Raw genomic sequence first — 114,387 nt, forward strand, 5'->3', positions numbered from 1 at the left:
GGTGCGTGACAGTCAACGGGATCGACTGGGTCATCAAGGACGGCAACCCCGTGTGGACGCTCACCACCTACGGCCGGGAGCCTGCCACGGAGATCCTGATGGACCCGGACAAAATCAGCTCCGCCACAGTGCTTGCCGACCTTGCAGTCGCCGCAGCCGAGATCCCGGCCGGCAGGAACTGCGTGGGCCAGGAGGAACTGCAGAACCTGCCGGAAAGCCAGTAGGTTTCGACAAGCTCAACCACCGGGACAATTTCAACCGGTGGGGATCAGCGGAGTCCGGTTTTGCGGTTCAGGGCCAGGTAGATGAGTTCGTCGATGAGGTCGGCGTAGCCCAGGCCTGAGGCGGCCCACATCTGCGGGTACATGCTCTTGGGGGTGAAGCCCGGCATGGTGTTGATCTCGTTGATGATCAGCTGGCCGTCCGGTGTATAGAAGAAGTCCACCCGGCTCAATCCCTCTGCGCCCACCGCGTCAAAAGCAGCCGCCGAGAGTTCACGCACCCTGGTGATGGCTTCCTCGGGCAGGTCTGCCGGGCAGCTGAGCGCTGCGGCGTCGTCCTCGACGTACTTCGCGTTGAAGTCGTAGAACTCGTGCGTGCCGCCTGCCACGGAGATCTCGCCGGGCATGGAGGTGCGGGGGGCATCGGTCCCCCTGCCTTCGAGCACTGCGCATTCAATCTCGCGGCCCACAATGCCCGCCTCAATGACGAGTTTGAGGTCGTGCCGCCGTGCTTCCTCAATGGCAGCGTCCAGCTCATCCAGGGAGTCCACCTTGGAAATGCCCATCGAGGATCCGGCCCTGGCGGGCTTGACGAAGACAGGGAACCCGAGCCGGTCCACCTGCTTCCGAACGGACTCAGCGTCCTTGCGCCACTGCCTGTCGGTGACGGCAATGTACGGGCCCACCTGAAGGCCGGCCGCTTCAAAGACCACCTTCATGTAGTGCTTGTCCATCCCCACAGCGGAAGCCAGGACGCCGGCTCCGACGTACCGGGTGTCTGAGAGTTCCAGGAGCCCCTGGATGGTGCCGTCCTCACCGAACGGGCCGTGCAGCAGCGGGAACACCACATCCACGGTGCCGAGCTCCTGGGGAACCTCGTTGGGGGAAGCCACGATCAGCTGGTGTTCGCCTCCGATCTCGGCCAGCGTCACTGTTTTCTGAGACGGGACCACCTCGGGCAGCGAGGATGCGGAGAGGGACCACTGGGCGGTGTCGGCGGCGGCAAGGACCCACTGCCCCGTCTTGGCGATTCCGATCGGGATCACCTCGTATTTGTCCTTGTTTATGGCACCAAGGACACCGGCCGCCGTAACGCAGCTCACGGCATGCTCGCTGGAGCGGCCGCCGAAAAGTACTGCCACCCGGGGCTTTCCCCCGCCGGCCGGCTCTGCTGCGGTCAGATTGTGGGACATGTTCAGTAATCGCCTTCAGGTTTCAGTTCCCGGGCCAGCAGGACGGGCCCCAGTTGGTCAACGGACAGCTTGCCTGCCAGCACGGCGACGACGGCGGCCGTGATGGGCATCTCGACGCCCAGCTTTGCTGCGAGTTCGTGCACGGCCTGGCCGGATTTAATGCCTTCGGCTGTTTGGGTCATCTTCTGGCCCACTTCCTCCAGCGTCAGGCCCTGGCCGAGCAGGCGGCCGGCGGTGTGGTTCCTCGACAGAGGGGAAGAGCAGGTGGCCACGAGGTCGCCCAGGCCCGCCAGGCCCGCCATCGTTTTGGCGTCACCGCCCAGCGCCAACGCGAGGCGGGACGTCTCGGCGAGGCCGCGGGTAATGACGGAAGCTTTGGTGTTGTCCCCCATTTGCCGGCCCTCGCAAATCCCTACTGCCAGCGCGATGACGTTCTTCACAATGCCGCCGATCTCTACCCCTACGACGTCCGCCGTGGTGTAAGGCCGGAAATATGGTGCGGTGCAGCTGCGGGCAATCCAGCCGGCAGCAGCGGAATCGGAGCACGCCACCACAGACGCCGTGGGCTCCTCGCGGGCAATCTCCATGGCAAGGTTGGGACCGGATACGACGGCGATGCGCTCGGTGGGAACGCCAAGTTCCTCGCTGATGACCTCGCTCATCCGGGCGTCCGTGCCCAGTTCGAGGCCCTTCATCAGCGAAACCACCATGGCGCCGGGCGCGATCATGTCCTTCCACCCGCGCAGCTGCGGCCGCAGGGACTGGGCCGGCACCGCCAGGACCACCAGGTCAGCGCCGTCGAATACCTTGCGGACCTCGGTGTAGGCGGTAATGCTGTCGGGGAGGGCGATGTCTTTCAGGTACTGGCTGTTGCGGTGGAAGGTGTTGATCTCCTCCACCACTTCACTGCGCCGGCCCCACAGCCGGATGGTGCGCGGCACGCCGGCCGCCGTGGCGGCGTCGGCCAGGATCTTCGCAAACGTGGTCCCCCAGGAGCCGGCCCCGAGCACGGCAACGGAACGGGCCGATCCCCCCTGTGTCCCTTCAGGAATCACTGTCCCCTCAGGAATCACCGGGCGCCCGTTCGCCGGTCTGCTGCTGTCCGCGCTCCACGAAGCGCCCGTGCTTTGACTGCTGCTGCTTGGCCGGATCCCACCGCACCGCCGGGGGCTGCTCGCCCCTCAGGTCTGCGAGGAGAGCGGTGATGGCGTCCATGATGGTGTCGGTGGCACCAGCCAGCGTGGCCTTGTCCAGGGGACGGCCGGAGAAGGCGCTGAGGTCCACGGGATCACCAACCAGCACCCGGGACCGTTTGCGCGGGAAGATGTGGAACCGCTTGCCGTAGCGAGGGAAGACCTCGTGTGCGCCCCAATGAGCGATGGGAACCACGGGAATGCCGCCCTCCAGCGCCAGGCGCGCGGCGCCGGTGTGGCCCTTCATGGGCCACAGGTCCGGGTCCCGCGTCAGGGTGCCCTCAGGGTAAATGATGATGGCGCCGCCCTCGGCGACAATCTCCTGGGCGACCTGCAGCGAGCGGTTCGCTCCCGCCGTCGAACGCTCCACCGGGACCTGCTTGGTGGCGCGCAGCAGCCAGCCCAGGCCGGGCACCTTGAAGAGGCCCGCCTTCGCCAGGAAGTGCGGGGCACGTTTCTGGTTGTACAGCATGTGGCCCACCACCAGCGGGTCAATTTCGGTGCAGTGGTTGGGGGCCGCAATGAACCCGCCGGCGGGAAGCTTGTCCGTTCCTTCCCACTTCTTGTCCATCATGAGGTTCAACAGCGGCCGGGCCACGCTGGCGATGAACATGAAGGTGGCCCTGCTTTTCGCAGTCTCTTTCACGTCGGTACCGCTACTTCGTGGGGGTGATGTCGAAGTCGGCGCCCAGTCCGGCCAGCTTTTCGGTGAAGCGCTCGTAGCCCCGGTTGATGATGTCGATTCCCGTCACCCGGGAAGTTCCCGTGGCGGCGAGGGCCGCGATCAGGTGGCTGAAGCCGCCGCGGAGGTCAGGGACGTCGATGTCGGTGCCCTTCAGCTGGGTGGGCCCGGAAATCACGGCGGAATGCAGGAAGTTCCGCTGGCCGAACCGGCACGGCACGCTGCCCAGGCATTCGCGGTGCACCTGGATGCTGGCCCCCATCCGGATCAGGGCGTCGGTGAAGCCGAAGCGGTTTTCGTACACGGTCTCGTGGACGATCGAAACACCTTCAGCCTGCGTCAGAGCCACCACCAGCGGCTGCTGCCAGTCGGTCATGAACCCGGGGTGCACGTCCGTTTCCAGGACCAGGGGGTTGAGCTTTCCGCCCTTGTGGTAGAAACGGATGCCGTCCTCGCCGATGTCCATGCCGCCGCCCACCTTGCGGTAGGTGTTCAGGAACGTCATCATGTCCCGCTGGGAGGCGCCTTCAACGAAGATGTCCCCCTTGGTCACCAGCGCTGCGGAAGCCCATGACGCCGATTCGTTGCGGTCCGAGAGGGCCCGGTGGTTGTAGCCGCCGAGGTCGCGGACGCCCTCGATGCGTATGGTGCGGTCCGTCTGGACGCTGATGATGGCGCCCATCTTCTGCAGCACGGCGATCAGGTCGATGATCTCCGGCTCCGTTGCGGCCCCGGAGAGTTCGGTGATGCCCTCGGCGCGGGTGGCGCTCAGCAGCACCTGCTCCGTGGCACCCACGGACGGGTAGGGCAGGGAAATCTTCGCCCCGTGCAGGCCTTTGGGGGCGGAGATGTGGATGCCGCCCGGCCGTTTCTCCACTACGGCACCGAACTGGCGCAGCACGTCGAGGTGGTAATCGATGGGACGGTCGCCGATCTTGCAGCCGCCGAGATCGGGAATGAACGCTTCACCGATGGCGTGGATCAGGGGCCCGCACAGCAGGATGGGAATCCGCGAGTCGCCGGCGTGGGCATCAATGGCGGTGCTGGGGGCGGTCTTGGCAGCCTTCGGGTCCAACGTCAGGTCCCCGTTGACCGGGTCCTTGACCACAGTAACGCCGTGGAGCTGCAGGAGGGAGGTGACTACCTCCACATCCTTGATCTCCGGAACGTTCCGCAACACGGACGGTTCGTTGCCCAGCAACGCTGCCACCATCGCCTTGGGTACGAGGTTTTTCGCTCCCCGGACGCTGACGCGGCCTGTGAGCGGGACTCCGCCGCGGATTGTCAGAACACTACTCATATACCGGTTTCCTCACGATAACTAGCCCCCAAAACCTTGCAAAGGCTCCAACCAAGCATAGGAGGTCGCGTTACCGAACCGAAATACGCGGGCGACGGCGGCAGGGCGTGGCGGACCGCCGTCGCACGGTCAGAGGTACTTCCGCCCGCTCAGGAAAGGCGTGCCGGCAGGGTTTTTGGCAGGAAGGCAGGGCGGGTGGACTCGTAGGCAGTGATGTCCGCCTCGTGCTGGAGCGTCAGGCCGATATCGTCCAGGCCTTCGAGCAGGCGCCAGCGCGTGTAGTCGTCGATGTCGAAGGGCGCCACGATGTTGCCGCACACCACGGTTTTGGAGACGAGGTCCACGGTGACCTGGGTGCCGGGAGCGTTTTCGAGCTCTTTCCAGATCAGTTCAATGTCATCCTGTGCCACCTGGGCGGCCAGCAGGCCCTGCTTGCCCGAGTTGCCGCGGAAGATATCGGCGAACCGGGATGAGAGCACGGTTTTGAAGCCGTAATCCTTCAGCGCCCATACCGCGTGTTCGCGGGAGGAGCCGGTGCCGAAATCGGGGCCTGCCACCAGGACGGAACCGGCGTTGAACGGTTCCTGGTTCAGGATGAAGGAAGCGTCCTTGCGCCATGCCGAAAACAGGGCGTCCTCGAAGCCGGTGCGGGTGATGCGCTTGAGGTAGACAGCGGGGATGATCTGGTCCGTGTCCACGTTGCTCTGGCGCAGCGGGACGCCGATTCCGGTGTGGGTGGTGAACTTTTCCATGGCGTGTCCTAGGCTGCGTCGGTACGGATGGCGGCGGATTCAGGGGCCGGATCAAGGTCCGACGGCGAGCTCAGGGTCCCGCGAATGGCGGTGGCTGCGGCCACCACTGGGGACACCAGGTGGGTCCGGCCGCCCTTGCCCTGGCGCCCTTCGAAGTTGCGGTTGGAGGTGGAGGCGCAGCGCTCCCCCACTTCCAGCTGGTCCGGGTTCATGCCCAGGCACATGGAGCAGCCGGCAAAACGCCATTCGGCGCCGAAGTCCTTGAAGACCTTGTCCAGGCCCTCGGCCTCGGCTTCCAGGCGGACGCGTGCCGAGCCCGGGACCACGAGCATGCGGATGTTGGGGTCCTTCTGGCGCCCTCGGATGATGTCCGCAGCGGCACGCAGGTCTTCCATCCGGGAGTTGGTGCAGGAACCCAGGAACACTGTGTCCACGCGGATGTCCTTCATGGGAGTTCCGGCTTCGAGGCCCATGTACTGCAGGGCGCGCTCGGCGGCAGCCTTGGCGTTCTCGTCGCCGAAGTCCTCCGGAGACGGGACGGACTCAGACAGGGAGACGCCCTGGCCGGGGTTGGTGCCCCAGGTGACAAAGGGCTCCAGCGTGTCGGCATCAAGGTCAACCTGCACGTCGAAGGTGGCGTCGTCGTCGGTGCGCAGGGTGTTCCAGTACTTCACGGCGGCGTCCCAGTCAGCGCCCTGCGGCGCGTGCGGACGGCCCTTCATGTATTGGTAAGTGGTCTCATCCGGCGCCACCATGCCGGCGCGGGCGCCGGCCTCGATGGACATGTTGCAGATGGTCATGCGCGCGTCCATGGACAGGGCGCGGATGGCGGAGCCGCGGTACTCCAGGACGTAGCCCTGGCCGCCGCCGGTGCCGATCTTGGCGATGACGGCCAGGATGATGTCCTTGGCGGTGACACCCGGACGCAGCGTGCCTTCAACGTTGATGGCCATGGTCTTGAAAGGCTTCAAGGACAGCGTCTGGGTGGCCATTACGTGCTCCACCTCGGAGGTGCCAATGCCCATGGCCAGCGCCCCGAAGGCACCGTGGGTGGAGGTGTGCGAGTCGCCGCAGACAACAGTCATGCCCGGCTGGGTGAGGCCCAGCTGCGGACCCACCACGTGGACGATGCCCTGTTCGGCGTCTCCGAGGGAATGCAGCCGCACCCCGAACTCCGCGCAGTTGTTGCGCAGCGTCTGGATCTGCGTGCGGCTGGTCAGATCGGCGATAGGCTTGTCGATGTCCAGCGTGGGAGTGTTGTGGTCCTCCGTGGCGATGGTCAGGTCCGGGCGGCGCAGCTTGCGGCCGGCCAGGCGCAGGCCTTCGAACGCCTGCGGGGACGTGACCTCATGGACGAGGTGGAGGTCGATGAAGAGAAGGTCGGGCTGGGCATTGGCACCTTCGCCGTCGCCTTTGCGCACCACGTGCGCGTCCCAGACTTTCTCGGCCAATGTCTTTGCCATGGCCATCTCCCTTCACTGCTGTTTGGCTGATAGTTCCACTGAACCAGTACGTTCCGCACTGCGCCAGCCGAAAGATTTGCATCTCAGATATTGAGACGGCAATATCATTACATGGACAATTCTAGTGGAGTCGGTGTCATTGATAAAGCGGCCCAGGTGCTCGATGCGCTGGAGGCCGGGCCCACCACACTGGCGCAGCTGGTGGCGGCAACCGGCCTGGCCCGTCCCACCGTCCACCGCCTTGCCCTGGCACTCGTCCACCACCGGCTGGTCAGCCGCGACATCCAGGGCCGTTTCGTCCTGGGCAGCCGCCTTGTTGAACTGGCGTCGGCTGCGGGCGAGGACCGCCTGATCGCGTCAGCAGGACCTGTGCTGATGCAGCTGCGCGATGCTACCGGCGAGAGCGCACAGATCTTCCGCCGCCAGGGCGACTGGCGCGTCTGCGTTGCTTCCGCAGAGCGTCCCATCGGCCTGCGCGACACCATTCCCGTGGGAACGCAGTTGTCCATGAAGGCAGGCTCGGCCGCCCAGGTGCTGCTGGCATGGGAGGACCACGACCGCCTGCTCGAAGGGCTGCAGTCCGCCCGCTTCACGCCCACCGTCCTTGCAGGAGTACGACGGCGGGGCTGGGGCCAGAGCCTCGGCGAACGCGAGCCAGGGGTTGCCTCGGTGTCAGCACCGGTGCGTGGACCGTCCGGCCGGGTAATTGCGGCAGTTTCCATTTCCGGTCCCATCGAACGGCTCACCCGCCAGCCCGGCAGGCTGCATGCCGAAGTAGTCTGCAACGCCGGCCGCATCCTCACCGAGGCGTTGCGCAAAAACAACGACTGACGCAGACCCCGCGCCTGCCCGGTTACCTCCGCCGCCGTGCTGCGGACGCTAGGATTTCGCCATGGGCAGCTTTGCAGTGTTTCTCCGGGGCATCAACGTGGGCGGCATCAACATCAAGATGGCGGAGCTCCGGGAGGCGCTCAAGTCCGCCGGTTTTCCGGACGCCCGGACCCTGCTTGCCAGCGGAAACGTGGTGTTGACCAGCGACCTGGACGCCGCCGCAGTAAAACGGGAGTGCGAGAAATGCCTCCGGGAAACCTTCGGTTACGACGCCTGGGTGGTGGTCCTGGACGCAGCCCGGGTGGCTGACCTGGTAACCGCCTGCCCCTACCCGGACGACGATAAGACTACTCACACCTACATCACGCTCTCCTCCGATGTGGGCATGCTGGACGAACTCGAGGCAGCCGGCGCTGCACTGGAGGGCGCTGAGCAAAAGCGGCTGGGCCCCGAGGCGCTGGCCTGGCTGGCCCCCGCCGGGGGAACCCTGGACAGTCCGTTCAGCAAAATCACTTCCAAGGCCAGGTTCAAGGCCTCCACCACCACACGGAACCTGCGCACCCTCATCAAAGTCAGGGATGCCGCCGTCGAACTCTCCGCAGCCCGCTGACTGGCTGCCCGCCGCCGCCGCGCATTACTTCTACCCGGCGGCTGCCTTCAGCGCCGCGTTGAAGGCTGCGAGCCTGCTGACTTCGACCTCCACTGGTTCCACCACGAGTTCCTGGGCCACGGCTGCCACCGCTGCGTTTAGCCGTTTCCGTGCCCGTCCTGCCCGGGCGTTGGCAGCGGCCGCGGCAAGGAACCTGCCGGTGAGGGCAAGGAAGATCCCCAGGACCACCCCACAGGCGATCATCAGCGTGGGCACCGGCCAGCCCTCCACCCTGGGCACTTCCGGTACAGGCATTTGGAAGTAGCCAAGCGCCGCCAGGACGCCGAGCCAGCCCAGCCCTCCCAGGACTGTGAGCAGGGCCAGCCATTGCACCACGTTGAATAAGCCCCACCACCACGACTTACGGTTGGCGGCAAGGTCGGTACCGGCAATCGCCTGGTCCAGTGCGTCGGGCAGCCGCTCCCTGCCCTCCCTCGCCGCGCTCCGGATGGCCGCCCGCCAGGGGCCAGGAGCGCCCGCGCTGGCGGCGTCCGCAAATTCCCGCACGGCTGCATCGGTCCTGGCACGCTCGGGCGCTCCCGCCTGCGGCAGCGAAGTCCGGTTCAGCTCCGAAGGAGCGGCGCTGCGCAGATTAAGGCGCCGCAAGGGGTCCGGCCGGAACCGGGAAAGCCAGCGGGTGACGGGCCAGCCGGTCCGCTTCACTGCTTCCAGGCGGTAGGACTGGCCCACTGCCCGCACAACCGCGGGGACGTTGGCCGCAACAGCCAGCTCGTCCGCCAGACGCGTCTTTGCACCGGACCGGACGCCGGCTGCCTGTCCGCCACCGGATACTGTGCCCAATTCGGCTGAGGCCCGGGTGATGTCCGCCGCCAGCCGCTGTGACTGGGCTTTGCGTTGTACCGCTACGCCGCGGATAGCGTCCCGGACCTTGTCCACGCCTGCCCCGGCGAGTGCGGAGGCCGCAAGGAGCTGGACCTTGGCGAGGCCGTCACGGGCAAGGATGGACCGGAGGGACTCCAGGACCGGCCGGACGTCCTGGGCGTGAAGGCGGTCCACCTGGTTGAGGACCACCAGGGTGACGGCGCCGTGCGAGGCCAGGTGTGCCAGGAAGTCGTTGTGGACAGCGGCATCGGCATATTTTTGCGGATCAAGGACCCAGACCAGGACGTCGACCAACCCCACCATCCGCTGCACCACCTCGCGGTTGGCGGCCCTGGTGGAATCGAAGTCCGGCAGGTCCAGCAGGATCAGGCCGGTGTCCTCGTTGGCGAAGCCGTCCACGGCTGCGGCATGATGCCGGTTCCGGACCTCCAGCCAGTCCAGCAGGGGTTCGCTGCCGTCCGCTCCCCACACCCCTGCCAACGGTTCCGATGTGGTGGGACGGCGCGCTGCCGCCGTCGCGATTTCCGCTCCGCTCACCGCGTTGAACAGGGAGGACTTGCCGCTGCCGGTGGCTCCGAAGAAGCCCACCACCGTGTGGTCGGCGGACAGTGACCGCCGGGAACTGGCCCGCTCGAGGACGCTGGACACCTCCTGGAGCGATTCGTCGGGGAGGACGCCTTCGCCCAGTTCCCGGGCATCGGTGAGGGCGGAGAGCCTGCGGTCCAGCCGTGACGAATTACGCGTGTCGCTGTGACGGCTCATGTGGTGTCCGCCAGCCGGGCCAGCGCATTCGCGTGGGCAGCGAAGGACTCGGCGGATCTGTCATCCCGTTCCGGAAGCCGGGCCAGGAATTTGTGCTGTTCGTCCTGCAGCAGCCGCTGGCAGCGCACGTGCAGGTCCTCCCGCGCCTTTTCGGCCATGCGCCGGACGGCGTCCTCGCCGAAAACAGCCTCCAGCAGCCGCTGTCCCACAACGGCCGTTCCACCCGCCACGCCCACTTCGAGTCCTGTCAGTCCGGCCGTCATCGAGAACACCACGATCATCAGGGCCGCCCCGAGCCCGTTGATGCCGAAGGACAGCCAGCGGGCCTGGGTCCGCTTTCCCTGGCCTTCGGTGCGGATCAGTTCCATCAGGGATTCCTGCCAGGCCCTGATTTCGGCGGCTGCGCGGTCCTCGAAGCCCGGGGATGTCCCTGAGAGGTCGTCCGTTCCCAGCAGATGGCGTCCGGCGGGGTCGTTGCGCCAGCTCTGGTCCGTGTCCTCGGCGGCATTCGCGGCTTCGTCCACGATGACGGCTTGCAGCCCCGTCTCGATGGCTGCCTCCACGCGGATGGCGGGCGGCGGTTCTCCGCGGAAGAAGGCGCCCAGCCGGTCACGGAACCGGCCAACGTTTTGTTCCAGGGTCCGGAAGAATTCCCCGGTGCCCACAAAGTCCTGCCAGCGGGCCAGCACTTCGCCGCGGAGGAGTGAGCCGTCCCTGGTGGCATCGAGGATGCGGGTGGCCGCGCCGTTGTAGGCCGACACGGCAGCGGCTTCCAGGTTGCCTGCGGCCCGCTGCTGTTCCCGCGCAGCATGGGCCACCGCCGCAACACGGCCGGCCAGGGCCCTGACCGTCCCGTCAAGGGTTCTGCGGGCGATCCCGGAACGGCCGGCGGCATCCGCGGCAAGGTCCCCCAGCCAGGTGCGCAGCGGCAGGACTGTAGCGGCGGGGAGCATGCCCAGCGGGTCGAGGGCCGTCTCCGGAATGATGAACAGCTGCGCGGCACCCAGGCCTTCCCGGTCCAGGAGCCCACGCAGGTCCTCGCTGACCTCGGCTTCCGCCCCCTGGGGCACCCGGTCCAGTACTACTGCCACCATGATGTCCCGCCCAGCTGCGTCGAGGAGCAGTCTCCAGGGAACGGCGTCGGCATAGCGGTTGGCAGTGGTGACAAAAATCCACAGGTCGGCGGCGGCGAGGAGCTGCCCGGCGAGCTTGCGGTTGTCGTCAGAGATGGAGTCGACGTCCGGCGCATCCAGGAGTGCGATGCCTTCGGGCATGGCCGGGTCAGCCACGAGGACAAGGGAGGACATGGCGCCGGCGTCCGGGACGGGCCCCGCGCTGGTGGCCGGTACCGGGCTGCTGGCGACATATCCCCGGATCCTGCTCAGGGTGGGCAGGACGCGCTGGCCCTCAAACCAAGCCGCTTCCGACGGGTGGTGCAGCAGGATGGGCTGCCGTGTAGTGGGGCGGATGGCTCCGGAGCGGGTCACCGGGTGGCCCACCAACGCGTTAACAAGCGTTGATTTGCCGGCACCCGTGGAGCCGCCGACGACGGCCAGCAGCGGGGCGTCGAGGCTGCGGTACCGCGGGAGGATGTAGTCGTCGAGCTGGGCAACAGCGCTGGCGGCGTCGCGCCGGGCCTGTTCCGCCTCAGGCAAGGCCAACGGCAGCGACGCAGCGGCGAGGTCATCCCGTACTTCTTCCAGCAGGGCCACAGCCGCCATCGCCTGCGCTGGCTGTGCATCGCGCGGCAGTTCTTGCTCGTTCCGCTCGTTCCGGGAGGTCACAGGATCATCATGCCAGTTCAGGCGTGGGTGTGGTTCATCACAAAACACCCGCATCCGGACAACTCCCCCGCGAACGCCAGGGTGTTATGTCCGGACGAGGGTGCAACGCTTGGGCGGGGGCAGTTTCGAGGGCGGAACAAAAAAATGGCCCCGGGCGTTTGCCCGGGACCGTTTCGTTGGTGACCCCAGCGGGATTCGAACCCGCGTTACCGCCGTGAGAGGGCGGCGTACTAGGCCGCTATACGATGGGGCCGTGTACTTTACCGTACTTCCGACCGGCGTTTCCGCTGGTCAAGCTCAGTGATTGTTTCATACACTTCGCTTTAGTTTCAAATCGGCGGACCGTCTGAAACCGTCTGTTTTCCTGCCCGCTTTGCGGGCTCTCAACAGAGCTGGGATACCAGGACTCGAACCTAGAATGACGGTACCAGAAACCGTAGTGTTGCCAATTACACCATATCCCAATGATACTTTCGGGCCGGATTTCAGGGCTTTTACCCTGCTCCGTGCCCCTCAGCACGAGAAATTACTTTACCCGAAGCTTTCGGCTCGCACAAATCGGCTCCTCCCCTGCCTGGTTTAGCGTGCGGGCCACCGTTTCCAGCGGCCCGCACACACCAAGTCCTAGGCGATCAGTTCCTGGAGCGAAGACACCGAGTTGCCGTCGAATCCCTGCACCGGCTCCCCCGCCCGGTTGAGCCAGACGCCAAGCAGGCCGGCCGCCGTCGAGCCTTCCGCATCGAGCAGGCGGTTATCGCCGACATACAACGTGTGGGCAGGGTCTGTGCCCAGCAGCCGGACCCCTTCGAGGTAGATGGCCGGGTCCGGCTTGGCCACGCCCAGGGTGTCTGTTCCAACGAGCCGGCGGATGCGTCCGAGGCCGGCCCCGTCGAGCTTGGCGCGCTGGTAATCGTGGACGTTGTTGCTGACTGCGCCATAGGGGATGCCCGCCCGGTCGAGCTTGTCCAGCAGCGGCATCACATCGGGAAAGGGCTTCACGTAGGCGGGCTGCTTCTCCATGTACGCATTGAGCCACTGGTGGGATTGCTCACCTTCCCCCAGCTCAACCCCGAAGTGTCCCAGCGCAGCGCGGCCGCGGAGCAGGCGCTGCTCGTTGAACGTCAGCTCACCGGCCAGGTATCGGTCGTAATAGTGCGTGGTCTCGTGGGTGAAGATCCGCCCGAACCGCTCCCACCCGGCCTGGTCAAGGCCGGGCAGGAGGTGTTCGCTGACCTCCCGCAGGGCGGTGGTCATCGAATATTCGAGGTCAACCAGGGTGTCGTCGATGTCGAAAAGCACCCCGCGGACTGCGCCGAAGGGCGTCACCAGGACGGCGCCCTCTGCCTGGCTCGGAGCAGTCATCAGCCGCGGAAGCTCTTGAGCCGGCGGAGCGAGGACTCCTTGCCCAGGATCACCATGGACTCAAACAGCGGCGGCGAGATGCGGCGGCCGGAAACGGCAGTTCGCACCGGTCCGAAGGCCAGGCGGGGCTTGATGCCCAGGTCCTCGACCAGGGCCTGCTTGAGCGCGGCCTGGATGTTGTCCGGAGTCCAGTCCTCCACCGGCTCAAGGGCAGCGATGGCGGCGTCCAGGACCTCTGTCAGGTTCTCGGGCAGTCCCTTGAGGGCGTCAGCGGCGACGTCGACGGCGTCGTCTGCCTTGAAGAGGAAGGCCAGCATCTCGGGTGCCTCGCCCAGCAGGGTGATGCGTTCCTGGATCAGGGGCGCGGCTTCGGTGAGGATCTGTTCTTCACGGTCCGTCAGGATTTCGCCCACGAGATCAGCGGCGCGCAGGTACGGCGCCAGCCGCTCCCGGAAAACCTCCGGTGCCAGCATCCGGACGTGCGTTCCGTTGATGGCTTCGGCTTTCTTCAGATCGAAACGTGCCGGGTTGCCCAGCACATCGTGGATATCAAAATGCTCCACCAGCTGTTCAACGGTGAAGATGTCCTCATCTGCGCTCAGGGACCAGCCCAGCAGGGACAAGTAGTTGAGCAGGCCTTCGGGGATGAAGCCGCGCTCCCGGTGCAGGAACAGGCTGGATTCGGGATCACGCTTGGAGAGCTTCTTGTTGCCCTGGCCCATTACGTACGGCAGGTGGCCGAACTCCGGCATGTACTGTGCCACGCCCACGGCGTAGAGGGCGCGGTACAGAGCGATCTGCCGGGGCGTGGAGCTGAGCAGGTCTTCTCCGCGGAGCACATGGGTGATCCCCATGAGGGCATCGTCCACGGGGTTGACCAGAGTGTACAGCGGAGCACCATTGGCACGGACCACGGCAAAGTCCGGCACGGACCCCGCGCGGAAAGTGATGTCGCCGCGCACCAGGTCGGTGAAGGTGATGTCCTCGTCCGGCATGCGGAGGCGCAGGACAGCTTCGCGGCCTTCGGCCTTGTACTGGGCGAGCTGCTCGTCCGTCAGGTGGCGGTCAAAGCCGTCGTAGCCCAGCTTCGGATCGCGTCCCGCGGCGCGGTGGCGGGCTTCGATCTCGTCCGGCGTGGAATAAGACTCGTAAATGAAGCCGCCCTCGCGCAGCTTGGCGATCACGTCCTGGTAGATGCCGCTGCGCTGCGACTGCCGGTAGGGCTCGTGCGGGCCGCCCACCTCCACGCCCTCGTCCCAGTCGATGCCCAGCCACTTCAGGGCATCGAGCAGCTGGTGGTAGCTTTCCTCGCTGTCACGCGCCGCATCGGTGTCCTCGATCCGGAACACCATGGTGCCTTTGGTGTGGCGGGCGTAAGCCCAGTTGAAGAGGGCGGTACGGATCAGCCCCACGTGCGGGGTGCCGGTGGGCGAAGGGCAGAAGCGCACCCGTACGGGCGTCTCCGCGGTGACGGGCGGGATGGAGGCAGCATTCGACGCAGAAGCAGTAGTCATAGTGGCTTCAACTTTACCGTCTGCCGCCTGCCGCCACCGCGGCTGGGGTCAGCGGCGGACGATGGGGTTGGACAAGCGGCCGATCCCCTCGATCTCCACCTCAATGCGGTCACCGGCGCTGACCAGGCCAACCCCGGCCGGCGTCCCGGTCATGATGACATCGCCGGGCAGGAGGGTGAACGCCTGGGAGACAACGGACACAAGTTCCCGCACGCCCCTGATCATCTGGCTGGTGCTGCCGTCCTGCCGCAGCTCACCGTTGAGCCGGGCCTGGATCTGCACGTCCTCGGGATCGAGTTCCGTCTCGATCCACGGTCCCAGCGGCGCGGAGGTATCAAAGCCTTTGGCGCGCGTCCACTGGAGATCGCTTTTCTGGACGTCCCGTGCGGTGAGGTCGTTGCCGCACGTGTAGCCGAAGATTACGTCGTCAACGCGCTCCTCGGGCACATCCTTGCAGATCCGGCCGATTACTACGCACAGTTCCGCCTCGAAGGAGACTTCCTCGGAGAACTCAGGGAGTACCACGGGATCGTTGGGGCCCACGACGGCGGTGTTGGGCTTCAGGAAGAGGAGGGGCTGGGCGGGAACTTCGTTGCCGAGCTCGTGCGCGTGCTCCACGAAGTTGCGGCCTACACCCACCACCTTGCTGCGGGGAATGATGGGCGCGAGCAGCCGGACGTCTTCCAGCTTGTGGCGGACAGAGGTGCGCTCCACCCCGTTAAAGAAGGGGTCTCCATGGATAACAGTGATGACTTCACTGCCCGGGTCACCTTCGACAACGCCGTAGAGGGGATCAGAATCAACGACAAACCTGGCAATACGCATGGCTCCTACCCTACCTTCTTGCCCGGCGCCGGCCGGGCGCCGCTACTGCCGCGCGGCTTCACCGCGGAGGTACTCAAGCTGGGCCGCAACCGATGTCTCAGCGGCCCGCCGAACGGAAGGGTCGACGTCGGAATAGACGGCGTCAGTGACGTCGCCAACGGTTGCCTCCCCGCCCAGGCGGTCCAGGGCGGCGCGGATCTGCGCCAGCCGGTCCAGGCGATGAGTGCGGTAGGCCCGGGTGATTCCCGCCACGGACGGCAGGACCGGTCCGTGGGCCGGAAGGACGGTCGCATGCCCCAACGTTTCCAGCCGGTCCAGCGATCTGAGGTAGTCCGCGAGGGTTCCGTCAGGGTAATCCAGCACGGTGGTGCCGCGGCCGAGGATGGTATCCCCGGAAAGGACTGACCCGTCCTGGCCGTCGCCGGGGAGATGGAAGCATACGGAATCGGAGGTGTGGCCCGGCGTGGACACGACCCTGACCTCGAGCCCGCCTGCGGAAAGTACCTCGCCGTCCTGCAGCACGGCGCCTCTTCCGTGGCAGTGGGCGGGATCGGCTGCACGGACAGGAGCCCCGGTGAGCTGGTGCAGCCGCGCCGAACCGGCGGTGTGGTCAGCGTGGCGGTGGGTGGTAAGGATGAGTTCCACTGGCGCTGCACCTGCCAATGCCTGGAGGTGCGCCTCGTCCAGCGGTCCCGGGTCCACCACCACGGCCCCGGCGGACCCGGGAGCCTGGAGGATGTACGAGTTGGTTCCCTCCAGGCTCATGGGCCCGGGGTTGGGGGCCAGGAAGAACTGCGTGAGGGCCGAGCTGCGTGCAAGGACGGGGCCGGAAGCTGAAGTCACCATCCCATCTTTGCAGCCCGGCGGAATAAGCGGGACCCTGCGGCGGGTTGTGGCCTACAGATCGCCACTCCCTACCGAAAGCACCGCCATCATGAGCCCAGCACCAACTCCCGCCTTGTCAACGCTCCTCGCCGGTGCTGCCGCCGCCGGCAACGACCACGCTGGAACCGAGAAGAGCACCGGCCTGCGGCACATCCACAACCACGCCACCGGGGCCGTGGTGTGGTTCCCCACCTGGCAGGCATTCCGCCGCACAGAAGACTGGGCGGTGGCGGTGGCCGAACAGGAAGCCGTGCTGGCCAGGGCCACCGATGCGGGGACGTCAGTTGCAGAGGCAGCCGCCGGCCATCTGGAGCAGCAGCTCGCGATCCTTCTCGAGAGGGCTGCCACATCCGCCGACCCGAACGGGTTTGTGGAAGCCAACCTGGTGCCCCATCTGACTGAAACCTGGGCAATAGCGGATGCCGTGGCCCGGACCTCCGGCGAACAACTTCCTGAAGGTACTCCGCCGGCCGGTTTTGCCGGATATCCCTATGAGTTGTACGCCCAGGACGGCGGGGTTTTCGCCACCACCCTGTGGAACGACCTCCTTGATGCCCGACGCCGGCGGGCGCTGGAGGAGGAAGCTGCCAGGAAGGCCTTGAAGCCCGTTTCCCGCAAGGCACTGAAGAACGCGGCCCGGAAGGCTGCCCGGCGCTGATCTTCCCGTTGAGCAACACACGGCGCCTGCCGGGGATGAGCCCGGCAGGCGCCGTCGTAATTTTGCAGTCAGGAAAAAGCTGAACTAGGCGAGGCGGGTAAGCCAGCCGTGGGTATCTGGCACAGCGCCGGTCTGGATGCCGAGCAGCTGCTCGCGGATGGCCATGGTGGTCTCCCCTGCCGCGGCATCTTCTGACCCGATGAATTCGGTGGCATCCTTCAGAACGCCGATGGGCGTGATGACGGCCGCCGTGCCGCAGGCAAAGACTTCTGCGATGTCGCCCGAGGCAACGCCGTCGCGCCACTCATCAAGGGTGATCTTCCGCTCGGTGACTTCGCGGCCCATGTCCTTGGCCACCTGGATGACGGACATCCGGGTGACGCCTTCGAGGATGGTGCCGGTCAGCGCGGGCGTGACCAACGAGCCGTCCTTCATGACGAAGAAGACGTTCATGCCGCCCAGTTCTTCGACGGCGTCGTCGTTGAAGTGGTCCAGGAAGAGGACCTGCTTGCAGCCGTTGGCTTCAGCTTCCTGCTGGGCGATGAGCGAGGCGGCGTAGTTCCCGCCGCACTTGGCATCGCCGGTTCCGCCGCGGCCGGCGCGGGCGTACTCGCGCGAGATCCAGATGGAGACGGGCTTCAGTTCGCCGCCGAAGTAGTTGCCTGCCGGCGAAGCGATCACCCGGAAGGAGACCTCGCGGGCCGCACGGACTCCCAGGAACGCTTCGGTGGCGATCATAAACGGCCGCAGGTACAGGGCCTCGCCGTCGCCGCTGGGAACCCATTCCTTGTCGGCTGCCACCAGTTCCCGGATAGCGCCGAGGAAGTACTCGGCGGGCAGTTCGGGCAGGGCAAGCCTGCGGGCGGACTTGTTCAGGCGCGCGGCGTTGGCCTCGGGCCGGAAGGTCCAGATGGAACCGTCGGCGTGGCGGTAGGCCTTGAGCCCCTCGAAGATCTCCTGGCCGTAGTGGAAAACAGCAGCCGACGGATCGAGGACGATCGGGCCGTACGCTTCAATCCGGGCATTGTGCCAGCCGCCGTTGCCGTTCTCATCAACGCTGTAGTCGACGATGGCGGTGTGGTCGGTGAAGTAGTTGCCGAATCCCGGGTTTGCCAGGATGGCTGCACGCTCTTCAGCAGACTTCGGGGTGGCCGAGAGTTGCTGGCTAAAGTCGACGCCGTGGGCAGTCTGAGTCATGGTTCCTCCACGATCGGCCGCCCCGGCTTCAGCGTTGAACGGCAAGGCGGCATTTGGTGATTCGAGACAAGCTTACGCCCGTTGCCGGCAGGCCCCGCGCGGCTAGAGGCCGGCGGCGATGGCGTCGCCGACCGCGCTGGTGCTGCGGGGACCGCCGTCGCGCTTTTCGACGTCGGCAACTACTGCTGCTTCGATCCGGCGGGCCGCCGCGGTGTAGCCGAGGTGGTCCAGCAGGAGTGCCGCGGACAGGATAGCGGCGGTGGGGTCAGCCTTGCCCTGCCCGGCAATGTCCGGGGCCGAACCATGGACCGGCTCGAACATGGACGGCGCGGTGCGGTCCATGTTGATGTTCCCCGAAGCGGCCAGGCCGATGCCGCCGGTGACCGCTGCGGCGAGGTCGGTGAGGATGTCGCCGAAGAGGTTGTCGGTGACGATCACGTCGAAGCGGGACGGGTCGGTAACCATAAAGATGGTGGCCGCGTCCACGTGCAGGTAGTCGTGGCTGACCTCCGGGAACTCCTGGGCCACGGCTTCAACAGTGCGCTTCCAGAGGTGTCCCGCGTAGACGAGGACGTTGTGCTTGTGGACGAGGGTCACATGCTTGCGTTCCCGGGCGCTGGCGCGGCGGAAGGCATCGCGGACCACGCGCTCCACACCGTAAGCCGTGTTCAGCGAAACTTCGGTGGCTACCTCGTGCGGCGTACCGGCGCGGAGGGTGCCGCCGTTTCCGACGTAGGGGCCTTCGGTTCCCTCGCGCACCACGATGAAGTCGATGGTGCCGGGGTTGGCCAGCGGGCTCCCCACCGTTCCGTAGAGCCGTGACGGGCGGAGGTTGACGTAGTGGTCCAGGCTGAAGCGGAGCTTGAGCAGCATCTCGCGTTCAATGATGCCGGACGGGATCCGGGTATCGCCGGGGGCCGCCCCCACGGCGCCGAACAGGATGGCGTCCCGGGTGCGCAGGTCCGCGAGGACCTGGTCCGGCAGCGTTTCCCCGGTGGCCAGCCAGTGCTCAGCGCCGAGCTTGTAGTGGGTCTGCTTGAGCTCAACGCCCTCGGCGGCCACGGCCTTCTCCAGCACCTTCAGTGCCTCCGCAATGACCTCAGGGCCAATGCCGTCGCCGGGGATAACTGCAAGATCGATGGAGGATGCGCTCATAGTTTCAGGGTAGCCAAAACATCCAGATGCTGGTCAAGCTGTCTCATTATTCGAACAGGGCTACCCCGACACGGGTGAAGCCACCACCACCACGTTGGTTCCCCATAAGTCGTCCGTGTAGCAGGAGATCAGCACAATCCTGTTTGGCGCAACCTCCCAGATAAGGCTGTCCTTCAATCCCGCTTTCACATAAGTGGTCACGGAGTCCACCTGGTACGCCAGCTCACCGGAGGCGGTTGCCACCGTGAACCTGTCCCCCACGGCCGTGCCCGTACTGAGGTGGTTGAAGGGTGCGTCCTGTTCCTGCCAGCTGTGCCCCACGATGTAGGTGGTGTTGCTTGACCCCGCCCCGGGAGACCCGTACGGCGTCAGCCAGTAGCCGTCCTTGGTGGGTGGCGGCACGATCGTCTGCGTGGCTTGATCGTCGCCGTCGGGTTCCAGTGGATGGACGACGACGTCGATGTTGGCGGCCGGGTAAACCAACCGCTGCGGCGGTGCTGCGGCGGGGCCTGCGGGAACAACGGGGGTGGGCACGTTGGCCGGGGTGATGGCAGGCGTTGGGGTGGAGTTGGAGGTGGCCTGCGGAGTTTGAAGTATTCCTGTTTTTGCCGTGGGCGCGGTCCCGGGTCCCGTGACGAGTGGAAGGATGGCGAAGGCGGCGTATGCAAGTAGCCCGCTCAGGACTACGAACAGGATGCTCCTGGTGCTGAACGTCCGCTGCCTTGCCTGTGATGCTTCCTTTGGCTGGTGGGCAGTCGAGTCCTCGTTTGCGGGCGCACCAGTGGGAAGCTGTGGATCAGCGGACGCCGGCTGATTACCGGAACCTGCCGGGACGGGCGGGTTGCGCCTTTCCATGGATCACCTCACACGGTGGTGGAACTCTGCCTGGTGGTGGCAGGCGCCGGACCCATAGGGCCGCGGCGCCTGCCACTGGTTCACTCAGCACCCTTGCGGGCGTCCGGTTCCGGGATTAGTTGTGATCCCGGTAGGCACTGCCTGCCAGCAGGATCCTGCGGGCCGCGACTCCGGCAGCTGCCAGCATCATCACGATCAGACCTGCCGCCCAGGGAGCAAACGGGGCGTCAGGTCCTGCCACGGCGGTCTGGACGTTGTATCCCGGGTTGATAACCACCCTGGCGGGAGCGGCCGGCGGTGCAACCGCGGCGCCAACGGGCACCGCAGGAGTGACAGCCGGCGGCGCCTCCGGAGTTACAACCGGCGGTGCCTCAGGAACTACAACCGGCGGCTCTTCCGGAGTCACAACGGGCGGCTCTTCCGGGGTGTCGACCGGTGGGGTGCAGGGCACGCAGCCGTTGTTGTCCGTTGGCTGCCCGTCGTCGCCCTCACACCCATCGTTCCCGTGAATGATGTCTTCGCCGTTTTGGTGGCCGGAGTGGGCGTTGGCGGCATGGTCATCAACTGTGATGCTCACGTAGGGGTTGCTTTCCGAACCGGTGGCGTGGCAGATAGTGATTTTGTGGTCGTTGTCCGAGTGGTCACCGGCCTGGGCGGGTGCTGTGGCTCCCAGCAGGGCGAGACCGGTGACACCTAGTACTGCAAGGGACCGTTTCATGTCCGTCTCCGTCTATTTGTCTGTTCCGAATGTGGCCAGACAGGAGGAAGAACGGCGCCAATCCCGATGAGAGGGCGAAAAGGCAAACGGAAAGCGTCGGGTTTGGCGGTTCTCCCAGATGCGAAACCACTTTGCTTACCCGCTCAGGCTAGATAGCGGGCCGACGGTGTGTCCCCAGTACTCATTACGCGACTTCAGTCACAGCAGTTACTGGCTTTCCCGGCTACTACTCAGTACGGATACAAACCGAGTAGTCCAACCGGATGCTGCTATGCCTCTGCGGGCTCCTCATACTTCGGGAACACCGGCGCCGGTGCGGGCAAATCGGTCCCGGCCGCGATGGGCGTACCAATGGCGGCGAACTGCCGGGCCGGCCCTTCCGGCTGGCCCAGTGCGTCCAGGAGCTTGGACGTGGCGTTCGGCATCACCGGCTGGACGAGGATGGCCACGATACGCAGGACTTCCAGCGTCACGTACAGGACGGTGTTCATGCGTTCGACGTCGGTCTTCCGCAGCACCCAGGGGGCCTGCTCGGCGAAGTAGGCGTTGGTGTCGCCCAGCACGCCCCAGACGGCTTCGAGGGCGCGGCTGAATTCCTGCTTGTCAAAAGCGGCCCGGGCCGCTTCAAGCAGGCCGCCGGCCTGGGCAAGGATCGCTTCGTCCTCGGCAGTGAAGGCACCGGGAACAGGGACCTTGGCTCCGCAGTTCTTCGCCACCATGGACAGCGAACGCTGGGCCAGGTTGCCGAAATTGTTGGCCAGGTCGGCGTTCATGCGGCCGACGATCGCCTCATGGTTGTAGCTGCCGTCGGCGCCGAACGGCACCTCGCGCAGGAAGAAGAACCGCACCTGGTCAAGGCCGTACTGTGCCACGAAGTCGGCCGGGGCCACCACGTTGCCCAGCGACTTGGACATCTTGACGCCGTTGTTGTGCAGGAACCCGTGAATCATCACCCGCTTGGGCAGCTCGAGCCCGGCACTCATCAGGAAGGCGGGCCAGTAGATGGCGTGGAAGCGCGAGATGTCCTTGCCGATGACGTGGACGTCTGCCGGCCAGAACTTCCGGAACTTCTCCGAGTCCTCGTCCGGGTAGCCCACGCCGGTGAGGTAGTTGGTCAGGGCGTCCACCCAGACGTACATCACGTGCTTGTCGTTGCCCGGGACCGGGACGCCCCAGTCGAACGTGGTGCGGCTGATGGACAGGTCCTCCAGGCCGCGCTTGACGAAGCTGATGACCTCGTTGAAGCGGTATTGCGGGGCGCCGAACTCCGGCTGTGCCTCATAGAGTGCAAGGAGCTTGTCCTGGTAGGCCGAGAGGCGGAAGAAGTAGCTCTCCTCAGCCGTCCAGGTCACCTCGGTGTCCGTCTCCTTGGAGTAGCGCACGCCGTCGTCCTTGACCACGGTGTCGTCCTCGCCGTAGAACGCTTCGTCCCGGACGGAGTACCAGCCCTCGTACTTGGACAGGTAAATGTCCCCGTTGGCTTCCATCTTCTTCCAGATGGCCTGCGACGCGGCGTAGTGGTCCTGGTCCGTGGTGCGGATGAAGCGGTCGTAGGTGATGCCGAGGGCTGAATGCGCGCCCTTGTAGACCTCGGCGTTCCGGTCCACCAGCTCCTTGGGCGTGATGCCTTCCTTTTCCGCGGTCTGGGCGATCTTCATCCCGTGCTCGTCCGTGCCGGTCAGGAACATCACGTCATAGCCGTCCAGCCGCTTGAAGCGTGCCATGGCGTCGGTGGCTATGTACTCGTAGGCGTGGCCGATGTGGGGCACGCCGTTGGGGTAGGTGATGGCCGTGGTGATGTAGAACGGCGTTTTCTCTGAAGCAGTCACGGGAGGACGTTACCTTCGGTGCGGAGGGACAGGCTAGATCAGTTCAGTCAGGGTATCGCTGAGCCGGACGAGTTCGTGGTCGTGCGAGGCAACGAGTACTGCGATGCCATCGGACGTGGTGTCCTTCAGGATGCTGATGATGCGGTTGGCAGAGGCGCGGTCAAGGCTCGCCGTGGGTTCGTCCACGACCAGGACCCGGGTGCCCAGGATAAGGGCACGGGCGATCGCCACGCGCTGGCGTTCGCCGCCGGACAGCTGGGCGGGGCGGTGCCGCATGCGGCGGCCCAGGCCCACCAGGTCCAGCAGGTCCTTGGCCATGTCCCGGCGCTGGTCCACTTCGCCGTCGGGAACCGCGGGCAGCAGCACGTTCTCCAGGGCGCTCATGCCGTCGATGAGGGCCCCGCCCTGGTCCACGTACCCGATGAGGGCACGACGGCGGTCGGCGATTTCGTCGTCGCCCATGGTTTCGAGGGAGTCGCCTTCCCAGAAGACGCGGCCCGACGTCGGCAGGGTCAGCCCGGCGCTGACGGTCAGGATGCTGGTCTTGCCCGAGCCGCTTCGGCCGGCGACGCAGTGCATCTCGCCGGCGTGCAGCGTCAGGTCGAAACCTTCCACCACGCTGACCGCTTCGGCTCCGCCTTTGCCGCCGCCGTAGCGGATGGTGATGTCGCTCAGTTCCAGCGGCGTCTCATGGTCAGCGGCCTTGACGATGGTGTTGGCGCGCGTCTGCAGGGGGACGTCGCCGGAGCCGGACCGGCGGCTCCGCTGGACATTCGTCTGGTTTGTCATTGGACCACTTTCGTTGCAATCGGTATCCAGCAAAGTACAGCCACCAGCCCGGCCACGCCTGCCCACAGGGCGGCGTAGGGGGCCAGCAGCAGGCCGATGCCGAGGGCGCCCAGCACGCCCAGCGGCAGGGCCACGGTTCCCACCAGCGCATTCTCGAACAACCGGACCTGGCGGAGCATGTCCGGGTTCCAGCCCATGGCTTCGAGGATGCCCAGGTACTGGCGCTTGGCATTGAGTTCAAAACGCCCGGTGACCAGGGTGAGCACCAGTCCCACCACCACGCCGGAGAGCGCCAGGAGGATGCTTGGCAGGGCCACGCTGGCAGCCGCGAGGCCGCTCAGGGCACTGGCGCCGGCCGCCCGGGGAATGTCGATCAGCAGCGCGATGAGCCCGCCCACTGCGGCGCCGAAGACGCCAACAGCAACAGCGAGGGACAGCGTGTTGAACTTGTTGGTGCCGAGCTGCCGGTTCGCGAAGGTCAGCGGCGAGTCCACCGGGATGAGCCGTTCGTCGTGCTGCGGCTCCTGGTCGATGACGTCCCTGTGGCGCAGCTGCTGGGCGGCGAAGAAGGCCGCGGCGGCGTACAGCACCAGGACGGAGACGGAGACCAGGGCGGTGGCCAGGCTCCAGCTGACCAGGCTCAGGACCAGGCCGGCCACGGCGAGCAGGACAGCGCCCACTCCGAATTCTTCAAGGACCCAGCTGCGGATCCGGCGTTGGGTCCAGCCCATCGCGCGGAGGGTTCCAGCCTCGGACCGGCGTTTGCGGATGTAGCTCACGGTGGAGGCGCCGGTCAGGAGTGCGGCCCCGCACAGCGTGAGGAAGAGCAGCGTGACGTTCGTTCCGGACAGGGACCCGGTCACGGCGTCGGCCGCGTTTTGCCGGACCCAGGACTGCTGGACCGTTCCCAGGGCCGATTCCTTGCCGGCGCCGTCCTTGGAGTAGCCGGGAACGAAGATGCTGGCGTCTTCACGGGCGGAGCCGGCCACGATGGTGGCTTCCAGGCCCATGCTGCGGATCTCGGCGGCCAGTTTCTCAACCTCGGGCTGGGCTTCCTTCCAGCTTCCGGGGGCGTCGGCGCGGACACGAACGGCATCGATCACGGCTGCGTTCTGTGTGTAGCCGCGGGCAGCAGCGAGTCCGTAGTAGTCGGTGATGGCGCCGGCGGACTGGCTGGCGAGCCCGGTGGCGCTCAGGGACGGCTTCAGTTCTGCGGCCGCAACATCCTTGCCCTCGGCATCCTTGACCAGGCTGAACGGAGTGGGGTCATAGCCGCCCAGTGGAAGCCTGTTGACGTCGCCGGCAGCCTTCGCCACAGCGGACGGGTCGAAGGTGCCGTACACCATGGCCAGCGGAGCTGAGACCTTCTTCCCGCCGGTCTCCAGGTTTTCGCGGTAGGACCGCTCATCCACGGGTTCGCGCTGGGTCTGGTCCACAGGGGCGCCGTTGGCGCTCTTTTCGGGCAGCCGGTTCACGGTGACCCATTCACCGGGTACCGCGGCCTTGTCAACGGCGCCGTTTGCCGCTGTTTTACCGTCAGTGTATTGCGGTGCCGCAGCAAAGTCGGTGCTCCACTGGGCGGGCGTGTAGAGCCCCTGGTTGAAGTTGCCGGTGGCACCCAGGAGGGAGGTGTGGTCTGTGGATCCGGGCCAGGAAAGGACGAACGGGTCCTTGGAGACAAACGGCAGGTAGTCCTGTCCGAGGGACCTGGACACTGTTCCGACGTCCTTGACCACCTTGCCGGCGTCGTCGATTTCCTCGATCTTGACGTTGTACTTCAGGTCCAGGGACGTGCCGGAGCGGACCACCAGGGGTATGGCCTGGGAGTCGGCAGTGAGCTGGCCGGTGCGCTTGGCCTGCTGGTACTGGGTCATCAGCGGTGCCCAGTATTTGAGCTTCACGCCCAGGAAGTCAGGACCTTCCTCCAGCTGGTCCAGCCCGATGCCGTTGGTGAAGAGGCCTTCCAGGTACCGGCCTACGGCGCCGGCGTTGCGGGCGTCGGCAGGCGGGGCCTTTTCCAGCGGGGCAAGGAAGTCCCCGGAGGATCCGAGCAGGGCGCGTTCGGCGGCAGGGTCGACGGCGACCACTGACTCCGTGACTTCCGGGGCCAGGGGCAGTGACACGGAGAGGTTAAACAGGTTGTGTTCGGAACCGCCGGCGGGCGCGGCGAACTTGATTCCCGTTTCGCCGTCGGGGGCTGCGATGCGGATGCTGCTTCCCCCGGCGGCCTGTTCCTCAACGAGCCTGGCTTTGCCCAGGGTGCCTTCGGCAGTGGACTTGAACAGGGTCTGTTCGGAAACACCGTCGGAGCTTACGGCGCTGGCCGTGAGGCGGTACTTCTTCGCCTGGTCGCTGAGCACGGACTCCGCTGCCGGCCACTGGGCGGGAGCGGTGGCACCTGCGGCCTGGTCCGCCGTCGCGGTACCTGCCAGCCCGGCGTTGTAGCCCAGGTAATCCATGGCATCCAGCCGCGGGGCCTCAAGGTTTTGTGTCACGCGGGACACCAGGCTGATGGGCGCTGCCACGGAGGTGCCGGACAACTTCCTGATGGCCTCCAACTGTTCGAAGCTGATGCCGCCTGTGCCGTTGGCGATTTCCGGCTGCAGCATCGCACCGGAGGGCGCCTTGGCCTGGACCAGGACATCGTAGAGGCCCCGGGAATTTTCATTCACGGTCCGGCTGAGCGCCGCCTGCGATTGACTTTGGACGATGACCGACAAGCACATGGCTGCGATCAAGATGGCCGCGGTCAACAGCAGCACCCTGCTTCTGATGAACCTCTGGACGGCGTTCATTGAACTCCCTGAAACCTGGATTGCGTGCGCACATTCGTGTCCGCGCGGCGGACGTGGACGATTACGGACGGATGTGCAAAAGGTATTGGCCGGCCTGCCGGCATGGTCCCAAGAGGACCCAGCCATTGTAAGCAGACCGGCCAATCATACGTGGCCCCGCCCGGACGCGCCGAGCGGAGGCCGACGGTACGGCGTTTCCCCCTGGAGTCAGTCCTCCAGGTCCACTTCCCGGACCATCTCGGCGCCGATGCCGGCCTTGATGGCGTCCAGGACCTGCTGGGGCACGGAGCTGTCGATGGTCAGCAGCGCGAGGACCTGGCCGCCCTGGTCGTGGCGTGCCACCTGCATGCCGGCGATGTTGATGTTGTTCATGCCCAGGATGTGGCCGATGGTGCCGATCACGCCGGGACGGTCGGTATACGCGACCACCACAAGGTGCTCGCTGATGGGGATTTCAACCTCGAATCCGTTGATGCCCACCAGCTTTTCGATCTGCTTGGGTCCGGTCAGGGTTCCGGCCACGGAGATCTGGGTGCCGTCGCTGAGCGCCCCGCGGAGGGTCAGGACGTTGCGGTAGGACTCGGTCTCCGGGGTGGTGATCAGTCGAACGTTGATACCGCGCTGCTCGGCGATGACCGGGGCGTTGACGTAGGAGACCTGTTCGGTCACGACGTCGGCGAAGATGCCCTTCAGCGCTGCCAGCTCCAGGACCTTGACGTCGAGGGAGGAGATCTCGCCGGCCACCTCCACGTCGAACTGCGTCAGAGAGTCGTGAGTGAGGGCAGTGAAGATGCGGCCCAGCTTCTCGATGAGCGGGATGCCCGGCCGCACGTCCGGGGCGATGACGCCGCCGGCGACGTTGACGGCGTCCGGAACCAGCTCGCCTGCCAGGGCAAGGCGGACCGACTTGGCTACGGAGACGCCCGCCTTCTCCTGGGCTTCGTCGGTGGATGCACCCAGGTGCGGGGTGACCACAACGTTGTCCAGCTTGAAGAACGGCAGGTCCGTGCTGGGCTCCTTGGCGAAGACGTCCACACCGGCGCCGGCGATTTCACCGTCCTGCAGAGCAGTGAAGAGGGCTTCCTCGTCCACCAGGCCGCCGCGGGCAACGTTCACCACGTAGGCGGTGTTCTTCATCTTCTTGAACGCGTCAGCGCCAAGCATGCCCACGGTCTCGGGGGTCTTGGGCATATGGATGGTGATGAAGTCGGACTGGGCCAGGAGCTCGTCCAGGGTGACCAGCTGCACGCCGAGCTGCGCTGCGCGGGCGGAGGTGATGTAGGGATCGTAAGCGAGGATCTTGGTGTCGAAGCCCTTCAGGCGGGCTGCCACCAAGGCGCCGATGCGGCCCAGGCCGATGATGCCGATCTTCTTTTCGAAGAGTTCAATGCCCGTGTACTTGGAGCGCTTCCATTCGCCGTCCTTGAGCGCGGCGCTGGCCTGCGGAATGTGGCGTGCCAGGCTGAGGATGTGGCCTACGGTGAGCTCGGCTGCGGAGACGATGTTGGACGTGGGGGCATTCACCACCATCACGCCGGCCTGGGTGGCGGCCTTGATGTCCACGTTGTCCAGGCCCACGCCGGCGCGGGCGATGACCTTGAGGTTCTTCGCCGCGGCGATGGCCTCGGCGTCCACCTGGGTGGCGGACCGGACCAGGATCGCGTCAACATCGCCGATGGCAGAGAGCAGCTGCGAGCGGTCAGCGCCGTCGGTCTGGCGGATCTCGAAGTCCGGGCCGAGGGCCTCAATGGTGGCGGGGGAAAGTTCTTCGGCGAGCAGTACTACGGGTTTTGACACGGCTGATCCTCTGCGTTGCAGTCCTGGGGATGGAACAAGTCTAGGCCGACGGAAAGGCCGGGCTCACATTGTTAAGTGTGAACCCGGCCTCACGTTGCCGATTGGGAAGGCTAGGAACCCTTAGCGGGCGGCAGAGCCTTCAACGTAGTCCACGTCCTGCTGCTGCCAGGAGAACAGGGAGCGCAGTTCGCGGCCGACAGCCTCGATGGGGTGCTGCTCGGCCTTGGCACGCAGTTCCTTGAACTCCACGCCGCCGTTGTCCTGGTCTTCGATGAAGCGCTTGGCGAAGGCACCGGACTGGATGTCGGCGAGGACAGCCTGCATGTTTTCCTTGACCGCGGGGGTGATGACGCGCGGGCCGGAGACGTAGTCGCCGTACTCTGCGGTGTCGGAAACGCTCCAGCGCTGCTTGGCGATGCCGCCTTCCCACATGAGGTCAACGATGAGCTTGAGCTCGTGGAGCACCTCGAAGTAGGCGATCTGCGGCTGGTAGCCGGCTTCGGTCAGGGTTTCGAAGCCGTACTGGACCAGCTGGGACACGCCGCCGCAGAGGACAGCCTGCTCGCCGAAGAGGTCGGTTTCGGTCTCTTCGGTGAAGGTGGTCTTGATAACGCCGGCGCGGGTGCCGCCGATGGCCTTGGCGTAGGACTTGGCCAGCTCCCAGGCGGCGCCGGAAGCGTCCTGCTCGACGGCGATGATGTCCGGGATGCCGCGGCCGGCTTCGAATTCGCGGCGGACGGTGTGGCCGGGTGCCTTCGGGGCAACGAGGATGACGTCAACGCCCTCCGGTGCCTGGATGTAGCCGAAGCGGATGTTGAAGCCGTGGGCGAAAGCAAGGGCCTTGCCCGGCTTCAGCTTGTCCTTAATGGAGTCGTTGTAGATCGAGCGCTGGTGCTGGTCCGGTGCCAGGATCATGATGACGTCTGCCCATTCGGCAGCGTCGGCGACGTTCTTGACGGTGAAGCCAGCGTCCTCGGCCTTGGGGGCGGACTTGGAGCCGTCCTTCAGTGCGATAACAACCTCGACGCCGGAGTCGCGCAGGTTCAGCGCGTGGGCGTGGCCCTGGGAGCCGTAGCCCACAATGGCAACCTTGCGGCCCTGGATGATCGACAGGTCGGCGTCGTCGTCGTAAAACATTTCAGTCACTTGCGTAACTCCTCTTGAGTGGATTGTAGATAGGTGTTCGGTGGTGCGGTTACGGGCGTCGCGCTCTGCCGGGCGGTGCCCGGGCAGGTTCCTACGCGGAGCGCAACGCCCTGTCACTCATGGAGCGGGATCCCCGTCCAACGGCCAGGGTGCCGGACTGCACGATTTCGCGGATGCCGAAGGGCTCCAGCACTGAGAGCAGTGCGGTGAGCTTTTCGGGATGGCCGGTTGCTTCAATGACGACGGAATCGGTGGAGACGTCGACCACTGAGGCGCGGAACAGGTCTGCAGCCTGGGTCACCTGCAGACGAGTTGCGGCATCCGCACGTACTTTGACCAGGATGTGGTCACGCTGTACGGAAGATTCGGAGGTCAGCTCAACGATTTTGATGACGTTGATCAGTTTATTGAGCTGCTTGGTGACCTGTTCGATGAGGTCGCCATCGGCGTCGACCACCACGGTCATCCGGGAGATGCCCGGAACCTCGGTGGGGCCAACGGCCAGGGAGTTGATGTTGAAGGCCCTGCGGGCGAAGAGGCTTGCAACGCGGGTCAGCACGCCCGGCTTGTCTTCAACCAGGACGGAGAGTGTGTGGCGGCTCATGGTCAGTCCTCTTCTTCCCATTCCGGGGTCATGTTGCGGGCAACCTGGATCTGGTCGTTGCTCACGCCGGCGGGCACCATCGGCCACACCATGGAGTTGGGGCTCACCACGAAGTCGATCACCACGGGGCGGTCGTTGATTTCGAGGGCCTTCTGGATGGTGGCGTCGATGTCCTCGTCGCGTTCGCAGCGGAATGAGGCGCAGCCGTAGGCCTCCCCCAGCTTGACGAAGTCCGGGATGCGGACGGTGTCGTGGCCGGTGTTGAGGTCGGTGTTCGAGTAGCGGCCCTCGTAGAAGAGGGTCTGCCACTGGCGCACCATTCCCAAGGAGGAGTTGTTGATGACGGCAACCTTGATGGGGATGTTGTTGATGGCGCAGGTGGCCAGTTCCTGGTTGGTCATCTGGAAGCAGCCGTCGCCGTCGATGGCCCAGACCACGCGGTCCGGCTCCCCCACCTTGGCGCCCATGGCAGCCGGGACGGCGTAGCCCATGGTGCCGGCTCCGCCCGAGTTCAGCCAGGCATGCGGACGCTCGTACTTGATGAACTGCGCGGCCCACATCTGGTGCTGGCCGACGCCCGCCACGTAGATGCCTTCCGGCCCGGTCAGGGCACCGATCCGCTCGATGACCCTCTGCGGGGCGGTGAGTCCGTCGTCCGGCTCGGTCCATCCCAGCGGGTAAGTCTCCTTCAGGTTGTTCAGGAAAGCCCACCAGGTGGTGAGGTCCGGTGCGCCGGAGACCTCGAACTGGGTACGGACAGCGTCGGTCAGCTCAGGGATGATCTCCTTGACCGAGCCCACGATCGGTACATCGGCCGTGCGGTTCTTGGAGATTTCGGCCGGGTCGATGTCCGCGTGGATGACCTTGGCGTTGGGTGCAAAGGTCTTCAGCACGCCGGTGACGCGGTCATCAAAGCGCGCGCCGAGCGTGATGAGGAGGTCCGACTGCTGCAGCGCGGTGACGGCCGAGACCGTGCCGTGCATGCCGGGCATGCCCACGTGCTGCGGGTGGGAGTCAGGGAACGCGCCCTTGGCCATCAGCGTGGTGACAACGGGAGCCCCGGTGGCCTCGGCGAGTGCCAGCAGCTCAGCGGAGGCATGGGCCTTGACCACGCCGCCGCCAACGTACAGGACGGGCTTGCTGGCCGCGGCGATCAGCTTGGCGGCTTCGCGGACCTGCTTGTTGTGCCCGCGGGTGACGGGCCGGTATCCGGGCAGGTCAATCCGGGGCGGCCAGGAGAAGGTCATCTGGCCCACCTGGGCGTCCTTGGCCACGTCTACCAGGACCGGTCCGGGGCGGCCGGTGGAGGCCAGGTGGAACGCTTCTGCCATCACGTGCGGGATGTCGTTGGGGTCTGTCACCAGGAAGGAGTGCTTGGTGATGGGCATGGTGATGCCCACAATGTCTGCTTCCTGGAACGCGTCGGTGCCGATCACACCGCTGGACACCTGGCCGGTGATGGCCACCAGCGGCACGGAGTCCATGTGGGCATCCATGATGGCGGTAACGAGGTTGGTGGCGCCGGGGCCCGAGGTGGCGATGCAGACGCCGACCCGCCCGGTGACCATGGCGTAACCTTGCGCGGCGTGGCCGGCTCCCTGTTCGTGACGGACCAGGACGTGGTTCATGCTGGAGGCCATCAAGGGGTCATAGGTGGGCAGGATCGCGCCACCGGGCAAACCGAAAATATCGTCGACGCCGAGTTCTTCGAGCGAGCGGACAATAGCTTGCGAGCCGGTCATCACCGTTGGGGGTACAACGTTGTTCGGCCCAAGGACAGGAGAGACGGCAGCAAGGTCGGCGACGACGACGGCGTGGTCAGCCGTGCGGTCGGCGCGTTCCGGAGCCTTGGGGGCTCCAGCGGACTTAGTAGCCATCAGCGAGGGGCTGATCGGCGATCCTTTGCTCATCGGACTCTTCCTTGTGGATCATCTGTGTTACATGGAAACTGCGGGAAATAAAAAAACCCCTCAGCCTGGCGGCTCTTCGAGGGGTTTGCGCGTGACGGTTCGTTACCAGTGGAGGCTAATGTGCCACGCGCTTGGTAAGGACGACAACTGCTTCTGCAGCGGCGCAGCTGGTAACGAAAGTCATGCGTTCAGTTTTCCCTCTGGTGGAAAGCGTGTCAACGACGCACAACGCGATCTCACCATGTGGACATCATTGTCCACGAACTGATCCCTCCTTGCGAAGGGATCGAACCTTCAGCGAGTCACCCGAGGCCGGAAGGGCTTAATAAGGGTGATGCCGAGGGGCCCCGTACGTGGGGCGCTCAGCGCTCCACGTACGGGGAAGGCATCACCCGCAGTATGCGCCTGTTGAGGCGCTGTGCACCAGCTTGGCGTACTTGGCGAGGACGCCCTTGGTGTATCTCGCGGGCAGCGGCTCCCAGCCCGCCTTGCGGGTTTCGAGCTCTGCCTCGTCCACCAGCAGGTCGAAGCTGCGGGCTGCGATGTCCACGCGGATGCGGTCGCCGTCCCTGACGAAGGCGATGGGGCCGCCGTCGACGGCTTCCGGTGCGACGTGCCCGATGCACAGGCCCGTGGTGCCGCCGGAGAAGCGGCCGTCGGTGAGGAGCAGGACGTCTTTGCCCAGCCCCGCTCCCTTGATGGCGCCGGTGATGGCGAGCATTTCGCGCATGCCGGGGCCGCCTTTGGGGCCTTCGTAGCGGATGACGACGACGTCGCCCGCGTGGATCTGGCCTTTGTCCAGCGCATCGAGGGCGCCCTGTTCACGTTCGAACACGCGTGCAGTGCCTTCGAAGACGTCGGCGTCAAAGCCTGCGCTCTTCACCACTGCGCCCTCAGGGGCCATGGTGCCGTGCAGGATGGTGATGCCGCCGGTCTTGTGGATCGGATTGTCCAGCGCGCGCAGGATTTTGCCGTCAAGGTCCGGCGGGTTGATGGATGCGAGGTTCTCAGCGACGGTCTTGCCCGTGACGGTCAGGCAGTCGCCGTGCAGCAGGCCGGCGTCGAGCAGTGCCTTCATGATCACCGGCACGCCGCCGATTTTGTCGACATCGGTCATCACGTAGCGGCCGAAAGGCTTGAGGTCACCCAGGTGCGGGATCTTGTCGCCGATGCGGTTGAAGTCGTCGAGGGTGAGCTCAACTTCGGCCTCGCGGGCAATGGCCAGCAGGTGCAGGACGGCGTTGGTGGAACCGCCGAAGGCCATGGTGACGGCGATGGCGTTCTCGAAGGCCTTCTTAGTCATGATGTCGCGGGCGGTGATGCCCTGGCGCAGCAGGTTGACTACCGCTTCGCCGGACTTGCGGGCGAATTCATCACGACGGCGGTCTGCCGAGGGCGGGGCGGCCGAGCCGGGCAGGGACATGCCGAGGGCCTCGCCGATGCAGGCCATGGTGTTGGCCGTGTACATGCCGCCGCAGGCGCCTTCGCCCGGGCAGATGGCTTTTTCGATGCGGGTCAGGTCTTCCATGCTCATCTTGCCGGCGGCGCATGCGCCAACAGCTTCGAAGGCATCAATGAGGGTGACTTCCTTTTCCGAGCCGTCTTCGAGCTTGACCCAGCCGGGCATGATGGAGCCGGCATAGAGGAAGACGCTGGACAGGTCCAGGCGGGCTGCGGCCATCAGCATGCCCGGGAGGGACTTGTCGCACCCGGCCAGAAGGACCGAGCCGTCAATCCGCTCGGCCTGCATTACGGTCTCCACGGAGTCGGCGATGACTTCGCGGGAAACCAGTGAGAAGTGCATGCCTTCGTGGCCCATGGAGATGCCGTCCGAAACGGAGATGGTGCCGAACTGCATGGGGAAGCCGCCGCCGGCGTGAACGCCTTCCTTGGCGCCCTGGGCCAACCGGTTCAGCGAAAGGTTGCAAGGGGTGATTTCGTTCCAGGAGCTGGCGACACCCACCTGGGGCTTGGCGAAGTCGTCATCGCCCATGCCGACGGCGCGGAACATGCCCCGGGCGGGGGCGGCGTGGATGCCGTCAGTTACTACCCGGCTGCGCGGCTTGATGTCAGGCTTGTTGTCGGTTCCCGTCAGGGTGTCCTCACTCATAGGGGAAAGTCTATGGCTCCGCGGAACAGCGCAACGACAGACCGGGCGCGGTTAACTGCAAAACCCGGAATATTTCGGATCAGATAGTGGACTGCCATCTCGAATGCTGAGATGCACGGCCGGCAGGGCTGGTTGCCTGTGGCCTTCCTCACGCATCCGGACAGCAGCTCGGGGCATCGCGCCCCGGCGTGCACCCGCCTCCCGCCCCGGGCACCGTCCGGGCCACAGGAAAAGGGTGTCCCGGCAGGTCAAAGTGCTGGACAGCGCTGTGGACCCGACGTAGCGTCGGGCAAAGGAGCTTGCCGAACCGACTGAAGGGATTGTCATGGAAGCTGTCTACTTGATCATTCTGCTCGTTGTGCTGGCGGGTGTTGTGTGGTGGCGGGTCAATGCCAAGAAGTCGGCTGCCGCCCGGGAGACCTCTACCGGCCCGGCCGTCGGGCAGCCGGAAAGGCCCCGCGCTGAAGGGGGTCTGCGGACTGACGGTGCACTCTCGGGTGGCAGCGCCGCCGCGTCCGCGGAAGCTGCCGGCACCACGGGTATTCCCAGTGCTGCGGGATTCGGCCGCCCGGCAGAACCCGCAGCGCCCGTCACTGCCGATGAGCCGGCCGAGACCGCGGCGGCGGCCCATGATTCGCCGACCGCGACAGTACAGCACGGCGGTGCCGGATCGTCCGCCATAGGCACCACAGATGTGCCCGGCGGGGAAGCCCGAACCGCCGCGGGTGCCTACAGCGGGGAAGGCCGGGAAGAACGCCGGATCAAGGACGAGGCTGAGTGGGAAACGCAGTGGTCCGAGGCATCAGGGCCGGCGCCGGCCCACGAAGGCGCGGGTCACCGGGAAAGCGCAACGGCAGCGGCGCATGTCCCGGCATCGGAGACCGGGTCCGGAACTGCGCCTGCCGGAACCACCGACAAGGGAACCGCCAACCAGCAGCCGGTCCACCACGCCGAATACACTGCGCCGCAGGCCCCTACCCTTCCCGGAGCTGAGACGGCGGCAGTTGAAGAACCGGAGGACACCCGGAACGCAGCCGCAGCACCGCAGCCTTCGGCCGCCGGCACCGGCAACACGACGCCTTCCCCAAGAGGTACTGGCGTGGGTCTCCCCAGCGATGCCGCAACTGCGGAAACGCTGGACCGGACGCAGTCGTCCGCCCTGGTGGAAAGCGGAGCCGATCATACGCAGGACCAGCCGGCAGCCACGCCTTCGGCCGTAACGGCACCTGCAGCCACCACGCCGGCAGGGACGGAGCCAGCCGGGCACCTGGCGGCGCAAGAGCCCTACGGCGCGGGGTCGGCGTCGGCCGCGGCTGACGGAAGCGGGCCGGCGGATTACACCGTCAAGGGTGACGCCGGTGCCATGGTGTACTACGAGGAGGGACACCCCGAGTATGAGCAGACCAGGGCCGACGTCTGGTTCGATTCCCCGGCGCATGCCGAGGCTGCCGGGTTCAGGGCACCGCGCCGCAGGCGCATCTAGGACCGCCCTTTCCCGTCTGCGGGCGCACCGTGCTGCACCCGCCATGGCTGCAGCTGCCGCCTGCCTGGCCATTCTGGTGTCTTCCTGCACAGGCACTCCCGATGAAACGCCCACCGGCAGCACCCCTTCACTAAGCATCCCTTCCCTGAGCACCTCCGCGGACCCGACGCCGGGAATACCACAGCGCCTGGATCTGCAACTGGAAATCCCCTGGGCCGCAGTGTTCCTTCCGGACGGAACAGCGGTGGTTTCCGAGCGCGACACTGCCCGCCTCAAAACAGTCCGCTCCGGCGCTGCCCGTGAGTTGGGTGAAGTTCCAGGCGTGGTTCCGGGAGGAGAAGGTGGCCTGCTGGGGCTTGCCCTGTCCCCCAACTTCGCAACCGACCGCTACCTCTATGCCTACTTCACGTCCGGGTCGGATAACAGGATTGCCCGCCTTCGGTTGCCGGCAGCCGGTGACGGCACGCTTTCCCTGGAAGAACCGGAAGTGATCTTCACCGGGATTCCGAAGGCCTCCACCCATAACGGCGGAAGGATCCGCTTCGGACCGGACGGCTTCCTGTACGTGGGGACCGGCGACTCCCAGCGCCGGGACCAGCCGCAGGACCCGGAAGCGCTGGGCGGGAAGATCCTTCGCCTGACAGCCGACGGCGATCCCGCCCCTGGCAATCCGTTCGGTAACGCTGTCTACAGCCTGGGTCACAGGAACGTCCAGGGATTGGCCTGGGACGCTGACGGCCGGCTCTGGGCCAGCGAGTTCGGGCCCGATGTGGACGATGAACTGAACCTGATTGTGGCCGGCGGCAACTACGGGTGGCCTGCAGTAACGGGCGCGCCGCACCGCGCTGAGTTCCGGGACGCAAAAGTCGTTTGGCCGGCAACGAGCGAATCCTCCCCCAGCGGACTGGAAATCGTGGGCTCAACAGCCTACTTGGGCGCATTGCGCGGCCAGCGGATGTGGACAGTCCCCCTGGCGGGAGAGGAGGCCGGCACGCCTGTGGCCCATTTCACAGGCGAATACGGCCGGATCAGGGACGTGGTGCACACCCCCGACGGCGGTTTTTGGCTGCTGACAAACAATGAAAACCCCGACTTTGTGCTGGTTTTGCCCCCTGCCGGCTGACGGGGGCCCGCGTGCGTCCCTCGATTTCACATGCACCAAAAGTTCGTGTAGAGTTTCATGTCGTTGCGGAGATCAACGGGGAAAGAAAAAGCCCCAAACGATCGAAACAAAAGATGCACCTCTAGCTCAATTGGCAGAGCAATTGACTCTTAATCAATGGGTTCCGGGTTCAAGTCCCGGGGGGTGCACCACTGGGAAAACAGCCTCCGGTTTGTGGAAACACAAGCCGGGGGCTGTTTTGTTATCCACGGTCTCCGACCCGTGGGCCCGGATAGCGTCAGGGACAAAACGCCCCATCACCTCCTGCTGCGAAAGGTGATGGGGTTTTTCGGTGTCGGGGAAGTGCCGCGCAAAAAATAAAGCGTGACCACAGCCGGCTACAGCTGGGATCACGCGTGTGTGGAAGCGGTTGGTGGCCCTTATGGGGTCATGGACGGGTTTTCCATCATTACGGCCGAAGTGGTGGTTCCGAACTGGCTTGCGAGCTCCCGGACAACAGCCTTGAGTTCCTGCCGGAGGGCGTCGGGATCGATGGTGGCCGCTGCCAGGACCGTACGTTCCATCTCGACGGCGGCGGCGACAGCTTCCCTGCCCCGTTCCGTGAGGGACACTACGTGGCTGCGGCGGTCAGAAGTGCTGCGGACCCGGGCGATGTGGCCGTGGGCCTCCAGCCGGCTGAGGGTTTTACCCATGGTCTGGGCCTGCACACGCACGTACTGGGCAAGCTGCGCCTGAGTCATGGGGCCCTGCGCGTGGAGAACTTCTATGGCGATAACACCGGCGTGGGTGAGACCTATAGCGCCGAGTTTTTCATTCCAGGAGTGTTCAACCAGGCGCGCAGCAGTGGACAAGAGGCGCCCTGTGGGCCATTGATCCATATCAGGCATAGCAGCAAGTATAGCCAAGTGTCGATTGGCACTGCTCCGGGCCGCTTACTAGGCTGGTGTGTCCCGCCTGCAACAAGGAGAAAAACAATGGCTGACAGACTCGTAACAGGTGACGACGCACCGCACTTCACCTTGAAGGATTCCTCCGGCAAGGACGTCAGCCTGGCACCGCGCCCGGGCCGGCACACCATCGTGTACTTCTACCCCGCGGCTGCGACCCCCGGCTGCACCAAGGAAGCCTGCGACTTCCGGGACAGCCTTTCCTCCCTGCAGTCGGCAGGCTATGACGTGCTGGGCATCTCCCCCGATCCGGTGGCAAAGCTCGCCAAGTTCGCTGCGCAGGAGACCCTCACTTTTCCGTTGCTCTCGGACGAGGACCACGCAGTGGCAGAGGCCTACGGGGCATGGGGAGAAAAGAAGAACTACGGCAAGACGTATGAGGGCCTGATCCGGTCCACTGTCGTAGTGGACCCGGACGGCAAGGTGGCGCTGGCCCAATACAACGTCCGCGCCACCGGCCATGTGGCCAAACTCCGCCGGGACCTGAAGCTGGACGCCTGACCCTGCCACGGCTGACGCAGGCCGCGCCTGCGCGACGCTACAATAAAGTCTGGCATCCGCCGTCGTACGTTTCCAGCCCTGACCCAGGCAGCTGAACACCCGGCAACGGCAGCCACGCGCGAGTGGTGAAATTGGCAGACACGCAGGATTTAGGTTCCTGTGCCTTCGGGCGTGGGGGTTCAAGTCCCCCCTTGCGCACTCAACAACAAAAGATCCCCCGGCCAGTGACCAGTTCACCGGCCGGGGGATCTTTTTGCTTCCCTGCCGCCGGCAAAATCAACAGCGCTTTGAAAAAGTCCTTGACGTTGACCCATCCATGTTTCTGCAGCAGCCGAATACCCCATGAGACACCAGCCAAGGGCAGGTGCCCACCAGCCAGAAGCACTAAGCGCCGCGGACACCCGTCCACGGCCAGGCGAAATGTTCAACCAAGGAGAACCGAAATGCAGACTCTTAAGCGCACCACATTCAGCGTCGCAGGCGTTGCAGCTGCAGCCCTGCTCAGCCTGACCGCCTGCGGCGGCTCGGCCGGCACCTCAACCTCCTCCGCGCCGGCCGCCGCCCCCTCGGCTTCCAGCATGGCCCCCACCCCGTCGGCCAGCGCCTCAGCTGCCGCCATGGACCCGGCGGCAAACCTTGTTGGCGCCGGCTGCGCCGCCTACGCCGAGCAGGTCCCCACCGGCGCCGGTTCCGTTGAAGGCATGGCCCTGGACCCCGTCGCCGTGGCAGCCTCCAACAACCCCATTCTGACCACCCTCACGGCTTCGGTTTCCGGCAAGCTGAACCCGAAGGTGGACCTCGTGGACACCCTCAACGGCGGTGAATTCACTGTCTTCGCGCCGGTGGATGACGCCTTTGCCAAGATCGACCCGGCCACCATCGAAACCCTGAAGACCGATGATGCCCTGCTGAGCAAGATCCTGACCTACCACGTGGTTCCCGGCCAGATCACTCCCGACAAGATCGTGGGCACTCACGCCACGGTCCAGGGCGGCTCCGTCACGGTCACGGGCAGCGGTGACGCCCTGAAGGTGGACGACGCCAGCGTGATCTGCGGAGGCGTCAAGACCAAGAACGCCACCGTCTACCTCATCGATTCCGTCCTCATGCCCAAGTAGTCCGGGCAGGCGGTAACTCAGATCGAAAAGCCCCCGGGGGCCCGTTCGCCAAGGACGGGCCCCCGGGGGCTTTTAACGACGGTTGCGGGTAAACGGCCGCCCTGCGGGCCTCCCGGGAAACACCCGGGGAGGTCAACTAGACTGGGTCCCGGCCCGCAAGCGGCGGCGCCGGCAAAATCCCGAGGTGATCATCGAGTGCCCAGCAGTCCATCCCGGCGGACGGTCCTGACGACCGGCGCCGCCCTCCTGGCCTTGGGCGTCACCTCATGCACTGCTGTTCCGGCCCCCTCGCCGTCGTCTTCTTCCCCTGCCCCCAGCCCGACGGCGGAGCCCCCCGCAACCTTCAACTTCGGCACCGCGGTGCAGCCGCTGGGCCTGGACCCGGCACTGTCCAGCGACGTGGAGTCCCAGCGGATCACCCGCCAGATCCTGGAGGGACTGGTGGGGGTGGACCAGACCACCGGGAAACCCACCCCGCTGCTGGCCACTGAGTGGGAAGAATCCAACGAGGGCCGCTCCTACACCTTTAAGCTGCGCAGCGGCGTGGCGTTCCACGATGGCACCCCCTTTAGTGCCGATGCTGTCTGCGCCAACTTCAACCGGTGGTTCGCGTTCTCCGAGGACCTGCGCCGGCAGGCGCCCGGCAGTTCCTTCAAGGGCGTGTTCAAGGCGCACTCGGACCAGCCGGAGCTGTCCATCTTCAAGAGCTGCACGGCGCTGTCCGCCGATTCCGTGCGGATCGACCTTACCCAGCGCTTTACCGCATTCCTGCAGGCGCTCACCCTGCCCGCCTTCGCCATGGCCTCCCCCGCAGCGCTTGCCGCCGGAAAGGCCGACGTCCTGGATCAAAGCCGCGGCGGCCAGGCGATGTCCGTTTTCGGCACCAATCCGGTGGGCACCGGCCCGTTCAAACTGAAGTCCTGGGACGAAGGCAGCGTGACCCTGGCCAGCAATGCGTCCTACTGGGGAGACCGCGGCCAGATCGCCACCATCAACTTCGTGGCCTACAACCACCCTCAGGCCCGCCTTCAGGCCCTGCTCGATGGAAAAATCGACGGCTACGACGCCGTGACCGTGGGCAACTTTGACCAGCTGGTGAAGCGCGGCAAGCAGATTGTGCAACGGGATCCGTTCTCGGTGATGTATCTGGGCATCAACCAGGAGATTCCGGTCCTGCAGAACCAGAAAGTCCGCCAGGCCATCGAACTGGCGATCGACAAAGAGACCTTGATCCGCAAGTTCTTCATCGACAACACCGCCGTGGCCACACAGTTCGTGCCGCCGAAGATCAGCGGTTTCAACAACGACGCCCCCGCGCTGGGGCACGACCCCGCCAAGGCCAGGGAGTACCTCAAGGACGCCGCCTACGCCGGTGAGGAACTGAGGTTCTACTACCCGCTGAACGTCACCCGGCCCTACCTCCCCACTCCGGAGAAGGTCTATGCCGAGATCAGCCGCCAGCTCACCGCCGTGGGTTTCAACGTCAAGCCTGTTCCCGTGGACTGGTCCGAGGGGTACCTGCAAAAGGTCCAGTCCCCCGGGGACCACGCTCTCCACCTGCTGGGCTGGAACGGCTCCTACTCTGACGCCGACAATTTTGTGGGCCCGCTCTTTGGCGAGAAAAACGGCGAGTTCGGCTACCAGGATCCGCAGGTCTTCTCCAAGATCAACAGGGCCCGCGGGATGCCCGAGGGGCAGGAGCGGGATGAGCAATATCACACCATAAATGCCCAGATCGCAGCCACGGTTCCCGCGGTCCCCATCGCCTTCCCGATCTCCGCGCTTGCCCTCTCGGACCGGGTGCTGAGCTATCCGGCGTCACCTGTCTTAAATGAAGTTTTCACCAAAGTGCAATTGAAGCCTTGACGGGCCAGCCCAATTTCAGTAGTAGGCCTGCGCGGGGATATTCTGTGACAGCCAGAGCCGCTGCAATCGGAGACTGATCGTGACCTTCATTTCCAAGACCCCTCATGCCGACGTCGTCCTGATTGGCGGCGGCATCATGAGCGCCACGCTGGGGGCATTCATCAAGCAGTTGGAGCCGGACTGGACCATCTCCATGTTCGAGCGGCTGGACGAGCCCGGGCTGGAAAGCTCCGGCCCGTGGAACAACGCCGGAACCGGCCACGCTGCCCTCTGCGAACTCAACTACTCCCCCGCAGCCAAAGACGGCTCGGTGGACCCCACCAAGGCACTGCTCATCAACGAGCAGTTCCAGCTTTCCCGCCAGTTCTGGTCCCACCTTGTGGACCAGTCCCTGATTGGTTCACCCAAGCGCTTCATCAACACCGTGCCGCACATGAGCTTTGTGATCGGCGAGGAAAACACCCGCTTCCTGAAGACCCGCTACGAGGCCCTCAAGCCGCACCCGCTGTTCCGCAGCATGGAGTACTCCGAGGACCACGGCCAGATCGGCAAGTGGGCGCCCCTGATCGTGAAGGGCCGCGATCCGAAGCAGCGGATCGCGGCCACCCGCGCTGCAGAGGGCACCGACGTGGACTTCGGGGCGCTCACCCGTGAGCTGACCAGCTACCTGGGGAACAACGGCGTCGAGATCAATTACGGCCACGACGTTACCGGCATCTCCAGGGCGTCCGACGGCGGCTGGAACCTTTCGCTGAAGTACCCCAAGTCAGGCGAACACGGCAAGATCCATGCAAAGTTCGTTTTTGTGGGCGCGGGCGGCGGTGCGCTGCACCTGCTCCAGGCCTCCGGCATTCCGGAAAGCAAGGGCTACGGTGGCTTCCCGGTCTCCGGCCAGTTCTTCCGCTGCACTGACGAGACCCTGGCGGCGCAACACAGCGCCAAAGTGTACGGCCAGGCGTCGGTGGGTGCCCCGCCCATGTCCGTGCCGCACCTGGACACCCGGTACGTCGATGGCAAGCGTTCGCTGCTGTTCGGCCCGTACGCGGGTTTCTCCACCAACTTCCTGAAGAACGGCTCCTACCTGGACCTGCCGCTGTCCATCCGGCCCAGCAACATCATCCCCATGCTTGCCGTAGCCAAGGACAACATGGACCTCACCGCGTACCTGGTCAAGGAAGTGGCCAAGAAGCACGCCGACAAGGTCGAAGCCCTGCGGGAGTACTACCCGGAAGCCAAGGCAGGCGACTGGGAACTGATCACGGCCGGCCAGCGTGTACAGATCATCAAGAAGGACCCGCAGAAGGGCGGCGTACTTCAGTTCGGCACTGAAGTCATTGCCGGCCGTGACGGTTCCATCGGCGCGCTCCTGGGTGCGTCCCCCGGAGCCTCCACTGCGGTGCCCATCATGATCGAGCTGCTCCGGAAGGCCTTCCCGAAGAACTTCAAGGGCTGGCAGTCCAGGCTGAAGGACATGATGCCCGGCTACGGCGTCAAGCTCGATGACAATCCGGAGCTTGCCGCGGAGCTGGAGAAGGCCACGGCAAGGTCCCTGCAGCTGGAGAGCGTTACCGCCAGCCACTGACCCTGCCGGGGGCCGATGGCCGGCTGTCCTGATCCGCAACAGTCAGTCACAACCCCACAGGAGTTCATGCGATGTTCCGGTTGGCACAACTTTCACTGGCAAACCGGGCACTGATCGCACTGATCACCGTCTTCGCCTCCGTGTTCGGCGTGATCACCATGTCGTCGCTGAAGCAGGAGCTCATCCCGTCGATCGAGTTTCCCCAGATCACGGTGCTGACCGCCATGCCCGGGGCCTCCCCGGAGGTGGTGGACAAGCAGGTGAGCGGGCCGCTGGAGACTGCGTTGAACGGCGTGGAGGGGCTGGAATCCACCTCCTCCACGTCGCGCAACGGCGTCTCCCAGATCACCATGGTCTTCACCTACGGTTCCAACCTTGACCGTGCCCGGAACCAGATTGACCGGGCCATCTCCAACGCCAAACGGAACCTCCCCGAGGATGTCCAGCCGCAGGCCATTGCCGGCAGCATCAGCGACTTTCCCATCGTTTTCCTGGCCGTGTCCTCGGACAAGTCCCTCAGCGAGCTCAATTCGGACCTGCAGCGCCTCAGCGTGCCCCGGCTGCAGAAGATCGACGGCGTCCGCGGCGCCGATGTGACCGGCGGCGCCACCCAGCACATCGAGATCCTTCCCCGCGCCGATGCCATGGCGGCCGCCGGCGCCACCCTTACCTCCATCCGTGACGCGTTGGCGAACAACGGCGCCCTGGTCCCGGCTGGCACCCTTGAGGAACAGGGGAAGACCCTCTCCCTGCAGATCGGCAGCCCCGTCGATTCCCTGGACGCCGTCAAGGCACTGCCGCTCGCCGGGGCAAAGAACGCCGCCACGATCGGCACCGTGGCCGACGTCTCCGTCAAGGACGACGAACGGACCTCCATCACGCGGACCAACGGCGCCGAAACCCTGGCCGTGTCCGTTACCAAGAAGCCTGAAGGCGACACGGTGGCCATCTCGCATGCAGTGCGTGACACCTTGGCCGAGCTCGAGGCCGAGCTGGGCTCCAATGCCAAGTTCACGCCGGTCTTCGACCAGGCCCCCTTCATCGAAAAGTCCATCAAGGACCTCACCACCGAGGGCCTGCTGGGCCTGGGCTTCGCCGTGGCTGTCATCCTGGTGTTCCTGATGTCAGCCCGGTCCACGCTGGTGACGGCGGTGTCCATCCCGCTCTCGCTCCTGATCACCTTTATCGGCCTGTCCGCCACCGGCTACTCGCTGAACATCCTCACCCTCGGCGCGCTGACCATCGCCATCGGGCGCGTGGTGGACGACTCGATCGTGGTCATCGAAAACATCAAGCGGCACCTCAGCTACGGCGAGGACAAGGTCACCGCCATCCTGACCGCCATCCGCGAAGTAGCCGGCGCCATCACCGCTTCCACGCTGACCACCGTGGCAGTCTTCCTGCCCATTGCTTTCGTCGGCGAACTCGCCGGTGAACTGTTCCGGCCATTCGCCCTCACGGTCACCATGGCGCTGCTGGCGTCCCTGCTGGTCTCGCTGACCATCGTTCCCGTGCTTGCCTACTGGTTCCTGCGGAATCCCGGCCTTACGCCAGGCAGCGAGGCAGCCCGCAGGGATGCGTCAGAGGCGAGGGCGAAGGCACTGGAGGCGGAACAGCGCAGCAGGCTCCAGCGCGGCTACCTCCCCATTCTCACGAAAACCCAGAAGCATCCCGTGATCACCCTGGTGGCCGCCGCCCTTGTCCTGGGCGCGACGGGAGCGATGGCACCGCTGCTGGCCACCAACCTGCTGGGCAATTCCGGCCAGAACAGCCTGACCGTCCGGCAGGTACTGCCCGCCGGCACCAGCCTGGCGGACACCAGCGCCGCCGCCATCCGCCTCGAGGAGGTCCTGCGCGGGATCGACGGCATCCGGGACGTGCAGGTCACCTCCGGGAACGCACAGGCCGGGTTTGCCGCCATTACCTCCACCGGATCCTCGAACTCCACGTTCACGGTGGTGACCGACGAGAAGGCGGACCAGGACCAGCTGCAGGAAACGGTGCGCAACGAACTGGCAAAGGTTCCTGATTCCGGGAAGGTTTCCGTGGGCACCCAGCAGGGCGGCTTCGGCACGTCCTCCACGGTGGACATCACCATCAAAGCCGCAACCACGGCGGACCTGCAGACTGCCAGCGACGCCATGGTCGAAGCCATGACCGGAGTGCCGGGCACCAGTGAAGTTGCCACCAACCTCGCCGCCAGCCAGCCCGTGGTGCAGGTAAAAGTGGACCGTGCAAAAGCCGTAGCGGCAGGGCTCAACGAAGAGCAGGTGGCGGGTGTCCTCGCCTCAACCATCAGTCCTGTTCCTGCCGGCACCGTGCGGATCGAAACCAATGACTTCCCCGTCCAGATCGGCAAGGGCACCCGGTTCACCAGCATCGACGCCGTCCGCAACATCCCGCTGCCGGCCGCCGGCGGCCCTGTCACGCTCGGCAGCATCGCCGCAGTGGAACAGGTGGACGTCCCGGTATCCATCACCGCCAGCAACGGCCAGCGCACCGCACGCGTGTCGGTGACGCCGTCGGGATCCAACCTCGGCGCCGTGAACACGGAGGTCCAGAAGCGCCTCGCCGGGGTCCAGCTGCCGGCCGGGGTCACTGCCGAAATCGGCGGTGCCACCACCCAGCAGCAGGAGTCGTTCCAGCAGCTGGGGCTCGCCCTGCTCGCGGCAATCGCCATCGTCTACGTGATTATGGTGGCCACCTTCAAATCCCTTATCCAGCCCCTGATCCTGCTGGTGTCGGTGCCGTTCGCGGCCACCGGCGCAGTGGCACTGCTGCTGGTGACCGGCGTTCCGCTGGGCCTGCCGTCGTTGATCGGCATGCTGATGCTGGTGGGCATCGTGGTCACCAACGCCATTGTGCTGATCGACCTCATCAACCAGTACCGGCAGCCGCGCGACGGGCGGCCGGGAATGAACGTGGCCGATGCCATCATCCACGGCGCGCGCCAGCGGCTCCGCCCCATCCTGATGACCGCCCTGGCCACGGTCTTCGCCCTGACGCCGATGGCGCTCGGGCTTACCGGCGGCGGCGGCTTCATTTCGCAGCCACTGGCTGTGGTGGTCATCGGCGGCCTCGTCTCGTCCACTGCCCTGACCCTGGTCCTGGTTCCGGTCCTCTACCGGCTGGTGGAGGGGCGCCGGGAGAAGAAGGCGCTGCTGCGGGAACTGCACGAGCGCCCGGAATTCGGCCCAGGCGCCGACGTTGACGAGGAGTTCCGAGACTGGACCACCGGTATGGTGCCCAAAGTCAGCGGCCGCCGGGCAGCACCGGGAAGCCCCGAGTAAAAACAGCGGAATATTTTCGGTGCGGCAGCGTTGTATCCGGCGATAGATGCAAATGCATCTAAATTGGCCTATAGTGGAACCAGGCCAGCAAGTCCAAGCAACGGAAAGGCACATCATGCAGATCGGTGTTTTCAGCGTCAGCGACATCACCACGGACCCCACCACGGGCCGGACCCCCACCGAGAACGAACGCATCAAGGCCTCCGTCGCCATCGCCAAGAAGGTCGAGGAAATCGGCATGGATGTGTACGCCATCGGCGAGCACCACAACCGGCCCTTCTTCTCTTCCTCCCCCACCACCACCCTCGCTTACATCGCGGCGCAGACCGAGCGGATCATCCTGTCCACGGCCACCACACTGATCACCACCAATGATCCGGTCAAGATCGCCGAAGACTTCGCCATGCTCCAGCACCTGGCCGATGGCCGCGTGGACCTGGTCCTGGGCCGCGGCAACACGGCGCCCGTCTACCCGTGGTTCGGCAAGAACATCCAGGACGGGGTTGAGCTCGCCATCGAGAACTACAGCCTGCTGCGCAAGCTGTGGGACGAGGACACGGTGAACTGGTCCGGCAAGTTCCGCACTCCGCTGCAGAACTTCACCTCCACCCCGCGCCCGCTCGACGGCGTGGCCCCCTTTGTATGGCACGGTTCCATCCGCACGCCGCAGATCGCTGAAGTGGCCGCGTACTTCGGCGACGGCTTCTTTGCCAACAACATCTTCTGGCCCAAGGAGCACTACCAGCAGTTGATCAGCCTTTACCGTGAGCGCTACGAGCACTACGGCCACGGCAAGGCGGACCAGGCGATTGTGGGCCTGGGCGGCCAGTTCTTTATGCGGAAAAACTCGCAGGACGCCGTCAAGGAATTCCGTCCCTACTTCGACAACGCCCCGGTTTACGGCCACGGCCCGTCACTGGAGGACTTCACGTCCCAAACACCCCTGACGGTTGGCAGCCCGCAGGAGGTTATTGAAAAGACCCTGACATTCCGGGAGTACTTTGGCGACTACCAGCGGCAGCTGTTCCTGATCGACCACGCCGGACTGCCGCTGAAGACCGTGCTGGAACAGCTGGACCTTTTCGGCGAGGAAGTCCTGCCCGTCCTGCGCAAGGAATACGCCGCCCTCAAGCCGGCGCACGTCCCCGAACCGCCCACCCACGCCAACCGGGTTGCCGCAGCGCTGGCCACCCAGGAGCAGCCGGCCAAGGACGCGGAGAAGTCCGCTGTGGAGGCATGATGGCCGGCAACAGTTCAGAATCACCCGTCCGCCTGGCGGCCGAAACCTGGGAATCGCTGTTCCGCGCGCAGGTCGCCGTGATGCGCAAACTGCAGACGGGTCCGGCCTTCCGGAAGCTTGCGGTGAATGAGTATGACGTCCTGTTCACGCTCTCGCGCTGTCCCACCGGATGGCTGCGGCTCAACGAGCTCAACGACAACGTCCTCCTTAGCCAGTCCAGCCTCAGCCGGCTGGTGGAGCGGCTGGAAAAACGCGGGCTGGTGGCACGGATGCCGGCTCCTGATGACGGCCGCGGCGTGCTGCTCCAGCTCACCGACGCAGGCCGGGAACTTCAAAAAGAGATCGGCCGCGAACATGTCCGGGACATCTCCACCCTGATGGGGCCTGCCCTGACACCGGAGGAACAGAAAGAACTGCGGCGGCTCACCGAAAAACTGCGGAGTTCGCTGGGTCCCCGCCCGGCCCGATAGTAAGGCCGCCGGGCCCGGCAGGCAGGCGGGCCAGCCCGCCAGCCTGCCGGGATCAGCCCAGCTTCACCAGCCGGGCCGGATCCTCCACCGGGAGGGTGCCGTTGACCACTGCGGTGACCTGGAGCTGGTTCAGGACCAGGCTGCCGCCCACCGTCGAGAGGAAGGCAGTATCTGCCGAGTCCCGGCCGGCCGTAATGCGCAGCATCGATTCCCGCGGGGCCAGCCCCGTGGGATCGATGACGTGCCAGGCCCCTTCAACATAGGCTTCGGCCACGGCGTGGAAATCCATCGGCGCCAGGCCGGGGGCGTAGACGGCAGCGAGCCTGGCTGGAATGTCCTTGGAGCGCAGCAGTGCGATGGCCAGGTGCGCGAAGTCCCGGCACACCCCGCGCCGGCTGAGAAGCGTTTCCACTGCACCGTCCGTGCCCCGCGACGATCCGCTGAGGTAGCGCAGTTCCCCGTTCACCCAGTTCCTGACGGCGTGCAGCAGGCCGGCGCCCTGGACCCCTTCGAATTCGGCGTAGGCGGTGGGCAGCAGCCGGTCTGATTCTGCGTACCGGCTGGGCCGGACGTACCGGATCCGGTCTGCGAGCTCCGCCTCTTCCGGCTCCGCTTTTCCGGCCACCGTGGCGGAGTAGTCCACTGTCACCTCCGCCGGTTCGGCGAACTCCATGTAGTGGAACCGCCCGCCGTGGTGGTCGGATACCTCGGTGAGCGGAACCTGGCCGCTGCCCGCTGTCACGGAGAGCGACTCGTCAAAGGAGGAATAGCCCCTGTTCCTCGCGACGGCGATGGCCATGGCCACCTTGGTGTTGGCTGTGGTTTTGAAGACCAGTCGTGCGGAAACGCTGCGTTCCATGGCTCTTTCGGGTTTGAGTTGCGGTGGAAGAAAAGTCCCTGCTCTGCCCGGCACAGATGTGGGGCCGGGAACGGGACTAGTTTTTGATCTTCAGAGACATTAGCATCCGCTGGACGTTGGCGAATTCAGTGCCCTCGTTGACGTACCGGGCGGCCTGGTCAAGGGTGTCGAAGGCCTTGGCGGGGGCCACCTTTTCATCGGGCGCGAAGGCCTTGACGGAGACGACGTCGCCGAACGAGTAGTCGCCCTTTCCGGCCGGGCCCCGCAGGATGTTCCGGAGCTCGCAGGCCTGGCCGTCCGCGCCGCCCACCACGTTGGTGAGCCCGTAGGAACCAAAGTATTTGTAGCCCTGGATCACGCGGAACACCACCCTGGGCGGGATGGTTCCCTCCCCGCCCGCGGCGGGCATTTCCACCGGCACGCTGCTGACCACCGTGTACGGCCGCCGTGTTGTTTCCGGGCATTCCGCGGACGACGGCGGCAGTCCGGTCCGGAGCGCTGCGATGAAGGTGCCGTCGGGCTTCTTCACTTCGACCTTCAGGGCACCGGGCAAGGTGCCTTCCTCCGGCGTGACGGACTGGGCGATCCAGTCCTCGGGCAGGTCGAAGCTGACGGCCTTGCCGGGGTCCGAAAAAGTCTTCCAGGCCGCAGCCGTGGCCACCGCCTGCGGCGGGCCGGATGCGCTGGCGCCGGGAGCGGCGCCATCGGAAGGCATCGTTGAGGAGGAGGCGTCCGGGGATGCGGGCGCGTTGGCGCCGGAGCCTGCACTTCCGGAAGGACCCGGCTGCGCGGTCCAGCCGGGCTGACCCGGCCCTGCACCGGCGCAACCGGCAAGGAGGGCACCGGCCAGCAGCAGTGATACACCGGACAGCACCGTAGTCGCCTTGCCTCTCATGCAGCCAGCCTAACCGGACCGGTGCAGCAGCCGGGTCCGCACCGGAGGGCGTTTCCTCTCCTCCCGCAAGGGAATGCAGCCAGGTCCGTGTCGCCGTCGGGCAGGTCCGGTACCGCGCGGGGACTAGGCTGGTGGCTATGGCGCAAGATCAGCAGCACGGCAGAGCCGAAGAAACCCTTGGCGGAGCCGACGATAACCTGGCGGGCATCTCCGCCGTGGACATTGCCGACTGGCGGCTGCGGACCTTCGCCCTGTACGCCAACGTCCGGAAGTTGGCGCTCGAGAATCCGGCAGAGGCCCATTCGTACTGGCGCCACCAGCGCGACCTGATGTTCGCCACGCACCCTGCCTCGGCTCTCACCGCCCAGGACAAGGCCCGGTTCTCCGGGCTCAAAACCGCGGATTACGATCCCATCTACCGTTTCCACGTGCCGCTGACCAAGGAGGGTGCCGGCCGCGAAATGAGCGTCGAGACCGCAACGGACGGCGTGGTCCGGTTTATCCGGCTGGGAACGTTCGACCTGCCCGAAATGGGGCAGCTCGGAGTGTGGAAGCTGCACGGTTACGGCGGCGGCATTTTTGTCCCGTTCCGTGATGCCACGGCCGGCCAGCCGGGCGGCAGTTACGGCGGGGGACGGTATTTGCTGGACACCATCAAGGGTGCGTTCCATGGCGTGGACGGGACCGGCCCGGATGCCGCCTTTGTGCTGGACTTCAACTTCGCCTACAACCCCTCCTGCGCCTACAACGAGGCCTGGGCCTGCCCGCTGCCGGGGCCGTCCAACCGCCTGGCCGTGGAAATACCGGTGGGCGAGCTCTACTGACGGACCACAGGCCGGCCTGCCGCCAGGGCCCCGTAGGATTCCCTCATGACTGCCTTTCCCCGCCGCATTGCCCGCGTCCGCCCGCTGCCTCCGGTCCATCCCGCAGAACAGTTCTTTGTTGCCAGCGATGCGGCGGACTTTGGCGGCGCGGAAGGCAGCACGTGGACGGTCACGGACAGTCCCTTCCCTGACTCCCCGGCTAATGCCTCCAGCTACCCGCGGACGGGATGGCAACCCGGGGACCAGGTGCGGGAGGAGTCCTTTATGTTCCTCGCTCCGAGCGTGCCCGCCAATGTCCTGGGAATGGCGCACAACACCGGCCAGCCCGGGCGGGAACTGCCGCCGCAGGCGTTCCACAAGGCGGCCACCAGCGTCATAGGGCCGGGCGACGCGATAGAACTTGCGCCCGGAATGCGGCGGGTGGACCCGGAAGCGGAGCTGGCCATTGTGATCGGCACCAAGGCGCGTGGCCTGACTCCTGGGAACGCCCGCGGCGGGGTCCTGGGCTTCACCATCGGTAACGACGTCACATGCCGCGACCAACAGAAATCCGATGAACTTTGGATCAGCGCCAAGAGCCAGGACACGTTCACGCCTGCAGGACCATGGATTGTGACCGGCCTCGAGGAGTCCCGCCTGGCCGTGGATGTGGTGCACAACGGCACTGCCCTGCGGGCCGCCAGCACCGCCGACCTCGGCTGGAAGGTTGATGAGATCCTCGTGTATCTGACCTCGTTTATGACCCTTCACCCGGGCGACCTGGTGCTGACGGGTTTCCCGGCAGAGTGCGTTCCCCTGGCCCCGGGCGACACAGTGGTGTGCCGGGTCGAAGGTATTGGCGAACTCCTGAACCCGGTCATTGCCTCACGGTGGCCAGGACCCACGGGCTGAGTTGAGGCGGCGTCCCGGGTCGTAAGGAACCTAAGCGGTAAGGAACTCAGGCGCCGAGTGCCCTGACCCGTCCGACGGCGGCTTCCACCGCGGTTGCCGCGGCTGCAAGGTCCGCTTCGGCCACCGTTGCGTCGAAGCTGAACCGGACGGCGGTCTGGGCAACCTCGGGCGCAAAGCCCAGTGCTGTGAGCACCGGAGAGGGTGCGTCCGAGCCCGCGGCGCAGGCTGAACCGCTGGAGCACACCACGCCCTGGCGTTCCAGTTCAAGGAGTACTGACTCGCCGCTGGTTCCCGGGAAGCAGAACGACGCCACCGAGGGCAGCCGCTCAGCGGGATGCCCGGTGAGGACGGCGCCGGGAACGCCGGCAAGCACAGCGTTAATGAACGTGTCCCGCAATCCGGTGACCCGGCGTCGTTGTTCCTCCTGGCCCGCATGTGCCAGCGTCAGGGCGGTGGCCAGGCCCACGGCTCCGGCCACATTCTCCGTTCCCGAACGGCGGCCGCGTTCCTGCCCGCCGCCGTGGATCAGCGGCTCAAGTTTGGTGCGGCCCCGGACGAACAGCACACCGCAGCCCTTGGGCGCCCCCAACTTGTGGCCTGAAATGCTCATCGCGTCCACGCCCAGCGCCTTGGTGTCCAGCGGCAGCCACCCGGCAGCCTGGACGGCGTCCGTGTGGAAAGGGATACCGAGTTCGTGGGCCAGGGCTGCCAGCCGGGCAACGGGCTGGACGGTTCCCACCTCGTTGTTGGCGTACATCACGCTGGCCACGGCTGTTTCCGGCGTCAGGACTTTTCGGAACGCTTCCGGCGTCACCTGCCCGGTCCCGTCTACCGGAACCACATCAACGGTGAAGCCGTGGAAGCGCTCAAGGTACCTGGCCGATTCCTCGACGGCGGGATGTTCGACGGCGCTGATCGCCACCCGGTTCAGCCGCGGGTTGGCAGCCTGCCGAGCCAGGGCGATGCCCTTCACCGCCAGGTTGTCTGCTTCGGTTCCGCCCGCGGTGAAGGTCACCTCGCCCGCCCGGCAGCCCAGCACAGCTGCCACCGTCCGCCGCGCGTCCGCGAGCGCGGTGGCTGCAGCCTCGCCGAGGGTGTGGTGGCTTGAGGGGTTGCCGAACTCTCCGGTCAGGTACGGCCACATGGCGTCCAGCACTTCACGGCGGACAGGGGTAGTGGCGGCGGCGTCGAGGAAGATCATGGGTTCACTCCACGGTCAGTTCGACGTCCAGCCCGAGGTCCAGGGCGGCCACCGTGTGTGTGAGGGCGCCGATGGAGATAACGTCCACTCCGGTGGCGGCGATTCCGGCCACGGTGGCGAGGTTCACGTTCCCGCTGGCCTCAACCCGTGCGCGTCCGGCCACCAGCGCCACACCGGCCCTCAGCTCCTCCAGGGTGAAGTTGTCCAGCATGATGGTGTCCACGCCGGCTGCGAGCACGGGTTCGATCTGGTCCATCCGGTCCACCTCGACTTCGAAGTGGGTGGTGTGCCCGAGCTGTGCCTTGGCCGCGGCGAGCAGCTCCGTGAGCCTGGCCGGGTCCCCGCCCGTCATTACGGCAAGGTGGTTGTCCTTGGCGAGGACGGCGTCGGAGAGGCTGTACCGGTGGTTGGCACCGCCGCCGCAGCGCACCGCGAACCGTTCGAGGATGCGGAGCCCGGGCGTTGTCTTGCGCGTGTCGGTGATCCGGGCATAGGTGCCTTCGGTCAGCTGGACGAATTCGGCGGTCCTGGTGGCGATGGCGGACATCCGCTGCACGAGGTTCAGGGCCACCCGTTCAGCCAGCAGCACCGACCTGGCGCGCCCGGTGACCCGCGCAAGGTGCGTGCCGGCGTCGAACTTTTCTCCGTCGGCGAGCAGCAGCTCGACGTCCGTTTCGGGGTCCACCAGCAGCATGGCGTCCCGGAATACCGTGGCGCCGCTGAAGACTCCGGGGACCCGGGCGTTCAGTACCGCGGTGGCGCGGGCAGCGGCGGGAATCAGCAGCTGGGAGGTGATGTCCCCGGCGGGAGCGTCCTCGGCGAACGCCCGTTCCAGGATCTCCCGCACCGGCGCCGACGGCATGGTCAGGTCCAACCTGCGGGTGCCGGCGCCTGCCGGCGCTGTCATGGAGGTGGTGTCAGTCATGGAAAAGGCTCGCTTTCGCGCGGGGTCGGGAAGATTCTTCAAAGTCGGCTGCGATACCGGCGGCATCGGCCGGATCGTCGCTGCGGTAATGGGCGCCGAGGGACTCGGTGCGCTGCCGGGCGGCAGCCACGAGCAGCTGCGCGGCCAGCAACAGGTTCCGGTCCTCGTGGGCCGACGGGTCCAGTTCCCCGGGGGCAACGGTTCCAGGCCGAACGACGCCGGCCCACCGCCCAAGCGTGTCCTCCGCCTGAGCCAACAGTTCCCCAGAGCGCAACACCCCGGCCTGAGCAGTCATCAACCGACGAAGCGCCTCCCGCGAAAAAGGAGTTTCGAGACCCCGAGCCCCTTCCCCGCCGAAGCCGGCCAGCCGACGCCCACCTCTTTCCTGACCGGAGTTGGCCGGCAGGCTCCCCGCCTGAACAATCGGTTCGGCCGCCCCGCCTTCTAAAGCAGCTGAGAAGGTGACATGCGTGTGGTCGTCTGAGGGTGCCCCGGAAGCATGCGTCAAAGGGAGGCCGCCAGCGGCCGAGCTAGCATGCGGAGGGGTGCCCTCAGGCGACCCCCAACCAAGGTCAGAGGACAGGAAGTCTTCAACAGCGCGGCGGCCGAAGACAAGTCCCTCAAGGAGGGAGTTGCTGGCCAGCCGGTTTGCACCTTGGACACCGGTGCACGCAACCTCCCCGGCGGCGTACAGCCCGGGAACTGTGGTCCGGCCGTGCAGGTCGGTGGCTACGCCGCCCATCCAGTAGTGGGCTGCCGGGGCAACCGGGACCAGTTCCCTGGTCCAGTCAATACCGGCGTCGAGCGTCCTTACCGTGAGGGTGGGGAAGCGCTTCGCCAGGAAACCCGGGCCCTTGACCTGTTCGATGAGGCGCGCGTCGAGGTAGACGTGGCCGTTGGGGTCGCCGAGCTTGGCCAGGTGCAGGGCGATGCTGCGGGAGACGACGTCGCGCGGGGCGAGTTCGGCGTCAGGGTGGTAGGCCCGCATGAACCGCTTGCCGTTGCCGTCAACGAGGATGGCTCCTTCGCCGCGGACGGCTTCGGAGATGAGGAGCGGATCCTGGTCCAGCCCGCGGGCCGTGCCCGGGCTTGCGGTGTTGACCCCGGGCACCAGACAGGTGGGGTGGAACTGGAAGAATTCCAGGTCGGCCACGGCCGCTCCGGCGCGGACGGCGAGGGCGAGGCCGTCGGCGGTGGCCACGACGGGATTGGTGGTCTGGGCAAAAAGTTGCCCTGCCCCGCCGGTGGCCAGCAGGACTGCGTCCCCGTGCAGTGTGGCTGAACGGCCGTCCTGGCCGAACTCCACGCCGTTGACGTGGCCGTCCCGTTGGCGGAGCGCCGTGGCGTGGGCGCCGGTACGGATCGTCAGGGTTCCGGCTGCCTGCCGGGCCAGCACGGCATCGATCAGTGCCGCGGCGACTTTCGCACCGGTGGCATCGCCGCCTGCGTGCAGGATGCGGGGGGCGGAATGTGCCGCCTCCAGCCCCAGGGCCGGACCGCCGTCGGCTCCTGGATCAAAACGCACACCGAACCGCTCCAGCCCGGCGATGTCCCGGCGGGCCTCCGTGCACATCAGCCGGACCGCCGCTTCGTTGCAGTGCCCGGCGCCGGCCTGGAGTGTGTCGGCGATGTGTGCCGCCACCGTGTCCCCGGGAGCAGGCTCGTCCAGCACGGCGGAGATACCGCCCTGGGCATACCAGGTGTTGCTTTCGCGCAGCTGGCCTTTGCTGAGCAGCACCACGTCGGCCCCGGCGTCCGCCGCCAGCAGCGCCGCGTAGAGCCCGGCAATACCGCTGCCGACGACGACCAGCCGCCGGCGCGTACTGTCGCCGCCGTGACCCGGCGGCATGGTTGCCGTCCCCCGGGTGGGCATGTCCGCCTGCCGGTTCATTACGGCCTGGCGGCGAGCATGCGCTCGAGCGCGGTGCGGGCGTTGTCCTGGACGGAGTCCGCGACGGTGATCCGGTTGACGATCCGGCCCGCTACCAGCTCCTCGAGCACCCATGCCAGGTAACCGGGGTGGATCCGGTACATGGTGGAGCAGGGGCAGATCACGGGGTCCAGGCAGAAGATGGTGTGCTGCGGGTACTCGGCCGCGAGCCGGTTCACCATGTTGATTTCCGTGCCGATCGCGAAGGTGGTGGGCTCGGTGGCGGCAGCGATGGCTTTTTTGATGAAGTCGGTGGAGCCGGCCGCGTCTGCCGCGTCCACTACTTCCATGGGGCATTCGGGGTGCACGATCACCTGGACGCCGGGGAAGTCGGCCCTGGCCTTCTCGATCTGCGCCACGTTGAAGCGCTTGTGCACGGAGCAGAAGCCGTGCCACAGGATGACCCGGGAATCCAGGAGCGCCTGCTCGTCGTTGCCGCCGAGGTCCTTGCGCGGATTCCACATGGGCATCTGCTCGAGTGGCACGCCCAGCGCTTTCGCGGTGTTGCGGCCCAGGTGCTGGTCCGGGAAGAACAGCACCCGCCGGGCACGCTGGAACGCCCACTCGAGGACGGTTTTGGCGTTGGAGGAGGTGCAGACGATCCCGCCGTGCTCGCCGCAGAAAGCCTTCAGGGCTGCGGAGGAATTCATGTACGTGACGGGGATGACGGGAACCCGGCCCTCGGCGTCGGGCTCTGTGCCGAAGATTTCCTCAAGCTGTTCCCAGCACTCGGCCACGGAGTCGGCGTCGGCCATGTCCGCCATGGAACAGCCGGCGGCGAGGTTGGGCAGGATGACTGCCTGTTCGGGGGCGGAAAGGATGTCGGCGGTTTCGGCCATGAAGTGGACGCCGCAGAAAACGATGGCCTCGGCGTCCGGGCGGGTGAGCGCGGCGTTGGCCAGCTGGAAGGAGTCGCCCACGAAGTCCGCGTACTGGATGACTTCATCGCGCTGGTAAAAGTGCCCCAGGATGACCGCCCGGTCCCCCAGAGCAGCCTTGGCGGCGAGGATCCTTTCGCCCAGCTCGGCGTCGCTGGCGAGCTTATACTCTTCGGGCAGCTGCCCCTGGCGCGGCGTTTCGGCCGGGGCCACGTCCGCGCTGGAGGCACCGGGGCCATAGGCGGGGACACCGGCGAGCGCCTCGGCAAGGTCGTAGTCCCACGGGCCCTTGGCCAGGGCCGGGCTGCAGGTGCTGCCCTTTGCCGCCGCGCCGTTCTCGGCCTGTTCGCGCGTGATCAGCTGGATTGCTGTGTTGACGCTGCTCATAGTGTGCTCCTGTTGTCTGGGTCAAGGCCGGGCCGGCCGGTAAAGCGGTAGAGGCGGGGCGGGCGGTGTTTGCCGCCCTGGAGGTATTCCCCGGTTTCCTCGATCTCCGGGGTGGATTTGAGCTGGCGCCGGAAGTTCGCCGGATCCAGTTGACGGTCCAGTACAGCCTCGTAGACTTCCCGGACCTGGGCGAGGGTGAAGTACTCCCCCAGCAGGTGGTAGGCCACGGATCCGTAGGCAAGCTTGTTCCGCAGCCGCCAGAGCGCGTAGTCCACGATCGCGTTGTGATCAAAGGCCAGTTCGCCGAGCCGGTCCGCGCGGAACCAGCGGACGTTTTCGGACTCGTCCGCCAGGGCGGCTTCCGTTGGCTGGACCAGGGCCCAGTAGACGATGGAAACCACCCGCTGGGTGGGTGAGCGGTGGAGGCCGCCGAAGGCGTAGAGCTGCTCGAGGTAACTCGGGGCCAGGCCGGTGGTCTCGCGCAGGTTCCGTGACGCCGCGTCCTGCAGGGACTCCGAATGGCTAAGTGGCCCACCCGGCAGTGCCCACAGGCCTTTGAAAGGTTCCCGGATACGCCGGACCAGTGGCAGCCAGAGCGTGGGCCGCCCGGAGCTTTCACTGGGCCGGAGCGCGAAAATGACGGTGGAGATGGCAAGTGACGGCGGTGCGGCCTGGCGCTCCGAGACGTTCGCTGAGCTCGAGTACATGTCCACCACCTTCCGTCTCTGCGGGCTCCCCGTTGAAGCCGCTCCAGTTAGGGTCAAACTGACCATAACTAATTCTACGGGCAACCGCCCCTCAATTGCCAAATGTTTCTGCTTCCCGCCGGCGCGCACACTCAGCTGGGCAGGCAGGGGCCGGCGCTGGGAATGCCGTGATGCGGGCAGCAGGGCCCCGAGGCGGTAAATTCGAGTGGTCCCACGAGGAGCCACCATCAACCCAAGAAGGTTCACCAGCAGATGACGACGAAGTCCGCCCAAACGCGCCCACAAGGCGACCTGGGCCACAGCATGAAGCCCCGCCAGCTCACCATGATGGGCCTGGGCAGCGCCATTGGCGCCGGCCTCTTCCTCGGCTCCGGGGCCGGGATCCAGGCGGCCGGCCCTGCAGTGCTCATCTCCTACCTGGTGGCCGGCACACTGATCATCCTGGTCATGTGGGCACTGGGCGAAATGGCCGCCGCGAACCCGAACAGCGGAGCTTTCTCCGTCTACGCCGAACGGGCCCTGGGCAAAACGGCCGGCGCCACGATCGGCTGGCTGTGGTGGCTGCAACTGGTGGTGGTGATTGCCGCCGAGGCACTCGGCGCTGCGGGACTCCTCTTCACCGTCTGGCCGGTGGTCCCGGTCTGGGCGCTCGCGCTGACCTTTATGGTGGTGTTCACCGCCATCAACCTGGCCGGAGTCCGGAACTTCGGTGAATTCGAGTTCTGGTTCGCCATCCTCAAGGTCGCGGCCATCGTCCTGTTCCTCGTGATTGGAGCCGCCCTGCTCCTGGGCATCCTGCCGGGCGTGGCCTCCCCGGGCCTGGCCAACCTGACATCCGACTTCGCCCCCGCAGGACTCGGCGGGATCGCTGCGGCGCTTTTTGTGGTGATCTTCGCCTTCGGCGGCACGGAGATTGTGTCCGTGGCGGCGGCAGAAACCGAGGACCCGGAACATAGCGTCGCCAAAGCCATCCGGACCGTCGTCTGGCGCATCCTGGTTTTCTACATCGGCTCCGTCTTTGTGATCGCCGCGGTTCTGCCTGCCACGTCGGAAAGCCTGGCATCACCTTTCGCCGGCGTCCTGGCTGCCGCACGCATCCCCGGTGCCGCCACGGCAATCACCCTCGTGGCCGTCGTCGCCCTTCTCTCCGCACTGAACGCCAACCTCTACGGCGCGTCGCGGATGGTCTACTCCCTTGCCGGGCGCGGCGAGGCGCCGCGCTTCCTGGCCCGCCTGAGCGGTGCCAGCGTGCCCATGCTGGCCGTCGGCGTGTCCGTCGCCTTTGGCTTTGTGGCCACAGTCCTTGAGCTGCTGTTCCCCGAGCGCATCCTTCCCGCCCTGTTCCAGCTGGTGGGATCCACCTGCCTGGTGGTATGGGGCAGCGCCCTGGTCTCGCAGCTGGTCCTGCGGCGCCGCGCGGACCGGGACGGCACTCCCCTGCCCCTGAGGATGAAGGGCTTCCCGGTCCTGACCTTTGTGGGCCTCGCCCTGCTGGCCCTGATTTTCGCTGTGGGATTCAGCGCCGAGGCCAGCCGCGTCCAGCTCTTCAGCACCTTCGGCCTGATCGCGGCCATCGCGGCAGCCTGTGCCGTCGGTGCCCGGCTCAGCGGAAGGTCCAGCCAGCCCAGGCAGGCAGCGGCGAGGCAGGTAGAGTAACTTCCGAAGCACGACGTTCCGACGCGCCGGGTCCCGCCTGGGCGCCGTAGTTGATGAGGACTGACACCATGAGCGGCAGGCACACCGGCGAGCAGCATTCGCACACCGTGGAGGGCACCGACCCCCAGCTGTATGTGGCGGTGCATGATCCTGCCGTGGACGCCGGGCTCCGCCCCGTCCTGCTCCTGCACGGCTTCTCGTCGTCCAGCAAACTTAACTGGGAGGACACCGGCTGGCTGGCATCGCTGCTCGACGCCGGCCGCCGCGTCATCCTGGTGGATCTGCCCGGGCACGGGCGCAGCGGCGCACCTGAGGACCGCGACTCCTACTCCCCCAGCCGGATCCGGGCGGACCTGCTGCAGGTAGCGTTCGACGCCGGAGTGCGGCCTGTGCAGGCCGGCGACCCTGCCAGCGGGCTGGACGTAGTGGGTTATTCACTGGGGTCCCGGCTCGCCTGGGAGTTCGCCGCCACGCAGCCCGAAATAGTGCACCGGATTGTCCTGGGCGGGCCAAACACCGCGGACCCGCTGGCGGAGTTCGACCTCACCGCCGCGCAGGACTACCTGGCCGACGGCACTCCCATCGAGGACGAGTCGACCGCAAGGCTGCTCAAGATGGCGCTGCTGCTGCCCAGCAACAACATCTTCGCGCTGCTCTCCTTGGTGGAGGCCATCAAGGCAGAACCCTACGACCCCTCCGAGGCAGTCCCGCACGTACCGATGCTCCTGGTGGCCGGGGACCAGGACGAGCGCGCCGGCAGCTTGCCGCAGCTCGCCGAACTGGCTGAAGGCGCCGGTGGCCTGGCCGAACAGCTGACGCTGCCGGGCCGCAACCATACCAACGCCGTTACGAGCCGGGCCTTCAAGCAGGCCGCCATCTCCTTCCTCGCGGTCTGACATCCCTTCCGGCTCATTAATTTCCTGCCGCCTGTCCGCGCCTCTGCTGCCGCCCGTTCCGCGGCGGTAGGCTGAAAGGGAGGCGGGGGGCTGGAACAGCCGGGAGGGCCACATGGATATGCGTTTCGAAGACCGCACGGAGGCCGGCGAGCGGCTGGCTGCAGTCCTGACGCAGTTCCGCGAGCAGCCCGGCACCGTTGTCCTGGGACTTGCGCGCGGCGGAATCCCCGTGGCGGCGGCAGCAGCCAAGGCACTGTACCTTCCGCTCGGTGCCGTCCTGGTCCGCAAGCTCGGCATTCCCGGGCACGAGGAAACGGCGTACGGGGCCCTGGCGTGGGCCCGCGGGCGGACCGTGCGCCTGCTCAACAAGCCGCTGCTGGACCGGGTCCTGGAACATGGGGTCCGCGAGGAGCTCCTGCACCAGGTGGAGCAGCGCGAGCGCGGCGAACTGCTCCGCCGCGTGGACCTCTACCCCCAGTCCGACCCGGAAATTTCAGGCAAGACCGTACTGCTGATCGACGACGGCCTGGCAACGGGAGCCACCATGAGGGCTGCCGTCGAGGCCGTCCGCGAAGGTGGGGCGAAAGCCGTGGTGGCCGCCGCTCCTGTTGGCTCCATTGAAGCGGAGGCGTCCGTGGAGCGGGTCTGCGACGCCGTCCTGTGCCTGCACCTGCCCGGCAAGTTCCGCGCTGTGGGCAGTTTCTACCGGCACTTCGAACAACTGACGGACGAAGACGCCATCAGCTTCCTGAAGCAATAGCGGCCGTTGACCACGGCGGGCCCGGACCAACAAGGTCCGGGCCCGCGTTCGTTGTAAGGGGATTGTGTGGGGATCAGTGGTGGCTGACGCCGAGCGGCCGGCCCTTGGTTTCCTTGGCCAGGATCACACCGACGGCCGAGATAACGCACAGCACCATGATGTAGATGCCGATCGACCCGGCCCACTTGGTGGTCTGCAGCAGCGTTTCCGCGATGGTGGCGGCGAAGGCCCCGCCCAGGATGGCACCGAAGGCGTAGCCGATGGATATGCCCGAATACCTGACGTTGGCCGGGAACATCTCAGCGTACATTGCGGACATCGGGCCGTAGGAGAGCCCAAGTCCGATGGTCAGGACGAACAGCGCCAGGCCGTACAGCCAGATGTTCTTCGTGTCGATCAGGGCAAACATGGGAATCATCCAGGCGAACACAATCGCGTAGCCGGTGAGGAAGGTCTTGACCCGGCCAATGCGGTCGGAGAGCCAGCCGCCCACCAGCGTGAAGATCAGCCAGCCAAAGGACGCCAGCGTCGTGGCCAGGAGGACCTGTGGCGTGGGCATCTGCAGCGTCCGGGTGGCGTAGGAGATGAAGAAGGCTATCAGCAGGTACCCGGCAGCGTTGTTGCCGATGAAGATCATGGTGGAGTACAGCACCGGCTTCTTGTGGCTGCGGACCAGTTCACCCAGTGGCGCCTTGCTTTCCTGCTTCCGCATGGCCATCTCCTGGAAGACCGGGCTTTCGGCGACGGCACGCCGGATCAGGTAGCCCACCACGATGAGGACAATGGAGAGCAGGAACGGCATCCGCCAGCCCCACGCAGCGAAGTCTTCCTTGGACATGCTGCTGTTAAGGAAGAAGAGCAGGCCCGTGGCCAGGATCATGCCCACCGGCACACCGATCTGCGGATACGCGCCGAAGAGCCCGCGCTTGTTCAGGGGCGCGTGTTCCACGGCCATCAGCGCCGCGCCGCCCCACTCGCCGCCCGCCGAGAAGCCCTGGATGATCCGGAGGAGGATCAGCAGGACGGGAGCCCAGGCGCCGATCTGGGCGTAGGTGGGCAGCATGCCGATGAGCGCGGTGGCCGCACCCATCATCACGAGGGTGAAGACGAGCATCGCCTTGCGTCCCAGCCGGTCGCCAAGGTGGCCTGCCACCACGGCACCCAGCGGCCGGAAGAGGAAGCTGATGCCGATCAGGGCGAAGGAGAGGATCTGCGCCAGGCCCGGGTTGGACTGGTTCAGCGGCGCCAGGAACAGCGGCGACAGCAGAGTTGCCGTCAGCTGGGCGAAGATAAAGAAGTCATACCACTCGATAGTGGTGCCCACCAGGGTACCGGCCAGGACTTTGCGCTCCTCCCGCCGGGTGCTGGGACCGGAGAGTGAATCCACCTTGGAAGGTGTGGTCATTGAAACTCCATTGTTTGTTGGCAGCGGGGCTGCCAGGACGCCTTCAGGATTACCGACAGAACGGTCAGTTAGTTAGTAGGGTACTACGAAAATGTGAGACAGGACACGCCTTCCGGCAATTTGCTTCCCGTGGCGCAGGCGAGGATGGACACGGGAAGAAAGCCGCGTTCTCCAAGGGCTTCCCCAGGTTCTATATGTGAACTAACGCTTCGCTATCCGGACGCTGCCACCTAGGATGGAGACCATGACTTCCACCGCTGCAGCCCTGGCCGGAGCCGCGCCGGCGCAGGCCTCGCCCTCGCAGACGCTATCGAGGGGAATCCGCGCTTTGGAGATCCTTGCTGCAGCGCCAGGCCCGTTGACGATTGCCGAACTTGCCGATGCCATGGGCGTGCACCGCTCGGTGGCCTACCGGATCCTGCGCACGCTGGAGGACCACTCGCTGCTGGTCCGCGACGACGCCGGGCGGGTCCAGCCGGGCCCCGGCCTTGCCGTCCTGGCGCGCGGTGTTTCAAGGAACCTGCAGAGCGCCGCCCTTCCCGAACTGACACACCTGGCCAACACCTGGGATATGACCGCGTTCGTGGCGCTGTGGGACCACCACGACTGCATCACCCTGGTCACCGTGGAGCCGCGGCACTCCGGGGCGACCGTGGCACAGCATCCCGGCACCCGCCACCCCATCAACGCCGGAGCACCGGGCATCGCCATCCAGTCGGCCCTCACCGAAGCCGAGTGGGACCGCCTCGAGACAGGTATCCCGTACCGGCCGGAAGCCGCGGAAGCGCGCCGCACCGGATATTCGGCCAGCCATGACGAGGTCATCGCCGGTGTCTCCTCACTGGCGGCACCAGTCAGGGTTCCCGGCGGCCGGCCGGCAGCGCTCGCCGTCGTATATATCCGCTCTGCCCACCAGCCCTCAACGGTGGGCGCGGCGCTGGCGGAAAGTGCGGCCAGAATCGAACGGCAGCTGGCCTAGGCAGCGCGTGCAGCAGCGGCTTACTACGTAAGCCCGGGAAAGGTTCAGGCGCGCCGGCGTTGGAGTACAACGGCGGCCGCGGCACCGAGGAGGGCCAGGGCGGCTGCCGCACATGCGGGGACGAGGAACGCGGCTTCGAAGCCGTGGTCCTGGGCCAGCCGGCCGCCCGCTGCCGAACCAATCGCCGTTCCGGCCACGATGCCGCTGGCGAGGGCGGTCATCACGGTTCCCAGCCGTCCTGCGGGGGCGACCACCCCGCCTACCGCGAAGACGGTCACCATTACCGGTCCCACCGGAACCCCCAGGATCAGCAGCACCAGCACCATTGATCCCAACGATCCAGGCACCAGCAGGAGCAGGGCCAGCGCTGCCATCAGCACAGCAGACACTATCCAGCGCCAGGACAGGCCGAAACGGTGCGGCCAGTAAGCGACCGACAGGGCGGCCGCGGCGGAGCTGAGCCCCATCACCGCATAAAGCAGTCCGGCGATTTCGGAGGTGGCATAGTGGGCGGAAAAGGAGCTCAAGGCCGCCTGGGCGGAGCCGAAGAACGTACCCATGCAAACCATGGCCACCACCGGGACCACAACGGCAACGGGAAGCCTGCGCCTGCTCCGTAGTTGCGCTGCTGGCCGGGCCTCGGCTTGTCCCGCCGGCACAAGCCGGCGCCGGGTTACCGGAACAGCACGGTGGGTGCGGTGCGTTGCAAACGCGGGCACCAGCGTGATGGTCATTGCCGCCGCCAGCGCAAGGGGCAGCCAGGGGGCCAGGAGGCTGGCCAGGATTCCGACGAGGGCAGGGCCCAGCACGAAGGTGATTTCATCGGCAGTGCTCTCGTAGGACAGCGCCGTGTCCAGGTCCCGCCTGTTGTCCGGCGCGCTCCCCTGCGATGTGAGTGCCATCCACCTCACCCGGGCCAGCGGTCCCACCTGGGGGCAGCTTGCCCCGGAGAGGAAGGCGGCAGCCAGCACCCCGGCGCTAAAACTTCCGGATGTCCCCAGGAGGGCGGCCGCAAAGATCAATGCCAACACCGCGGCGGTGTTGAGGGCAGCCGCGAAGAGCAGTACCGGACGCTGGCCGCGCTTGTCCGCCAGGGCGCCCAGGATGGGCGCACCCAGGGCAGAGCCGATACCAACTGCCCCTGCGGCCGTGCCGCCGAGAGCATAGGAACCGCTGTTGGACGTCACCATGGTCAGGGTTCCGACCGTGAGCATGGCCAGGGGGAGGCGGGCGAAAATACCGAGGGGGATAAAGCTGCGGCCGGCGAGCCGCGGAAGCCTCGCGAACCGGCCGCCGGTCGCGCTTCCGGGACGCGCGGAAGAACCGTCAGCCGGGGCAGGCGAGTCCGGCGTGGCAGGAGCGTGCCGTGAAGACGAAGGCTGGTCAGGAGAAAGGGAGGTCGAAGATGTCAATTTCCGGGCTCGTTCAGTAAGTGCGCATCGTCCCTCCTCCCGATGCGCCCAACCCGGTAACTGTCCAAGTATATCCGGCGTTCGCTGTCAAACCGCGAGCCTGCTACCAGTCCTGTCCGGGGCCGGTCACACCGTGGCTTCGACGGCCTCCGATATCCGCAAAGTGGAACCGTTGCGTCCCTTGATCACCTGGAGCTGCATGCCGATCCGCTGCTTCATCTCGGCGACGTGGCTTACCAGGCCCACCACCCGGCCGCCATCCCGGAGGCCTTCAAGGGCATCCATCACCTGTTCCAGGGACTGCTCGTCAAGGCTGCCGAAGCCCTCATCGACAAAGAGGGTTTCGATTTCCACGCCGCCGGACTCCTGCTGGACAACGTCGGCCAGTCCGAGCGCCAGGGACAGCGAGGCCATGAACGATTCGCCGCCGGAGAGTGTGGAGGTGTCCCGCCGGTGACCGGTCCATTGGTCCACCACTTCCAAACCCAGCCCGGACTTAGCGCCGCGCGCTGCTTTGGCATCGGTGTGCTGCAGGAGGTATCGCCCGTCGCTCATGGCCACCAGCCGTTCCGAGGCGGCCAGGGCCACCTGTTCCAGCCGTGCTGCCAGGACATAGCTGTTCAGGCTCATCCGGTAGGTGTTGTCCCCCCGGCCTGCCGCCGCGTCCGCCAGGCCGGACAGCATCCGGGCATGCTCGGCGGGGCCGCTGGCGGAGCCGGCAAGCTCCTTGTAACTGGCAGCAATGGTTGTCAAGGACTCAAGGCAGCGTGCTGCCAGGCCCACGGCCACGTCAGCGTCGCGCGCCGCCTGCAGGGCCGCCGCTGCATCAGCCTCCAGGGCCGGCAGCCGCTGCTGGTCCACCCCGATCCCGTCGGCCGTTTCCTTCAGGGCCAGCACCACCTCGTCGGAGGCGAACAGCTCGGCAACCCTGGCAGCCTCGTCCTGGACCGACCGTATTTCAGTTTCGAGGGCAGCAGCCTCATTGGCGGCCAGCAGGTGTGCCCGGGCTTCCTCGGCAGAAGCAAACCCGGCTTCCGGCAAGGCCAGTTCCAGGTGCTCCCGGGCTTCCGCGGCCTGGGCGTTGGCGGCGGCAAGCGCAGCCTGGGCCTCGACGGCCTTGGACAGCATGCCGGCCGCGTTTTCCAGGGCGCGTAACCGCTGCGCAAGGCTCCGGTGCCCTGCCCGCAACTCCGCCAGTGCCTCGTCAAGGGTCGATGACTGTTCTGCCAGGTCAGCAAGGGAGGCTACAACTGTTGCGAGCTCAGCCTCCGCGCCGGCCCGGGACGCCTGGGCTGAGGTGACGCCTCCTTCGAGCGCTTCCAGCCGCGACCGTGCGGCCGCGAGTTCACCTACGGCCTGTTCGGCGTCGGCCGCGGCCAGGCGCGCTTCCTCAGCCCCGGTGACGGCTTCTTCCATAGCGGTCCCGCCGCCTTGGCCAGCCAGGACTGCCACGAGTTGATCTGCGTCGGCCAGCCGCTGGCCGGCACGGGCGAATCCTGCTTCTGCAGCCTCATACAGCTGATGGGCTGCTTGCTCTTCCTGTTCAAGTCCTGGGCCGGCCCCGTCTCCGGCCGCCGGCGAGGGATGTTCTGCGCTGCCGCACACCGGGCAGTGTTCCCCCGCCACCAGTTTGGCGGCCAGTTCGGCGGCGGCGTTGGCCAGCCGCTGCTCCCGCACATCGAGCCAGCGGCGTTTGGTTTCCAGCTGATGCTCGCGTGACCGGTCATGCTCCAGCCTGGCCTCGTCCCGCGCCGTAACGGCAGCGCCGTAGCGCCGCACCACGTCCAGCAGTTCTCCGGCGGCGGTTGCCTCCTTCGCCCGCAGTGCTGCCGCCCCTGCCCGTCCTTCCAGTGCTTCCATGCCCGAAATGAGGCATGCCCGCTCGGTGAGCAGATCCTCCACGCGGCGGTCCAGGGCTGCATTGGATGCGGTGAGTTCCTGCTGTCTTCCCAGCAACTGCTGGTGCTTTGACCTGAGCATCTTCAGGCGGTCTTCGTCCGGTAGCCTTGCCTCCACAACAGCCAGGAGGGACCGGAGCCGGTTCAATTCATCTGCGGCGCCGGGAAACATTGCCGGTCCCCCGAAGTCCTGCTCGACATGGTGCGCGGAGCCCAGGTCCAGCTGGCCGAGTTCAGGGTCTTCGTCCGCGGCCAGTCGGAGCAGGGTGAACGCGGATTCCATCGCGTCCGCAGCCCGCCGCACCTTGGCAGCAGCAGCATCAACCCCGCGCAGCTGACCGGCAAGAACCTCTGCCTGGCGGGAGCGGCCGAGCCGGCGGCTCAGGTCCTCCAGCCGCGGGAGGGCTTCCTGTACGGCGGCCTGCCTGGCTGTTGCCTCCTCCAACCTGCGGTGGCGTTCACGCAGCGCAGTCTCCGCTGCAACGGCCCCTCTCCGCTCCTGGTGTTCCGACTCAGCAGCCAGCGCCAGCTCCGAGAGCTGGCACTTTCGTTCCGCTGCACGTTCTTTCAACCACTCGAGCCGGGCAGCCCGGATGTCCGCTGAAGCATCTGCCGGACTATCCTCCGGCAGCCCGCCAGTGTCCTGGAGCAGCAGCGTTCCTGCTTCGGACTCCGCCCGCGCCGCCAGGAGTTCCAGTTGGCTGTTGAGGACAGCCACTCCCTCCTTTGCTGCCTGCGCCTGCAGCGAGAGTTCCTGCTCCACAGCTTCAAACCGCTCCGTGCCGAAAAGTTTCTGCAGAAGCTCCAGCCGGTCCGTGGCCTTTGAGCGCAGGAAGGCGGCAAAATCACCCTGCGGCAGCATCACCACCCGGGTGAACTGCTCGCGGTCCATTCCCAGCAGGGCAAGTATTTCCGCCCCGGCCTCATCATTGCGCGTGGACTTCTCCACCCACGTTCCGTCCACTCGTTCACGCAGGAGGGTTTTGGCCTGCTGGGTGGTGAATCCGTTTTTGCCCCTGGCGCTGGGCTTGTCCCAGGCGGGCGACCGGGTGACGTCAAAACGCCGGCCCTGCGCGGAGAATTCACAGCTCACTGCTGGTTCCTGGCCCGGTTCCGCATGATCGCTGCGGAGCCGTTTTCCGTCCTGGCGTGCTCCCGGCACCGAGCCGTACAGGGCAAAGCAGATGGCGTCCAGAACGCTGGTTTTACCCGCGCCGGTGGGCCCGTTGAGCAGGAACAGGCCATGCGCGCTCAGGGCATCAAAGTCAATCTCCTCGGTGCCGGCAAAGGGACCGAAACCGGAGATGCGGAGGCGGTGGATCCTCACAGCGAGGCCTCCTGCAGCCGGACGTTCTCCAGGGCGGCGGCGAGCGCCGCTTTCTCGGCGTCATCGGGAACGCGGCCGCGTACGTGCTCCAGGAAGCCGCAGCAGACAGCGAGGTCATCGGGAGCTTCAGCCAGCCTGCTGCTGTAGGTGGACGTGGTGCCGGCTGGACCGCCCTCGGGTTCGAAGCTGAGGACCAGCGTGTCCGGGAAACGGGAACGGAGCTGGTCCATGGCCCGGGCGGGGCGCTGGGCGTCGGTCAGGGTCACCTGGCAGTAGGCGGTTTCGGCCCACGAGTATTCGGAGGACTCAAGCAGTTCGGCCAAGGTGCCCCGGAGCACCGCCAGGGTGCGCGGGGCGTCCCACAGGACTTCCTGGACCGCGGTCACGCCGCCGGCATCGATGTCGATGAGCCACCCTCCCTTCTGGTGCGACGCTTCGGAGAAGGAGTATGCCAGCGGCGAACCGGAGTACCGGACCTGGGGCGACAGGGACTGCCGCCCGTGCAGGTGGCCCAAAGCCGTGTAGCTGAAGCCGTCAAAGAGATCCAGCGGAACCGCCCCTACCCCACCGATGCTGAGGTCGCGTTCACTGTCCGAGCTGATCCCGCCGCTGGCAAAGGTATGCGCCAGCACCACTGAATGGACTGGAGCTGTTGCTGAGCGCCGTTCGACGTCCTGCCGGATCAAGTCCGTAGCCGCCCGGGTCACCTCGAAGTGGCTGGCGGTCTCCACACCAAGTTGATCGGCCACCAGGCGCGGTTCCAGCCAGGGAATGCCGTAAATGGCCACCACGGCACCCTCAGCTGCGCCGCGGGCTGCTCCGTCGACCGGGAGCAGCAAGGGCTGGTCCAGGCTGTCCAGCCTGGTCCGCAGGTGCACCCCGCCGCGCTCCAGGAGGCGCGAAGCGAAGCCCAGGCGGATGGCGGAATCGTGGTTGCCGCTGGTCAGCACCACCTGCGCTCCTGCCGAGGTCAGCCGGACCAGGGCATCATCCAGGAGGTGGACCACATCCACACCAGGGAGTGCACGGTCGTAGACGTCGCCGGCAATGAGGACAACATCCACGGCATGCCGGGCAACGGCATCCACCAGCTGGTCCACAAAGGCCCGCTGCGCATCCAGCATCCCGACGCCGTGGAAGGACCGGCCCAGGTGCCAGTCAGATGTGTGAAGTAACCTCATGTTTCTACGCTATCGGCTGCCACTGACAGTTCCGGTAACCGCCGCAGCTGCCGGGCTCCTGCCAGGGTCAGCGCTTGCCCTCAAAGAACTCCTGCGCTTCGCTGGCTGCCGCCTGTGAATCCTTGGTGGCTGGTTTCGGGGCGGCCTCACCGGCTGCCTCCAACTCGTCAATCGTTTCCTCGTCGGCCGTTTCAGCTGCCGCTGCTTCGGTGCTGTTGCGGCCTGCTTCCCCGGCCGCACGGGCTTCGCCGGACGCGGCTGGAGCGGCATTGAAGCTCCGGAACGCGAGTCCGGCGATGACGGCGCCGATCAAGGGGGCCGTAACAAAAACCCAGAGCTGTTCGACAGCCCAGCCCGAGCTGAACACTGCGGACGCAACCGCCCTGGCCGGGTTGAAGGGCAGGTTGCCCACGGACAGGCCCAGCTGCAGGACAACAGCGAAGGACAGGCCAACGGCAACCGGCGCAGCGGAAGGGCCGCTGCTGTCCCGGCGGGCTGTTCCCAGGAAGACAGCGGTGATGATTGCGGTCCCGATCATCTCGAGCAGCAGCACGGCCGCCAGCGGCGCCTGGATGATGGAGTGTTCGCCGAAGCCGGCGGTGACGGTGTCAAAGGCGGTCCGGCTGTCCGCAATCCCGGGCAGCGTGCGCAGGATTCCGTACAGGGCCAGCGCGGCCAGCAGTCCCCCGGCGAGCTGGGCTGCGGCATAGGCGCCGGCTGCGCCCGCGCGGATCCGGCCGGCCACGAGATGGCCTGCCGTGATGGCGGGGTTGAAGTGCCCGCCGGAAACGTGACCGAAAGCAAGCATGGCCGCCGTCACCGCGAGCCCGGCAGCAAGGGCGGCGGGCAGCGGGCTGGACTGCGGGATGGTGAACAGCGGGACGCCCAACCCGGCGAGGGCGAGGAAAAAGCTGCCAAATGCCTCGGAGGCCAGGCGCGGCAGAAGCCGCGGCGGGACTTCAGTTCCGGCTGGCTGGACTGCATCGTGACGGGCCGGGACAGGCGTGCTCATGGTGGTGACCTTCAAAATAGAGGGGCGTGGGCGTTGCGTTCACGCAACCCCGGCATTATTCCAGTACAGGCTGTGCGTTCGCTGGACAGCACTGCCGCAGCGCCGGGGCCGCCTGCCTCATGCCTGTACTGCCGCCCGGGCAGGCGTCGGCCGGCCGTCGGCGGCCACGGTAAATTTGCAACCATGAGTATTGAACCGGACGCTTCCACCCCCTTGCTGAAGTCCCGTATCCGCGGTTGCCTCCTTGGCGGCGCACTGGGCGACTCGCTGGGCTACGCCGTCGAGTTCGACTCAATCGGGCAGATCCGCAGCCGCTACGGTGCCGCCGGCCTCACCGGATTTAATCAGCTCAACGGCCCCACCCATTTCTCCGATGACACCCAGATGACCCTTTACACGGTGGACGGGCTGGTGGAGGCGCTGGAGTGGGCGAATTCAGGTGTTGGCGCGGACGTCAACGCCTGCCTGTGGCTCGCGTACCTGCGCTGGTACGCCACACAGGGGGAAACAGCCCCGGCCTCGGCCCCGGTCCCCCAGCCCCGGTGGATCGATGCCCAGCAGGTGCTCCACCAGCGGCGGCGCCCGGGCAGAGCCTGCCTCTCCGGACTCGCCACTGGGGAAATGGGGACCTCTTTCCGGCCGGTCAATCCTGACTCGAAGGGCTGCGGGACGGTGATGCGTTCGGCCCCGTTCGGGCTCATTCCCCACATAGCACCCGATGCCGTCTACAAGTTGAGCTCCGACGCCGCCTCGCTCACGCACGGCCACCCGTCAGCCCGCCAGAGCGCAGGTACCTTCAGCCTTCTCATCCACCGTCTGGTGTCCGGCGACGGGCTGCGCGAAGCCGCAGCCGAAGCTCTGGCCCATACCGCAGGCCTCGACGGCGTGGCCCCCGAGTTGCCGGAACGGCTGGAGGCTGCCCTCCGGCTGGCAGGCAAGGGCATTGTGACCCCTGAGGAAATGGTCCAGGCACTCGGTGAGGGCTGGGTCGCCGAAGAAGCCCTCGCCGTCGGGCTTTACGCCGTACTGGCCACCCTTCCGGACACTGACAGGGCGGAACCCGCACAGCACTTCCGCGATGCTGTGGCCCTGGCGGTCAACCACAGCGGCGACAGCGATTCCACCGGTTCGATCGCCGGGAACATCCTCGGCGCCTTCTACGGCGAAGCCTGCCTGCCTCCGGAATGGCTTGCAGCGCTCGAAGGACCTGACGTTATCGGCGGCATGGCCGACCAACTGGTGAAGGTCACAACCGGCGAAGGCTGACGTTGTTGCAGGCTTCGCAGACTTCCTGCGGGATCAGCCCGCGCCGCTGCAGGAATCCGAAGATCACGCAGCCAAGGCAGAAGCCGGCGAAGGCTTCCAGCGCCGCAGCCACGATCAGGATTCCCAGGACTGTCCAGGCGGCAGAGGCGGCGCCGGACGCGAACAGTGCAAGGGCGGTGGTGGACACCACTGCCCCCATGCCCTGGGCGAAGCGCTTCGGCGGCCCCGGAACGGGTTTCACCCGGCCCAGCCGTGGAGTGATGACTTTCACGGACAGCAGCGCCAGCGGCGAAATCCGGGGCCCGAAGAGCACTCGGAGCCAGAATCCGGCGGCGATGGCCAGCAGTCCCCATCCCGACCCTGCGGCTGCCGTCGCCAGGGCCAGCACCACCACCAGCCCCGCCGTCACGCGGGCAGCGTACTCGTTCACGGGGTTGGGAAAGGAAAACAGCTCGCGCATGAGGCCAGGCTAGGGGGCGGCCGACGCCGGGCGGAAGGTTTGTTGCCTCGCGTGACCGCGGGTGCGCACTTCCCTAGGCGCTGAGGGCCCCGGCGAAGCTGCCCACCATCTGCAGGAACTCGCCTTCCGAAAGGACCTCGATGGCCTGCCCCCGTTCGTGGAGCTCAAGCACCCGGCGCGCCTTGCCGGTGAGCCTGCCCGAGCGGAGGTCCGAGGCCACAAAGCCGTCCCCCACCACCAGGACGGTGGTGCGTCCCGTGACCCGGCTCTCCGGCCGGGCGCCGAACTCGGCAGACCGCTGCTTCGCTTCGGGCCGGCCGATGGTCAGCTGGCCGGTGAAAACCACTGTCTGGCCAAACAGCGGGTGGCCGGGCTCCGCGTGCGGATTCGGCTCGGGGTTTGCGCCCTCTTCGGGCCAGCCGCTGTAAAAGGGCCGCACCAGCCCGGCTCCGCTGCCTGCGGCACTGGAAAGGGCGGCGAGGCTTGCCTTGGACAATGTGTCCCGGGCGGGGTCGAACGCCTCCTGGCGGGGCATCACGAGCCCCAGCGACAGGTAGAGCTCGGCGATGCTGTTCGCCTGGTTGCGGCCTGCGATGTCGATCAGGATGCCGGCGCAGGCACGGGCGTCTTCGGCGGCGTCGTGGTGATTGACCAGGGGAACCCCGGCCTCCTCGGCGGCGAAGGGCAGCGAATTGGACACCAGCGAGTAGCAGCGCCTGGACAGCATGACCGTGCAGACGTAGTCGTAGGCCGGACCGGGCAGCCCCGAGACCTCAAGGCCGGAGCGGATCACACCGAGATCAAACGCCGCATTGTGGGCCGCCAGGATGTCATCGCCGATGAAGGCGCCGATCTCCGGAAAGAGCTCGCCAAAGCGGGGCCGGCCCGCAACGTCGGCGGCAGTGATGCCGTGGATCCGGACGTTGTGGTAGTCGAAGTGGTCGTGGCTGGCCGGCGGGCGCATGAGCCAGGAGGCTTCCTCAACCACCTTGCCGCCGCGGACTTTCGTCAGGCCCACAGAACACGGGGAGCCCCGAAATCCGTTCGCAGTCTCGAAGTCGATCGCCGTAAAGTCCAAACCCACGGGCCCCACCTTACCGCCGGACCCGCCCGTTCCCGGGTCACCCATGCCGTCCTGTCACGGAAATCACCCGAGCGCCCCGGGCCGGCGCTTTCCGCCGCCAGCGGGAGGAAGAGGCATGTCAAGTACCCTTGAGGAGTGAACTTTCCTGTGATGAACGACTTCGCTGTGTCCATGCTGGGCGGTGCGGGACCGGTGCAGCCACAGCTGGCCTCCTTCCTGCCCGACTGGCTGAACCCCCAGGTCTTCCTGGCTGATCCCGCCCTCGCACCCTGGGTGGTCCTGCTCGTCTGCGGCATCGTCTTCGCGGAAACCGGGCTGCTGGTGGGCTTCTTCCTGCCGGGCGACTCGATGCTTTTCACCGCGGGATTGCTGGTGGCCACCGACACCATCAAGTTCAACGTATTCCTTTTCGCGCTGCTGATCATCGTGTCGGCAATCATCGGCAACCAGACCGGTTACCTGATCGGCTCCAAAGCCGGCCCCGCCATCTTCAACAAGCCGAATTCCCGCCTGTTCAAACGCGAGAACGTTGAAAATGCGCACGCCTTCTTCGAAAAGCACGGCGGCAAAGCGCTGATCCTTGCCCGCTTCGTACCGATCATCCGGACCTTCGTCCCGGTCATCGTCGGCGTTGCGCAGATGAGCAAAAGGAAGTTTTTCCTCTACAACGTCATCGGTGCCTTCCTCTGGGGCGGCGGCGTAACCCTCCTGGGGTACCTGCTGGGCGACCGCATCCCCTGGGTCCGCGACAACCTGGACATCATCTTCATCGCCATCGTGCTGGTCTCGGTGCTGCCCATCGGCGTGGAGGTCCTGCGCGGCATGTCCGCCAAGCGCCAGGCCACCGCCTACGGCACGGACCCGGTGGACGAATTCATCGAAGAGCACGCGCCGGAGGCGGAGCACAAGACACCGCGGCACGTCGACGGAACACGCCCCGAGTAGCAGCGGGTCTCACCGCACGAAAAGTAGGGTGCGCTCCAGGCTTTCGGCCCGGAGCGCACCCTTTTTTATGCCAGCTTCGCGATTACCTCAGCGGTCCTGCAGGGCCTTGACGATGGCGGGCAGGAGCGCGCGGAACGCCTTTCCCCGGTGGCTGATGGCATTCTTCTCGTCGGCGGACAGTTCCGCGCAGCTGCGGGTCTCCCCCGCCGGCTGCAGCACGGGGTCATAGCCGAAGCCGCCGTCGCCGCGCGGTTCACGCAGGAGCACGCCTTCCAGCTGCCCGTACTCCACCACTTCGTGCCCGGACTCCCCGTCGGCCGCCGGGACGGCCAGGGCTGCCGCGCAAACAAAAGCGGCGCCGCGGTGGGCATCCGGGACGTCGGAGAGCTGGTTGAGCAGCAGCTGAAGGTTCGCCGCGTCGTCCCCATGGCTGCCGGCCCACCTGGCCGAGAAGATACCGGGCGCTCCGCCCATCACATCCACAGCGAGGCCGGAGTCGTCGGCGATGGCCACCAGGCCGGTGGCCTCAGCGACAGCCCGTGCTTTGAGCAGGGAATTATCGGCGAACGTCACGCCCGTTTCGACGACGTCGGGGGCACCTGCCGCTGCGGCGTCCACCACCTGCGTGTCGACGTCGAGCCCCGGCACTTGCCCGCGCAGGAGGTCACGCAGCTCCCGGAGCTTGCCCTTGTTGTGCGTCGCCAGGACCAGGCGCGGTGTTGTGCCTTGCCCCGCGGCGGCGCCGGCCGCGCTCACAGGGTGTCTGCCAGGGTTTCGCGCTGGATGGCCGCAAGCTGGGTGGTGCCGAGCAGGGCCAGGTCCAGGAGCTGGTCCAGTTCGGCGCGGTCGAAAGGCGCGCCCTCGGCGGTCCCCTGGACCTCCACGAACTTGCCCGAACCGGTGACCACCACGTTCATGTCCGTCTCCGCCCGGACATCCTCGACATACGGCAGGTCCAGCATGGGAACGCCGTCGATGATGCCCACCGATACCGCCGCGATGGTGTCGATCAGCGGCTGGGCGTTCTTGGCGATCAGCTTGTTGTCGCGGGCGAACCGGATGGAGTCAGCGAGCGCCACGTAGGCGCCGGTGATGGCCGCGGTCCGGGTTCCGCCGTCAGCCTGCAGCACGTCGCAGTCCAGCACGATGGTGTTCTCGCCCAGGGCCTTGGTGTCGATGATGGAGCGCAGGGAACGGCCGATGAGCCGGGAGATCTCGTGCGTGCGCCCGCCGATTTTGCCCTTGACGGACTCCCGGTCGGAGCGGGTGTTGGTGGCCCGGGGCAGCATGGCGTACTCGGCGGTGACCCAGCCGCGGCCCTCGCCCTTGAGCCAGCGCGGAACTCCCGCAGTGAGGGAAGCTGTGCACAGGACCCGGGTGTTGCCGAACTCGATCAGGGCCGATCCCTCGGCCTGGTTGGACCATCCACGAGTGATGCTGATGGGCCGGAGCTGGTCCGGGGCGCGGCCGTCGGCGCGCACGATGGGCACTGCAGTTGCTTCAGAAGTCATGCCTTTAGCTTATCCACTGCCGGCCGCCGGGATGCCCGCACCTAAAGCCCGCAGGGAAACCTGCCGGCGAAGAACCACCTAGATGGTGTAGTGCACGCCCGCCACGGCAACAGCCACGTCGCCGCCGAAAACCGGCCTGGCCTCTGCCATCACGGTGGTCTGTGACGTCCACACCGGAATGTGCGTGAGGAGGAGCCGGCGGGCACCGGCAGCGGCAGCTGCCTCGCCTGCCCGCTTCCCGGTCAGGTGGACGTCCTTGATGCCGTCATCCCGGCCTTCTTCAAAAGCCGCTTCGCACAGGAACAGGTCCGCGTCCTTGGCGGCTTCCTCAAGGGCCGCGCAGGAGTCCGTGTCGCCCGAGTAGGTCAGCGTTTTGGCGATCCGGTTGCCTTCCTTGTCCGGCTCCACCACCTCCACCCGAAGGGCATAGCATTCCTCGATGGGATGGTTCACGGCGAACGGCGTGACGGTGAAGGGACCCACGGTCACCGGCTCGCGCTCGGCCCAGTTGGTGAAGTCGAACTCCTCGCGCATGCCGGGGTCAAGTTCCAGGCCGTAGGCAGTGGCCATCCTGTCAGCCGTGGCGGCCGGTCCCCACACCGGAATCCGTCCCCGGCCCCAGCCGCCCGGCTTCCACCGGACTGCCACGTGCAGGCCGCAGAGGTCCATGCAGTGGTCGGGGTGCAGGTGGGTGAGGAAGATCGCGTCGATGTCCTCAAGGTCGGTGTACCGCTGGATGGCGCCCAGGGCGCCGCTGCCGAGGTCCATGACCACTTTCCACGTCCGCTCGCCGTCGTTGGCGGTCAGGAGGTAGCACGACGCCGGGGATCCCGGCCCGGGAAAGGACCCGGTGCAACCGACGATGGTGAGCTTCACTGGCCCGAACCCCCGGCGACGGAACTGCCTACGAAGTTGGAGGTCCGGGGACGGCTGCCGGCGCGCTGCGCGGCGGCGATCATTTCCGGAGTGATACGGGCCAGGCTGCCGGTGGGATATTGCGCCGCCACATGGTCCACGTGCCGGACCGAGAGGACTTCGGGGCCCAGGAAGCGGCGGGCCAGTGCCTCGAACTGGGCGGCGTCGCCGGTGGCCACGAAGTGGTGCTCGGGCGGGGAGGATTCGGTGCGCTGCAGGTTGTGCGTGGCCAGGGCCCGGTAGACATCCTTGGCAGTTTCCTCTGCGCTGGACACGAGGGTGACGTCCGCGCCCATTACGTAGGAGATGACGCCGGTCAGCAGCGGGTAGTGGGTGCAGCCCAGCACCACGGTGTCCACGCCGGCGGCCCTGAGCGGAGCCAGGTATTCCTCGGCGACGGCCAGCAGGGCCGGGCCGGTGGTAACGCCGGCCTCCACGTAGCTGACGAACTCGGGGCAGGCCACCGAGGTGATGTGGAGGTCCGGGGCGGCCGCGAAGGTGTCCTCGTAGGCGCGCGAGCCAACGGTGGCGGAGGTGCCGATCACGCCCACCCGGCCGCTGCGGGTGGCGGCAACGGCACGCCGCACCGCTGGCTGGATGACCTCGATGACGGGGATGCCGTACTTTGCCGTGTACCTCTCCCGCGCGTCGCGGAGCACAGCGGCCGACGCCGAGTTGCAGGCGATGGTGAGCAGCTTGACGCCGGAGTCCACCAGTTCGTCCATCACGCCCAGGGCGTTGGCCCGGACTTCCGCGATGGGCAAAGGACCATACGGCCCGTGGGCCGTGTCCCCTACGTAGAGGATGGACTCGTTGGGGAGCTGGTCGATGATGGAGCGTGCCACCGTGAGGCCGCCGACGCCGGAATCGAAGACACCGATGGGCCGTGATTCCACGGCAGCGGCGGGCAGGTCGCTGGCTTCGGACCCTGCTGCCGCAGCTGGATCCATGCTCGAGGCTGTTGTCATGATTATTCGAGGATAGGGCTTCCCCGCAACCTCAGCCATCATCTTGTGGCCTGCGACTCATGTCTAATTTGTCACACGGCTCACAGCCAACGCCGCGGCTACCGCTCAACGGCGGGTGTCCAGTGACTGCAGCATGGCCTGGACAAGTGATTCCTGCAGCCAGGTGGCGAAGTTGTACACCAGGGCCAGGTAGCTCTCCACATCCTCGGCCTGGGACCAGTCCTGCATCAGGTGGACGTGCTCGGCATCCTCTTCATCCTGGATGTCCAGGCGTTCGGCCAGGACCAGCCGGACATCGTTCAGCGCCATTGACCAGTGCCGGGCGCCTTCGGCGGTCAGGACAATCTCGTCCTTGTCCAGGTCCAGCGCCGCCGCCCGGAGGGCGCCTATCTTTGTCTCGCGCAAGGATCGCTCGGTGAGCTGCCGGAACTCGAGGGACGCGGCGTCGTCGTTCTTCATCACGTTGGGAAGGAGCCGCTTGACGGCCCTGTCCGTGGGAACGGCAACGTCCATGTCGAGGCCGATCAGCGCAGCCAGCGGGTCCTGGCCCGAGCGGTCTTCCGGCTGGAGCATGGAGATCACATCGGCAATGAGGCTGCGCAGCAGCTCCCGCTCCGTGGGTTCCAGGTAGCCGGTAATTCCTTTGAGTCCGTACTTAAACGCCTTAGCCACGCTTCCCCTTACCCTGGCCCGGTCCGCCGGACTTGCCCGATTTGCCGCCCGATCCGCCGCTGGCCTTCTCCACCGTGGCCCACAGCCCAAAGCCGTGCATGGCCACGGCGTGCCGCTCCACCTGTTCCTTGCTGCCGTGGGCAACAATCGAGCGGCCCTTTTTGTGGACCTCCATCATGAGCTTGTTCGCTTTGGTCTCCGAGTAGCCGAAGTAGCTCTGGAACACATAGCTGACGTAGCTCATGAGATTAACGGGGTCATTCCAGATCACCAGGTTCCAGGGGATGTCCGGTGCGGCCAGGAAGTCGGTGGACTCCGCAGTGCCGGTCCGGGTGCCCTCTTGCGTATCAGGGCCGAGCGCAACGCTTAAGGTCATCTGTCCATTCTATGGGGAGGGTCGCGCATCTATGGCGAGGGCCCCGCGGCGAAGCGGAGCGAGACGTGGGAGCCGGTGGGTGGGCCCACGCCGGCGAGGGCCCCGCGGCGAAGCGGAGCGAGACGTGGGAGCCGGTGGGGACTAGAGTGATTTTCGTGAGCACCTCTGCCGGCTGGGACCATCCCCGCACGTCCTTTTACACTGACCACTACGAGCTGACCATGCTGCAGGCATCACTCCATTCGGGCGCCGCGCACCGCAAGTCCGTCTTTGAGGCCTTCGCCCGCCGGCTCCCCGACGGCCGCCGCTACGGCATCGTGGCAGGGACGGGGCGCCTGCTGGAGGGCATCGCGAACTTCCGCTTCGGGGAGGCGGAACTGGACTTCCTGGCCCGCACCAACGTGGTGAACGAGGAGACGCTGGAGTACTTGGCGTCCTACCGGTTCTCCGGTGATATCTGGGGCTACCCGGAAGGCGAAGCCTACTTCCCGTACTCCCCCATCCTCATCGTCGAGTCCACCTTCGCCGAGGCCTGCATGCTGGAGACCTACCTGCTTTCGGTCCTCAACCACGACAGCGCCATCGCCTCCGCCGCGTCCCGGATGGTCAGCGCTGCCGGCGGCCGGCCCTGCATCGAGATGGGTTCCCGCCGCACGCACGAGGAGGCCGCCACCGCGTCCGCCAGGGCAGCCATCATTGCCGGTTTCGACAGCACGTCCAACCTCGAAGCCGGCATCCGGTACGGGGTCAAGACCGTGGGCACCGCCGCACACTCCTTCACCCTCCTGCACGACACCGAACGGGACGCCTTCGAGGCCCAGATTGCCTCCCTCGGCGAGGGCACGTCCCTCCTGGTGGATACTTACGACGTCGAAACGGCCGTGCGTGCGGCCGTGGACCTGGCGGGTCCCCGCCTGGGCGCCGTGCGGCTTGATTCGGGCGACCTCGTGGCGCAGGCCCAGTGGGTGCGCCAGCTCCTGGACCAGCTGGGCAACGAGAACACCAAGATTGTGGTCACCTCGGACCTGGACGAGTTCGCCATTGCCGCGCTGCAGTCCGCGCCGGTGGACTCCTACGGCGTAGGAACCTCGCTGGTCACCGGATCAGGGGCTCCCACCGCGTCCATGGTTTACAAGCTCGTCAGCCGCACGGACGACGACGGGAACTTCGTCTCCGTGGCCAAGGCCGCGAAGAACAAGGCCAGCGTGGGCGGCAGGAAGTACGCCTTGCGGAAACTGTCCGAACGCGGCATCGCCACTGCCGAAGTGGTGGGTGTGGGCCACCGGCCGGAGGACGACGGCAACGACCGTCCGCTGCTGCAGCAGTTTATGAAGAACGGGGAACTGATGCCCGGCTGGACCGGCCACGAAGGCGTGGTCCGCGCCCGCCGCCGCCACGCCGAAACCATGGCCGAGCTGCCCGCCGTGGTCAACCGCCTCCAGCGCGGGGAAGCAGCCATCCCTACCCACTATGAAGAAAACTGAGGAGAACTGATGTCCAGGGCCCTGATCATCGTCGACGTCCAGAACGATTTCTGCGAAGGCGGCTCCCTGGCTGTCGCCGGCGGGGCGGATGTGGCCGGCGCCATCAGCGAATACATCGACGCGCACCACAACGAGTTCGACCACATCGTGGCCACCCAGGACTGGCACATCAATCCGGGCGACCACTTCTCCGAGACCCCGGACTTCGTTGACAGCTGGCCGCCGCACTGTGTGGCCGGAAGCCGCGGAGCCGAGCTCCACCCGGACCTGGATACCGAATACATCGAGGCCTATTTCCAGAAAGGGCAGTTCGCCGCCGCCTACTCCGGCTTTGAAGGGCTGCTGGCACCCGAGGATGCCGTGCCCACCGGTGAGCGGCAGCCCGGAGCGCTGCCCGGTGCCGGCGAGGCTGACCGGCTCACCCCGGACGAAGACGCCATCGGCCTGGACGACTGGCTTCAGGGCAACGACGTGGAGGAGGTTGTAGTGGTGGGAATCGCCACCGACTACTGCGTCAAGGCAACCTCGCTGGATGCCGTGCAGGCCGGCTACTCCGTCACGGTTATCCGCTCCCTGACAGCAGGCATCGCGGACGACCTGGAGGAGACCGTCGCCGAACTCGAGCTCGGCGGCGTGGACGTCGCCTGACGCCGGCAGCTGCAGACCGCAGCTGCAGCAGTGGCCCCGTCCTTTGCACGGGGCCACTTCCGTTCGCCGGCGTGTGTTATTTCCTGCCGATGAACCAGTCCTGCAGTTTCCGCAGGCGGGACTGCAGCTGTTCCTCGTTCGCCTGGGCAACGGGCGGACCGCCGCAGACCGTGCGCAGCTTGGTGTGCACCACGCCGTGGGGCGTTCCGGTCCGGGCTGACCAGGCAGCCACGTTTTTGGCCAGCTCGTTGCGGAGGTCCATCAGCAGCCGGTGGTCCGGGACGGCGGGTGCGGGAGCCTGCACGGCCGCGGGAGCCTTCCGGTTCTTGCGGTTGAGCTGTTCGTGCTGGCGCTGCCGGAGGAGCGTTCCCACCTGTTCGGCGTCCAGCAGCCCGGGGATTCCCAGGAAGTCCAGTTCGTCCTCGGAGCCCACCTCGCCGCCGGTTCCGAACTCGCCGCCGTCGAACAGGACCCTGTCGAAGGACGCCTGGGAGTCCAGGGCCTCGAACTTGCCCTTCGTCAGGCTGTCGGAGGCCTTCTCCTCGCGGTTGGCCTCCTCCATGAGGGAGTCTTCGGGGTTGAACAGTCCGTCCCCGTCCTCTTTCTCCGGGCGGTCCAGGGCGTGGTCGCGCTCCATTTCCATGGAGTTGGCAAGGGCCATCAGCTGGGGTACGGAGGGCAGGAACACCGACGCCGTCTCGCCCCTTTTGCGTGCACGCACGAAGCGGCCCACGGCCTGGGCGAAGAACAGCGGGGTGGAAGTTGAGGTGGCGTAGACGCCGACCGAAAGGCGCGGAACGTCCACGCCTTCGGACACCATGCGGACGGCCACCATCCAGCGTTGCTCGCCGGCGGAGAACTCCTCGATCTTGCTGGAGGCCTTCGCGTCATCAGACAGGATGACGGTGGGTGACTCCCCCGTGATCCGCTTCAGCTGTCCCGCGTAGGCACGGGCGTCCTCGTGGTCCGTGGCAATCACCAGGCCGCCGGCGTCGGGAACGGTCCGGCGCACTTCGCTGAGCCGCTTGTCCGCGCCGGCCAGGACGGCAGGAATCCACTCACCGGCCGGGTTCAGCGCGGTCCGCCAGGCATGGGACGTGATGTCCTTGGTGACGGCGGCTTCGCCGAGCGAGGCAGCCATTTCCTCGCCGGCACTGGTGCGCCAGCGCATCTGGCCGGAGTAGGCCATAAACATCACCGGACGCACCACGTGGTCCCGCAGGGCATTGCCGTAGCCGTAGGTGTAGTCAGCTTTTGACCGGCGGATGCCGTCCCGGTCCTCGGCGTACTCGACGAACGGGATGGGCGAGGTGTCGGAACGGAACGGGGTACCGGTCAGGGACAGCCGCCGGACCGCGGGGTCGAACGCCTCCCGCAGCCCATCACCCCATGACAGGGCTTCGCCGCCATGGTGGATCTCATCCAGGATCACCAGGGTCCGGGCGGCCTCCGTCTTGGCCCGGTGCAGCAGGGGCTTGCTGGCCACCTGGGCATAGGTGACGGCCACACCGATGAACCCGCGGCCGTGCTGGCCGTCGGAGTTCTTGAAGTTGGGGTCGATGGCGATGCCAACCTTGGCTGCCGCGTCCGCCCACTGGCGCTTCAGGTGGTCAGTGGGCGCCACAATGGTCACCCGGTTGACGGCACCGGAGTCTATGAGCGTGGATGCGATCCGCAGCGCGAAGGTGGTTTTACCGGCGCCGGGAGTAGCTACCGCCAGGAAGTCCCGCGGACTCGTCTTCAGGTAGAGGTCCAGGGCTTCCTGCTGCCAGGCACGGAGTTTCGGGGCGGTTCCCCAGGCTGCACGTTCCGGGTAAGCCGGAGGCAGGGTGGGGCCGCCAAAGAGCGTCTCCGTCACTACTTGTTGTTGCCTGAGTCCCCTCCGGGACCCTTGCCGCCGTCGTTGCCCGGGCGGAGGCCGTCATAGACCTCTTTGCACATGGGGCACACCGGGAATTTCTGCGGATCCCGGCCCGGCGTCCAGACTTTGCCGCACAAGGCGATGACAGGCTCGCCGGTCAGCGCGGACTCCATGATTTTTTCCTTGCGCACGTAGTGCGAAAAGCGCTCCCGGTCCCCGGGCTCCACTTCCTGGCGCAGTTCCTCGCGCTCAATGGTGGCTGTGGACGATCCAGCCCCGGAAAGCTCGCGCATCGGGTCGTTGTCGAGGGGGTCCGTCATGCTAGTCATGCGATCCATCTTAGCCGTTCCGGCGGGCCTGCGTTCGACGCCGGAGGCTCCCGCCGCGCCGCCCGGGACCTCCCGCCGTCGTACTTTTCCTCCGAGTGGCGTCGCCGGCCCGGCCCAGTTCAAAGGCCCTGCCAGGCAGGTTTGTTGTCATAGGTGTGGCGGTAGAAATCGGCCAGTTTCAGCGCCGAGGCGGCAGCTTCGTCCAGCAAAACGGTGGCGTGCGGATGGAACTGCAGCACCGATGCCGGGCAGATGGCAGCCACCGGCCCTTCAACAAATTCCCGCACAGCCTGCGCCTTTTGCGCCCCGGTTGCCACCAGGATCACATGCCTGGCTTCCATGATGGTGCCCAGCCCCTGGGTGAGGACGTGGTGCGGGACGTCGGCGAGGCTGTTGAAGAACCGGGCGTTGTCCCGGCGTGTCTGCTCGATGAGGCTTTTGATCCGCGTGCGTGAGGCGAAGGAGGAACCGGGCTCGTTAAAGCCGATGTGGCCATCGGTGCCCACGCCGAGCAGTTGCAGGTCGATGCCGCCCGCCGCAGCGATGGATTCCTCGTATGCCTGGCAGGCGGCGGGAATGTCGGCCGCCGTGCCGTCCGGGCCGTGGACGTTCTCCGGCGCGATGTTCACCCGGTCGGTGAACTCGCGCCGGATCACTTCACGGTAGGACTCGGGGTGGCCTGCCGGCAGGCCAACATATTCGTCGAGGGCAAACCCGTGCGCGCGGCTGAAGTCCAGGCCGTCCCGGTCGTGGCGGGCGGCCAGCTCGTCATAGACGGGCAACGGCGAGGACCCGGTGGCCAGGCCGAGGACCGCGTCCGGCTTGTGCCGGAGCAGCTCCTCGATGGCGTCAGCCGCCAGCTTGCCGATCTGTTTGCTGCCGTTGAGGATGACGATTTCCATCTTGTTCCTTCCAGCGCGTTCTCAGCGGTTGACGGTGACCTGGGCCAGCAGTTCCGGCCCGCGGGCGTCCAGCCATTTCCCGCCAAGCCTTACGCCGGTGACAAGAAGCGCAAGCCCCAGCAGGAGCCCGGCCCCGAGGTTGAGCCAGCCGAACAGGCTGTTGCCCGTGACCAGCTGGGCGATCAGCAGCGCCGCCTCAGGCAGGACCAGGAGAAACAGAATCCCCATCCCGGCGAACTGCACCGCAAGGGTCTGGCCCACGTTTCCGGGCGGCTTCTTGAAGGGGCTGTCCCCCGGCAGTGGAACGGCCACCGTGTACCGGGCAGACACCACGGAGGACAATCCCAGCCCGGTAAAGAGAATCCCCAGGCTCAACCCCAGCTGGCCGGGAAGGGAAGCCCACTGCCCGGTGAAAGCAGCGTGGCCAATGGCGAACGCGAGGACAACCGGCAGGGCGAAGGCCAGGCAGGCGAGCGCCCGGCCCAGCCTGTCGTCCACGCCCCGGACGCCGCTGGCCAAGTGCAGCGCGAAGGCGGTGTTGTCATAGGAAACATCGGCGGAGATGGACCAGGCCAGGATAAACGCCGTCAGGGGCGCCAGGAAGGCAAGCGTGCTGAAGTCGCCCGTCTGGCTGCCTTGGAACACCAGAAGCACGGGGAGCAGCGGCACCACAATAAGTGAGCCGGAGTAGCGCGGATCGCGGATCCAGTACGTGAGGGACCGGGCCATCACGGCGCCGGCCGGAAGAGCGGGCAGCAGCCCGAACAGGCCCAGCTTTCCGCCCTTGCGCCTGCCGCTGCCGGAATAGGGCGGATTGACCAGGGCCCGCTCCAGCAACAGTTTCCAGCACCAGGCGAGGCCGGCCAGGACCGCAACGGAAATGAGCAGCTTCAGGGCTGCTTCTCCCGGGCGCCCTGCAGCGATGTCCCCGGCGATGGACCAGGGGGCACCGAGCGGAGTCCAGGACATTGTCTGCGCAAATTCCGGCAGGAAGCCCGTCGAGGCGGAGATTCCGCGGCTGACTCCCGCCACGATCGGGCCCAGGAGGACCAGGGGCACCATAAAGGCGATGGCGCTGACGTCCTTAAAGCGCCGGGATGCGGCGAGGCTCGCAGTTGCCGTGGTGACCACCTTGGACAGCACAATGCAGGTCAGTACTCCCAGCACTGCCCCCACGAGGGCTGCGAGCGCGGGCAGCAGGCTGCGGGACCAGGTGACTGCCGTTGCCAGTGCCACCAGTGTTGTGGCCAGCCCGGGAATCCCGATCAGCCCGCCCAGCGCCAACCCTGCGAGCATCTGTTTCATGGGGATGGCAAAGGTGGTGAAGCGGGCGGGGTCGAGGGTCATGTCCGTGGCCGATGCGACCACGGGAATGATGCCCCAGCCCAGGAGGGCGGCCGAGCCGCCGAGCACCACCGCGGTGTGGGCCAGTTCGGGGTCTGCCCGGCGCAGCAGGACCAGCACCAGCACCAGCGTGCCCACCAGGCCCAGGGCATAAAGTCCGGCGAAGGCCATTCCCACCAGCTGCCAGGGGCTGCGGCGCAGGCCGTTGCGCAGCAGCGTCAGTTTGAGCCTTAGAAGGTGCGCAACCATTCCAGCCCTTCCGTGTGGCTGCGGCCGCCCACCAGTTGGACGAACCGGTCCTCCAGGGACGCCCCGGCCCGGACCTCGTCAACGGTGCCCGCTGCCAGCAGCCGGCCGGCGGCCACCACAGCCACGTGGTCGCACATGCGCTGGACCAGGTCCATCACGTGGCTGGAGACGATCACCGTTCCGCCGGAGGCCACGTAGCTGTCCAGGATGGAGCGGATATTGGCCGCAGAGACAGGATCAACCGCCTCGAAAGGTTCATCCAGCACCAGCAGCCGGGGTGCATGGATCAGGGCTGAGGCCAGGGCAATCTTTTTGGTCATGCCGGCGGAGTAGTCCACCACCAGCGTGCCTGCGTCCTGTGCCAGGTCCAGTGCTGCCAGCAGTTCCCCGACGCGGCTGGCCACCACGTCCTTGTCCATGCCGCGCAGCAGCCCGGCGTAGGTGACAAGTTGCTCGCCAGTGAGCCTGTCGAAGAGCCGCACGCCGTCGGGAAGAATGCCCATGAGCCGCTTGGCCTCCAGCGGCCGGGCCCAAACATCAACCCCGTGGACCACTGCCGTGCCGAAGTCGGGGCGCAGGAGCCCGGTGGCCATCGACAGCGTGGTGGTCTTGCCGGCACCGTTCGGGCCCACGATTCCGAAGAAGGAACCGGCAGGCACGTCCAGGCTGAGTCCGTCCACCGCGATCTTCTGCCCAAAGCGCTTGGCCAGCCCGCGGATGGACAGCGCGGCTACAGGAGCGGCGGGCTGTGGCGGAAAAGAGTGCAGGGCCGGGTCAGGGTGCAGGGCCGGGTCAGGGTGGCTTTCCGGAACGGCGTGCTGGGCCGGATCTGGCTGGTTTACCGGATCGGGGTGCTGGGCAGTCATGATGCCAGACTAGTCCTCACCATGGGGCCGCGGGGTCCTCCTGCAGGAGTAGAAAAGCGGGGCAGGATTTCCGGAAATGCCGGCCAATCATGCCGCCCATGCCCTACCGCTCCCTGTCCTGCCGCTTCCTGCGGATGCGGATGGGACCTTTGGCGGTGGCGGGATCAACCACTGACCCCCGCTGGGTGATCTCCACCTCGCCGGCGTCCACCAGCCGCCGCGCAGCCTCGCGGGCAGGCTCCATCAGATCGCGCCAGGTGTCATCGCCAACAGCACGGGCTGCATCCGACGGGCAGATGGTGGAAGTGGCGGCCCTGGCAGCCAGGAGCGCCAGGATAGTGTCCTCGAGTTGCCGGCCCAACCTGCCGCCCGGGCTTTGTTCCTCGTCGCGATTCCCGCCCGCCAAGATCACCCGGCAGTCAGAAGGTCCTGCGGGGCACGGCGCGCTCGTACTGCGGTGCCCACGGGATGTTGTGCCCCAGTTCAAACGCGGCACGCAGCCACCAGTGCGGATCCCGCAGGGCGGCCCGCGCGATAAAAACCCCGTCGGCCTGCCCGGTGGCGATGGCGTGCTCGGCCTGGCCTGCGGAAGTCAGCAGGCCAACGGTACCGGTGGGCACTCCCGCCTCATTGCGGATCGCGGCGGAGAACCCGGTCTGGTAGCCGGGGCCGGCCTTGATCTGCTGGTGCGCCACAGCTCCGCCGCTGGAAACGTCCACAAGGTCCACGCCATGTTCGGCTGCCTGGCGGGCCAGACGCACGGAGGCCGCCAGGTCAACGCCGCCCTCGGCCCAGTCGCTCGCCGAGATCCTCAGCAACAAGGGCATCGCATCAGGAATGACATCCCGCACCGCGTCCACCACCGCGAGCATGAGCCTGTTCCGGCCGGCTTCATCCCCGCCCCAGGAGTCAGTCCGCGCATTGATCAGCGGGCTTTGGAACTGGTGCAGCAGGTAGCCGTGCGCCCCGTGGATCTCCAGGGTGTCGAATCCGGCGTCCACGGCCCGGACTGCCGCGGCGGCGAAATCGCGGATGACTTCCTGGATCTGCTCTTCCGTCATTTCGGCGGGCACGGCATAGCCATCAAACGCCGAAGGTGAGGGTCCCACGGTGGCCCAGCCGCCGTCGGACTGCGGGACACTGCCGTGCTGGCCGGAGAAGGGCCAGTAGGTGGAAGCCTTCCGGCCCGCGTGGGCGAGCTGGGCGCCGATCTTGGCGTCCGCAGCGCCATAACGGTGCACGAAGGACGTGATCCTTTGCCAGGCCTCCGCCTGGGCGTCGTTGTACAGGCCGGCGTCCCGCGGGCTGATCCGGCCCGCGGCATTGACGGCGGCTGCCTCGGTGAGAATCAGCGCCGCCCCGCCCGCTGCGAACGAGCCCAGGTGCATCAGGTGCCAGTCGTGCGGAACCCCGGGCGCGTCGTCGGGATCGCAGCTGTACTGGCACATGGGCGATACCCACCCGCGGTGCTGCAGCTCCAGCGAACGGAGTTTGAGCGGCTCGAACAGTGCGGACACTAGAACAGCACCCGGGCCAGGGCCTGGCGCGCCTTGGCAACCCGCTCGTCGGACGTCCCCACCACCTCGAACAGCTCCAGCAGGCGGACGCGGGCGGTCTCGCGCTCGGGACCGAAGTTCCGGCCAATGAAGCTGACCAGGCGGTTCAGGGCATCTTCGACATGTCCCCCGGCAACATCCAGGTCTGCAACAGCAAACTGTGCCTCCAGGTTGTCCGGTTCATCCGCTGCCCGGGTGCGGAGGGCCTCGCTGTCCTGGGCACTCAGCGGCTGGAGCCGCAGCATCAGCTCCACCTGGGCCAGCCCGGCCTTGGCCTCATGGTCGGCCGGCATGTCGCTCAGCGCCTGGCGGTAGGCGTCAGCCGCGGCTGCATAGTCACCCGCTTCGATGGCATCAAACGCGGCCTGGTGCAGCGGCGGGAGCGGCGCCGGCTCCGCTTCTGCGCCGGCTCCCCCGCCCAGGCTGCCCGTCACACCGTTGGCAGCGGCGACTTTCAACAGTTCGTCGAAGAGGCTGCGGACCTGCTGCTCGTCGGCACCGCCCTGGAACAGCGGAACCGGCTGCCCCTTCAGCACGGCAACGGCCGTGGGCACCGCCTGCACCTGGAACGCCTGGGCCAGTTGCGGGAAGGCTTCTATATCGGCAGCACCAAGGACCAGCCGGCCGCCGTAGCTGTCCACCACCTGCTCGAGGACGTCCAGCATCCCGGCGGACTCGGGAGAGTAGGACGCCCACAGGGCAAACACCACGGGCACCTGGGCTGAGAGCTCCACGAGCTGCTGGAAATTGGCCTCTGTGACGTTGACCTTCAGCTCCGGAGCGCCGGGAGCCGAGCCTTGCCCGGCGCCACCGGTTGCGGACGGCGGTGCGGCCGGGCCGGCCGGGGCCGGGCGCTGCTTCAGCGAGGAAAGGTCGACGGCGCCGCGCAGGTTAAGCAGGTTGGCAGCGGCAGGAGGGACTGGGCGGGAAGCTGGCGAACTCATGCTTTCCACTCTAGCCACTCCGGCCGCTGCCGGGGGTACTGCAAAGACGGGCCTACTTGAAGCTGGCCCCAACCAGGCCGCGGGTAGCGGCCACAAGCTTCATGGGGTCGCTGGAGCCGGCCGGCGGAACGTAGACAGCCATTGATTCGGCGAAGCTCAGGACCATCCCTGTGGTGGTTTCCTTGCCGCCGGCCAGCGCCGCGGCGTCGTCGCCAATGGTGAGCTTGTCACCGGCGGCCTTGGGGGTTCCCTCGAAGCCGAAGTTGATCCGGCCCAGGACCAGCGCGCCGCCGTCTGCAGTACGGAACACCACAGTGCTTTCCGGAACCACCTTGTGGGTGAACGAGAAGTTTCCGTTCTCGCCGGCCTTGACCACCTCGGACTGGTAGGACAGCGTGTCAGCGATGTACGGCGAGGACTCGCCCTCCACCAGCCTGTCCTTGAAGGCGGAATCCGCGCTGGTAAGCCGGTCTGCCAGGCCCGACATGGCTTCTTCGCCGCTGTAGAGGAGCCCGGTCTTGTCGGCCGGAGCCAAGGTTTCGGTCCCGTCCCGGTTGATCGTCGGGAAGGTGGTGCCCGGCTGCAGTGGATTGGTTTCCACCAGCTTGTAGTTCTCGCGCGGCGACGCCTGGACAAGCGTCAGCAGCTGCGGCACCACGTTGCCGTCTCCCTGGGTGACGGCCAGGACGGACCGGGGCCACTCGCGGTCCTTGGTGACCACCGTGGTGAGGAGCTTGGTGGAGCGCACGGGCATGCGTGCCTCGTAGGAGCCCACCTGGGAGCGGATCTTGTAGTTCTGCGTGCGGACTTCAAGCTCGGTCCCGCCCACCCGCTCGGCAAGCTTCGCGGCGTCCTTTGCTGCGTCACCGGCGTCCGCTGCGGCGGAGACCTGCTCCAGGATGCGGCGGAACTGTGCGTCCAGCAGCACCGGCGAGCCGGACTGCTCCTGGGCAGCGGCCGGCGATGATGCCGGATCCGAGGACGGCGCGGGCGAGGCTGCATGAGCCGCAGTGCCGGCTCCGGCAACCACGGCCACGGTTACCGCTCCGGCGGCCACCATGCCCAGGCGGGAGGACGAACGGGCCTCGGACCGGGCACGGGCACGCTGGGCAAAACCACTGCCCTTGCCGTCGCCTTCACCGTCGCGCTTGCGGGAAGAGAGCAGGGCCAGGACGATGCCGCCCAGGATCAGGAGCGAACCGAGCACCATCAGCGGCACGGCCCACGGCGTGGAGGTATCGTTCGGGAACGTCATCGAGATCGAGGACGGCGCGGGCTGGGTTCCGTCGGAGGCCAGCAGCAGAGTCCAGTCGCCGTCAGCGGGCGGCGTCCAGGAGTATTCCAGCTCGCCGCTGGCGTTTTCGGTGGAAACCCAAAGATCCGAGCCGGCCGGGCTCGGCGCAGCGGCCTCGCCGTCGGAGTGTTCCACCTGCAGGGACTTGCCGTCCTCAGAAACCCCCGTGACGGTGTTGTGCGCTGTTTGCCCCACCCAGGCATCCACGTCGTCGGGACGGCCTGCAGCGAGGAGGAAGTTGCCGTCACCCTCGATGTTGATCTTGACCGTTCCGCCATGCAGGGTGCGCAGGCTCTGGTCAATGACGGTCAACGGCGCTGCCTGCCCGTCAGCGGGCGCAGCTGCCGTAAACGTCTCGGAAGGGGCCCAGATGGTTCTCTGGCCGATGCCGGCCAGCAGTGTCAGGAGGCCGAGCAGCACAAGTGCGACTGCAGTCTTTAAACGCAAGGGAACACCTATCATCAGCGGGGGTTTAGCTTCAATAGTAACGGTTTTGTTACCACGGCCCCTGACCGGGCACCGTGATGGCGCCTGGGCCGGCTCCCGCACCAGGCCCTTCCGCGGGTATTGACAAGGCTGCTGATAGTGTTTGCGATGATCATCACACCGGCCCGCAGCAGCGGCGCCATGCACCGAACAGGCCCCACATCCCAGTGACTGACAAGACGGACGAGTCCTCCGCGGCACACGAGAATCCGGAGGGCGCAGACCCCACGGCTAAGCCGGCCCAGGACCCTGTGCCGGTGCACCGGAGGGGGGCCGCGGCTGCCCTCGGGCTGGTGGTCCGCCGCCTTCGCCAGCCGCTGCCCGGGGCCCAGCCGCGCCTCCGTTTCGAGATGCCGCCCGAGTACACCCAGCACGAGGAATCTGTCGAGGATCCCGACGGCGTCAGCCGGCCGCAGTTCGGCGATCCCGGCCCCCGGATGTCCCCGCAGCATCCGCTCTACCTGGGCTTCATGGGCACCGTCGGCGTGGGTATGGCACTGCTGGTCTACTGGATCGGGTCCCACACCACGCAGCTCCTGCTGTGGATTGTCGCCGCGCTTTTCATCGCCCTCGGCCTGGAACCGGTGGTTGGATGGCTGGAAAGCCGCAGGATTCCGCGGCCGGCCGGCATCCTGGTGTCCGTCAGCGTACTGGTGGCTGCCGTCGTCGGCTTTTTTGCCACCCTGATCCCCACCATCGTGGAACAGGTCACCGAGATTGTGGAGCAGGCGCCGGTCTGGGTCCGCGATTTTATGAACTCGGACCTGTTCCGCACCCTCGATGACCAGTTCGGGGTCCGCGACCGCATCGCCGAAGAGGTCAACAAGTTCGTCAACGATCCCGAAGCCATGGGCGGGATTGCCGGTGGAGTGGTGGGATTCGGTTCCACGGTGGCCAACGGTTTGTTCGGCGCCCTGATCGTCCTGGTGCTCAGCCTCTACTTCCTGGCGGCGCTGCCCGCGATGAAGAAATGGGGCTACCGGCTTGCGCCGCGCTCACGCCGCCACCGGGTGGAGGCCTTGTCCGAGGAAATCACCAAGTCCGTGGGCAACTACGTCATCGGACAGGCGTGCGTTGCCATCCTGAATGCCACGTTCGCCTTTATCGTGATGTCCATCGTGGGGGTCCCGTTCGCCCTGCTGCTGGCGTTCGTGGTAGCACTGCTCGCCTTTATCCCGCTGGTGGGGGCCATGATCGCCGGCGTGGTGGTGGTCCTTATTGCCCTCACCGTGGGCTGGCAGACCGCCACCGTCTACGGCATCTGCTACTTCGCCTACCTGCAGTTCGAGGCGTACTTCATCTCGCCGCGCATCATGCAGAAGGCGGTGGCCGTGCCCGGCGCGGTAGCCGTCATCTCGGTCATCGCAGGCGGCAGCCTGCTCGGTGTCCTGGGCGCCCTGATCGCCATTCCCACCGCGGCGGCCATCCTGCTGCTGATCAAGGAAATCTATATCGTGCGGCAGGACAAGCACTAAGGGGCCGGAACCTTCAACTCACCGGCCCCTTCTCCAACGATCAGGCCGGCGCGCTGGCCACCGGCCCGTCCCATTCCTGCGGAAGGCTGCTTCCCTCGGAGCCTGCGCCGGTGACCTCATGCACAATCTCGTTCAGCACCCGCGCGGCGTACTTCTCCCCCACCCACAGGTGCTTGGCTCCCTTGACGCCCACCACGCGTGCCTGGGGCACCAGGCTGAAACGCTCCGCAGCGGCGTCCGGCTGCAGGTAGTCATCATGCTCGGGCACCAGCACCGTGAGCGGCTTGCCGGACTGCGCCCACTGCTGCAGGTGGGCGTCCTTGGCCCGGTGGAGCGGGGGCGACAGCAGGATGGCGCCCTCGATTTCTGACGCCAGCGGCTCACCGGCCCCGTACATCAAGGCAAGCTCGGTGCCGAAGGACCAGCCCACCAGCCAGCGGTTGGGCAGGCCGCGTTCGACGGCGAAGCGGACGGCTGCCTCCACATCATGCTGCTCCCCGACGCCCTCCTCAAAGGCCCCCGTGCTGGTGCCCCGGGGGGATTCAGTGCCGCGGGTGTTGAACCGGAGCACCGCGATGCCTGCCAGGGCCGGCAGCCGGTAGGAGGCCTTGCGGTAGACGTGCGAATCCATGAAGCCGCCATGGGTGGGCAGCGGATGGAGCGTAATCAGGGTGGCGTTGACCGGTCCGGACTCCGGCAGCGCCAGTTCGCCCACCAGGATATGTCCGTCCGCCGTCTTCAACTCCACGTTTTCCCGCCTGGCCGGCAGGACAGTGGAGGCACGGATGGGCGTGGGGCCGGTGGGCTGGCTGAATTCGTACGACGCCGGATCAAAAGTCATGCCTGCCAGCTTAGCGACAGCGGCGCGACTGCCCGTTACCGGTACCGGTAACTGCGGGTCATCCAGCAGTTGGTGTGCCAGTGCCGACGTTCGGCCAGGCCCGCTGCCGCACCGAACAGGTGGTCGTCCTTCCACACCACCAGGTGGGCGACGCCGGGCAGCACGGCGGTGGAGCACTCCGGGCAGATGTAGGTCTTTTCCGCATTTTTGGCGGTCATGGTGCGGACCATCCATTCGCCGTCGGGGGCACTTTCCCGGCGGGCGATGCCCGCACGCGCCCGTTCCAGGTCCAGCTCGGGTACGTCACCGCTGCCTTTTCTTCCGGCCGCCCGGCCGGAACCCGCCCCGGCTTTTCCGGACACTGGACGGCGGGGTCGGTTGGAACGCGGCATGCCTCCATTCTGCCCCAGCCCCGGCCGTGCCAGCTTCCGATGCCTGTTTCCGGACCACTTCCCTGGCGGCGGCAGAGGAAGTGTCCGCAGGATCCGCCGGGGCAGGGACCCGCCGCTCCAGACGGTAGTCTGTACGGCGTGCGACTTGTCATAGCCCGATGCTCTGTTGATTACGTTGGCCGGCTCAAAGCCCATCTTCCCCTTGCCACCAGGCTCCTGCTGGTCAAGGCCGACGGCTCCGTCCTGGTCCATTCGGACGGCGGCTCCTACAAGCCGCTGAACTGGATGAGCCCGCCGGCAACGCTGCGCGTCTCGTCCCCCGAGGACGTGGACCTCGAAATGGGGGTTATTGAACAGTGGACGGTGCAGTCAGCCAAAACGGATGACCGCCTGATCATCAACATCCACGAGAAGCTCAGCGACTCCTCCCACGACCTCGGCGTCGATCCCGGCCTCATCAAGGACGGTGTGGAAGCGGACCTGCAGCGGCTCCTGGCCGAACAGATTGAAACGCTGGGCGAAGGTTATTCGCTGATCCGCCGCGAGTACTTCACAGCCATCGGACCGGTGGACATCCTGGCCAGGGATGCGGACGGGGCAACAGTGGCTGTGGAACTTAAACGGCGCGGCGACATCGACGGCGTGGAGCAGCTCACCCGGTACCTGGAACTGCTTAACCGCGATCCCCTGCTGGCGCCGGTCCGCGGGATCTTCGCCGCCCAGCAGATCAAGCCCCAGGCGAAGGTCCTGGCAAACGACCGCGGCATCGACTGCGTAACCCTCGACTACGACGCAATGCGCGGCGTGGACGACGTCGAGTCCCGGCTTTTCTGACGTTTCCTCTCGGCGCCCGCAGATAATCAGCAGGCTGCCCATCCGGCGGTGCAGAATTCGCTCCAACAAGGACATTTAACCGCCCTTTTACCTAAAATTTATGCGTTTAGCCGCCCAAACCGTTGACCTCCGCGGACCGGCATGAAATTCTTATCTCAGTCTTTGTGTAGGTGTTTTTCATGCTCGCAAGACATGTTGCGAGCGCGAAGCTCCTGCAGCGCCGGTCCCTTTCCGGACGGGCAATCCAGGATTCTTCTCGCGGAGTAACCAAGGCCGGCACGAGGTGTGCCGATCTTAAAGTTCCACAATGAGGAGAAATAAATGGCACAGGGAACCGTGAAGTGGTTCAACGCTGAAAAGGGCTTCGGCTTCATTACCCCGGATGACTCCGATGGTGATGTCTTCGTTCACTACTCCGAGATCCAGACCGGCGGCTTCAAGACCCTCGACGAGAACCAGCGCGTTCAGTTCGAGATCGGCCAGGGCGCCAAGGGTCCCCAGGCTACCGGCGTCACGCTGGTTTAGTCCCCGCCTGGCGGCCGCTTAATGCGGCCTTCAGCGAAACAATGGTCCCCGGTAATAATGCCGGGGACCATTGTTGTTTACGGTTATAGACAATCAAGTGCAATTACCAGGAGATCCGGGGCTGCCGGTTATGGATTTGGCTACTAACCGCCCGCCTGCTTTTGCCGGATATTGTGGGGCCGACAGGCCGGAGACATCCGGCTGGTTCAGTTCACCAATTTGCGGACCAGGCGGGCGCCCTGAGGGAGCGAAAGTCCCGGCAGGTAGGCCCTTGTCAATGCCCGGCCAATCGCCGGCAGGTACAGCGGGTCCTGGTAATAGAGGTACAAGGCCCGGTACTCCGGTTTGAACCGTGACTTGAAGGCGGCCAGCGAACGGAAACCGTAGACCGGTTCCAGGGCATGCCCCACCAGGTCAAGGATCCGGACCAGGTTGTCCGCCCGATCCTCGCCGCCCGGCCCGGCTTCGGCCCCGGCGCCGGGAAGGCTCGCCAGCGGAGAACCGGAGAGGGAGATGACCTCGACCGAATCGCGCAGCTCAAGTACCGCGGAGGCAATCAGGAATTCCATAACGCCGGGAAAACCGTCGGCGCCGCGGCGCATCACGTCCAGCGTCCTGCTGACCAGCCGGCCGCCGTCATATACCGGGAGCCAGCTCGTCACCCCGTGGACGGTGCCGTTGCCATCCACGGCAAGGCAGCACAGCACCTCCGGGTCGTCGAGCTCGTCGAGCCCGCCCAGCGTAAAACCCATCTCCGGAACAGTTTTGCCTGCTGCCCACTCCTCGGACACCTCGCTCAGCTTTGAACGCAGCGCCGCCGGCAGTGATCCGTAGGTTCCCCAGACTGCTTCAACCCCCAGCTTTGCGGCCCGGTTCAGGGCAGTCCGTACGTTCTGCCACTCTTTACCCTTGAACTCGAGTTCCCGGATGGCCAGTCGTGTCTCCTGAGCCACGGCAACCCGGGAGAACCCTCGGTCCCGGAGCATGGGCCACAACGTATCGTCGCAGGAGTAGAGTGCGGGGATCAGGGCCTGCCGGCCGCAGTACGCCAGGAACCCTTCGGTCACCTGCCCTTGCGCATCAGCCGGCCCGAAGGCACCCCCCAGCGTCAGTGCTACACTGCCGTGCCGCTGGAAAGCCACGGCGCCGCGGCCGTCAGGGCTGAACCAGTAGCTGTTGGGTTCCCACAACGCCATCCAGGACAGTGGTCCGCCGCCCTGGTGAAGCAGGTTCCGCGCCTTGATCCTGTCCTGCCGTCCGGAATCGCTGCCGTGGTGCCCGCCCAGCAGCACCCACCAGACGGCCACCAGGGCAATCACCCAGAACACGGGGCCTGAGTAGGCGAAGAGGACGGCTTCCACACTGTTCCGCTCGGCAAACACGCGGTGGTAGTGCTGCGGAATCGGCACCGGCACGTACTGCCGGGCAAGTTCGGCGAAAAGTCCCAGCAGGCCGCCGTCGCGCATCAGTCCCCCCGCCCAGAACCAGGCCGTGGCGTAGGCAGCGGCCAGGACCAACCAGGAACCTCCCACCACGAGGGCCAGCAGGCGGCGGGCGGCCGGAAGCGTCTGGACGCGGAACTGCCGCCGGTTCAACCAGAGCAGCACCGCCAGCAGCAGGGGTACGAACACCAGGGGAAGGACGTGGGCAAAGGCCGAGCCCATGGGCGGGGCGGAGGTTCCCTGCGACCGGGACGGAACCAGCGCAAACAGGGCCAGGTAAACGGCAGCCAGGGCGGTCACCGCGAGCTGGATGGCGATGGCGATGTTCAAGGCAAGGCGCCGGCCGCGGCGCATCCCGTCGGCGCAGATCAGGAGCAGCACCACCGGAACCACCGCAAGTGCCAGGCCGAAGGGGCCGGCAAAACCCGCCCGGCCGGCTTCCAGGCAGGATGCCTCCACTGTGGTCCCGCAATTGAAGGCGAGCTGGCTGAGCGTGGGCATGGGGTTGAGCACCACGTCCCGCAGGAGCGCCAGCGGGCCGGTAGGAGCCCGGGCGATGCCCGTGAGGATCGGGCCCACCGCAAAGACGGCGACCGTAAGGGCCAGGAGGTTCCTGGCTTCACGGCCGGTGGAACGGTGCCGGTGCAGCTGGCCGTGGTCACCCTGGATCCACCAGCCCGCCAGGAGTCCCAGCACCGCGCCAATCAAACCGATCACCGTTTCGGCATGCCCGATGTACAGCACCAGGAGCAGGGAGATGGAGAGCACGCCGGTCCGGAGCCGGCGCTGCCAGAGGACCGGCAGCCGGCCGGTGGCGGCAAGGCCTGCCGCCAGCACTGCCGGGTAGGGTCCGATCAGGATGTCGTCAGCCATCCGGTCGAGCCATCCATCACCCACATATCCGGCCACCTGGGTGATCAGCAGGAAGAGTGTGACAGCCCCGAACTGGCCGCCGAAAAAAAGTGCCACCGCTGCCGGTGTTCCCAGCCTCCGCTCCGCCAGGCCGAGCAACAGGAGGATCATCAGTGAGGCCGAGATGTAAGCCAGCGGGTTGGTGGCGAAGAACAGGCTGGTAAAGAGGGACCACCAGTTGCCGGCCCGCAGGCCCGGACCGCTGACTCCGGCCCCGTCCAGCAACTGCTCGGGCGGCCCTGCCAGGTAGCTGCCGGTGACGGCCCCGGCCGCCAGGAACACCACGAGGACCGCCACGGAGAACGGCATCGACTTAAGTCCGGTGATGATTCGGTCCCGTGCCGGGCGCACCACTGTTGTCCAGGCCAGGGAGGCCGTGCGTATCTGCTGTCCGGAAGTCACTGGCCCAGTCCCCACCTGTCAGAGAGGAACTGCAGGGCATCGGCGATCCGCCTGGAGGACGTGTCCCAGGAGTGGCCGGTATGTTCCACTTCGTAGGCCCGGACGTCGAACCCGGCGCCGCGGGCAGCAGCGGCCAGGGTGTTGAGGTAGGCGACGAATTCCGGATCGTCCTGACCGGCAGTCAAGTACACGCCACTGGACTCAAAGCGCCGCTCTTTCATGATGGCCAGGGGTGTCTGCCGGTCGAATTCCTCCGGCTCCCCCGGGAAGGCGGCATCAATGGTCTTTTGCCGTTCCTTGGCAAGGGCCGGCTCTGCTTCGCCGGAGAACGAGAGGACGGCGGGGAACAGGTCGGGGTGCCGCGTTCCCATCTGCAGCGCGCAGGTGCCGCCGAAGGAAAATCCGCCAATGGCCCACTGGCGGTGGTTGGTGTCAACGGCAAGGGTGGAAGTGATCCAGGCAGGTACGTCGCGGGACAGAAACGTATCGGCCTGCGCTATCCGGCTGTCCATGCACATGGTGTTGGCGGACTGCGATCCGTTGGGATCGGGAATGACCACAACCGGCGCCAGTCCCCCGTGGGCCGCGGCGAAGGAGTCCATGTGTCCGTCCAGTGCGCCTCCGGTCAGCCAGTCCGGAGGCCCGCCCGGCTGGCCCGCCACCAGGACCAGCACCGGAAGGGCAGGACGGTTTTTGGCGAAGTACGCAGGCGGCAGGTAGATATAGGCGTCGCGGGTGGTCATGCCGGACGCGGTGCCGGGAATGGCGGCCTTGCGCAGGACTCCCCCTGCCGGAAGGTCACCCTGGGGTGCCCAGCCTCCGAGCGGGACGCCGTCGGGCTGGCCCTGCTGCCGCATCAGGGCGGGTTCCAGCGTGGGGATGCGGGCCACGGCAGTGCCCAGGAGGTCGCTCACGGTACGGTTCAGTCCGAAGTAGGCGTTGACCTGTACGCAGGACAGGGCTGCGACGAGCAGTACCGCGGCCAGGCCGGCCGCGCGGCGGCGCCATGTGCTTCGCCGCAGGCGGAGCAGCAGGAGGATCAGGGCGGCCACTGCGGGCACTATCCAGAGCAGGACGGCGTCAGGGATGTTTTCCGGGAAGACGGAGAAGACATTGATGAGTGCCCAGTGGACTGCGGCCACCAGGGCGAAGGCCGCGGCAACGGCGGCGATGACCAGGACGAACCAGCGGCGCCTGCCTGCCGGCGCGGGAGGAGCCAGCAGATAGACCGCACCGGCCAGGCCAAGTGCCAGGGACGCCCAGTACACAGGGCCGTCGGTCAGCCGGACGTCGAAAACCCACACCACGTTGGCTAGCGCCAGGTGCCCACGCCGATGACCGGCCCGGCCTCAAGCCAGGAGGACAGCCCGGCGTAGGCGTCGAACTTCATGGCAAGGCGGAGGTCCTGCCCCTCGTAGCGGAGTTCAACGATGACGACGTCGGGCTGGACCTTCACAGCCTCGGCCTCCGTGGGCTTGCGGCGCCCCAGCAGCTCCAGCGAGTGCCGCTTGAACTTGTGCTTCGGACGGACACTCAACGAGAACAGGCGGAACCACTCAAGGTCGTTGTCCTGATAACGACAAACCCCCACCTGCCAGCTGTTTCCAGCCATGCAGATGGAGGCGTCCACCGTGCCGAGGGCACGCCGCAGGTTGAAGCGGCGCACCCCCGAAAGGCACAGTGCAAATACCAGCAATCCAAAGGTGATTGCCATGGCGATGAACGGAAGACTCGGTGCGTCCATCAGGGTGGTGCTAGCGGATCCCAGCGGTAGCCGAGCCGCCCAGGTGGGCGTTGTCAGCAACAATAACCACGCGGTCGTTATCCACGGAGAAGAATCCGCCGTCGACGTCTACCGCAATACGGTCACCGGACACCGGCTGGATAGCCAGCTCACCCTCGGCCAGGATCGCCAGCAGGGGCGAGTGGCCGGGCAGGATTCCGATTTCACCATCGCTGGTGCGGGCCTTGACCATCTTGGCCGCTCCGGACCACACGAAGTGGTCCGCTGCGACAATCTCAACCTCAAGCTCAGCCATATTACTTGGTCTGTTCCTGGATCTTGGCCCACTGGCGCTCAACGTCATCGAGGCCACCGACGTTGAAGAACGCCTGCTCCGCGATGTGGTCCAGCTCGCCGTCGCAGATGGCTGAGAAGCCTTCGACGGTGTCCTTGATGGAGACCGTGGAGCCCTCGACGCCGGTGAACTGCTTGGCGGTGTAGGTGTTCTGCGAGAGGAACTGCTGGATGCGGCGTGCACGCGACACGACGATCTTGTCCTCTTCGGAGAGTTCGTCAACACCAAGGATGGCGATGATGTCCTGGAGTTCCTTGTTTTTCTGCAGGATCTGCTTCACACGGACAGCCGTGTTGTAGTGGTCCTTGCCGATGTACTGGGGATCCAGGATGCGGGAAGTCGACGTCAGCGGGTCAACAGCCGGGTACAGACCACGGGAGGCGATTTCACGGGAAAGTTCCGTGGTCGCGTCGAGGTGTGCGAAGGTGGTTGCCGGCGCCGGGTCGGTGTAGTCATCTGCGGGGACGTAGATGGCCTGCATCGAGGTGATGGAGTGGCCCTTGGTGGACGTAATGCGCTCCTGCAGGAGGCCCATCTCGTCAGCCAGGTTGGGCTGGTAGCCCACAGCCGAAGGCATGCGGCCGAGGAGGGTGGAAACCTCGGAACCTGCCTGGGTAAAGCGGAAGATGTTGTCGATGAAGAGCAGCACGTCCTGGTTCTGCACATCGCGGAAGTACTCCGCCATGGTCAGTGCGGACAGTGCCACGCGCAGACGCGTTCCCGGCGGCTCGTCCATCTGGCCGAACACAAGGGCGGTGTCCTTCAGGACGCCTGCCTCTTCCATTTCAACCCAGAGGTCGTTACCTTCGCGGGTACGCTCACCCACACCGGCGAATACCGAGGTACCACCGAAGTTGCGGGCAACACGGGTGATCATTTCCTGGATCAGAACGGTCTTGCCCACGCCGGCGCCGCCGAACAGGCCGATCTTTCCACCCTTGATGTAGGGGGTGAGGAGGTCGATGACCTTGATGCCGGTTTCGAGCATCTCGGTGGAGCCTTCGAGCGAAGCGAAGCTCGGTGCCTTGCGGTGGATGGGCCAGCGTTCGCTGATCTCCAATTCCGACTCGGTAACGTCCAGGGGCTGGCCCAGGACGTTGAAGATGTGGCCCTTGACGCCGTCGCCAACCGGCACGGAGATGGGGGCACCGCTGTCCACTACGGACGTGCCGCGGACGAGTCCGTCGGTGGCCTGCAGGGAGATGGCGCGGACGAGGTTGTCACCCAGGTGCTGGGAGGTCTCGAACGTGATGGTCTTGGTTACACCGTTGAGAGTAATCTCGGTGGTGAGGGCGTTGTAGATGGACGGGATTGCGTCGGCCGGGAATTCGACGTCGACAACCGGGCCGATTACGCGCGCAATGCGGCCGGTGGCACCGGACGTTGCGGCTACGTGTTCGGTAGCAGTGGCAGTCATCTCTCTCACTTCACTCAGTAGATGGCGTGGGTTTAAGTTTATCTGTGGTGGTGCAGGTCCAGCGGAACCGGCTGCTGCAGGTTAGGACGCGAGAGCGTCGGCGCCGGCAACAATCTCGGAAAGCTCCTGCGTAATTTCAGCCTGGCGGGCCGTGTTGCGCAGACGCGTGTACTTCTTGATGAGGTCCGTGGCGTTGTCGCCGGCGGACTTCATGGCCCGCTGGCGTGCAGCAAGCTCGGAAGCTGCTGCCTGCAGCATGGCCGCGAAGATGCGTGACTCGATGTAGCGCGGCAGCAGGGCGTCAAGAACACGCTCGGTTTCCGGCTCGAACTCGTACAGCGGCAACAAGTCCGATTCAGAAGCAGCCTGCTCTTCCACTACTTCCAGGGGAAGCAGGCGGATGACCGTGGGCTCCTGGGTAACCATGGACTTGAAGCGGGTGTACACCACGTGGATCTCGTCCACGCCGCCCTCTTCATAGTCGGTGGCGAATTCCGTCAGCAGCGCCTCGCCGATTTCACGGGCGGTGGCGAACTCCGGCGCGTCGGTGCCCCCGGTCCAGACCCGTGCGTATTCGCGGTTCCGGAACTCGAAGTAGGCCTGCGCCTTGCGTCCGACGAGGTACGTCTTGACTTCCTTGCCTTCAGCGTGGAGCAGCTCGTTGAGACCTTCCGCCTGCTTGAGCACGCTTGCCGAGTAGGATCCGGCCAGGCCGCGGTCCGAGGTGATTACCAGGACGGCGGCACGGCGGATCTGCTCCGGCTCAGTGGTCAGCGGGTGGTCGATTTCGCTTTGGCTGGCGACAGCAGAAACGGCGCGCGTGATCGCGTTCGCGTAAGGCAGTGAAGCTGCTACGCGCGCACGGGCCTTGCCGATGCGCGAGGTAGCGATCAGTTCCATCGCCTTGAAGATCTTGCGCATCGACGTGGTCGAGCTGATCTTCTGGCGGTAGACCCGAATCTGGGCTCCCATACTTATCCTTTCCTAACATTCCCTAAACCGGGTGTGCCGGACCTTGGCGGCCCGGCACACCCGGTCAGTGGAATTAGCGCTTCTGCTTGACGATCTTTTCCTGGTCTACGTCGCCCTCGGAGATAGCGTCATGCTCCTCGTGGCCGGCGCCTACCAGGTGGTTGTCACCCTCGCCGAAAAAGCCCTTCTTGAAATCCACGATCGCGGACTTCAGAGCTGCAACGGTGTCATCGTCCAGCACGTTGGTCTGCGCCAGCGTGGTGAGGATGGAGGACTTGTGCGACAGGTGCTCCAGGAACTCCGACTCGAAGCGGCTGATGTCCTCAACCGGAACGTCGTCGAGGTAGCCGTTGGTGCCTGCCCAGATGGAAACAACCTGGTTCTCCACCGGGAACGGCGAGTACTGGCCCTGCTTGAGCAGTTCCATCAGGCGTGCACCACGGGTGAGCTGCTGGCGTGAAGCGGCGTCCAGGTCTGAGGCGAACATGGCGAATGCCTGCATGTCGCGGTACTGGGCCAGGTCCAGCTTCAACGTGCCGGAAACCTTCTTCATGGACTTCACCTGTGCGGCACCGCCCACGCGGGACACCGACACACCAACGTCAACAGCGGGACGCTGGTTGGCGTTGAAGAGGTCCGACTGCAGGAAGATCTGGCCGTCAGTGATGGAGATCACATTGGTGGGGATGTAGGCCGAAACGTCGTTTGCCTTCGTTTCGATCAGCGGCAGGCCAGTCATGGAACCCGCGCCCAGCTCATCGGAGAGCTTTGCACAACGCTCCAGCAGGCGGGAGTGCAAGTAGAAGACGTCGCCCGGGTAGGCTTCGCGTCCCGGCGGACGGCGGAGCAGCAGGGATACTGCGCGGTAGGCCTCTGCCTGCTTGGACAGGTCATCAAACACGATGAGGACGTGCTTGCCGCCGTACATCCAGTGCTGGCCGATGGCCGAACCGGCGTACGGTGCCAGGTACTTGAAGCCTGCGGGGTCGGATGCGGGGGACGCCACGATGGTGGTGTACTCCAGCGCGCCGTTGTCCTCGAGGGTCTGGCGGATGGCGGCAATGGTTGACGCCTTCTGGCCGATTGCCACGTAGATGCAGCGGACCTGCTTGGTCACATCGCCAGAAGCCCAGTTGGCCTTCTGGTTGATGATGGTGTCGATCGCGATCGCGGACTTGCCGGTCTGGCGGTCACCAATGATCAGCTGGCGCTGGCCGCGGCCGATCGGAATCATGGCGTCGATGGCCTTGAGTCCGGTCTGCATCGGCTCGTGCACCGACTTGCGCTGGGTCACGCCGGGAGCCTGGAGCTCCAGTGCGCGGGTGGTCTCGGCCTTGATCTCGCCGAGGTCGTCGATGGGCACGCCCAGCGGGTCGACAACGCGGCCGAGGAAGGCGTCGCCCACGGGAACAGACAGAACCTGTCCCGTCCGGTGGACTTCCTGGCCTTCTTCGATGCCGGTGAAGTCACCGAGGATGATAACGCCGATTTCGCGGACGTCCAGGTTCTGGGCCAGGCCCAGGGTGCCGTCCTCGAAGCGCAGCAGCTCGTTCGCCATGACCGAGGGAAGGCCCTCAACACGGGCGATGCCGTCACTAGCGGTGGTTACGCGGCCGACCTCTACGCGCTCTGCGTTTCCGGGTTCGTAGGACGCCGCGAACTCGTTCAGCGCATTACGGACGTCGTCGGCGTTGATGGTCAATTCGGCCATCTGCAGTCCCTGCTCTCCTGTTTTGTGATCACCGTTGTTCACGGCGACCGGGGTTTCTATCAGTTGTGGTGTGCTTGTCCGGCTAGCCGGCCAGCTGGCGTTGCAGCTCGCTCAGGCGGGTGATGACCGAAGCGTCGAGCACTTCGTCACCGACCTGGACGCGGATACCGCCAATGAGTGCCGGGTCAACGTTGACGTTGACCTTCAGCTCCCGCCCGTACAGTGCGTTCAGGCCTGCCTGGAGGCGTGCCAGCTGCGTCTGCGTCAGGGGACGGGTCACGCTGACCGTTGCAATCCAGCGCTGCTGCCGTTTGGCCGCCAGTTCGGCGAACCGTCCCACCAGCCGGGTGGGCTTGATGCCGCGGGGCTGGGTGACCGCCTGGGTGATGAGGACTTTTGCTTCCTCGCTCACACCGGGGACCAGCCGCTCGGCCAGCGTCGCCTTGGCTGCAGCACTGGCCTGCGGTTCGGACAGAGCACGTTGTACCTCATGGCTGGAGGCAACAGCCTGGTTGAAGGAGAACAGATCGTTCTCCAGCTCTTCCAGGCCAGTGATTCCGGAGGCAGAAACGGCCGACTTGTTTTCAGCAACGGAAATGACCACCGTTGCGGCAAGAGTCTCGAGTGCATCGCCGATATCCCGGGCGTTTGCCCAGCGTGAGCTGGCCAGTCCGCCCGCGATCTCTGCAGCATCAGCGGAGACTTTTCCGCCAACCAGCTGCCTGACCAGCGCCGACTTTTCGTCACCGTTACGGGACGGGTCAGTCAGGGCGCGGCGCAAGCCAGCCGAGCTGTCCACCATTCCCAGAATTCCGAAGAGTTCCTTTGCCAGCTGCAGCGACGCTGTCGGAAGTTTGGCTTCCAACTCGGCCAGGGCTGTTGCCAGCGAAACGCTCGATACGCCTGCCATTATTTAGCTGCACCTGCGTTCTGGGTCTCCAGATCTGCCAGGAAGCGGTCCACGACCCGTGCTGCACGCTCGTCGTCGTTCAGCGATTCGCCGACGATGCGGCCGGCGAGGGTGGTGGCGAGGGTGCCGACCTCCGAACGCAGGGACACAACAGCCGCCTGGCGCTCGGATTCGATCTGGGCGTGGGCCTGGGCCGTGATGCGGGCAGACTCTGCAGCTGCCTTTTCCTTGAGATCCGCGAGGATCTGGGCACCTTCGGCGCGGGCTTCCTCACGGATGCGGTTGGCTTCGGCGCGGGCGTCGGTCAGCTGCTGCTTGTACTCTTCGAGTGCAGCAGACGCCTCAGCCTGGGCCTTTTCAGCCTTCGCGATGCCGCCTTCGATGGCCTCGGCGCGCTCGGCGAAGGTCTTTTCGAACATCGGGACAACGAACTTGACCACGATGAACATGAGGATGGCAAAGCCCACGAGGACAACGCCCATTTCCCAGACATTGGGAACCAGGGGGTTGACTTCGCCCTCAGTGGCGGCTGAGATGATCAGCTGATTCATATTTCACCCGTCCTTTTCTACTCGGTTCTGTAAGTTCGCTTCGCTCTAAGGACTAGAGAACGAAGGCGAAGACCAGGCCGAGGATGGCGAGGGCTTCGGTCAGCGCAAGGCCGAGGAATGCGATCGGCTGCAGGACACGCTGTGCTTCGGGCTGGCGGGCGACGCCGTTGATGTACGCAGCGAATACGAGACCAACACCGATACCACCGCCGATTGCGGACAGACCGTAACCTACGAGGTTGAGATTGCCTTCCATTTTTCTTCCTTTCAAGATGCCACCCATGTGGCAGGTTGTTTGGGTTGCTTCATCCCCGCGAGGGGAAGCTTAGGGTGCCTTAGTGGCTGTCGGCGTGAAGTGCGCCTTCAATGTAGATCGCTGTCAGCAGGGTAAAGACGTAGGCCTGCAGGACCATGATCAGGGCTTCAAGCATGTACATGGCGATGGCGCCTGCGAGGACCAGGACGGAGGTTCCCTTGAGCAGGACGTTCTCCTGCATGACCAGGTACTCGATGCCGGAGCCGGCGATCATCACGATGAGGTGTCCTGCGAGCATGGTGGCGAACAGACGGAGGCTGTGCGTCACGGGCCGGACCAGGAAGTTGGAGATGATCTCGATCGGGATCACGATCGGAAGGATGAACCAGGGAACACCGGACGGTACGGTGGCCAGCTTGAAGTAACGGAGTCCGTTCTTCTTGATGCCGATGGCGATCCAGGTGACGTAGACGATGCCTGCGAGCACATATGCGCCGCCGACGTGCGAAAACGTGGGGAGCTGGATGAGCGGGATGGCACCGTAGATGTTGTTCACCAGGATGAAGAAGAACAGGCTGAACAGCAGCGGGACGTACTTGATGAAGTCCCTGCCGCCGATGATGTCCTTGGCGATTCCGTTGCGGACGAAGCCGTAGGCGGCCTCGCCGGCGAACTGGAGCTTGCCGGGAACCAGCTGCTGCTTGCGTGCGGCGAGCACGAAGAAAGCGCCGATAATGACGACAGAGAGGAGGACCAGCAGCATCTGCTTGGAGAATCCTTCTGCGGCACCCCACGGCAGGATTGCCGGCAAATGCATTTCGTTAATTCCAGGAGGAGCGAACTCTCCTGAATCTTGGGCCGGGAGCGCAAGCGCGATCAACGCGTTTCCTCTCTGCAGTGTCCATCATTGGGCGTTGGGCGGGGACCGGCAGCCTGATGGCCTGCTGTTCCCCCTGTGAAATTATTTGGCATTACTGTTGCCGTCCTGCGACGGCCCGCTGGCAGCAGGACGCTCGCCAGTATTTTTGCGAGAACTGGTGAGGCCATGCATGTGGGAAAGGTAAAAACCTCCGACGGCTCCAAGCAGAGCGCCTGCGAGCACAATCCAGCGCGTTCCCCACAGATAATCCAGTCCCCACCCTATCAAACTCCAGACGATGATCCCGCCAATGATGTAGCTGAAGACAGCCATTCCGGCGTTGTATCCGCCGTCGGAGTTGTCCCCGGATACACCCGGCGCAGAGCTGCCGGAGGCGCGGCTGCCGCTGGCGGCCCTGCCGGGCTTCTTCGGATCACGCATGGGGGGTTTCCTTGGTTTCTGGATCGTTGTAGATCTGCAGGCGGGCTTTGCTGAAACCGTGGATTTCAGCGGCCTGCCACAGGACGACGGCGGTCACGGCGCCGGCGACGAACCAGCGGCCGTGCAGCCACGCCGGAGCACCGACCACGAACAGGACGGCGGCGAAGCCCACCACTTTGACAAAGTAGGTGGCTACGAACATGCCGATGGCCCCGGAAGGGTTGTTGCGGCCCACAAAGTGTCCCACCAGGAGGCTGATGCCGAAGAACAGCATCACCAGCAACCCGCCGGCGGTACTGGACAGGGCTCCGCCCAGTCCTTCGAGGATTGCTGCCGGGACGGTGCACAGGACCAGCCCGGCCGCCGCGGCCAGCGAGCTCCGTTTGAGGAGGTTCAGCCAGAGGGACGGCGTGGGGCCGGAGGCGCCAACTTTTCCGTTGCCGGACGCAGGTCCGGACTCGGCGTTGGAGGTCATTCGATCCCAATCGTCGGCACCAAAGGCAGGTGGCCAGTAGCAGTGTGGAGGGCAGCTTTGGCTGCCCTCAAATTCTACACGAGATAGAACACCGCTCAGGTCACCGGCAGGCGCGTGACCTTGGACGGGCGCCGGTAGCGGCGGATCAGGTCAGGGCTGGCCAGGTAAACAGCGAGCACCAGCACGCTGGCGGCGACGCACAGCGCAACAATCGGAAGCTGGGCCGTTGCGGCAACGAACCCGAGGATGATCACGGCAGCGGTGCACACTGTGACGGTGGCGGCTGACTGGAGGTGTGAGAATCCCACGTCCGTGAGCCGCTGGTAGACATGTTCCCGGTGCGACGCGTACCACCGCTCCCCTGCCTTGATCCGGCGGAGCAGCGTGTAGCCGGTGTCCGCGGCGTAGACCAGGATCGGTGAGAGGACGTACTCGACGTAGACGCCGCTGAGGAAGCCGGCCACGGCGAGGGCCGCCACCGACGCACCCAGCAGGTAGCTGCCGACGTCGCCCAGGAAAACTGAACCGCGGCCAAGGTTCCAGGGGAGGAATCCGAGGAAGGACATGGCCAGCACGGCACCGCCGGCGGTCAGCCAGGGCTGTTCGGACAGTAGGCCGGCCGCGGCGTAGGCCACCCCGGCAGTCACCCCGTGCAGGCCGGAGATGCCGTTGACGCCGTCCATGAAGTTGGCGATGTTCACGTAGGCCGCGACCGCCACGGCAGCCAGGGGCAGCCACCAGAATGACTGTCCGGTGAGGACGATGAGCACCGCGGAGCCGGCAGCCCCGATGCCGAGCTGGGCGGCGGCGCGGCCGCGGATCGACATGCCGCGCAGGTCCTCGACCCAGCCCACAGCGGCGCAGGCGGCGATGATGGCAAGCACGGCGGCTGATACGGAGCGGTCCACGGTCACGACGCCCAGCAGCACCGCCGCGGCGTATCCGATAGCTGTGGCCAGGGCCGTGGCCACACCCATGCCGCGGATGGTCACTATGACGTGCGAGGAACGGGCGGACGGAACATCAACCACGCCCATCCGGACCAGCAGCGGCTTCACGGCGAAGGGCAGCAGCAGGCCGGCCGCCAGTGTGATGGCGGCCACCAGGATCAACGGCGTCACGACGCCACCCGGATGTCGCCGGTGTCGTTGGCCTCGTCGTCGGGAATGGCGGCGATGCTGGCGCCCTGCTCCGCCTCGCACCGGGCCAGCCAGACGTCGAGGTCAAGCTTGTCCGGGTCCTGTTCCATGGCCCTGGTGTGTGAAATCTTCGGATGCAGCGGGCGCTTGTCCAGTTCACCGGTGCCCACCAGCTCCTCGTGCAGCTTCTCCCCCGGCCTCAGGCCGGTGTAGATGATCTCGACGTCCTTGCCGGACATCGCAATCATCCGCTGGGCCACGTCGAGGATCCGGACCGGTTCGCCCATGTCCAGGATCAATACGTCTCCCCCGGTGCCGATCGCACCTGCCTGGATCACCAGCTGGCAGGCTTCGGGGATGGTCATAAAGAAACGCGTCACGTCGGGGTCAGTGACCGTCACGGGACCGCCAACGCGGATCTGTTCGGTGAAGAGCGGCAGCATCGATCCGCGGCTGCCCATCACGTTGCCGAAGCGGACGGAGACGTACTTGCGGCCGGTCTGGCCGGCCATCCAGGCGGTCAGTTTCTCCGCGACGCGCTTGGAGTGGCCAAGGGCGGTGGTGGGGTTGGCTGCCTTGTCGGTGGAAATGTTCACGAAGTGCGAGACTCCGGCGCGCCGCGCGGCTCGAAGGACGTTCAGGGTGCCGCAGACGTTCGTTTTCCAGGCTTCCACCGGGTACTGCTGCAGCAGCGGGGCGTGCTTGAGTGCGGCGGCGTGGAACACCACTTCCGGCTGCCGGTCCTCGAAGATGTCCTGCAGCGCTTCGCCGTCGCGGATGTTCGCCAGCACGGTGTCGCGGCCTGCCAGCAGGCCGTGGCCGGTGATGGAGATCTGGGTCTGCTGCAGGCCCGTCTCGTCGTGGTCCAGCATGATCAGTTCCGCAGGGTCGAACTGCACGATCTGCCGGCAGAGCTCCGAGCCGATGGAACCTCCGGCTCCGGTGACCAGCACCCGCTTGCCTTTGATGTACCCGGCAATTTCGTCAACCTCGATGTCCACGGGCCGGCGGCCGATCAGGTCCTCCACCGCGACGTCGCGGAAGTCGGAAAAACCGGCGGGCGCGCCCGTGCCCAGCATGTCCCGCAACGGGGGCAGCACCAGTACGCGCACGTTCAGGCCGGCAACAGCGTCCGAGATCCGGCGGACCACGGCGGCCTCCACGTTGGCGAACGCAAGGACCAGCACTTTGGCGCGGGTGCGGCGGATAATCGCCGGCAGGTCGTCGCCGCGGCCCTGGACCTGGACGCCGGAGAGCCGCAGATGCTTCTTGGCGGGGTCGTCGTCCACCAGGCCTACAGGAAAGTACGGGGAATCCGGATCCTGCAGCATCCGGGTCACCAGGGAGTTGCCGAGGAAGCCGGCACCATAGACCAGGGTGTTTTGTGCCCCGTCCCCGGGCCGGGTCTTGCCCTCGACGTAGAGCCGTTTGGCGTACCGGGCCGCGCACATGAAGAGGCAGGCAAAGGGGAAGGCGATCAAACCAACACTGCGGCCGATGTTAATCTCCGCATACAGCACCAGCAGGCTGGCCGTGATGGTGGCGGCCACAATGACGGTGACGAAAACGAGCGCCCTGGCCTCCTGGAAGCTGCCGAAGGGGTACCTGCCCCGGTACAGGGCAAGGGAGTAACCGGCCAGCATCTGTGCCACCACGGCGATGGCGGCGATGAGGCACGCTCCGGCGAGCTGTTCAACCCGGATGCCCATCTCGTAGCGCAGCAGCAGCGCCAGGCCGATCGCCACCACCCACGACATCGAATCGAGGAAGAGCTGGATCCAGATCCAGAGGGCGGGCTTCTCGTCCCGTACTGCGGCAGATGCGCGCGTTTCTGATTGTGTACTCAACGAAAGATGCAACCGACTTCCACTACCACGGCGGCCAGGCGCCTGTTTCAAAATACCCCGCCGCAAAACTGTCGGACGGCGTCGGGGCTTAGAACGATACTAATCGCTTCGGGTTCCGCTGCCCGGATACGCCGGCAGCGGCGGCATGGGTTTCCAGCCGGCGTCGGCAAGAATAGTCCGCGATTCACGCCATCCCCGCCAGAGCGCACCGGCCCCTCTTAGGGTCCGCTCAACGAGGACCAGCCGGACAAGTTCCTTCAGGAAGGTCAGTGCGGTACCCACTGCGAACCCGGCCGGGTTGAACTTGCCGCGGGCCCGCAGGTAATGCGCCACGTGCCCCCGGTTGCGCATCACGTAGCGTCGGCTGAGGTCGGACGAATCATTGAGGTGGCGCAGTCCCAGGTCCACTTGCCGCTGGGCGCGGACTTTCTTGATGACAAAGGCGTTCACGTACACCACGGGGGTTTCCTGCGCGGCGAGCCAGCCGTAGATGAGGTCGTCCCAGGTGATGAAGAACCGCGGGTCCGGCAGACCAATGCTGCGGGCCACGGAGGCGTTGATGAGCATGCCTTCGAAGTTTCCCACGTTGGTCCGGAACACCTCCGAATGCCGGAACACGTCGCGGGAGACGGGCAGGAAAATGCCCAGTGCCTCGACAAAGTGGTGCTGCCAGAAGAACGGCTTGCCGTTGGCGTCGTACCGGCGGCCGATCATGCAGGAGTAATCCGGCGTGAATTTCGCCAGGGCGTCCACTGCGCCGGGAAGCACTTCGACGTCGTCGTCCATCAGCCACAGCCATTCGGCGTCGGATTCCAGCGCCAGTTCAACGCCGCGCGAGAACCCGCCCGCACCGCCGACGTTCCGGTCCAGCCGTTCGTACTGGATGGGCAGCCCGGCGGTGGTGGCCTGGGCGACGATGTCCGGCGTATGGTCGCTGCTGGCGTTGTCCACCACAAGGATCCGTGCCGGTGCGGTGTCCAGCCGGGCAAAGGATTCGAGCAAGTTCTGCAGGAAATCGGCGCGGTTGTAAGTGACGACGACGGCGTACAGGTTCTCCACGGCGGCCTAGCTGTTGGCGGACATCAGTTCCGCGGGCGAACCGAAGCCCTTGCCGCGGAAGCCGGTGGAATAGGCCCTGAACCAGTGCGCCAGGCCCTTGAGGTCCCCGGTCTTCAGGAAGTAATAGGGGAAGCCCACGATGTCCGCACTGAACCACCGCAGGTTCCGGTATTTGCGGGTCAGGTAGCCGCGGTTGCGGAAATAGCAGTAGCGCTTGAACTCACCCTCGGGAATGACGGGGGTGATGAACCCGCCGAACACCGGTTTCATCTCGGTCCAGGTGGCGGGGTGCTGCACAGCCACGGTAGCGAGCGTGCCGTACTTGAGCCCGGCCTTTTTCACGCGTGACAGGAAGTCGACCTCGTCGCCGCGGATGAAGAACTTCACATCGGGAATCCCGATCCGGTAGAAAACCTCGGTCCGGATCAGTGCACCGTTGAAGAAGTGCACCATGTCCGGAAGGTACCCCATCGGCGCCAGCCGTGAACGGTCGTTGGTGAGCAGTCCGTTGATGCGGAAGTTGAAGGACAGCCGGTTGGGGTCCGCCGTGGCCGCTACCAGGGGGCTGATGATGTCCAGCTGGTGCTCCTCGGCCGTGCGGAGCAGCTCGGCCAGGCAGCTGGCGTCTTCGGGGTGGCCGTCATCGTCCATCATCCAGATCCACTCTGCCCCGCTGGCCATGGCCGCCAGGATGGCGTACGCAAAACCACCGGCGCCGCCGAGGTTGGCTTCGGAGCGCAGGTAGTTGATGTTCTGCGCTCCCCCGGCGTTGACCACGTCGGTGGCCGGAACGGTGCCGGAGTCCACCAGGGCGATCGAGTGGATCGGCGCAGTCTGCTCCGCCAGGCCCTTCAGGAGCAGGGCAAGCTCCTCGTGGCGGTCAAAGGTAACGGCTGCGACGGCAACTTTGGCCTGCATGTCAGTTCCCCGCCTGGTTGTCGGTGGTGCTGACGGCACTGCTGCCGGCCGGGCTGTGCGCTTCCGCAGCCTCAGGGGCCGCTGCTGTGTCAGGGGCCGCTGAAGCCTCCGGTGCGCCGAATGCCTCAGGTTCTTCTTCTGCCATGGGAATCTCGCCCAGTCCCAGGACACCCGGAACGTGTTCCCGGAGCTTATCCAGGCTCACCGCTCCGTTGCGGACCACGCGCAGCAGGGGTCCGGTGGCGTCCACGATGGTGGAGGGTACGGCAGCCTCGCCCTCAAGCGGCCGGAAGCCGCCTTCAAGGTAGACCTCAACGGACTCCGCAAGCTGCTCACGGGCGGCGGCAGCGGTCTGTCCCGGGGCCTGGCCGGTGCGGTTGGCGGAGGAAACGGCAAGCGGGCCGGTCAGTGTCAGCAGTTCCAGGGCGATTTCGTCGGCGGGCATGCGCAGGGCCACGGTCCCCTTGGTTTCGCCGAGATCCCAGTCCAGTGACGGCTGGGCGTGCAGGATCAGCGTCAATCCGCCGGGCCAGAAGGCTTCGGCGAGCTTGCGGGCGTCAGCGGAGACGTCGGTGGCGAGCCCGTCGAGGGCGTTGATGCGGGGAATCAGCACCGGAGGAGGCATGGTGCGGCTGCGCCCCTTCGATACCAGCAGCATGGTGACGGCCTGCGGTGAGAAGGCGTCGGCACCGATCCCGTAAACCGTGTCCGTGGGGAGCACAACGCACTTCTTTTCGCTGATGGCACGCTGGGCGTGCTCCAGGCCCCGTGCCCGCTCGTCATCACTGGTGCAGTTATAGGTTGTGGTCACTGGCCCATTCTTTCATTGCGTATGGTCTGGTCCGCGAGCACGGCGCTGGTGGCGCGCTCCTTGCCGTTCAGGTCCCGGTGCGTGCTGATCCTGGTCCAGGATCCTGACCTGCCCAGCATCGCCGCGATCCACTCTGCCTGCACTTCCGCGTGCTCCATCACGAAGTAGCCGCCGGGTACCAGCAGCCGGGCAGCCGAGGCGGCTGCCGCCGTCGGAAGCTCCATGCCGTCCACTCCCCCGCCGTACAGCGCTTCGGGAGGGTCGTGCAGGGCTACTTCGGGCTCGTTGGGGATGGCTTCCGACGGGATGTACGGCGGGTTGGAAACCACGACGTCGACCGTTCCGTTCAGCTCCTGCAGCGCGTTGCGCAGGTCCCCCAGGACGAGGTGGACGCCCAATGGTGCGAGGTTCTTTGCCGCCCAGGCGTGGGCGAAGGGACTGAATTCCACGGCGTGCACTTCGGCGCCGGGCACTTCGTGGGCGATCGAGCCGGCGATGGCGCCGGATCCCGTGCCCAGGTCGACAATCCGCGGCTCCCCGATGTCCTTGACGTGGTCAATGACCAGCTGGACCACGGATTCGGTCTCGGGACGGGGAATGAATACGCCGGGTCCCACGGCCAGCTCGAGGTAGCGGAAGTGCGCCACGCCGGTGATGTGCTGCAGCGGAATCCGGCTGGCCCGTTCGGCCACGAGGGCTTCGTAGCCTTCCGGCGCCGGCGTATCACCGAGCATCATGGCGCGAAGCCGGCCCAGCCCGACGTTGAGCAGGTGGTCGGCGAGCAGTTCCGCGTCCACGCGCGGACTGGGCACACCGGCATCCCGCAGGATGGCGGTGGCCGCGGTAACGGCGTCAGCGAGCGACTGGCCTGGCCCGAATGTCATGTCCTGAATGTCGTGTCCTGAATGTCCGCCGGACGGAACTAGTCGCCAATGGCGTCCAGGCGCGCCTGTTCGTCCATCTCGATGGCGGACTGGATGACCGGCTCAAGGTCGCCGTTCATCACTTGGTCAAGGTTGTACGCCTTGTAGCCGGTGCGGTGGTCCGCGATGCGGTTTTCCGGGTAGTTGTACGTGCGGATGCGCTCCGAGCGGTCCATGGTGCGGATCTGGGACTTCCGCTGGGCCGAGTTTTCGGCGTCGATCTGCTCCTGCTGGTGGGCAAGGATGCGCGCACGCAGGACGCGCATGCCGGCTTCACGGTTCTGCAGCTGCGACTTTTCGTTCTGCATGGCCACCACAATGCCCGTGGGGAGGTGGGTGATGCGCACGGCGGAGTCGGTAGTGTTCACGGACTGGCCGCCGGGGCCGGAGGAACGGTAGACGTCGATCTTGAGGTCGTTCTGGTTGATTTCGAGCTCTTCCGGCTCGTCCACTTCGGGCAGGACCAGCACGCCGGCCGCCGAGGTGTGGATGCGGCCCTGGGATTCCGTGACGGGAACGCGCTGCACCCGGTGCACGCCGCCTTCGAACTTCAGCCGCGCGTAAACGCCCTCGGCGGGATCGTTCGAACTGCCCTTCACGGCAACCTGGACGTCTTTGTAACCGCCAAGGTCCGACTCCGTGGCGGAGATGATTTCGGTCTTCCAGCCACGGGATTCGGCGTAGCGCGTGTACATGCGCAGGAGGTCGCCGGCGAAAAGTGCAGCTTCGTCGCCGCCTTCACCGCCCTTTACCTCAAGGATCACGTTGCGGGCATCGTCAGGATCGCGCGGGATGAGCAGGCGGCGCAGTTTGGCCGCAGCAACCTCCAGCGCCTCCTCCAGTTCAGGAACCTCGGCAGCGAACTCAGGATCCTCGTCAGCCATCTCCTTGGCGGCAGCAAGATCGTCCCGGATGCCTTCCCACTTGTGGTAGGCCTCAACAATGCCATTAAGCTGAGCCGACCGCCGCCCCAGCTTGCGCGCAAGCCGCTGATCAGCATAAACAGCAGGATCCCCCAGCTGCGCCTGGATAGCATCATGCTCATCAAGCAGGCCCTGTACGGACTCAAACATTTTTCAAAACCTCTTTCGACTTGTACAAGTCTAGTAACTGCAACGCGGGGTCACTTACAGCCCTCACAACCCGCAAGGATGGGCCATATCTGACTCCGCGTTGCCAGAAGGCGCCGCGGATGGGGCGGCCAGGCTGAGGGGGCGTTCAGCTTCTGAACGACGAAGGGGCGGGGCGGAACATCCGCGCGGCACCCACCGCACGAACGCACCAGCGCCCGCCCCTAACTCAGCTACTTGTCGTTATCGGACTTCGCACCAAGCGTTGTCTTCTGAACCTGCATCAGGAACTCAACGTTGCTCTGGGTTTCCCGGATCTTGTTGGTCAGCAGTTCAAGGCTCTGCTGGGTTTCGAGTCCGGAGAGGACGCGGCGCAGCTTCCACATGATCTTGACTTCCTCGGGCGAGAGCAGGTTCTCCTCGCGGCGGGTGCCGGACGCGTTGACGTCCACGGCCGGGAAGATGCGCTTGTCCGCCAGCTGGCGGGACAGGCGGAGCTCCA

Annotated in this window: 103 protein-coding genes and 4 tRNA genes (2 of these 107 running past the window's edge); 28 read left to right on the top strand and 79 right to left on the bottom strand. The window is 66.1% G+C overall.

The window, feature by feature from the left end; genetic code table 11:
- On the top strand, nt 1–224 hold the 3' end of the coding sequence (locus AC3A4Z_RS10705) for a DUF3515 domain-containing protein (RefSeq protein WP_498711540.1). It extends 280 nt beyond the left edge of the window; the window shows 224 of its 504 coding nt (coding positions 281–504); the start codon falls outside the window, past its left edge; the stop codon is at nt 222–224.
- Nucleotides 225–268: 44 nt separating this feature from the next.
- On the opposite strand, the gene AC3A4Z_RS10710 is transcribed toward AC3A4Z_RS10705, so the two are convergent.
- The 6 genes from AC3A4Z_RS10710 to leuC form a co-directional block, all read right to left on the bottom strand.
- The gene (locus tag AC3A4Z_RS10710) at nt 269–1,414 is read right to left on the bottom strand and encodes a D-alanine--D-alanine ligase family protein (RefSeq protein ID WP_498711541.1); all 1,146 of its coding nucleotides are present in this window, start codon (nt 1,412–1,414) and stop codon (nt 269–271) included.
- Between the two features lie 2 nt (nt 1,415–1,416).
- Entirely contained in the window at nt 1,417–2,469 is a 1,053-nt protein-coding gene (locus tag AC3A4Z_RS10715; protein WP_498711542.1) for an NAD(P)H-dependent glycerol-3-phosphate dehydrogenase, read from the bottom strand.
- 7 nt (nt 2,470–2,476) lie between these two features.
- The gene (locus AC3A4Z_RS10720; RefSeq protein ID WP_493970167.1) at nt 2,477–3,253 is read right to left on the bottom strand and encodes a 1-acyl-sn-glycerol-3-phosphate acyltransferase; all 777 of its coding nucleotides are present in this window, start codon (nt 3,251–3,253) and stop codon (nt 2,477–2,479) included.
- 10 nt (nt 3,254–3,263) lie between these two features.
- Entirely contained in the window at nt 3,264–4,589 is a 1,326-nt protein-coding gene (murA, locus tag AC3A4Z_RS10725) for a UDP-N-acetylglucosamine 1-carboxyvinyltransferase (protein ID WP_050054700.1), read from the bottom strand.
- 149 nt (nt 4,590–4,738) lie between these two features.
- Complete coding sequence (gene leuD, locus AC3A4Z_RS10730) at nt 4,739–5,341, bottom strand: 3-isopropylmalate dehydratase small subunit (RefSeq protein WP_498711543.1); 603 nt, start codon at nt 5,339–5,341, stop codon at nt 4,739–4,741.
- A gap of 8 nt (nt 5,342–5,349) precedes the next feature.
- A complete protein-coding gene (gene leuC, locus AC3A4Z_RS10735) occupies nt 5,350–6,804 on the bottom strand; it encodes a 3-isopropylmalate dehydratase large subunit (RefSeq protein ID WP_493970165.1) in 1,455 nt (484 codons plus the stop codon).
- Nucleotides 6,805–6,915: 111 nt separating this feature from the next.
- Between leuC and AC3A4Z_RS10740 the strand changes: the two genes are divergently transcribed.
- The gene (locus tag AC3A4Z_RS10740) at nt 6,916–7,635 is read left to right on the top strand and encodes an IclR family transcriptional regulator (protein ID WP_009356552.1); all 720 of its coding nucleotides are present in this window, start codon (nt 6,916–6,918) and stop codon (nt 7,633–7,635) included.
- A gap of 61 nt (nt 7,636–7,696) precedes the next feature.
- Nucleotides 7,697–8,245 carry a DUF1697 domain-containing protein gene (locus AC3A4Z_RS10745; RefSeq protein WP_498711544.1) on the top strand — a complete coding sequence of 183 codons (549 nt, stop codon included), beginning with the start codon at nt 7,697–7,699 and terminating at the stop codon, nt 8,243–8,245.
- Nucleotides 8,246–8,275: 30 nt separating this feature from the next.
- Here the strand turns inward: AC3A4Z_RS10745 and AC3A4Z_RS10750 are convergent, their stop codons facing one another.
- The 8 genes from AC3A4Z_RS10750 to AC3A4Z_RS10785 all read right to left on the bottom strand — a co-directional run bounded on the left by AC3A4Z_RS10750 (nt 8,276) and on the right by AC3A4Z_RS10785 (nt 16,220).
- Nucleotides 8,276–9,889: a GTPase gene (locus AC3A4Z_RS10750; RefSeq protein ID WP_498711545.1), complete on the bottom strand. Its 1,614-nt coding sequence runs from the start codon at nt 9,887–9,889 to the stop codon at nt 8,276–8,278.
- Nucleotides 9,886–11,610 (bottom strand): dynamin family protein, encoded by a 1,725-nt coding sequence (locus AC3A4Z_RS10755; protein ID WP_498711623.1) that lies wholly within the window; start codon nt 11,608–11,610, stop codon nt 9,886–9,888. The genes AC3A4Z_RS10750 and AC3A4Z_RS10755 overlap by 4 nt, the downstream gene beginning before the upstream one ends.
- 240 nt (nt 11,611–11,850) lie before the next feature.
- Nucleotides 11,851–11,926 (bottom strand) — tRNA-Glu (locus tag AC3A4Z_RS10760).
- 139 nt (nt 11,927–12,065) lie between these two features.
- Nucleotides 12,066–12,137: transfer RNA gene (locus AC3A4Z_RS10765), tRNA-Gln, on the bottom strand.
- A 160-nt stretch (nt 12,138–12,297) separates the two neighbouring features.
- On the bottom strand, nt 12,298–13,035 hold the full coding sequence (locus AC3A4Z_RS10770) for an HAD family hydrolase (RefSeq protein ID WP_498711546.1): 738 nt from the start codon (nt 13,033–13,035) through the stop codon (nt 12,298–12,300).
- Complete coding sequence (gltX, locus tag AC3A4Z_RS10775; RefSeq protein WP_493970161.1) at nt 13,035–14,549, bottom strand: glutamate--tRNA ligase; 1,515 nt, start codon at nt 14,547–14,549, stop codon at nt 13,035–13,037. The genes AC3A4Z_RS10770 and gltX overlap by 1 nt, the downstream gene beginning before the upstream one ends.
- A gap of 48 nt (nt 14,550–14,597) precedes the next feature.
- Nucleotides 14,598–15,374, bottom strand: coding sequence for a fumarylacetoacetate hydrolase family protein (locus AC3A4Z_RS10780; protein WP_498711547.1), 777 nt, complete (start codon nt 15,372–15,374; stop codon nt 14,598–14,600).
- A gap of 42 nt (nt 15,375–15,416) precedes the next feature.
- Complete coding sequence (locus AC3A4Z_RS10785) at nt 15,417–16,220, bottom strand: MBL fold metallo-hydrolase (RefSeq protein WP_498711548.1); 804 nt, start codon at nt 16,218–16,220, stop codon at nt 15,417–15,419.
- 88 nt (nt 16,221–16,308) lie between these two features.
- On the opposite strand from AC3A4Z_RS10785, the gene AC3A4Z_RS10790 reads away from it, so the two are divergent.
- Nucleotides 16,309–16,917 (top strand): hypothetical protein, encoded by a 609-nt coding sequence (locus AC3A4Z_RS10790; RefSeq protein WP_498711549.1) that lies wholly within the window; start codon nt 16,309–16,311, stop codon nt 16,915–16,917.
- An 84-nt stretch (nt 16,918–17,001) separates the two neighbouring features.
- On the opposite strand, the gene AC3A4Z_RS10795 is transcribed toward AC3A4Z_RS10790, so the two are convergent.
- The 12 genes from AC3A4Z_RS10795 to ilvD all read right to left on the bottom strand — a co-directional run bounded on the left by AC3A4Z_RS10795 (nt 17,002) and on the right by ilvD (nt 33,822).
- Complete coding sequence (locus tag AC3A4Z_RS10795) at nt 17,002–18,114, bottom strand: branched-chain amino acid aminotransferase (protein WP_498711550.1); 1,113 nt, start codon at nt 18,112–18,114, stop codon at nt 17,002–17,004.
- 102 nt (nt 18,115–18,216) lie between these two features.
- On the bottom strand, nt 18,217–19,269 hold the full coding sequence (locus tag AC3A4Z_RS10800; protein ID WP_498711551.1) for a 3-isopropylmalate dehydrogenase: 1,053 nt from the start codon (nt 19,267–19,269) through the stop codon (nt 18,217–18,219).
- 60 nt (nt 19,270–19,329) lie between these two features.
- A complete protein-coding gene (locus tag AC3A4Z_RS10805; protein ID WP_498711552.1) occupies nt 19,330–20,124 on the bottom strand; it encodes a class F sortase in 795 nt (264 codons plus the stop codon).
- A gap of 115 nt (nt 20,125–20,239) precedes the next feature.
- Nucleotides 20,240–20,842 (bottom strand): hypothetical protein, encoded by a 603-nt coding sequence (locus tag AC3A4Z_RS10810; protein WP_498711553.1) that lies wholly within the window; start codon nt 20,840–20,842, stop codon nt 20,240–20,242.
- Between the two features lie 269 nt (nt 20,843–21,111).
- Nucleotides 21,112–22,671: a methionine--tRNA ligase gene (gene metG, locus AC3A4Z_RS10815; protein WP_498711554.1), complete on the bottom strand. Its 1,560-nt coding sequence runs from the start codon at nt 22,669–22,671 to the stop codon at nt 21,112–21,114.
- 33 nt (nt 22,672–22,704) lie between these two features.
- Entirely contained in the window at nt 22,705–23,460 is a 756-nt protein-coding gene (locus AC3A4Z_RS10820) for an ABC transporter ATP-binding protein (RefSeq protein ID WP_050054689.1), read from the bottom strand.
- Nucleotides 23,457–26,255: an ABC transporter permease gene (locus AC3A4Z_RS10825; RefSeq protein WP_498711555.1), complete on the bottom strand. Its 2,799-nt coding sequence runs from the start codon at nt 26,253–26,255 to the stop codon at nt 23,457–23,459. Before AC3A4Z_RS10825 ends, AC3A4Z_RS10820 begins: the two co-directional genes overlap by 4 nt.
- A 207-nt stretch (nt 26,256–26,462) precedes the next feature.
- Nucleotides 26,463–28,052, bottom strand: a complete 1,590-nt coding sequence (gene serA, locus AC3A4Z_RS10830; RefSeq protein ID WP_498711556.1) for a phosphoglycerate dehydrogenase — start codon at nt 28,050–28,052, stop codon at nt 26,463–26,465.
- A 120-nt stretch (nt 28,053–28,172) separates the two neighbouring features.
- A complete protein-coding gene (ilvC, locus tag AC3A4Z_RS10835) occupies nt 28,173–29,198 on the bottom strand; it encodes a ketol-acid reductoisomerase (RefSeq protein WP_050054686.1) in 1,026 nt (341 codons plus the stop codon).
- Nucleotides 29,199–29,289: 91 nt separating this feature from the next.
- Complete coding sequence (ilvN, locus tag AC3A4Z_RS10840; protein ID WP_050054685.1) at nt 29,290–29,802, bottom strand: acetolactate synthase small subunit; 513 nt, start codon at nt 29,800–29,802, stop codon at nt 29,290–29,292.
- Between the two features lie 2 nt (nt 29,803–29,804).
- Entirely contained in the window at nt 29,805–31,712 is a 1,908-nt protein-coding gene (locus AC3A4Z_RS10845) for an acetolactate synthase large subunit (RefSeq protein ID WP_498711557.1), read from the bottom strand.
- 388 nt (nt 31,713–32,100) lie between these two features.
- A complete protein-coding gene (ilvD, locus tag AC3A4Z_RS10850; RefSeq protein WP_493970147.1) occupies nt 32,101–33,822 on the bottom strand; it encodes a dihydroxy-acid dehydratase in 1,722 nt (573 codons plus the stop codon).
- Between the two features lie 325 nt (nt 33,823–34,147).
- Between ilvD and AC3A4Z_RS10855 the strand changes: the two genes are divergently transcribed.
- The 3 genes from AC3A4Z_RS10855 to AC3A4Z_RS10865 all read left to right on the top strand — a co-directional run bounded on the left by AC3A4Z_RS10855 (nt 34,148) and on the right by AC3A4Z_RS10865 (nt 36,619).
- Entirely contained in the window at nt 34,148–35,305 is a 1,158-nt protein-coding gene (locus AC3A4Z_RS10855; protein WP_498711558.1) for a sunset domain-containing protein, read from the top strand.
- Nucleotides 35,306–35,348: 43 nt separating this feature from the next.
- Nucleotides 35,349–36,428, top strand: a complete 1,080-nt coding sequence (locus AC3A4Z_RS10860; RefSeq protein ID WP_498711559.1) for a PQQ-dependent sugar dehydrogenase — start codon at nt 35,349–35,351, stop codon at nt 36,426–36,428.
- 115 nt (nt 36,429–36,543) lie between these two features.
- A tRNA-Lys gene (locus AC3A4Z_RS10865) sits at nt 36,544–36,619 on the top strand.
- A gap of 228 nt (nt 36,620–36,847) precedes the next feature.
- Here AC3A4Z_RS10865 and AC3A4Z_RS10870 read toward each other — a convergent pair.
- The gene (locus AC3A4Z_RS10870; protein ID WP_493970224.1) at nt 36,848–37,306 is read right to left on the bottom strand and encodes a MarR family transcriptional regulator; all 459 of its coding nucleotides are present in this window, start codon (nt 37,304–37,306) and stop codon (nt 36,848–36,850) included.
- Nucleotides 37,307–37,402: 96 nt separating this feature from the next.
- Here AC3A4Z_RS10870 and bcp point away from each other — a divergent pair, with 96 nt between their 5' ends.
- From bcp to AC3A4Z_RS10910, 8 genes are all read left to right on the top strand, one after another.
- The gene (bcp, locus tag AC3A4Z_RS10875) at nt 37,403–37,876 is read left to right on the top strand and encodes a thioredoxin-dependent thiol peroxidase (protein WP_493970144.1); all 474 of its coding nucleotides are present in this window, start codon (nt 37,403–37,405) and stop codon (nt 37,874–37,876) included.
- Nucleotides 37,877–37,992: 116 nt separating this feature from the next.
- Nucleotides 37,993–38,074: transfer RNA gene (locus AC3A4Z_RS10880), tRNA-Leu, on the top strand.
- 245 nt (nt 38,075–38,319) lie between these two features.
- Nucleotides 38,320–38,994 carry a fasciclin domain-containing protein gene (locus tag AC3A4Z_RS10885; RefSeq protein WP_498711560.1) on the top strand — a complete coding sequence of 225 codons (675 nt, stop codon included), beginning with the start codon at nt 38,320–38,322 and terminating at the stop codon, nt 38,992–38,994.
- Nucleotides 38,995–39,189: 195 nt separating this feature from the next.
- Entirely contained in the window at nt 39,190–40,860 is a 1,671-nt protein-coding gene (locus AC3A4Z_RS10890; RefSeq protein ID WP_498711561.1) for an ABC transporter substrate-binding protein, read from the top strand.
- Nucleotides 40,861–40,939: 79 nt separating this feature from the next.
- Nucleotides 40,940–42,442: a malate:quinone oxidoreductase gene (locus tag AC3A4Z_RS10895; RefSeq protein ID WP_498711562.1), complete on the top strand. Its 1,503-nt coding sequence runs from the start codon at nt 40,940–40,942 to the stop codon at nt 42,440–42,442.
- Nucleotides 42,443–42,513: 71 nt separating this feature from the next.
- Nucleotides 42,514–45,732, top strand: coding sequence for an efflux RND transporter permease subunit (locus tag AC3A4Z_RS10900; RefSeq protein WP_498711563.1), 3,219 nt, complete (start codon nt 42,514–42,516; stop codon nt 45,730–45,732).
- A 115-nt stretch (nt 45,733–45,847) separates the two neighbouring features.
- Nucleotides 45,848–46,972: an LLM class flavin-dependent oxidoreductase gene (locus AC3A4Z_RS10905; protein WP_498711564.1), complete on the top strand. Its 1,125-nt coding sequence runs from the start codon at nt 45,848–45,850 to the stop codon at nt 46,970–46,972.
- The gene (locus AC3A4Z_RS10910; RefSeq protein ID WP_498711565.1) at nt 46,972–47,442 is read left to right on the top strand and encodes a MarR family winged helix-turn-helix transcriptional regulator; all 471 of its coding nucleotides are present in this window, start codon (nt 46,972–46,974) and stop codon (nt 47,440–47,442) included. The genes AC3A4Z_RS10905 and AC3A4Z_RS10910 overlap by 1 nt, the downstream gene beginning before the upstream one ends.
- 52 nt (nt 47,443–47,494) lie before the next feature.
- On the opposite strand, the gene AC3A4Z_RS10915 is transcribed toward AC3A4Z_RS10910, so the two are convergent.
- Together AC3A4Z_RS10915 and AC3A4Z_RS10920 are read right to left on the bottom strand one after the other, a co-directional pair.
- Nucleotides 47,495–48,301, bottom strand: a complete 807-nt coding sequence (locus tag AC3A4Z_RS10915; protein WP_493970138.1) for a transglutaminase domain-containing protein — start codon at nt 48,299–48,301, stop codon at nt 47,495–47,497.
- Nucleotides 48,302–48,377: 76 nt separating this feature from the next.
- A complete protein-coding gene (locus AC3A4Z_RS10920; protein WP_498711566.1) occupies nt 48,378–49,196 on the bottom strand; it encodes a hypothetical protein in 819 nt (272 codons plus the stop codon).
- 137 nt (nt 49,197–49,333) lie between these two features.
- Here AC3A4Z_RS10920 and AC3A4Z_RS10925 point away from each other — a divergent pair, with 137 nt between their 5' ends.
- Nucleotides 49,334–50,020, top strand: a complete 687-nt coding sequence (locus tag AC3A4Z_RS10925; protein ID WP_493970136.1) for a DUF1684 domain-containing protein — start codon at nt 49,334–49,336, stop codon at nt 50,018–50,020.
- A gap of 45 nt (nt 50,021–50,065) precedes the next feature.
- Nucleotides 50,066–50,911 (top strand): fumarylacetoacetate hydrolase family protein, encoded by an 846-nt coding sequence (locus AC3A4Z_RS10930; protein ID WP_498711567.1) that lies wholly within the window; start codon nt 50,066–50,068, stop codon nt 50,909–50,911.
- Between the two features lie 46 nt (nt 50,912–50,957).
- Here AC3A4Z_RS10930 and AC3A4Z_RS10935 read toward each other — a convergent pair whose 3' ends face one another.
- Genes AC3A4Z_RS10935 through AC3A4Z_RS10955 form a run of 5 tightly spaced genes read right to left on the bottom strand, consistent with a single transcriptional unit; the run spans nt 50,958 to nt 56,939 of the window.
- Complete coding sequence (locus tag AC3A4Z_RS10935; RefSeq protein ID WP_498711568.1) at nt 50,958–52,112, bottom strand: cysteine desulfurase family protein; 1,155 nt, start codon at nt 52,110–52,112, stop codon at nt 50,958–50,960.
- 4 nt (nt 52,113–52,116) lie between these two features.
- Nucleotides 52,117–53,037, bottom strand: coding sequence for a carboxylating nicotinate-nucleotide diphosphorylase (nadC, locus tag AC3A4Z_RS10940; RefSeq protein WP_498711569.1), 921 nt, complete (start codon nt 53,035–53,037; stop codon nt 52,117–52,119).
- Complete coding sequence (gene nadB, locus AC3A4Z_RS10945) at nt 53,030–54,886, bottom strand: L-aspartate oxidase (protein WP_498711624.1); 1,857 nt, start codon at nt 54,884–54,886, stop codon at nt 53,030–53,032. The genes nadC and nadB overlap by 8 nt, the downstream gene beginning before the upstream one ends.
- Before the next feature lie 41 nt (nt 54,887–54,927).
- A complete protein-coding gene (nadA, locus tag AC3A4Z_RS10950; RefSeq protein WP_498711570.1) occupies nt 54,928–56,232 on the bottom strand; it encodes a quinolinate synthase NadA in 1,305 nt (434 codons plus the stop codon).
- Complete coding sequence (locus AC3A4Z_RS10955; RefSeq protein ID WP_498711571.1) at nt 56,229–56,939, bottom strand: NUDIX hydrolase; 711 nt, start codon at nt 56,937–56,939, stop codon at nt 56,229–56,231. The genes nadA and AC3A4Z_RS10955 overlap by 4 nt, the downstream gene beginning before the upstream one ends.
- 252 nt (nt 56,940–57,191) lie before the next feature.
- Between AC3A4Z_RS10955 and AC3A4Z_RS10960 the strand changes: the two genes are divergently transcribed.
- From AC3A4Z_RS10960 to AC3A4Z_RS10970, 3 genes are all read left to right on the top strand, one after another.
- On the top strand, nt 57,192–58,595 hold the full coding sequence (locus AC3A4Z_RS10960) for an amino acid permease (protein WP_498711572.1): 1,404 nt from the start codon (nt 57,192–57,194) through the stop codon (nt 58,593–58,595).
- Between the two features lie 68 nt (nt 58,596–58,663).
- Entirely contained in the window at nt 58,664–59,491 is an 828-nt protein-coding gene (locus AC3A4Z_RS10965; protein WP_498711573.1) for an alpha/beta fold hydrolase, read from the top strand.
- Nucleotides 59,492–59,603: 112 nt separating this feature from the next.
- Nucleotides 59,604–60,251, top strand: coding sequence for a phosphoribosyltransferase (locus tag AC3A4Z_RS10970; RefSeq protein WP_498711574.1), 648 nt, complete (start codon nt 59,604–59,606; stop codon nt 60,249–60,251).
- 73 nt (nt 60,252–60,324) lie between these two features.
- Here the strand turns inward: AC3A4Z_RS10970 and AC3A4Z_RS10975 are convergent, their stop codons facing one another.
- Nucleotides 60,325–61,656, bottom strand: coding sequence for an MFS transporter (locus AC3A4Z_RS10975; protein WP_498711575.1), 1,332 nt, complete (start codon nt 61,654–61,656; stop codon nt 60,325–60,327).
- A gap of 244 nt (nt 61,657–61,900) precedes the next feature.
- Here AC3A4Z_RS10975 and AC3A4Z_RS10980 point away from each other — a divergent pair, with 244 nt between their 5' ends.
- Complete coding sequence (locus AC3A4Z_RS10980; protein ID WP_498711576.1) at nt 61,901–62,635, top strand: IclR family transcriptional regulator; 735 nt, start codon at nt 61,901–61,903, stop codon at nt 62,633–62,635.
- A gap of 44 nt (nt 62,636–62,679) precedes the next feature.
- Here the strand turns inward: AC3A4Z_RS10980 and AC3A4Z_RS10985 are convergent, their stop codons facing one another.
- From AC3A4Z_RS10985 to AC3A4Z_RS11000, 4 genes are all read right to left on the bottom strand, one after another.
- Complete coding sequence (locus tag AC3A4Z_RS10985) at nt 62,680–64,047, bottom strand: MFS transporter (protein WP_498711577.1); 1,368 nt, start codon at nt 64,045–64,047, stop codon at nt 62,680–62,682.
- A gap of 126 nt (nt 64,048–64,173) precedes the next feature.
- Nucleotides 64,174–67,272, bottom strand: coding sequence for an AAA family ATPase (locus AC3A4Z_RS10990; RefSeq protein ID WP_498711579.1), 3,099 nt, complete (start codon nt 67,270–67,272; stop codon nt 64,174–64,176).
- Nucleotides 67,269–68,453, bottom strand: a complete 1,185-nt coding sequence (locus AC3A4Z_RS10995) for an exonuclease SbcCD subunit D (RefSeq protein ID WP_498711580.1) — start codon at nt 68,451–68,453, stop codon at nt 67,269–67,271. Before AC3A4Z_RS10995 ends, AC3A4Z_RS10990 begins: the two co-directional genes overlap by 4 nt.
- Nucleotides 68,454–68,520: 67 nt before the next feature.
- Complete coding sequence (locus AC3A4Z_RS11000; protein ID WP_498711581.1) at nt 68,521–69,465, bottom strand: aquaporin; 945 nt, start codon at nt 69,463–69,465, stop codon at nt 68,521–68,523.
- Nucleotides 69,466–69,648: 183 nt separating this feature from the next.
- Here AC3A4Z_RS11000 and AC3A4Z_RS11005 point away from each other — a divergent pair, with 183 nt between their 5' ends.
- Entirely contained in the window at nt 69,649–70,731 is a 1,083-nt protein-coding gene (locus tag AC3A4Z_RS11005; protein WP_498711582.1) for an ADP-ribosylglycohydrolase family protein, read from the top strand.
- On the opposite strand, the gene AC3A4Z_RS11010 is transcribed toward AC3A4Z_RS11005, so the two are convergent.
- Both AC3A4Z_RS11010 and AC3A4Z_RS11015 read right to left on the bottom strand, forming a co-directional pair.
- Nucleotides 70,712–71,191: a DUF4395 domain-containing protein gene (locus tag AC3A4Z_RS11010; protein ID WP_498711583.1), complete on the bottom strand. Its 480-nt coding sequence runs from the start codon at nt 71,189–71,191 to the stop codon at nt 70,712–70,714. The genes AC3A4Z_RS11005 and AC3A4Z_RS11010 overlap by 20 nt on opposite strands.
- A 73-nt stretch (nt 71,192–71,264) precedes the next feature.
- Nucleotides 71,265–72,275: an exonuclease domain-containing protein gene (locus AC3A4Z_RS11015; protein WP_493970119.1), complete on the bottom strand. Its 1,011-nt coding sequence runs from the start codon at nt 72,273–72,275 to the stop codon at nt 71,265–71,267.
- 150 nt (nt 72,276–72,425) lie between these two features.
- Here AC3A4Z_RS11015 and AC3A4Z_RS11020 point away from each other — a divergent pair, with 150 nt between their 5' ends.
- On the top strand, nt 72,426–73,220 hold the full coding sequence (locus AC3A4Z_RS11020) for a VTT domain-containing protein (RefSeq protein ID WP_498711625.1): 795 nt from the start codon (nt 72,426–72,428) through the stop codon (nt 73,218–73,220).
- 87 nt (nt 73,221–73,307) lie between these two features.
- Here AC3A4Z_RS11020 and rdgB read toward each other — a convergent pair whose 3' ends face one another.
- The 6 genes from rdgB to clpS form a co-directional block, all read right to left on the bottom strand.
- The gene (rdgB, locus tag AC3A4Z_RS11025) at nt 73,308–73,976 is read right to left on the bottom strand and encodes an RdgB/HAM1 family non-canonical purine NTP pyrophosphatase (protein ID WP_498711584.1); all 669 of its coding nucleotides are present in this window, start codon (nt 73,974–73,976) and stop codon (nt 73,308–73,310) included.
- Nucleotides 73,973–74,731, bottom strand: a complete 759-nt coding sequence (gene rph / locus AC3A4Z_RS11030) for a ribonuclease PH (RefSeq protein ID WP_050054653.1) — start codon at nt 74,729–74,731, stop codon at nt 73,973–73,975. Before rph ends, rdgB begins: the two co-directional genes overlap by 4 nt.
- Before the next feature lie 78 nt (nt 74,732–74,809).
- The gene (locus tag AC3A4Z_RS11035) at nt 74,810–75,607 is read right to left on the bottom strand and encodes an MBL fold metallo-hydrolase (RefSeq protein WP_498711585.1); all 798 of its coding nucleotides are present in this window, start codon (nt 75,605–75,607) and stop codon (nt 74,810–74,812) included.
- Nucleotides 75,604–76,614, bottom strand: a complete 1,011-nt coding sequence (murI, locus tag AC3A4Z_RS11040) for a glutamate racemase (RefSeq protein ID WP_498711586.1) — start codon at nt 76,612–76,614, stop codon at nt 75,604–75,606. Before murI ends, AC3A4Z_RS11035 begins: the two co-directional genes overlap by 4 nt.
- 105 nt (nt 76,615–76,719) lie before the next feature.
- Nucleotides 76,720–77,286: a DUF2017 family protein gene (locus tag AC3A4Z_RS11045; RefSeq protein WP_493970114.1), complete on the bottom strand. Its 567-nt coding sequence runs from the start codon at nt 77,284–77,286 to the stop codon at nt 76,720–76,722.
- Nucleotides 77,279–77,662 (bottom strand): ATP-dependent Clp protease adapter ClpS, encoded by a 384-nt coding sequence (gene clpS / locus AC3A4Z_RS11050; RefSeq protein ID WP_498711587.1) that lies wholly within the window; start codon nt 77,660–77,662, stop codon nt 77,279–77,281. The genes AC3A4Z_RS11045 and clpS overlap by 8 nt, the downstream gene beginning before the upstream one ends.
- 155 nt (nt 77,663–77,817) lie before the next feature.
- On the opposite strand from clpS, the gene AC3A4Z_RS11055 reads away from it, so the two are divergent.
- Complete coding sequence (locus AC3A4Z_RS11055; protein ID WP_498711588.1) at nt 77,818–79,146, top strand: nicotinate phosphoribosyltransferase; 1,329 nt, start codon at nt 77,818–77,820, stop codon at nt 79,144–79,146.
- A gap of 9 nt (nt 79,147–79,155) precedes the next feature.
- Complete coding sequence (locus AC3A4Z_RS11060) at nt 79,156–79,794, top strand: isochorismatase family protein (RefSeq protein ID WP_498711589.1); 639 nt, start codon at nt 79,156–79,158, stop codon at nt 79,792–79,794.
- Between the two features lie 76 nt (nt 79,795–79,870).
- Here AC3A4Z_RS11060 and AC3A4Z_RS11065 read toward each other — a convergent pair whose 3' ends face one another.
- The 9 genes from AC3A4Z_RS11065 to AC3A4Z_RS11105 all read right to left on the bottom strand — a co-directional run bounded on the left by AC3A4Z_RS11065 (nt 79,871) and on the right by AC3A4Z_RS11105 (nt 89,601).
- Nucleotides 79,871–81,652 carry a DEAD/DEAH box helicase gene (locus AC3A4Z_RS11065; RefSeq protein WP_498711590.1) on the bottom strand — a complete coding sequence of 594 codons (1,782 nt, stop codon included), beginning with the start codon at nt 81,650–81,652 and terminating at the stop codon, nt 79,871–79,873.
- Complete coding sequence (locus AC3A4Z_RS11070) at nt 81,652–81,984, bottom strand: DUF3039 domain-containing protein (protein WP_370455872.1); 333 nt, start codon at nt 81,982–81,984, stop codon at nt 81,652–81,654. Before AC3A4Z_RS11070 ends, AC3A4Z_RS11065 begins: the two co-directional genes overlap by 1 nt.
- A 119-nt stretch (nt 81,985–82,103) precedes the next feature.
- A complete protein-coding gene (gene nagB, locus AC3A4Z_RS11075) occupies nt 82,104–82,886 on the bottom strand; it encodes a glucosamine-6-phosphate deaminase (RefSeq protein WP_498711591.1) in 783 nt (260 codons plus the stop codon).
- Between the two features lie 21 nt (nt 82,887–82,907).
- Entirely contained in the window at nt 82,908–84,479 is a 1,572-nt protein-coding gene (locus AC3A4Z_RS11080) for a transporter (protein ID WP_498711592.1), read from the bottom strand.
- On the bottom strand, nt 84,461–85,345 hold the full coding sequence (locus AC3A4Z_RS11085) for an ABC transporter ATP-binding protein (RefSeq protein WP_498711593.1): 885 nt from the start codon (nt 85,343–85,345) through the stop codon (nt 84,461–84,463). Before AC3A4Z_RS11085 ends, AC3A4Z_RS11080 begins: the two co-directional genes overlap by 19 nt.
- Before the next feature lie 103 nt (nt 85,346–85,448).
- Entirely contained in the window at nt 85,449–85,751 is a 303-nt protein-coding gene (locus AC3A4Z_RS11090) for a DUF3253 domain-containing protein (protein ID WP_498711594.1), read from the bottom strand.
- A gap of 13 nt (nt 85,752–85,764) precedes the next feature.
- Nucleotides 85,765–86,862, bottom strand: a complete 1,098-nt coding sequence (locus AC3A4Z_RS11095; RefSeq protein ID WP_498711595.1) for an NADH:flavin oxidoreductase/NADH oxidase — start codon at nt 86,860–86,862, stop codon at nt 85,765–85,767.
- Entirely contained in the window at nt 86,862–87,845 is a 984-nt protein-coding gene (locus tag AC3A4Z_RS11100) for a co-chaperone YbbN (RefSeq protein ID WP_498711596.1), read from the bottom strand. The genes AC3A4Z_RS11095 and AC3A4Z_RS11100 overlap by 1 nt, the downstream gene beginning before the upstream one ends.
- Before the next feature lie 52 nt (nt 87,846–87,897).
- Nucleotides 87,898–89,601: a DUF8094 domain-containing protein gene (locus AC3A4Z_RS11105; RefSeq protein WP_498711597.1), complete on the bottom strand. Its 1,704-nt coding sequence runs from the start codon at nt 89,599–89,601 to the stop codon at nt 87,898–87,900.
- 191 nt (nt 89,602–89,792) lie between these two features.
- Between AC3A4Z_RS11105 and AC3A4Z_RS11110 the strand changes: the two genes are divergently transcribed.
- Nucleotides 89,793–91,100 (top strand): AI-2E family transporter, encoded by a 1,308-nt coding sequence (locus AC3A4Z_RS11110; protein ID WP_498711598.1) that lies wholly within the window; start codon nt 89,793–89,795, stop codon nt 91,098–91,100.
- 40 nt (nt 91,101–91,140) lie between these two features.
- Here the strand turns inward: AC3A4Z_RS11110 and AC3A4Z_RS11115 are convergent, their stop codons facing one another.
- Nucleotides 91,141–91,941, bottom strand: a complete 801-nt coding sequence (locus AC3A4Z_RS11115) for an alpha/beta hydrolase (RefSeq protein ID WP_498711599.1) — start codon at nt 91,939–91,941, stop codon at nt 91,141–91,143.
- Nucleotides 91,942–91,976: 35 nt separating this feature from the next.
- Nucleotides 91,977–92,333 (bottom strand): Rv1322 family protein, encoded by a 357-nt coding sequence (locus AC3A4Z_RS11120; protein WP_493970101.1) that lies wholly within the window; start codon nt 92,331–92,333, stop codon nt 91,977–91,979.
- A 138-nt stretch (nt 92,334–92,471) separates the two neighbouring features.
- On the opposite strand from AC3A4Z_RS11120, the gene nucS reads away from it, so the two are divergent.
- Nucleotides 92,472–93,167, top strand: coding sequence for an endonuclease NucS (gene nucS / locus AC3A4Z_RS11125; RefSeq protein WP_493970100.1), 696 nt, complete (start codon nt 92,472–92,474; stop codon nt 93,165–93,167).
- A 321-nt stretch (nt 93,168–93,488) separates the two neighbouring features.
- Complete coding sequence (locus AC3A4Z_RS11130) at nt 93,489–93,692, top strand: cold-shock protein (protein WP_011692441.1); 204 nt, start codon at nt 93,489–93,491, stop codon at nt 93,690–93,692.
- A gap of 206 nt (nt 93,693–93,898) precedes the next feature.
- Here the strand turns inward: AC3A4Z_RS11130 and AC3A4Z_RS11135 are convergent, their stop codons facing one another.
- The 21 genes from AC3A4Z_RS11135 to rho all read right to left on the bottom strand — a co-directional run.
- Complete coding sequence (locus AC3A4Z_RS11135) at nt 93,899–96,448, bottom strand: bifunctional lysylphosphatidylglycerol flippase/synthetase MprF (RefSeq protein ID WP_498711600.1); 2,550 nt, start codon at nt 96,446–96,448, stop codon at nt 93,899–93,901.
- Entirely contained in the window at nt 96,445–97,755 is a 1,311-nt protein-coding gene (locus AC3A4Z_RS11140; protein ID WP_498711601.1) for an alpha/beta hydrolase, read from the bottom strand. The genes AC3A4Z_RS11135 and AC3A4Z_RS11140 overlap by 4 nt, the downstream gene beginning before the upstream one ends.
- Before the next feature lie 5 nt (nt 97,756–97,760).
- On the bottom strand, nt 97,761–98,192 hold the full coding sequence (locus AC3A4Z_RS11145; protein ID WP_050054635.1) for a DUF2550 domain-containing protein: 432 nt from the start codon (nt 98,190–98,192) through the stop codon (nt 97,761–97,763).
- A gap of 10 nt (nt 98,193–98,202) precedes the next feature.
- Entirely contained in the window at nt 98,203–98,487 is a 285-nt protein-coding gene (locus AC3A4Z_RS11150) for a F0F1 ATP synthase subunit epsilon (RefSeq protein ID WP_079597677.1), read from the bottom strand.
- A 1-nt stretch (nt 98,488) separates the two neighbouring features.
- Complete coding sequence (gene atpD / locus AC3A4Z_RS11155; protein WP_050054634.1) at nt 98,489–99,943, bottom strand: F0F1 ATP synthase subunit beta; 1,455 nt, start codon at nt 99,941–99,943, stop codon at nt 98,489–98,491.
- 81 nt (nt 99,944–100,024) lie between these two features.
- Nucleotides 100,025–100,915: a F0F1 ATP synthase subunit gamma gene (locus tag AC3A4Z_RS11160; RefSeq protein ID WP_050054633.1), complete on the bottom strand. Its 891-nt coding sequence runs from the start codon at nt 100,913–100,915 to the stop codon at nt 100,025–100,027.
- Between the two features lie 73 nt (nt 100,916–100,988).
- Entirely contained in the window at nt 100,989–102,626 is a 1,638-nt protein-coding gene (atpA, locus tag AC3A4Z_RS11165; protein ID WP_050054632.1) for a F0F1 ATP synthase subunit alpha, read from the bottom strand.
- 82 nt (nt 102,627–102,708) lie between these two features.
- A complete protein-coding gene (locus AC3A4Z_RS11170; RefSeq protein ID WP_050054631.1) occupies nt 102,709–103,536 on the bottom strand; it encodes a F0F1 ATP synthase subunit delta in 828 nt (275 codons plus the stop codon).
- Nucleotides 103,536–104,087 carry a F0F1 ATP synthase subunit B gene (locus AC3A4Z_RS11175; RefSeq protein WP_050054630.1) on the bottom strand — a complete coding sequence of 184 codons (552 nt, stop codon included), beginning with the start codon at nt 104,085–104,087 and terminating at the stop codon, nt 103,536–103,538. The genes AC3A4Z_RS11170 and AC3A4Z_RS11175 overlap by 1 nt, the downstream gene beginning before the upstream one ends.
- 52 nt (nt 104,088–104,139) lie before the next feature.
- Complete coding sequence (gene atpE / locus AC3A4Z_RS11180; protein ID WP_009356484.1) at nt 104,140–104,343, bottom strand: ATP synthase F0 subunit C; 204 nt, start codon at nt 104,341–104,343, stop codon at nt 104,140–104,142.
- Nucleotides 104,344–104,422: 79 nt separating this feature from the next.
- A complete protein-coding gene (gene atpB, locus AC3A4Z_RS11185) occupies nt 104,423–105,223 on the bottom strand; it encodes a F0F1 ATP synthase subunit A (protein WP_498711602.1) in 801 nt (266 codons plus the stop codon).
- A gap of 81 nt (nt 105,224–105,304) precedes the next feature.
- A complete protein-coding gene (locus AC3A4Z_RS11190) occupies nt 105,305–105,643 on the bottom strand; it encodes an AtpZ/AtpI family protein (RefSeq protein WP_493970095.1) in 339 nt (112 codons plus the stop codon).
- Nucleotides 105,636–106,118: a hypothetical protein gene (locus AC3A4Z_RS11195; RefSeq protein ID WP_498711603.1), complete on the bottom strand. Its 483-nt coding sequence runs from the start codon at nt 106,116–106,118 to the stop codon at nt 105,636–105,638. Before AC3A4Z_RS11195 ends, AC3A4Z_RS11190 begins: the two co-directional genes overlap by 8 nt.
- Nucleotides 106,119–106,213: 95 nt before the next feature.
- Nucleotides 106,214–107,239 (bottom strand): MraY family glycosyltransferase, encoded by a 1,026-nt coding sequence (locus AC3A4Z_RS11200; RefSeq protein WP_498711604.1) that lies wholly within the window; start codon nt 107,237–107,239, stop codon nt 106,214–106,216.
- Nucleotides 107,236–109,104 carry a polysaccharide biosynthesis protein gene (locus AC3A4Z_RS11205; protein WP_455834749.1) on the bottom strand — a complete coding sequence of 623 codons (1,869 nt, stop codon included), beginning with the start codon at nt 109,102–109,104 and terminating at the stop codon, nt 107,236–107,238. Before AC3A4Z_RS11205 ends, AC3A4Z_RS11200 begins: the two co-directional genes overlap by 4 nt.
- Nucleotides 109,105–109,203: 99 nt before the next feature.
- Complete coding sequence (locus tag AC3A4Z_RS11210) at nt 109,204–110,163, bottom strand: glycosyltransferase (RefSeq protein WP_498711605.1); 960 nt, start codon at nt 110,161–110,163, stop codon at nt 109,204–109,206.
- A 6-nt stretch (nt 110,164–110,169) separates the two neighbouring features.
- Nucleotides 110,170–111,081 (bottom strand): glycosyltransferase, encoded by a 912-nt coding sequence (locus tag AC3A4Z_RS11215; protein WP_498711606.1) that lies wholly within the window; start codon nt 111,079–111,081, stop codon nt 110,170–110,172.
- Between the two features lies 1 nt (nt 111,082).
- On the bottom strand, nt 111,083–111,892 hold the full coding sequence (locus AC3A4Z_RS11220) for an L-threonylcarbamoyladenylate synthase (protein ID WP_498711608.1): 810 nt from the start codon (nt 111,890–111,892) through the stop codon (nt 111,083–111,085).
- Nucleotides 111,889–112,776 (bottom strand): peptide chain release factor N(5)-glutamine methyltransferase, encoded by an 888-nt coding sequence (gene prmC / locus AC3A4Z_RS11225; protein ID WP_498711609.1) that lies wholly within the window; start codon nt 112,774–112,776, stop codon nt 111,889–111,891. The genes AC3A4Z_RS11220 and prmC overlap by 4 nt, the downstream gene beginning before the upstream one ends.
- 38 nt (nt 112,777–112,814) lie before the next feature.
- Nucleotides 112,815–113,888 carry a peptide chain release factor 1 gene (prfA, locus tag AC3A4Z_RS11230; protein WP_050054620.1) on the bottom strand — a complete coding sequence of 358 codons (1,074 nt, stop codon included), beginning with the start codon at nt 113,886–113,888 and terminating at the stop codon, nt 112,815–112,817.
- 230 nt (nt 113,889–114,118) lie between these two features.
- Nucleotides 114,119–114,387: the end of a transcription termination factor Rho gene (gene rho, locus AC3A4Z_RS11235; RefSeq protein WP_498711610.1), read on the bottom strand. It continues 1,903 nt past the right edge of the window; only the last 269 of its 2,172 coding nucleotides appear in the window; its start codon lies beyond the right edge, outside the window — the gene reads right to left on this strand; the stop codon is at nt 114,119–114,121.

The sequence above is a fragment of the Arthrobacter sp. Soil_C_49 genome (assembly GCF_057656635.1).

Coding starts and splice junctions, on each gene's coding strand:
- AC3A4Z_RS10710 (WP_498711541.1), bottom strand. CDS start 1,414: ATGTCCCACAATCTGACCGCAGCAGAGCCGGCCGGCGGGGGAAAGCCC.
- murA (WP_050054700.1), bottom strand. CDS start 4,589: ATGAGTAGTGTTCTGACAATCCGCGGCGGAGTCCCGCTCACAGGCCGC.
- leuD (WP_498711543.1), bottom strand. CDS start 5,341: ATGGAAAAGTTCACCACCCACACCGGAATCGGCGTCCCGCTGCGCCAG.
- leuC (WP_493970165.1), bottom strand. CDS start 6,804: ATGGCAAAGACATTGGCCGAGAAAGTCTGGGACGCGCACGTGGTGCGC.
- AC3A4Z_RS10740 (WP_009356552.1), top strand. CDS start 6,916: ATGGACAATTCTAGTGGAGTCGGTGTCATTGATAAAGCGGCCCAGGTG.
- AC3A4Z_RS10745 (WP_498711544.1), top strand. CDS start 7,697: ATGGGCAGCTTTGCAGTGTTTCTCCGGGGCATCAACGTGGGCGGCATC.
- AC3A4Z_RS10750 (WP_498711545.1), bottom strand. CDS start 9,889: ATGAGCCGTCACAGCGACACGCGTAATTCGTCACGGCTGGACCGCAGG.
- AC3A4Z_RS10755 (WP_498711623.1), bottom strand. CDS start 11,610: ATGGCGGCTGTGGCCCTGCTGGAAGAAGTACGGGATGACCTCGCCGCT.
- AC3A4Z_RS10770 (WP_498711546.1), bottom strand. CDS start 13,035: ATGACTGCTCCGAGCCAGGCAGAGGGCGCCGTCCTGGTGACGCCCTTC.
- gltX (WP_493970161.1), bottom strand. CDS start 14,549: ATGACTACTGCTTCTGCGTCGAATGCTGCCTCCATCCCGCCCGTCACC.
- AC3A4Z_RS10780 (WP_498711547.1), bottom strand. CDS start 15,374: ATGCGTATTGCCAGGTTTGTCGTTGATTCTGATCCCCTCTACGGCGTT.
- AC3A4Z_RS10785 (WP_498711548.1), bottom strand. CDS start 16,220: ATGGTGACTTCAGCTTCCGGCCCCGTCCTTGCACGCAGCTCGGCCCTC.
- AC3A4Z_RS10790 (WP_498711549.1), top strand. CDS start 16,309: ATGAGCCCAGCACCAACTCCCGCCTTGTCAACGCTCCTCGCCGGTGCT.
- AC3A4Z_RS10795 (WP_498711550.1), bottom strand. CDS start 18,114: ATGACTCAGACTGCCCACGGCGTCGACTTTAGCCAGCAACTCTCGGCC.
- AC3A4Z_RS10800 (WP_498711551.1), bottom strand. CDS start 19,269: ATGAGCGCATCCTCCATCGATCTTGCAGTTATCCCCGGCGACGGCATT.
- AC3A4Z_RS10805 (WP_498711552.1), bottom strand. CDS start 20,124: ATGGAAAGGCGCAACCCGCCCGTCCCGGCAGGTTCCGGTAATCAGCCG.
- AC3A4Z_RS10810 (WP_498711553.1), bottom strand. CDS start 20,842: ATGAAACGGTCCCTTGCAGTACTAGGTGTCACCGGTCTCGCCCTGCTG.
- AC3A4Z_RS10820 (WP_050054689.1), bottom strand. CDS start 23,460: ATGACAAACCAGACGAATGTCCAGCGGAGCCGCCGGTCCGGCTCCGGC.
- AC3A4Z_RS10825 (WP_498711555.1), bottom strand. CDS start 26,255: ATGAACGCCGTCCAGAGGTTCATCAGAAGCAGGGTGCTGCTGTTGACC.
- ilvN (WP_050054685.1), bottom strand. CDS start 29,802: ATGAGCCGCCACACACTCTCCGTCCTGGTTGAAGACAAGCCGGGCGTG.
- AC3A4Z_RS10845 (WP_498711557.1), bottom strand. CDS start 31,712: ATGAGCAAAGGATCGCCGATCAGCCCCTCGCTGATGGCTACTAAGTCC.
- ilvD (WP_493970147.1), bottom strand. CDS start 33,822: ATGAGTGAGGACACCCTGACGGGAACCGACAACAAGCCTGACATCAAG.
- AC3A4Z_RS10855 (WP_498711558.1), top strand. CDS start 34,148: ATGGAAGCTGTCTACTTGATCATTCTGCTCGTTGTGCTGGCGGGTGTT.
- AC3A4Z_RS10860 (WP_498711559.1), top strand. CDS start 35,349: ATGGCTGCAGCTGCCGCCTGCCTGGCCATTCTGGTGTCTTCCTGCACA.
- AC3A4Z_RS10870 (WP_493970224.1), bottom strand. CDS start 37,306: ATGGATCAATGGCCCACAGGGCGCCTCTTGTCCACTGCTGCGCGCCTG.
- bcp (WP_493970144.1), top strand. CDS start 37,403: ATGGCTGACAGACTCGTAACAGGTGACGACGCACCGCACTTCACCTTG.
- AC3A4Z_RS10885 (WP_498711560.1), top strand. CDS start 38,320: ATGCAGACTCTTAAGCGCACCACATTCAGCGTCGCAGGCGTTGCAGCT.
- AC3A4Z_RS10900 (WP_498711563.1), top strand. CDS start 42,514: ATGTTCCGGTTGGCACAACTTTCACTGGCAAACCGGGCACTGATCGCA.
- AC3A4Z_RS10905 (WP_498711564.1), top strand. CDS start 45,848: ATGCAGATCGGTGTTTTCAGCGTCAGCGACATCACCACGGACCCCACC.
- AC3A4Z_RS10910 (WP_498711565.1), top strand. CDS start 46,972: ATGGCCGGCAACAGTTCAGAATCACCCGTCCGCCTGGCGGCCGAAACC.
- AC3A4Z_RS10915 (WP_493970138.1), bottom strand. CDS start 48,301: ATGGAACGCAGCGTTTCCGCACGACTGGTCTTCAAAACCACAGCCAAC.
- AC3A4Z_RS10920 (WP_498711566.1), bottom strand. CDS start 49,196: ATGAGAGGCAAGGCGACTACGGTGCTGTCCGGTGTATCACTGCTGCTG.
- AC3A4Z_RS10925 (WP_493970136.1), top strand. CDS start 49,334: ATGGCGCAAGATCAGCAGCACGGCAGAGCCGAAGAAACCCTTGGCGGA.
- AC3A4Z_RS10930 (WP_498711567.1), top strand. CDS start 50,066: ATGACTGCCTTTCCCCGCCGCATTGCCCGCGTCCGCCCGCTGCCTCCG.
- AC3A4Z_RS10935 (WP_498711568.1), bottom strand. CDS start 52,112: ATGATCTTCCTCGACGCCGCCGCCACTACCCCTGTCCGCCGTGAAGTG.
- nadC (WP_498711569.1), bottom strand. CDS start 53,037: ATGACTGACACCACCTCCATGACAGCGCCGGCAGGCGCCGGCACCCGC.
- nadB (WP_498711624.1), bottom strand. CDS start 54,886: ATGCCGCCGGGTCACGGCGGCGACAGTACGCGCCGGCGGCTGGTCGTC.
- nadA (WP_498711570.1), bottom strand. CDS start 56,232: ATGAGCAGCGTCAACACAGCAATCCAGCTGATCACGCGCGAACAGGCC.
- AC3A4Z_RS10955 (WP_498711571.1), bottom strand. CDS start 56,939: ATGTACTCGAGCTCAGCGAACGTCTCGGAGCGCCAGGCCGCACCGCCG.
- AC3A4Z_RS10960 (WP_498711572.1), top strand. CDS start 57,192: ATGACGACGAAGTCCGCCCAAACGCGCCCACAAGGCGACCTGGGCCAC.
- AC3A4Z_RS10965 (WP_498711573.1), top strand. CDS start 58,664: ATGAGCGGCAGGCACACCGGCGAGCAGCATTCGCACACCGTGGAGGGC.
- AC3A4Z_RS10970 (WP_498711574.1), top strand. CDS start 59,604: ATGGATATGCGTTTCGAAGACCGCACGGAGGCCGGCGAGCGGCTGGCT.
- AC3A4Z_RS10975 (WP_498711575.1), bottom strand. CDS start 61,656: ATGACCACACCTTCCAAGGTGGATTCACTCTCCGGTCCCAGCACCCGG.
- AC3A4Z_RS10980 (WP_498711576.1), top strand. CDS start 61,901: ATGACTTCCACCGCTGCAGCCCTGGCCGGAGCCGCGCCGGCGCAGGCC.
- AC3A4Z_RS10995 (WP_498711580.1), bottom strand. CDS start 68,453: ATGAGGTTACTTCACACATCTGACTGGCACCTGGGCCGGTCCTTCCAC.
- AC3A4Z_RS11000 (WP_498711581.1), bottom strand. CDS start 69,465: ATGAGCACGCCTGTCCCGGCCCGTCACGATGCAGTCCAGCCAGCCGGA.
- AC3A4Z_RS11005 (WP_498711582.1), top strand. CDS start 69,649: ATGAGTATTGAACCGGACGCTTCCACCCCCTTGCTGAAGTCCCGTATC.
- AC3A4Z_RS11010 (WP_498711583.1), bottom strand. CDS start 71,191: ATGCGCGAGCTGTTTTCCTTTCCCAACCCCGTGAACGAGTACGCTGCC.
- AC3A4Z_RS11020 (WP_498711625.1), top strand. CDS start 72,426: ATGAACGACTTCGCTGTGTCCATGCTGGGCGGTGCGGGACCGGTGCAG.
- rph (WP_050054653.1), bottom strand. CDS start 74,731: ATGACTTCTGAAGCAACTGCAGTGCCCATCGTGCGCGCCGACGGCCGC.
- murI (WP_498711586.1), bottom strand. CDS start 76,614: ATGACAACAGCCTCGAGCATGGATCCAGCTGCGGCAGCAGGGTCCGAA.
- clpS (WP_498711587.1), bottom strand. CDS start 77,662: ATGACCTTAAGCGTTGCGCTCGGCCCTGATACGCAAGAGGGCACCCGG.
- AC3A4Z_RS11060 (WP_498711589.1), top strand. CDS start 79,156: ATGTCCAGGGCCCTGATCATCGTCGACGTCCAGAACGATTTCTGCGAA.
- AC3A4Z_RS11070 (WP_370455872.1), bottom strand. CDS start 81,984: ATGACTAGCATGACGGACCCCCTCGACAACGACCCGATGCGCGAGCTT.
- nagB (WP_498711591.1), bottom strand. CDS start 82,886: ATGGAAATCGTCATCCTCAACGGCAGCAAACAGATCGGCAAGCTGGCG.
- AC3A4Z_RS11080 (WP_498711592.1), bottom strand. CDS start 84,479: ATGGTTGCGCACCTTCTAAGGCTCAAACTGACGCTGCTGCGCAACGGC.
- AC3A4Z_RS11085 (WP_498711593.1), bottom strand. CDS start 85,345: ATGACTGCCCAGCACCCCGATCCGGTAAACCAGCCAGATCCGGCCCAG.
- AC3A4Z_RS11100 (WP_498711596.1), bottom strand. CDS start 87,845: ATGAGTTCGCCAGCTTCCCGCCCAGTCCCTCCTGCCGCTGCCAACCTG.
- AC3A4Z_RS11105 (WP_498711597.1), bottom strand. CDS start 89,601: ATGATAGGTGTTCCCTTGCGTTTAAAGACTGCAGTCGCACTTGTGCTG.
- AC3A4Z_RS11115 (WP_498711599.1), bottom strand. CDS start 91,941: ATGACTTTTGATCCGGCGTCGTACGAATTCAGCCAGCCCACCGGCCCC.
- AC3A4Z_RS11120 (WP_493970101.1), bottom strand. CDS start 92,333: ATGCCGCGTTCCAACCGACCCCGCCGTCCAGTGTCCGGAAAAGCCGGG.
- AC3A4Z_RS11130 (WP_011692441.1), top strand. CDS start 93,489: ATGGCACAGGGAACCGTGAAGTGGTTCAACGCTGAAAAGGGCTTCGGC.
- AC3A4Z_RS11145 (WP_050054635.1), bottom strand. CDS start 98,192: ATGGACGCACCGAGTCTTCCGTTCATCGCCATGGCAATCACCTTTGGA.
- AC3A4Z_RS11150 (WP_079597677.1), bottom strand. CDS start 98,487: ATGGCTGAGCTTGAGGTTGAGATTGTCGCAGCGGACCACTTCGTGTGG.
- atpD (WP_050054634.1), bottom strand. CDS start 99,943: ATGACTGCCACTGCTACCGAACACGTAGCCGCAACGTCCGGTGCCACC.
- AC3A4Z_RS11160 (WP_050054633.1), bottom strand. CDS start 100,915: ATGGGAGCCCAGATTCGGGTCTACCGCCAGAAGATCAGCTCGACCACG.
- atpA (WP_050054632.1), bottom strand. CDS start 102,626: ATGGCCGAATTGACCATCAACGCCGACGACGTCCGTAATGCGCTGAAC.
- AC3A4Z_RS11170 (WP_050054631.1), bottom strand. CDS start 103,536: ATGGCAGGCGTATCGAGCGTTTCGCTGGCAACAGCCCTGGCCGAGTTG.
- AC3A4Z_RS11175 (WP_050054630.1), bottom strand. CDS start 104,087: ATGAATCAGCTGATCATCTCAGCCGCCACTGAGGGCGAAGTCAACCCC.
- atpE (WP_009356484.1), bottom strand. CDS start 104,343: ATGGAAGGCAATCTCAACCTCGTAGGTTACGGTCTGTCCGCAATCGGC.
- AC3A4Z_RS11190 (WP_493970095.1), bottom strand. CDS start 105,643: ATGCGTGATCCGAAGAAGCCCGGCAGGGCCGCCAGCGGCAGCCGCGCC.
- AC3A4Z_RS11195 (WP_498711603.1), bottom strand. CDS start 106,118: ATGACCTCCAACGCCGAGTCCGGACCTGCGTCCGGCAACGGAAAAGTT.
- AC3A4Z_RS11215 (WP_498711606.1), bottom strand. CDS start 111,081: ATGCAGGCCAAAGTTGCCGTCGCAGCCGTTACCTTTGACCGCCACGAG.
- prmC (WP_498711609.1), bottom strand. CDS start 112,776: ATGACATTCGGGCCAGGCCAGTCGCTCGCTGACGCCGTTACCGCGGCC.
- prfA (WP_050054620.1), bottom strand. CDS start 113,888: ATGTTTGAGTCCGTACAGGGCCTGCTTGATGAGCATGATGCTATCCAG.